Raw genomic sequence first — 115343 nt, forward strand, 5'->3', positions numbered from 1 at the left:
AACGGCGACATGCAGCAAACCGTATTCGGTATTCTGGGCATTAATGAGCAAGAACAGCGTGAGAAATTCGGCTTCCTGCTGGATGCGCTAAAATATGGTACACCGCCGCATGCGGGCCTGGCGTTTGGTCTGGACCGTCTGACTATGCTGTTGACCGGTACTGACAACATTCGTGACGTTATTGCTTTCCCGAAAACCACGGCTGCAGCGTGTCTGATGACTGAAGCGCCAAGCTTTGCCAACGCAGCTGCGCTGGCGGAACTGAGCATTCAGGTTGTTAAGAAGGCCGAGAATAACTGATATGACATATAAACAGCCTGTCTCGGTGTTAGTCGTGATTTATGCAAAGGACACCGGGAGAGTGCTGATGTTACAGCGACGCGACGATCCTGATTTCTGGCAGTCGGTCACCGGCAGCCTTGAAGAAGGTGAAACCGCGTCGCAAGCCGCTATGCGCGAAGTAAAGGAAGAGGTCGCCATTGATGTTGCATCTGAGCAACTGACCTTAATTGACTGTCAGCGCACGGTGGAGTTTGAGATTTTTAGCCATTTACGTCATCGCTATGCACCGGGAATTGAACGTAATACTGAATCCTGGTTTTGCCTGGCACTTCCCTCAGAACGAGAGATCGTGTTCACCGAACATCTGACCTATCGTTGGGTTAATGCGGTTGAAGCTGCCCAATTAACCAAGTCGTGGAGTAACCGGCAGGCGATTGAAGAGTTTGTAATTAACGTCGCCTGAAAAGGCGCGCTTTTTGGAGATATTATTTATGGCAGGTCATAGTAAATGGGCCAACACCAGACACCGTAAAGCAGCGCAGGATGCTAAACGCGGTAAAATTTTCACCAAAATAATACGTGAGCTGGTGACGGCGGCTAAACTGGGCGGCGGCGATCCGGATGCTAACCCGCGTCTGCGTGCAGCGGTTGATAAAGCGCTGGCTAACAACATGACCCGTGACACCCTGAACCGTGCAATCGCGCGCGGTGTGGGTGGTGATGAAGATTCCAACATGGAAACCATCATCTATGAAGGTTACGGTCCTGGCGGTACAGCCGTTATGATTGAATGTCTGTCTGACAACCGTAACCGTACCGTTGCGGAAGTGCGTCACGCGTTCACGAAAACGGGTGGTAACCTCGGTACCGACGGTTCCGTGGCTTACCTGTTCAGCAAAAAAGGCGTGATCTCCTTTGAACAGGGCGACGAAGACGCCATCATGGAAGCGGCGCTGGAAGCAGGTGCTGAAGACGTTGTGACCTTCGACGACGGCGCAATTGACGTTTACACCGCGTGGGAAGAGATGGGCAAAGTGCGTGACGCGCTGGAAGCGGCTGGTCTGAAAGCGGACGCAGCTGAAGTGTCTATGATCCCATCCACCAAAGCGGATATGGATGCAGAAACAGCGCCGAAGCTGATGCGTCTGATCGATATGCTGGAAGACTGCGACGACGTGCAGGAAGTTTACCACAACGGTGAAATCTCCGATGAGGTTGCTGCCACCTTAGAATGATGTGGTTAAGCCATAAAATAACAGGAGATGCGTGATGTCTATTATTCTCGGCATTGACCCGGGGTCTCGCATCACCGGTTATGGCGTTATTCGTCAGGTCGGCAGGCAACTGACCTACCTCGGCAGCGGCTGCATTCGCACCAAAGTCGACGATCTCCCGTCACGTCTGAAGTTGATTTACGCGGGCGTGACGGAAATCATCACCCAGTTTCAGCCGGACTATTTTGCCATTGAGCAGGTTTTTATGGCGAAGAACGCCGACTCGGCGCTAAAGCTGGGACAGGCTCGCGGCGTGGCAATCGTTGCGGCGACCAATCAGGATCTACCGGTCTTTGAATACGCGGCCCGCCAGGTAAAACAGACCGTGGTGGGGATCGGTAGCGCGGAAAAAAGCCAGGTCCAGCATATGGTACGCACGCTGCTAAAACTTCCGGCGAATCCGCAAGCGGATGCCGCGGATGCGCTGGCGATTGCCATTACCCACTGCCATGTCAGTCAGAACGCCATGCAAATGAGCGAGTCGAGGCTGAATTTGGCGCGAGGTCGGTTACGTTAGTGACAAATGAGGCTGGATATCTATCCAGCCTTTTTTTATGATAGCGCATTACCTTTTAGCCCTTAACGCAGGAGCGTCACGTGATAGGCAGACTCAGAGGCATCATTCTTGAAAAACAACCCCCGCTGGTCCTTCTGGAAACGGGCGGGGTAGGCTATGAAGTGCATATGCCGATGACCTGTTTCTACGAGTTGCCGGAAGCCGGGCAAGAAGCGATTATGTTCACCCATTTTGTGGTGCGAGAAGATGCTCAGCTATTGTATGGCTTTAACAACAAGCAAGAGCGCACGCTGTTTAAAGAGTTAATCAAAACCAATGGCGTGGGGCCGAAGCTGGCGCTGGCGATCCTCTCCGGTATGTCTGCTCAGCAGTTCGTTAATGCCGTTGAGCGCGAAGAGCTGGGCGCGCTGGTGAAATTACCGGGTATTGGTAAGAAAACCGCAGAACGCCTGATTGTAGAAATGAAAGACCGCTTTAAAGGTTTGCATGGTGATCTCTTTACACCTGCAGCGGATCTGGTCCTGACGTCTCCGGCAAGCCCGACAACGGACGACGCCGAGCAGGAAGCGGTTGCTGCGCTGGTGGCGTTGGGCTATAAACCACAGGAAGCCAGCCGCATGGTGAGCAAAATTGCCCGCCCTGATGCCAGCAGTGAAACCCTGATTCGTGAAGCGCTTCGCGCGGCATTGTGAGGTAACGGATGATTGAAGCAGATCGCCTGATTTCGGCTGTCAGCACTACCCCTGAAGATCTGGTGGATCGTGCGATTCGCCCAAAATTGCTGGAAGAGTATATTGGCCAGCCTCAGGTTCGTTCGCAAATGGAGATTTTTATCCAGGCGGCGAAGCTGCGCGGTGATGCTCTCGATCACCTGCTGATTTTCGGTCCTCCTGGTCTTGGTAAAACTACGCTTGCCAATATTGTCGCCAATGAAATGGGCGTTAATCTGCGTACCACGTCCGGTCCGGTACTGGAAAAAGCGGGTGACCTGGCGGCGATGCTTACCAACCTTGAACCTCACGATGTGCTGTTTATCGATGAAATTCATCGTCTGTCACCGGTGGTGGAAGAGGTGCTGTATCCGGCGATGGAAGATTATCAGCTGGATATCATGATTGGTGAAGGGCCGGCTGCCCGTTCGATTAAGATCGATCTGCCGCCGTTCACGCTAATCGGGGCGACGACGCGCGCCGGGTCGTTAACGTCTCCGCTGCGTGACCGTTTTGGTATTGTGCAGCGCCTGGAGTTCTATCAGGTGGCAGACCTGCAGCACATTGTTGGGCGCAGTGCGCGTTTTATGGGCCTGGAAATGAGCGATGAAGGCGCGCTGGAAGTGGCACGCCGCGCCCGCGGTACGCCGCGTATCGCCAACCGTTTATTACGCCGGGTACGCGATTTCGCTGAAGTGAAGCATGACGGCACGATTTCGGCTGATATTGCCGCCCAGGCGCTGGATATGCTCAATGTGGATGCGGAAGGATTCGATTATATGGACCGTAAGCTGCTGCTGGCGGTTATCGATAAATTCTTTGGCGGACCGGTAGGACTGGATAACCTGGCAGCGGCGATTGGGGAAGAGCGTGAAACCATTGAGGACGTGCTGGAGCCGTATCTGATTCAGCAAGGTTTTCTACAACGTACGCCGCGTGGACGTATGGCAACCGTGCGCGCCTGGAACCATTTTGGCATTACACCGCCACAGATGCCTTAATGCCTGATGTCGCGACGCTCATCAGGCCTGGGCGATTTTGTAGGCCCGGTAAGCGCAGCGCCACCGGGCAACGCATGCTTAGCTCGCTTGCTTTTTCATCATGCTGAAAATAAACAGCAGCGCGGCGCACAGCACCACGGAAGGACCTGCCGGGGTGTCATAGAAGGCCGAGAAGGTCAGCCCGCCTGTAACCGCTATCATTCCCACTCCAACGGCAACCCCAGCCATCTGCTCCGGCGTACGGGCAAAGCGACGGGCGGTCGCCGCAGGGATGATAAGCAGTGAGGTGATAATCAGCGCCCCGACAAACTTCATCGCCACGCCAATCGTTAACGCCGTAACCAGCATCAGCAGCAGCTTCACGCGTTGCAGCTTCACGCCATCGACAAATGCCAGATCCGGACTGATGGTCATCGACAGCAGGTTACGCCACTGCCAGAACAGAATCGCCAGAACAATAACCACGCCGATGGCGATGGAGATAAGATCTTCTGGCGTCACGGCGAGCAAATCACCAAACAGGTAAGCCATCAGATCCACACGGATGTTGGACATCAGGCTGACAACAACCAGCCCCAATGACAACGCGCTGTGCGCCATAATACCCAGCAAGGTATCGATCGCAAGGTGAGGGCGCTTCTCCAGCCATACCAGACCGCCAGCCAGCAACAGGGTGACGGCGATAACCGCATAGAAAGGGTTTACATCCAGCAGCAGGCCAAAGGCGACTCCCAGCAGCGAAGCGTGGGCCAGCGTATCACCGAAATAAGACATTCGACGCCAGACTACAAACGAGCCGAGTGGGCCAGCGGCACAGGCCAGCATGATCCCGGCTAACCAACCGGGTAATAACAATTCAATCATGAGTGACCATTTCCCCGGCGTAAGACGATACGACCCTGTAAATCGTGGCGGTGATTGTGATTATGACGGTAAATTCCGAGTTGTTCGGCGCCGCGTTGCCCGAACATTGAGATGAATTCCGGGTGCATAGAAACCACTTCCGGCGCACCGGAACAGCAAATATGATGGTTCAGGCACAGTACCTCATCGGTTTTGGCCATCACCAGATGCAGGTCATGGGAAACCATCAGTACGGCGCAATCCAGTTCACGTCGCAACTGGTCTATAAGGTCGTACAGTGCGACCTGCCCATTGACATCCACGCCCTGGGTTGGTTCATCGAGCACCAGTAGCTGAGGTTTATTCAATAAAGCACGGGCCAACAGGACGCGTTGCGTTTCCCCGCCAGAGAGCTTTTGCATCGGCGCATCCATCAGATGCCCGGCCTGAACGCGCTTCAGTGCCGGAAGGATATCCTCTTTTTTTGTGCCGGGACGTAAGCGCATAAACCGACTTACCGTCAGTGGCAGCGTAGTATCGAGGTACAGTTTTTGCGGTACATAGCCAATCCGCAATTGACCATTACGCTTGATTACTCCCTCATCAGCCGCTACCAGCCCTAATACAACGCGCACCAGCGTAGACTTCCCGGCACCATTTGGGCCGAGAAGCGTTAAAATTTTACCGGGTCGAAGTTCAAGCGATACGTCAGACAGGACGCGGCGTTGACCATAAGAGACCGAGACATTTTCCAGTGAAACCAAAGTCGTCATATCAATTTTAGTCTTGCAGAAGTTATAGAATGTTATAATATCACATTTCTTACATTCATTACGATGATTGGTCGCATTATGTTACATAAAAATACGCTTCTTTTCGCAGCATTATCCGCTGCTCTTTGGGGTAGTGCAACACAGGCAGCAAATGCCGCTGTGGTGGCCTCGCTCAAGCCGCTGGGGTTTATTGCTTCAGCCATTGCAGACGGGGTAACAGACACTGAGGTTCTCCTGCCTGACGGGGCTTCCGAACATGACTATTCACTGCGTCCATCAGACGTAAAACGCTTACAGGGCGCGGACTTAGTTGTTTGGATTGGACCTGAGATGGAAGCGTTTATGGAAAAGTCAGTCAAGAATATTCCTAACGCGAAACAGGTAACGATTGCGCAGCTCAATGACGTGAAACCGTTACTCATGAAAGGTGCTGATGACGACGATGACGATCATGGACACAATGATGCTGGCAGTGAAAAAAGTGACGAGCATCACCATCATGGCGATTACAACATGCATCTTTGGCTTTCCCCAGAGATAGCGCGGGCCTCAGCGGTTGCAATCCATGAAAAATTAGTGGAACTTATGCCGCAAAGTCGAGCCAAACTTGACGCCAACCTGAAGGATTTTGAGGCACAATTAGCCGCAACCGATAAGCAGGTAGGTAACGAGCTCGCACCGCTCAAGGGAAAAGGTTATTTCGTTTTTCATGACGCCTATGGCTACTACGAAAATCACTACGGACTAACACCGCTTGGTCACTTTACCGTGAACCCTGAGATTCAACCTGGTGCGCAGCGTTTACATGAAATAAGAACACAGTTGGTTGAGCAAAAAGCAACCTGCGTTTTTGCTGAGCCACAGTTCAGGCCAGCGGTCGTTGAAGCCGTCGCGAGAGGGACATCCGTTCGAATGGGAACGTTGGATCCGCTCGGAACGAATATCAAACTGGGTAAAACAAGCTATTCAGCGTTTTTGAACCAATTAGCCAACCAGTATGCGAGCTGCCTGAAAGGAGATTAATGAGGAAGTGAATACGTGCAACAGATAGCCCGCTCTGTCGCTCTGGCATTTAATAATCTGCCGCGACCCCATCGCGTTATGCTGGGGTCGCTTACCGTACTGACATTGGCCGTCGCCGTCTGGCGGCCTTATGTTTACCATCCCGATTCTGCACCCATCGTTAAAACTATCGAGCTGGAAAAAAGCGAGATTCGTTCACTGTTGCCTGAGGCCAGTGAACCTATCGATCAGGCCGCGCAGGAAGACGAAGCCATTCCGCAGGATGAACTGGATGACAAAACGTCTGGTGAAGCCGGCGTGCATGAGTATGTCGTCTCTACAGGCGATACGCTGAGCAGTATTCTTAATCAGTACGGCATCGATATGGGTGACATCAGTCAGCTCGCTGCTTCCGATAAAGAACTGCGCAATCTGAAAATTGGTCAGCAGTTATCCTGGACCTTAAGCGCGGAAGGTGACCTGCAGCGCCTGACCTGGGAAGTGTCCCGCCGTGAAACCCGCACTTACGATCGTACTGCGACAGGTTTCAAAATGAGCAGCGAAATGCAGCAGGGCGATTGGGTTAACAGCCGTATCAAAGGCACGGTGGGCGGAAGCTTCGTCGCCAGTGCCAAAGAGGCCGGACTGACCAGCTCTGAAATCAGCGCGGTGATTAAGGCCATGCAGTGGCAGATGGATTTCCGCAAACTGAAAAAAGGCGATGAGTTCTCAGTGCTGATGTCTCGCGAAATGCTGGACGGTAAGCGCGAGCAAAGCCAGCTGCTGGGCGTGCGTTTACGTTCTGAAGGCAAAGACTATTACGCCATCCGTGCTGAAGATGGTAAGTTCTATGACCGTAACGGTACCGGGCTGGCGAAAGGCTTCATGCGTTTCCCGACGGCGAAACAGTTCCGCATCTCCTCGAACTTTAACCCGCGTCGCCTGAATCCGGTGACTGGACGCGTAGCACCGCACAAAGGTGTCGACTTTGCGATGCCGCAGGGGACGCCGGTACTGTCGGTTGGCGATGGTGAAGTGGTTGTAGCGAAGCGTAGCGGCGCTGCCGGATACTATGTTGCGGTTCGTCATGGTCGCACCTACACCACCCGTTATATGCACCTGCGTAAGCTATTGGTGAAACCAGGTCAAAAAGTGAAACGTGGCGATCGTATCGCGCTGTCAGGTAACACCGGGCGTTCAACAGGTCCGCATCTGCACTACGAAGTGTGGATCAACCAGCAGGCCGTGAACCCTCTGACGGCGAAACTGCCGCGTACAGAAGGTCTGACCGGCTCGGATCGCACCGATTATCTGGCGCAGGTGAAAGAAGTTATGCCTCAGCTACGTTTTGATTAATTAGCACACTGATAAAGCCGGTACGCGATGCGTGCCGGCTTTTTTATTTTGTACGGCGCACGGTGCGCCGCTACACTATCAGCAGATTTACTTTTCGCGGCACCAGACACTGGAAGAGCATGGAAACGAAAAAAAAGAATATTGAGTATATCCCTGAGTTTGATAAATCATTTCGCCACCCGCGCTACTGGGGCGCCTGGCTGGGTGTAGCGGCGATAGCTGGGATTGCGTTAACGCCAGCGTCATTTCGCGATCCTATTCTGGCAAAGCTCGGACGGATGGTTGGACGCTTGGGAAAAAGCTCACGTCGCAGAGCGCTGATCAATTTATCCCTTTGTTTTCCTGAACGCAGCGAAGCTGAGCGCGAAGCCATTGTCGATGAGATGTTCGCGACCGCCCCTCAGGCGATGGTCATGATGGCGGAACTCGCCCTGCGCGGGCCGGAGAAAATTCAGAATCGGGTTGACTGGCAGGGCCTTGAAATCATCGAAGAGATGCGCCGCAACGATGAAAAAGTGATTTTTCTCGTTCCTCATGGCTGGGGCGTAGATATCCCGGCGATGCTGATGGCTTCCCAGGGACAGAAAATGGCAGCAATGTTTCACAATCAGGGAAACCCGGTATTTGATTACGTCTGGAACACGGTACGCCGTCGTTTCGGAGGTCGATTACATGCGCGTAATGATGGTATCAAACCGTTTATTCAGTCTGTACGTCAGGGATATTGGGGATACTACCTGCCGGATCAGGACCATGGGCCTGAGCACAGCGAGTTTGTCGATTTTTTTGCTACCTATAAAGCAACGTTACCGGCAATTGGTCGCTTGATGAAGGTCTGCCACGCGCGTGTAGTGCCGCTGTTTCCGGTGTATGACGGTAAAACTCACCGCCTGACGATTAAGGTCCGTCCTCCGATGGATGACATCCTGACAGCGGATGACCACACCATTGCCAGACGAATGAACGAAGAGGTGGAAATTTTTGTCACGCCTCATGTCGAACAATACACCTGGATACTGAAACTGCTTAAGACGCGTAAACCCGGCGAGATTGAGCCCTATAAGCGCAAAGATCTCTATCCGAAGAAATAAAAAAAGCCTCTCAAACGAGAGGCTTTTTTACATCAAACGCTGGGGTTACTCGACGGTCAGGATACGCGTGGTGTTAGTTGAGCCAATAGTGCTCATCACATCGCCCTGTGTCACAATCACCAGATCGCCGGAAACCAGATAGCCTTTATCACGCAGCAGGTTCACTGCTTCATTGGCGGCAACGACGCCATCTGTTTCGCTGTCAAAGTGAACCGGGGTGACACCGCGATACAGAGAGGTCAGATTCAGCGTACGTTCATGACGAGACATCGCGAAAATTGGCAGACCGGAACTGATACGAGAAGTCATCAGCGCAGTACGACCGGACTCCGTCATAGCGATGATAGCGGTGACCCCTTTCAGGTGGTTAGCAGCGTACATCGCTGACATCGCAATTGCTTCTTCAACGTTATCAAACTGCACGTCAAGGCGGTGTTTAGAGACGTTGATGCTTGGGATCTTCTCTGCACCCAGGCAAACGCGCGCCATTGCCGCGACGGTTTCCGCCGGGTACTGACCTGCTGCTGTTTCGGCAGAGAGCATTACGGCATCGGTGCCGTCGAGGACGGCGTTAGCCACGTCCATCACTTCCGCACGAGTCGGCATTGGGTTGGTGATCATCGACTCCATCATCTGTGTGGCGGTGATGACCGCACGGTTCAGCTGACGCGCACGGCGAATCAACGCTTTCTGAATACCTACCAGCTCAGGGTCACCGATTTCAACGCCCAGGTCGCCACGGGCTACCATCACTACGTCAGAAGCCAGGATGATGTCATCCATCGCATTCTGGTCGCAGACGGCTTCTGCACGTTCTACCTTGGCGACAATTTTCGCATCGCAACCGGCGTCGCGCGCCAGACGGCGGGCATAGTTTAGATCTTCGCCGCAGCGCGGGAAGGAGACAGCCAAATAGTCAACGCTGATTTGCGCTGCGGTAATAATGTCGGCTTTGTCTTTTTCGGTGAGGGCTTCAGCAGAGAGACCGCCGCCCAGTTTGTTGATGCCCTTGTTATTGGACAGCGGGCCACCGACAGTAACTTCGGTGAAGACTTTCATGCCCTGAACTTCCAGCACTTTAAGCTGTACGCGACCGTCGTCGAGCAGCAGGATATCGCCAGGCACGACGTCTGCAGGCAGTCCCTTATAATCAATGCCGACTTTTTCTTTGTCGCCTTCGCCTTTACCGAGGTTGGCGTCTAACAGGAACTTGTCGCCAACATTAAGAAAAACTTTACCTTCTTTAAAGGTAGATACGCGGATTTTAGGTCCCTGCAGGTCACCCAAAATAGCTACATGACGTCCCAGTTTTGCGGCAATTTCACGGACCTTATCCGCCCGCAGTTTGTGATCTTCTGGAGAGCCGTGGGAAAAGTTCATACGTACGACGTTCGCACCCGCGGCGATAATCTTCTCAAGGTTGTTATCGCGGTCAGTTGCCGGGCCTAACGTGGTAACGATTTTGGTTCTGCGAAGCCTTCTGGACATGTAATACTCCGTTGACTGAAACAACTAGGTGTTGCGTGAACATTAATCCGGCCGTTCTCAAATATTAACGGTAAAATGAACGACCCGGATGATAAAAGGGTAGAACATTGTTATTGCTTTTAGCGGTCATCACTCTTGATGAGTAATTCTTTATCAAAACGCGATTCCTTGAGCGCTTCCTTGACACGCTTCAAGTTATCTCTAAATTTTGCCCCTCGGCGCAAAGTAAATCCTGTAGCCAGCACATCTATCACGGTCAGTTGAGCAAGTCGAGAGACCATGGGCATATAAATGTCAGTATCTTCCGGTACATCGAGGGTAATAGCCAGCGTGGCTTCACGCGCCAGTGGCGTGCCGGGAGAGGTGAGGGCGATAACCATAGCGTCGTTTTCCCTTGCTAACTGCGCCAGTTCAACCAGACTTTTGGTTCTTCCAGTATGAGAAATAAGCACAATGACGTCGTCGTCGCTACAATTCATACAACTCATACGTTGCAGGACAATGTCGTCGGAATAGATTACCGGTACGTTAAAGCGGAAAAATTTGTTCATCGCGTCGTGCGCTACCGCGGCGGAAGAACCTAAACCAAAGAAGGCGATTTTCTTTGCCTGGGTTAACAAATCTACCGCCCGGTTTACCGCCGCGTTATCCAGCGACTGACGAACGTGGTCAAGGCTTGCCATCGCCGATTCGAAGATTTTCCCCGTATAAGATTCTACGCTGTCATCCTCATCCACATTGCGATTAACATAAGGGGTACCATTTGCCAGACTTTGTGCCAGATGCAGTTTAAAATCAGGGAAGCCACGCGTATCCATGCTACGACAGAAACGGTTCACCGTCGGTTCGCTGACGTTGGCTTCTACAGCAAGCGCAGCGATGCTTGAGTGAATTGCCTGCTCGGGAGAGGCAAGAATAATGTCGGCGACTTTACGCTCTGACTTGCTCAAATGTTCCAGTTTTAACTGGATTTTTTCCAGCATATTCATGATGTAGGTAGGCTCATGGGTCATGGGCAAAAACGATTTCAACGATAAGGGGAAATCGAGTGGTAACTCTGGTAGATAGTACCCCTGCTAGTGCAGCAACGGGGCAAAATGGACAAAATAGTTGTTGTTTTTTTTCATTACATGATCGGAGTCGGATTTTCATACTTCTTCATGGGTACGAAAAAGACGACTTTTTTATCCATTTTGATGGGTTATACGCCAATAAAGCGGCTGTTCGCGGTAACAGCACGGCTGGATAAGCGTTTACGGTTTCCGGATTCACGTAAAAGCAGTACAGTGCACTGTAATAAAATTACAACCAGTGTCTGGCAAAAGCACCAGGCACTTAATTGAGGAGAATGACATGGCGGTAACGCAAACAGCCCAGGCATGTGATCTGGTCATTTTCGGCGCGAAGGGCGACCTGGCGCGACGGAAATTGCTGCCTTCCCTGTATCAACTGGAAAAGGCCGGCCAGATTAACCCGGATACCCGCATCATTGGGGTTGGGCGTGCCGACTGGGACAAAGCAGCCTATACCAAGGTTGTGCGCGAAGCGCTCGAAACCTTCATGAAAGAAAAAATTGATGAAAGTTTGTGGGAAACCCTCAGCGGTCGTCTTGAGTTTTGTAACCTGGACGTCAACGACACCGCCGCGTTTAAGCGTCTGGGCAAAATGCTGGATCAAAAATCGCGTACCACCATCAACTATTTCGCAATGCCGCCGAGCACCTTTGGCGCGATCTGCAAAGGTCTGGGTGAAGCAAAGCTGAATGCTAAGCCTGCCCGCGTGGTGATGGAAAAACCGCTGGGTACATCACTGGCAACATCCCGTGAAATCAACGATCAGGTTGGCGAGTATTTCGAAGAGTGCCAGGTTTACCGCATCGACCACTATCTCGGCAAAGAGACGGTACTGAACCTGTTGGCACTGCGTTTTGCCAACTCCCTGTTTGTGAATAACTGGGATAACCGCACTATCGACCACGTAGAAATTACCGTGGCGGAAGAAGTGGGCATTGAAGGGCGCTGGGGCTACTTTGACCAGGCCGGTCAAATGCGCGACATGATCCAGAACCACCTGCTGCAGATCCTGTGCATGATCGCGATGTCTCCGCCGTCCGATCTGAGCGCCGACAGCATCCGTGATGAAAAAGTGAAAGTACTGAAATCACTGCGTCGCATCGATCGTTCGAACGTACGTGAAAAGACAGTTCGTGGTCAGTACACCGCCGGTTTTGCCCAGGGCAAAAAAGTTCCGGGATACCTGGAAGAAGAAGGCGCGAACAAGAGCAGCAACACGGAAACGTTTGTGGCGATCCGTGTGGATATCGATAACTGGCGCTGGGCGGGCGTACCGTTCTATCTGCGTACCGGTAAACGTTTACCGACCAAGTGCTCTGAAGTGGTGGTTTACTTCAAAACGCCTGAGCTGAACCTGTTCAGAGAATCCTGGCAGGACCTGCCGCAGAACAAGCTGACTATCCGTTTGCAGCCTGATGAAGGTGTCGATATCCAGGTACTGAACAAAGTGCCGGGGCTGGATCACAAGCATAACCTGCAAATTACCAAACTTGATCTGAGCTACTCCGAAACCTTCAACCAAACGCATCTGGCCGACGCTTATGAGCGCCTGCTGCTTGAAACGATGCGCGGCATTCAGGCGTTGTTTGTGCGCCGTGATGAAGTTGAAGAAGCCTGGAAGTGGGTCGACTCCATTACCGAAGCCTGGGCAATGGACAACGACGCACCGAAGCCGTATCAGGCCGGAACCTGGGGACCGGTTGCCTCTGTGGCCATGATTACCCGTGATGGCCGTTCCTGGAACGAATTCGAGTAAAATATCATCTAGCCCATAGGTGTTATTTTACCGGTAACATGATCTAACACAGATTGTAGAATAATTTTTGCACTTTTAAGCTCCGCGTGGATTCACCCGCGGGGCTTTTTTTATTACACTGCCTGAAACGATTTTGCCCCTGAGCTACGGCTAACAAGAGATTCAGCTGCTTTTAACCCAACTGAAACACATTGTTGATCCAACGCTCTGACAGATAAATTTTAGGAGCCTCTATGAATCCGAATTTGTTACGCGTAACAAAACGTATTGTCGAACGTTCTCGCGACACGCGTTCCGCCTACCTTGCCCGTATTGAACAAGCGAAATCGACTACCGTTCATCGTTCACAACTGGCGTGCGGTAACCTGGCGCATGGTTTTGCTGCCTGCCAGCCGGATGACAAGGCCTCGCTGAAAAGCATGCTGCGTAACAATATCGCGATCATTACCTCCTATAACGACATGCTTTCCGCGCATCAGCCGTACGAACATTATCCCGACATCATTCGTAAAGCGCTGCATGAAGCCAATGCGGTAGGGCAGGTCGCTGGCGGAGTTCCTGCGATGTGCGACGGTGTGACCCAGGGACAGGATGGGATGGAGCTTTCGTTGCTGAGTCGCGAAGTGATTGCGATGTCGGCTGCTGTCGGCCTCTCACACAATATGTTCGACGGCGCGTTATTCCTTGGCGTGTGCGACAAAATTGTCCCGGGTCTGGTGATGGCGGCACTGTCATTTGGTCATCTGCCTTCGATCTTTATTCCCTCCGGCCCGATGGCGAGTGGGTTGGCGAACAAAGAAAAAGTGCGCATCCGTCAGCTGTATGCTGAAGGCAAAGTCGATCGCATGGCGCTGCTTGAATCCGAAGCGGCGTCTTATCACGCACCGGGGACCTGTACGTTCTATGGCACGGCAAACACCAACCAGATGGTGGTGGAGTTTATGGGGATGCAACTGCCTGGGTCCTCATTCGTACACCCGGATGCCCCGCTGCGCGAGGCGTTGACCGCCGCGGCTGCTCGTCAGGTAACGCGTCTGACCGGCAACGGCAATGAATGGATGCCGATCGGTAAAATGATCGATGAAAAAGTAGTGGTGAACGGTATTGTCGCGCTGCTGGCGACCGGGGGGTCAACCAACCATACAATGCACCTGGTTGCGATGGCGCGCGCAGCCGGGATTCTGATTAACTGGGACGACTTCTCCGATCTGTCCGATATCGTGCCGTTGATGGCGCGTCTGTATCCGAATGGTCCGGCAGATATTAACCACTTCCAGGCAGCGGGAGGCGTGCCGGTGTTAATGCGCGAACTGCTGAACGCGGGTCTGCTGCATGAAGATGTGAACACCGTTGCCGGGTTTGGTTTATCGCGTTACACCATGGAACCCTGGCTCAACGATGGTGAGCTGGACTGGCGCGAAGGGGCAGCGAAGTCTCTGGACAGCAATGTGATTGCTACCATTGGTAAGCCATTCTCCCATCACGGCGGTACCAAAGTGCTGAGCGGTAACCTCGGGCGTGCTGTGATGAAAACGTCGGCGGTTCCGCTAGAAAATCAGGTAATTGAAGCGCCCGCGGTTGTTTTTGAAAGTCAGCATGATGTATTGCCGGCCTTCGATGCGGGACTGCTCGACCGTGATTGCGTAGTCGTTGTGCGCCATCAGGGACCAAAAGCAAACGGAATGCCAGAATTACATAAACTCATGCCGCCACTTGGTGTATTATTGGACCGTTGTTTCAAAATTGCGTTAGTTACCGATGGACGACTTTCAGGTGCTTCAGGTAAAGTGCCTTCAGCAATCCATGTAACCCCAGAAGCCTACGATGGCGGGCTGCTGGCAAAAGTACGCGATGGCGACATCATTCGTGTGAATGGACAGACAGGTGAATTGACGCTGCTGGTTGATGAAGAGGAACTTGCTTCTCGTCAGCCTCACATTCCTGACCTCAGCGCATCGCGCGTGGGCACAGGCCGTGAAATGTTCAGCGCGTTGCGTGAAAAGCTGTCCGGTGCGGAACAGGGCGCAACCTGTATCACTTTTTAAGACTTATTTTGTAATCAGGCGAGAGAAAACTCTGATGAAAAACTGGAAGACAAGTGCAGAAGCAATCCTGACCACTGGCCCGGTTGTACCGGTTATCGTGGTTAATAAACTGGAACACGCAGTGCCGATGGCAAAAGCGCTGGTTGCAGGCGGCGTGCGCGTTCTGGAAGTGACCTTACGTACCGCATGTGCGATGGATGCCATTCGCGCGATCGCAAAAGAAGTTCCGGACGCTATCGTTGGTGCAGGTACTGTACTGAATCCGCAACAGCTGGCTGAAGTAACCGAAGCCGGTGCGCAGTTTGCTATCAGCCCGGGCCTGACCGAGCCGCTGCTGAAAGCCGCAACGGAAGGCACTATTCCGCTGATCCCTGGTATCAGCACCGTGTCTGAACTGATGCTGGGTATGGACTACGGTTTGAAAGAGTTCAAATTCTTCCCTGCTGAAGCAAATGGCGGTACCAAAGCGCTGCAGGCAATTGCGGGTCCGTTCTCTCAGGTGCGTTTCTGCCCAACCGGCGGTATCTCTCCGGCGAACTACCGTGACTACCTGGCACTGAAAAGCGTGCTGTGCATCGGTGGTTCCTGGCTGGTTCCGGCGGATGCGCTGGAAGCGGGTGATTACGATCGTATTACCAAGCTGGCTCGTGAAGCAGTAGAAGGCGCGAAGCAGTAAGCCGTTAATGCGTAAACCGTAGGTCGGATACGGCATCAATGCTTTATCCGGCCTACGGGTCTGGTTTTTATCCTGCGACTTTCACCTGTGCGGCTGCGTCTTTCGCGCGTATCACCGCATCTTCAATGCTCTGTGCTGTGGCCAGCACAACGCCCAGACGACGGCTCCCGTCGATTTCCGGCTTGCCAAAGAAACGCACTTGCATACCCGCACCTACAGCGGCTTGCACGTTATCAAACGTGATATTCTGGCTGGTAAGTTGCGGCAGAATAACGGCGGAAGCAGAAGGTCCATACTGGCGGATTTCGCCAACGGGCAGACCGAGAAATGCACGTACGTGCAGGGCAAACTCAGACAGATCCTGCGAAATTAAGGTCACCATACCCGTGTCGTGAGGGCGAGGGGAGACTTCGCTGAAAATCACCTCATCACCGCAGACAAACAGCTCCACGCCAAACAGTCCGTGACCGCCCAGCGCCAGTACCACCTTGCGGGCAATCTCCTGCGCGCGCGCCAGCGCCAGGTCACTCATCTGCTGCGGCTGCCAGGACTCGCGATAATCGCCATCTTCCTGGCGATGACCTACCGGCGCGCAGAAATGCACACCATCAACGGCGCTGACGGTTAGCAGGGTGATTTCAAAATCAAAATTCACTACGCCTTCGACGATAACGCGTCCGGCGCCTGCCCGGCCTCCCTGTTGAGCATAGTTCCACGCCTCGGTGAGCTGATCGGCTGAACGGATAAAGCTCTGCCCCTTGCCGGAAGAACTCATTACCGGCTTCACAATGCAGGGATAGCCGATTTCGGCAACGGCCTCACGAAATCGTGTTTCGGTGTCTGCAAAACGGAAAGATGATGTGGGTAAAGACAATTCTTCGGCGGCGAGGCGACGGATTCCTTCCCGGTTCATGGTCAGTTGGGTCGCTCGTGCGCAAGGCACAACGTGTTGACCTTCCTGTTCCAGTTTGATCAGCATATCCGTGGCAATCGCCTCTATTTCCGGCACGATGTAATGTGGTTTTTCACGTTCGACAAGCTGGCGTAATGCCTCGCCATCCAGCATGTTAATTACGTAGGAGCGATGGGCAACGTGCATGGCTGGCGCGTCGGGGTAACGATCCACGGCAATGACTTCCACACCCAGGCGTTGGCATTCAATCGCCACTTCTTTACCCAGTTCACCTGAACCTAATAACATCACTCGCGTTGCTGCGGGACGCAGCGCTGTGCCTAATAACGTCATAAATTAATCCCCTGTTTTATCTGGGCGCAGTATATACGAAAACGTTTGCGTCTGTCTTTATTACCAGGTTGATTTCAGGGCTTAAAAAGAATATGCTGTACATAAATACAGGTAATTTAAGAGGCTGCAAAAATGGCGGTTGAAGTTAAATACGTAGTCATTCGGGAAGGTGAGGAAAAAATGTCGTTTACCAGCAAAAAGGAAGCCGATGCGTATGACAAAATGCTGGATACAGCAGATCTGCTCGACACATGGCTGGAGCAATCGCCGGTAGCGCTCGAAGACGAGCAGCGTGAAGCGCTTTCCCTGTGGCTGGCTGAGCAAAAAGATGTGCTGAGCGCCATTCTGAAAAACGGCAAGCTGCCTTCGCCACAGGCTGTCGAAAACGATGCACACACTGAGGATGATACTCAGGCTGCCTGAAACGACTTGCGCTCCTGACGTTTTGTACCATGCTTTTCCCTGAATCATTGTGCAATCCCTGACGTAATTTCACGTTGCCGCAGGCAACCTGAAGGATGAAGGGGAGATTAAGGAGAAAAGAATGTATAAAAAAAGAGCGTTATTGAGCCTGCTGTTATTGTCTGCCAGCGTATCGGTATTTGCGGCAAATATGGAAAGCAAGAATGTTCAGTTCCCCAAGTGCGAAGGACTGGATGCTGACGGTATTGCGGCAAGCGTGAAACGTGACTATCAGCAAAATCGCATCGCGCGCTGGGCTGACGATCAAAAACTCGTCGGGCAAGCCGACCCTGTCGCCTGGGTCAACACGCCCGATATTACGGGCAAAGACGGGAAATGGTCAGTTCCCCTGACGGTTCGCGGTAAAAGCGCGGATATTCACTATCAGGTAAAAGTCGACTGCAAAGCCGGAACGGCGGAATATCAGCCGCAGTAACTCAGGTATTTGCACATCTTTTGATGACCTGAACACTTCCTGACATCCCCTCGGGTACGCTTTGATGATTATTCGTCTGTACTTGAGGGGCAAAATGGCTAATTGGCTGAATCAACTACAATCTCTTCTTGGGCAAAAAGGATCCTCCACGTCATCTTCTGGCGAGCAAGGGCTGAGTAAACTTCTGGTTCCAGGCGCGTTAGGCGGTCTGGCAGGATTACTGGTTGCCAACAAATCTTCACGTAAATTACTGAGTAAATACGGCACCAGCGCGCTTCTGGTGGGCGGCGGTGCGGTTGCTGGTACCGTGTTATGGAACAAATACAAAGATAAAGTTCGCGCTGCGCATCAGGATGAGCCGCAGTTCGGTGTACATAGCTCACCGCTGGATGAGCGAACCGAGCGTCTGATCCTGGCGCTGGTTTTTGCGGCGAAAAGCGACGGTCATATTGATGCTAAAGAACGAGCGGCCATTGAGCAGCAGCTTCGTGAAGCGGGCGTGGAAGAGCAGGGCCGCGTTCTGATTGAACGAGCCATTGAACAACCGTTAGATCCCCAGCGCCTGGCGCAAGGGATCCGCAACGAAGAAGAAGCGCTAGAAATTTACTTCCTGAGCTGTGCGGCGATTGATATCGACCACTTTATGGAGCGTAGCTATCTCAATGCGCTAGGTGATGCGTTGAAGATCCCACAGGATGTTCGTGAAGGCATTGAACAGGATCTCAAAGAACAAAAACAGGCTTTACCGGGTTAATTACTTACCGCTAAGGCGCATGTTTCGCTTGCATCATTGCTGTCTTTTGCCACCCTTATAGGATGTTTAAGCAAAAGAACAATGACATGCTACCAAAAGCTTCTCGTATTCCCCACGCCATGACGCAGCATGGCGATACTCGTGTTGATAATTATTACTGGCTGCGAGATGACACCCGCTCGCAGCCAGAAGTGCTGGATTATCTGCAACAAGAAAATGCGTATGGCCGCCAGGTTATGGCCTCGCAGCAGGCTTTGCAGGATCGCGTCCTGAAAGAAATTATCGACCGTATCCCGCCTCAGGATGCTTCCGCCCCCTATGTGAAGAATGGTTATCGCTACCGGCATATTTATGAACCGGGGTGCGAATATGCTATTTATCAGCGTCAGTCTGCTTTCAATGAAGAGTGGGATGATTGGGATACTCTGTTGGATGGGAACCAGCGCGCGGCACACAGCGAGTTTTATACGCTGGGAGGACTGGCGATATCTCCGGATAACACCATCATGGCGCTGGCGGAAGATTATCTCTCTCGCCGGCAATATGGCGTGCGTTTTCGCAACCTGCAAAGCGGCAACTGGTATCCGGAAGTGCTGGAAAACGTCGAAGCGGATCTGGTCTGGGCGAATGATTCTCAGACTTTCTATTACGTGCGCAAGCACGAAACAACGTTATTGCCGTATCAGGTGTGGCGACATACGGTCGGCTCGCCATCGTCACTGGATGAGCTGGTGTATGAAGAAGCCGATGATATGTTTTATGTCAGCCTGCATAAAACCACCTCGCTACACTATGTGGTTATTCATATCGCCAGCGCGACCACCAGTGAGGTTTTACTGCTTGACGCAGAACTGGCGGATGCCGAACCGTTGGTCTTTTTAGCGCGACGCAAAGACCATGAATACAGTCTCGATCACTATCAACACAATTTTTATCTGCGCTCCAACCGTCAGGGGAAAAATTTCGGCCTGTATCGTACCCGCGTTCGTGATGAGCAAGCCTGGGAGACGCTGATCCCTGCGCGCGACAACGTGATGCTCGAGGGCTTTACGCTATTCACTGACTGGCTGGTGGTAGAAGAGCGTCAGCGGGGCTTAACCAGCCTACGACAGATTAATCGTAAAACGCGCGAAGTGGTCGGGATCGCCTTTGACGATCCGGCTTATGTGACCTGGCTTGCCTATAATCCAGAGCCGGAGACATCGCGTCTGCGCTATGGCTATTCCTCCATGACCACCCCGGACACGTTGTTTGAACTGGATATGGACACCGGGGAACGTCGTGTGCTTAAGCAGACGGAGGTCCCCGGATTTGATGCGGCAAATTACCGTAGCGAACACCTATGGATAACCGCGCGTGATGGCACCGAGATTCCGGTTTCGCTGGTTTATCATCAAAAGTATTTCCTGAAAGGAAAAAATCCGTTACTGGTTTATGGCTATGGCTCATATGGCGCCAGCATGGACGCCGATTTCAGCAGCAGCCGTTTGAGCTTACTGGATCGCGGCTTTGTTTATGCTATTGCCCATGTGCGTGGTGGTGGTGAATTAGGACAACAGTGGTACGAGGACGGTAAGTTTCTGCACAAGAAAAATACTTTTAATGATTACCTCGACGTCTGTGATGCGTTGCTAAAAATGGGCTATGGCGCGCCTGAGTTATGTTATGGCATGGGCGGAAGCGCCGGAGGCATGTTAATGGGCGTCGCCATTAATGAACGCCCGGAACGCTTCCATGGTGTTATTGCTCAGGTGCCGTTTGTCGATGTGGTAACCACAATGCTCGATGAATCAATTCCCCTGACGACCGGTGAGTTTGAAGAGTGGGGGAATCCGCAGGACGAAGAGTATTACACCTATATGAAAAGCTACAGCCCGTATGACAATGTAACCGCGCAGGCATACCCACATCTGCTGGTCACGACGGGATTACACGATTCCCAGGTGCAATACTGGGAACCAGCAAAATGGGTGGCAAAACTGCGTGAGCTGAAAACGGACGATCGTTTGCTGCTACTTTGCACGGATATGGATTCCGGACACGGCGGTAAATCCGGGCGTTTTAAATCTTACGAAGGCGTGGCCCTTGAGTACGCTTTTTTGATTGGACTGGCGCAGGGAACACTGCCTGCTCAGGCGTGATCCAAATAGTGTTTTAGCGTTAATCGCAGTTCCGGGCTCATATTGTCAAGGTTATTAAATAACCAGCGCAGATAGCCCGGATCGCGCTCAGCCACTTCTGATACCGGTTTTCCGCGGTACTTACCAAAAGTGAAAGTAGTGAGTAACGCGGGACGGCCGGTAATATCGACCATTTGATCGGCTGTCCAGCCTGACGTCTGCATGATGTCGATCAGCAGTGCCGCAGTGATGTAGCAATCGTACAGGGCGCGGTGATGGTGGAGACCCGCTGGCGTCTGGACGCTCAGCTTGCGCGATTTATACAGCGCCATGTTGCTGTATTTGATCCCCGGCCACAGCCGACGGGAGAGCTTCATGGTGCAAATCCATTCCCCGGGCATGTCGGGCAATACGCGGCGGTCAAAGCTGGCATTGTGCGCAACGTACCATTCGCTGCCGTAATACTGCGGGATGACGTCTTCAATCCATGGCTTATCGGCCACCATTGCTTCAGTAATGCGATGGATAGCCATCGCCTGTGGGCTGATGGGGCGGTCGGGGCGTACCAGGTGGCTCATGGGGTTGACTATTTTTCCGTCAACCACGTCGACAGAAGCAATTTCAACAATGCCTCCCTGTAGACCACAGGTTTCTGTATCTATTATGCGCAACATGCCATGCTCCTGACCCAAAACGACTAGCGTAATGGAATGATATCACCTTGCCAACCCCGTGGCGTGCGTTGGCCGGTTAACAGCAACGAACCGCTGTCTGCGCGAACAATCAATCGACCTCGTTCATCCCATAACGCACTGCTACCCCGCGCATTGGCCATTAATACCGCGATGGCAAATTTATGTGAGAAACTTTGTAGGCGAGATGTAGAGGAGAGCAATTCCGGTTCACTGACTGACTGGCAGCTGGTGAATAGCGAATAAGCCGGGTCGATATCAATGCCTTCCGGTTGGCTATCTACAACGCTGATGGCATTTCGCTGTCTGGCAATACAAGCCCCGTGGCTCTGATGGAAGGTTAATGGCGAAGTCATCCAGGGAGAGAAAAGCGCAATGCCTTTCACGAACCGGTTGTTATGTTCTACCGGTAGTCCCGCAATTATCGTCATGCGATAAGTCGCGGCGGCATGTGCGAGAGGTTCTAACAGCGCTTCATCGGGTGGGGCAGGAAGCGCGTCATTCTCATCAACACAACCCAGCAATGAGAGGGAAGGGAAGACCAGCAATTCACATTGGCATTGAGCTGCCGCATGAATGAATTGCAGGTGATGCGCGACATGTTCGGTAACTGAGGTGTGAAGAGGTTCGTATTGTGCTGCTGCGATTTTCCAGTATGACATAATGATTTCCTTTTCATAGTGTCTACAACCATCCTTAATGTGTGGATTAAGAATATGCTTATACTGTAGCAGGCGTCATGTAAGGAATCGTAACGTAATATAAGTTTTATTTAACTTTAGGCTCGTATGGTAAACGTGAAAGCGAAACGGATGCCAGGCGGTGCGCAATGAGTCTTTCGCGGAACCAGTCGCGTAAATGCTCTGGCTGTTCGCGTTCAACAACTTCTGCAACAACGGGCATATTGTATCGCTCCTTAAATGCCACTCCAGCCGCAGCCAGATCGACATTGACCTTGTCCATTTCCGCTTGCTCAAGTTTGGCCAGATTGATGTTCATGGGCTTCTCCTTTTCTCTGTCTTTCGGCGCGCAAAGTTACTAAGAGTGTGCGTTAATGGCAAGACAGAAATGATGATTCTCGACTCGACCATTGTAGAAGGTTATTCTCTACAGGTTAGACATAACAAAAAGGAATAGTTGAAATGGCTTCATCTGCATCTATGCTTCGCAACGCGCTCATCGTACTCGCCAGCGTTCTGGCAACACCTGCGGCATTGGCGCATGCCCACCTCACAAAACAAAGTCCGGCGGCTAACGCTGAAGTGGCGGCATCTCCTCAGGCGTTGACGCTGAATTTTTCTGAAGGCGTAGAGCCGGGATTCAGCGGTGCAACGCTGACCGGTCCTAACAAAGAACAGATCAAAACGGGCAAGGCATCGCGCAGTGAGCAGGACAAAACGCAGCTGATTGTTCCGCTTGATCAAACGCTTGAAGCAGGAAAATATACGGTCGACTGGCACGTTGTCTCCGTGGATGGTCACAAGACGAAGGGGCAATATACCTTTAGCGTGAAATAACCAATGCTGGCATTTACCTGGGTTGCGCTACGGTTTATCCATTTTACCGCTTTGATGCTGGTGTTTGGCTGTGCGCTTTACGGCGCATGGCTGGCCCCCGTTTCGGTTCGTCGTTTAATGATGCGTCGTTTTTTACGTCTGCAACGGCATGCTGCGACGTGGAGCTTTATCAGCGCGACGCTGATGCTGGCGATTCAGGGTGGGTTAATGGGCTCAGGCTGGCGGGATGTTGTCTCTACTGATGTTTGGCTCGCCGTGTTGCAAACGCAATTTGGGGGCGTCTGGTTATGGCAGATTATCCTCGCGTTGGTCACGCTGGTGGTGACCATCATGGTGCCGCGTAGCATGCCGCGACTGCTGTTAATGCTGACAATTGCGCAGTTTATTTTGCTGGCTGGCGTCGGACATGCGACGCTGCACAGCGGTATCCCTGGCGCAATCCAGCAGGTTAACCACGCCTTACATTTGGTATGCGCTGCCGCCTGGTTCGGCGGTTTGCTGCCCGTACTTTACTGTATGCGAATGGCGCAAGGTCGCTGGCGGGAACAGGCCATCAGTACCATGATGCGCTTCTCACGCTATGGGCATCTTTTCGTTATCGGTGTTTTACTAACCGGTATTATGAATGCGCTGTTTATTGTCGGTTTTTCTGTTCCCTGGCACATGGCTTACGGGCGACTGCTTTTGTTAAAAGGTGCCCTGGTCATGTTAATGGTGGCGATTGCGCTGGTGAATCGGTATGTTCTGGTACCACGCATGCGGCAGGATAACCGCGGCATGACTCTCTATTTTATTTGGATGACCAAGCTGGAATGGGGCATAGGAGCCGTTGTGCTGGCGATTGTCAGCTTGTTTGCAACCCTTGAACCTTTCTGATTGATGGACTGGCGAAACGCATGAAAAAAATCATTATCTCTTTATTACTCCTGGCAAGCTCCGGAGCCGCGCTGGCTGCGCCGCAGGTCATTACCGTCAGCCGTTTTGAGGTTGGCAAAGATAAGTGGGCGTTTAATCGGGAAGAGGTGATGCTGACCTGCCGTCCAGGTAACGCGCTGTATGTCATCAATCCCAGTACGCTGGTGCAATACCCGTTGAATGATGTCGCCAGACAGCAGGTGGAGAGCGGAAAAGTCACGGCAAAGCCGATCGAGATTATCCAGATCGATGATCCTGCGAAACCGGGCGAAAAAATGAGCCTGGCACCGTTTGTAGAGCGTGCAGAAAAGCTCTGCTAATTGCCAGATGTAGCGCTCTGATTTCCAATAAAAAACCGCAAGGATCTCGCAGGAGAACTTGCGGTTTTCGCGTTTGGATGCGTAACAGACGTCCTTTTTTTCCGGCCACTTTAGTCGCGGACTGGAAAACCTGGCGCTGTCATCTATTCTTAAATGGCAGGGTAACTTAGCCTGCATTAATGCCAACTTTTAGCGCACGGCTCTCTCCCAAGAGCCATTTCCCTGGACCGAATACAGGAATCGTATTCGGTCTCTTTTTATGTGGCGAATGCGATGCCATCCAGGGCAAAACACGGCGTATCGCATGCTGCATTCTCCATAAACCATACCATACTCCTGCCCACGATCGTCCAGGCTTTTTTGCCATCATTGCTAAAATTATAACCAGGTACCCTTGTATTCTGGAGGCGACATGGGACGACCTGGCAATATCTATCAACGAATCGACGGTACGCAGTGGCGCCACGTCTGGGTGGTTGGGGATATCCACGGATGCTTCTCGATGCTGATGGCTAAACTTCGCCAGTACCGTTTTGATCCCTGGCAGGATTTGCTGGTTTCAGTGGGGGATGTTATCGACCGTGGACCAGACAGTTTGCGTTGTCTGAAACTACTGCGTAAACGCTGGATAGTCGCGGTCAGGGGGAACCATGAACAGATGGCGCTGGACGCGCTGGCGACGGGGGATCAATTCATGTGGTTTATGAACGGTGGCTCGTGGTTCGAGCAGGCGGAGCAACCGGCAGCGAAATTTGCTCTTGAAGCGTGTTGGCAGTTACCCTGGATTCTGGAGCTGCATTGTCAGAACGGTATACACGTTATTGCTCATGCCGATTACCCGGATGATGATTATCAGTGGCTAAAAGAGATCGATTTACAGCGCGTGCTGTGGGACCGCTCGAGACTGATGAACAGTGGTTGTGCGATTCACGGCGCGGATCACTTCTGGTTTGGCCACACGCCGTTGCGCCATCGGCTGGATCGCGAGAATCTACACTATATTGATACCGGTGCTGTATTCGGCGGCGAGTTAACGCTGGTACAACTGCAATAATCAAAAATCGCTGTATTCCTGGGCCGGATGCCAGAAACTGTCGATGTAGTCGTCCGCAGGTAAACATCCGCCGTTACGAATACGTTGATCGTCCATCGATATCAGGCACTGCTGCTCAGTTTTGTAGACATCAACCACGATATCTTCACAACCGCCATCCAGATAGCACACAAAAAGAACCAGCGTGAACATTCCATCCTCAAATGGTAAAGCCATACCTGTAGTGTAGAAGATGTTGATAGATGAGGGAAATTAACCAAGAAATAACCCGTCTGGCGACGGGTTCTTTTTGAATCAGGCAAGGCGCATGATCCAGGCATCTGACTTACGATCGTAGTGTTCGCGAAATAGTACTGAATGTTCTCCGTTCAACAGGGCCGGGACGCTGGTTTCGGCATCCCAGGCATCCAGTTGCATACATAAATCCGGATCGGATTTACACGGAATGGTTAACGTTCGGTCCCCCGGCGATTCGCCATGTAACTCGGCGTCGTCGATTTCAAAAGCGCCAATGCGCACACTGGTTTTCATCATCGTGCTCTCCGTTAATTTGCTGGTTGTGGTACGACCAGTTAGGCCGTCCATTTTTCAGCGTAGTCAACGTTAGCAAAAGCGCCAGTAAAAACGTGCGTTATCCCGTAAAGAGTTTGCCATCCCGGACAAGATCGCGCGGGTAGCTATTCTTCAGTCGCGATCCAATGCGTTTTGCCAGACCGATCGGCTGATGCTGGAACGTAACCAGTACGTCATCAGTCGTCGGTGCGGTTTGCGGGTAAACATCTCTACCGCGATACCACTCTTCCGCTTCGGCAAGGGTCAGTTCGAATGCATGGCTGTGGTTCGGGTCGGCGAGGGCGATAACGGCCTCATGCTGCCAGCGATACCCTTTATTGTGGGTTTCGGCCAGTTTGATCCCAAGTCGAGAAAAGCGAACCTTGCCAATCAGAGGTTCAATTTCAGTTGGGAACAGCCAGATCTCTTTATCGCGCTGCCACAGGCGCAAATTATCTTCCCACTGCAGTCCACAAGCGCTCGCGGCTTGCGTGACAAGCGCAGACTCGCGCCCTTTAAGCGGGCTAAACGGGAAGTTACCGACTTTGTACTTCGGCGCAGGTAGTGCAGGGATTGCAGCTATTTTGCGCAAACGCGCAACGAAGAAACCTTCGCAATCGTAAATCTGCGGGAATACATGCAGGAATCCTTCCGGCGTCAGGGCGCGTTCGGCCTGCGGAAATAAATCGCCCAGAGGTAAAAACTCGACGGCATCAGGGTAGGTCTCAATCAACCACTGCATGATATTTTCATTTTCGTCACGATTAAGCGTACAGGTCGAGTAAACCAATGTGCCACCGGGACGCAGGGCGTGGAAGGCGCTGTCGAGTAATTCGCGCTGGGTCGCGGCAATTTCCAGATTACTTTCTACAGACCAGTTTTTTAGCGCATCGGGGTCTTTACGCACCACACCTTCACCGGAACACGGTGCGTCGAGCAATATGGCATCAAATGACTCCGGCAACGCAGCGCCAAATACGCGTCCGTCAAAATGGGTCAGGGCGACGTTGGCTATCCCGCAACGGCTGATATTGGCATGCAGGACTTTGACGCGACTGGCAGAAAACTCATTCGCCAGAATGGCGCCTCGATTATTCATTTTTGCGGCAATTTGCGTGGTTTTGGAGCCGGGGGCTGCCGCAACATCCATTACGCGTTCCGGGGTATTGCCTTCGGCGAACAGTGCTGCGACTGGCAGCATTGAACTGGCTTCCTGAATATAAAACAGGCCGCTTAAATGTTCTGCGGTGCTGCCGAGCGGCACTGACTCTTCATCATCACGCTCGATCCAAAAGCCTTCAGCACACCAGGGAACCGGAGTGAGAGACCAGTTGTAAGGTGCTGTCAGCGCGAGGAAATCGGCAACGGAGATTTTCAGCGTATTGACGCGAATGCTGCGGCGCAACGGGCGCTGACAGGCAGCGAGAAATTCATCGAATGAGAGCGTGGAAGGCATTGCTTCACGCATTTGAGTCAGAAAGGCGTCGGGAAAATAAGCCACTTGGTACCACCGGCAAAAAAACAGGTGCGCAGTGTAGCATAACTGCTCCGGCGTACGTACTCGCGCCGGAGCAGTGGATACATTAACGTGGCAGGGCGGTTCCCCATTCACGCCACTCTTTCGGTTCGCTTTCCAGCAACAGGAAGTGTTTACCTGCCTGTGCTTTCGGAGCCAGCGGTGTACCCGGTGGAGTCGCGAAGGCGATGCCGCCGCGGATGAACTGATTGAAGGTACCGGTCTTCACGACACCGCCGGTCAGGCCGAAGTCGAGATTGTAGCCGGATGCCAGCCAGAACACGGAGTTGTTGCGTACCAGATGCTGATAGCGTTGGCTAATGCGCATGGCAACCATCACACGATCGGAAAGCGAGCCCAGCGTCAGCCCGGTGACAGTCCCAACTTCGATACCTCTGAACAAAACCGGGGTTCCGATATTCAGCGAACCTGCTTCTGGTGCTTCAACCACAATACTCAGACCATCGAGGTAACGAGAGTCGGTAATGGTGGCTTCCTGCAGTTCAAAATCACGGCGCGGATTACCGCGTCCTGGTTCAACGTTGATATACGGCTGCAGGATTGTATCCAGATGCTCCACGCCCGCTGCCGAAATTTGCGGGGTGATCACGGAGAAACGGGTACCGCTTCGCGCGAAGGTCTGCACGTATTCCGGGTACAGAACCGCTTTTGCCTGAACTTCGTTACGGGCGGTGATCAGCTCAAGCGTCTGGATCTGTCCGATATCGATTCCCAGGTAGCGAATCGGCATGCCTGCAGCGAGTTTACCGGCATCGAACGCATGCAGCGTTATCTGGCCGCCGACCGCACGCGCGGCGGTTTCCGAAGCATACAGAATACGCTTGTCGCCTTTACGTTGGCTGGCGCTGGCACCGCTTAAATTATCGAAGCTAATCGCCCCTTTCAGCGCGCGTGAAAGGGGAGATGCCTGTACGGTTAATCCGCTGCCGTTAAGCTGAACTTTTGCTCCGCCTTCGGCCCAGAACACGCTGTTGCTGGTCAACAGGTTGCGATATTCCGGTTTGATATGCAGATCGATATCAAACGCATCGGCGCGAGGACGAACGCTAATCACTTCACCGACCTCGAATTTGCGGTAAAGCACCACCGAACCGGCCTGCACATCAGGTAGCGTTTCGGCGCTCAGGCTGACCGTAGTGGTTGGCAGATCGCTCAGACTGTTTTCAATCGCTTTCTCCAGGTTAGCGTAAAGCGGGTAGCTTTTTTTCATTTCCCCCTTAGTACCGGGCAAAATACGAATGCCGCCGCTGAGCCACTCACTGGCGCTGGCGCCAAGGAACTCCACGCCATCAAGTCCAACTTTGACATCCACGCGGCTGTTCACCACGAACTTACTGTCACCTTGCACCAGGTCACGATGCTGTGGTTCAACAGCAACGGTAAATGAGACGCCTTTGCTGGAAAGCGTACGCTCAATCACCTGACCGACCTGTACGCCGTGAAGAATTAGCGGCTGGCCAGCATCAATACCGTAACTCTCCGGCGCGGTCAGCGTAAACGTCATGACGCCTGGGTCGTGTAACAACGACTTCTCAGCGGGAATAACGACAAACTGGTTACGCGGCTCGCCTTCGCCAGGTACCAGCTCGAAAGTTTTACCTGTTAGCAGCGAACTGAGATTCACATCGCTTAACGATAATTTAGGGCTGTGTAACTCAATGCGTGTGTTGTCACGCAGCAGCGTTACGACGCTGGGATCGACCGTCATTTCGCCGGTGACTTTACCGCCTGGGTTTAAATCCAGTTTTGTGAGCTGACCGACTTCTAATCCTTGATACATCAGCGATGTTGAGCCTGCTTTGAGTCCATCTCCGTTGGGTAAATCAAGCTTGACGATTACTCCGCGCTGGCTGTGCGCGAGATCCTGATATAGACCAAACGTGTCGTCTGCCGCAGCAGGTTTTGAGTCTTCGGGTGAATCAAAAGCAATGGCACCGTTGACCAGCGCCGCCAGACTCTCCAGTTTTACCTTCGCACCGCTAAGGCTGACATCCGCATTTACACCGGAGACGTTCCAGAAGCGGCTGCCTTTTTTCACCAGATTGGTGAAGCGACGTTCAATCAATACATCGATGGTTACGCCCTGATGGTTCGGGTTGATGGTGTAGTCATAGACCCTGCCCACCGGAATCTTACGGAAATAAACCAGCGAACCGCTATTAAGCGATCCGAGATCAGGGGCGCGCAGATGCAGCATTAAATCGCCATTATCCAGACGATACTTGGGCTGGGTGTCGAGGGCGACGAAATGATCCTCGGCCTCGCCAGTACCGGGCATCATGCCGATATAGTTGCCGCCAACCAGCGCATCCAGACCAGAAACCCCAGCCAGCGACGCCTTCGGCGTGACCAGCCAGAACTGGGTATCTTTGCGCAGAGCATCTTTCATGCTCGATTTGATGCTGACACGGACTTCAATTTTGCGTAGATCTTTGCTGAGGTTGATATCCTGCACCGTGCCCACTTCAACGCCCTGATAACGAACGGGAGTACGGCCTGGCACAATGCCGTCAGCAGACATAAAGTCGATGGTCACGGTATTGCCGCGATCTTCATAGCTTCCCCAGATAAGCCATCCTGCGATCATCAGCGCGATGAACGGCAGCAGCCAGAACGGGGAGATACGGCGTTTTGTTTTAATCTGCGCTTCAGTCTGCGAAGCGGGCGTTTCCTGACTCATGTGCATCCCAAAGTAAGCGGCTGTCCAGCCATTCCACAGCAAGAATAGTCAATATTACCGCTGCGCCGAAATAAAACGCAGCCGGTCCCATAGTAAAAGCAAGTATCTGATCGCGATTTATCAGCGACATGGTTAACGCGATAACAAAGAGATCGAGCATCGACCAGCGGCCAATCCAGGTCACCATACGCAGTAGTTTTATACGGGTGCGCAACCCTTGTTCACAATTAAAGTGGATGCTGAATAGCAACGTAAACATCACAATCACTTTGGTGAATGGCACTAATATACTGGCGATAAACACGATCGCCGCTACGCCGACATTACTGTTTGCCAAAGACATTATGCCTGACAGGATTGTGTCTTCCTGCCGGCCGCCGTTGACATAAATTATCGAGATGGGCAGCAGGTTAGCGGGCAAAAGCAGGACAATCGAGGCCAGCAGTGCCGCCCAACACTTTTGGATACTTTGATTTCTGCGCCAGCGCAACGGGATATGGCAGCGAGGGCAGCGACCGCGAGCATCCGGATAACCTGTAAAATGGCAGCCGAGGCAGACGCGGAGCTTTTCATCGGGCCGACGAGCCGGTCTTTGCGGGTAGAAACGGTCCCAAAGCTGCTCAACGTTAAGATGCGACAGCGTCAAAATACTCAGGATCACCAGCGCAATAAAAGCAAACAGCCCCACGCCAGGCTGCAAAAAAGCATAGTCCTGAACCTTGATTGAGGCGACGCCGATACCCACCAGGTAAATATCGAGCATCACCCACTCTTTGAGCCTTTCCAGCATCAACAGCACCGGGCGCAGGTTCATCCCGAGAATATTACCAAACCACAGATAAGCGATTGAGGTCACGAGAATTAGTGGCGCACCAGCGACGCAAAAAAGCACGAAGGAGGCGGTGAGGGGATCACCTTGTCGGGTCATTTGCCAGATGCCTTGCATCACATTGGCATCAATGCGCACACCTAATAAATAGATGTGCAGGAGTGGCTCTCCCCAGGCAAAGGGCATCAGCAGCAACATGGTGAAAGCCATTGCCGCCAGTCGCGTTAACGACCAGTCGCGTCCGTCACGAATTTTTGCCTGGCAGCGTGGGCAAAAGGCACTTTGGTGCGAACGCATTTTAGGCAAGCTAAATATCAGGTCACATTCAGGGCAGCGATGATAATGTGCACGAGGTAGTGCCTCACCGATGGACCTGATGGCTATTTTTTTAGTTGGCGTGATGCGTGGTGTCGTTAAGGCCATGTATCGCGAATCAAATTGTTGAAGTAATGTTATCTTAACTCATGACGGGAATGATCTTGAGCATTAACGCATTTAATGTTTATTTTAGTAGGCTGCAGTTTTAAGTAAGACAACTAAGTGATTATATAATGAACAAAATAGAGCTATACACGGATCTGAACCGTGATTTTCAGGCATTGATGGCAGGTGAAACCAGTTTTCTGGCAACGCTGGCAAATACCAGCGCATTGTTGTACGAGCGTCTTGCAGAAGTGAATTGGGCCGGTTTTTACCTGCTTGAGGACGATACGCTGGTGCTTGGTCCCTTCCAGGGCAAAATTGCCTGCGTGCGGATCCCGGTAGGGCGCGGTGTGTGCGGTACCGCAGTGGCGCAGAACCAGGTTCAGCGTATTGAGGACGTACATGCTTTTGATGGGCACATCGCCTGTGATGCCGCCAGCAACGCTGAAATCGTCCTGCCGATCGCTGTCGATAATCAGATAATCGGCGTGCTGGATATTGATAGCACGGCATTTGGCCGCTTTACTGAAGAAGATGAACAAGGTCTGCGTACGCTTGTGGCACAGCTTGAAACCGTGCTTGCAACGACGGATTACAAAAAATTCTTTGCGCGCGTCGCAGGATAATCAACGGATAACGTAGCAATTACTGATGACGTCATTATAATGTCGCCTGTTCATGCCTGCGCTTGTTGGCTACGTCCGTTGTAATCAGGAAATTTCATGGAAAATCAACCTAAGTTGAATAGCAGTAAAGAAGTCATCGCGTTTCTGGCCGAACGCTTCCCGCAGTGTTTTAGTGCGGAAGGCGAAGCGCGCCCACTGAAAATTGGCATTTTTCAGGATCTGGTAGAGCGTGTTGAGGGTGAAATGAACCTCAGCAAGACTCAGCTCCGTTCTGCCTTACGTCTCTATACTTCAAGCTGGCGCTATCTGTATGGCGTTAAATTGGGCGCAACGCGTGTTGATCTCGACGGCAACCCTTGTGGTGAGCTGGATGAACAACATGTTGAACATGCTCGCAAACAGCTGGAAGAAGCTAAAGCCCGTGTTCAGGCGCAACGCGCAGAGCAACAGGCGAAAAAACGCGAAGCGGCTGCTGCCGCCGGTGAAAAAGAAGACGCCCCACGTCGCGAGCGTAAGCCGCGTCCTGCACCGCGTCGTAAAGAAGGTGCTGAGCGTAAACCTCGCGCTGAAAAACCAGCAGCAAAAGCACCGCGTGCTCCTCGTGAAGAACAGCATACCCCGGTATCTGATATTTCAGTACTGACGGTAGGGCAGTCTCTGAAGGTGAAAGCAGGAAATAATGCGATGGATGCCACCGTATTAGAAATCACCAAAGATGGCGTCCGTGTACAGCTGAATTCGGGTATGTCTTTGATTGTACGCGCAGAACACCTGGTGTTCTGAAACGGAGGCCAGGCCTGGCATGAACACTTTTTTTAGGCTTACTGCGTTAGCTGGTCTGCTTGCATTAGCAGGCCAGGCACTTGCTGTGGAAGACATCACGCGTGCCGATCAAATCCCCGTGTTAAAGGAAGAAACCCAGCATGCGACGGTAAGCGAACGTGTGACGTCGCGTTTTACGCGATCACACTATCGCCAGTTCGATCTGGATCAGGCGTTTTCGGCAAAAATTTTTGACCGCTATTTGAATTTGCTCGACTACAGCCACAACGTGCTGCTGGCGAGCGATATCGAACAGTATGCAAAAAAGAAAACGGTCCTCGGCGATGAACTGCGTACCGGCAAGCTGGATGTCTTTTACGATCTCTATAATCTGGCGCAAAAACGCCGATTTGAACGTTATCAGTACGCATTAAGCGTACTGGCACGTCCAATGGATTTCACCGGTAACGACACCTTTAACCTCGACCGAAGCAAAGCGCCGTGGCCGAAGAGCGAAGCAGAGCTTAATGCGCTGTGGGACGGCAAGGTTAAATTTGACGAACTCAGCCTGAAGCTGACCGGTAAAACCGATGCGGAAATCCGCGAAACGCTGACGCGCCGCTACAAATTTGCGATTCGCCGTCTGGCGCAGACCAACAGCGAAGATGTGTTCTCACTGGCGATGACAGCGTTCGCCCGTGAAATCGACCCGCATACTAACTATCTCTCTCCGCGCAATACCGAGCAGTTCAATACTGAAATGAGCTTGTCTTTGGAAGGTATTGGCGCGGTTCTGCAGATGGATGATGACTACACCGTCATTAACTCCATGGTGGCAGGTGGTCCGGCAGCCAAGAGCAAAGCGATCAGCGTTGGCGATCGTATTGTCGGCGTCGGGCAGACGGGCAAGGGCATGGTCGATGTGATTGGCTGGCGTCTGGATGATGTCGTAGCACTGATCAAAGGACCTAAAGGCAGCAAGGTGCGCCTTGAAATTCTGCCTGCCGGTAAAGGTACCAAGACGCGCACCGTGACGCTAACGCGTGAACGTATCCGTCTCGAAGACCGTGCCGTTAAAATGTCCGTGAAAACCGTTGGCAAAGAAAAAGTCGGCGTACTGGATATTCCTGGCTTCTATGTTGGCCTGACGGATGATGTCAAAGTCCAGCTGCAGAAACTGGAAAAACAGAACGTCAGCAGCATCATCATCGATCTGCGTACCAACGGCGGTGGAGCACTGACTGAAGCGGTTTCGCTTTCCGGTCTGTTCATTCCATCCGGCCCGGTGGTTCAGGTTCGTGACAATAACGGTAAAGTGCGTGAAGACAGCGATACCGACGGCGTTGTGTACTACAAAGGCCCGCTGGTGGTATTGGTCGATCGCTTCAGCGCCTCAGCATCAGAGATTTTTGCTGCGGCAATGCAGGATTATGGTCGAGCGCTGATCGTTGGTGAACCAACCTTCGGCAAAGGCACCGTCCAGCAGTATCGCTCTCTGAACCGTATTTACGATCAGATGCTGCGTCCGGAATGGCCAGCGCTGGGTTCTGTTCAGTACACGATCCAGAAATTCTACCGCGTAAACGGTGGCAGCACGCAGCGTAAGGGTGTTACGCCAGATATCATCATGCCGACAGGTAATGAAGAAACTGAAACCGGCGAGAAGTTTGAAGATAACGCGCTGCCGTGGGACAGCATTGATGCGGCGACCTACACCAAGTCAGATAATCTGACGCCGTTCGGACCTGAATTGCTGAAAGAGCACAATGTACGTATTGCGAACGATCCTGAGTTCCAGTACATCATGAAGGACATTGCGCGTTTCAATGCGATGAAGGATAAGCGCAACATCGCTTCTCTGAATTACGCTCAGCGTGAAAAAGAGAATAACGAAGATGACGCAATGCGTCTGGCGCGTATTAACGATCGGTTCAAGCGTGAAGGCAAACCGCTGCTGAAGAAACTGGACGATCTACCGAAGGATTACCAGGAACCGGATCCATACCTGGACGAAACGGTAAAAATCGCGCTCGACCTGGCGCATCTTGAAAAAGAAAAGCCAGCGGAACAGCCCGCAACCAGTCAATAACCTCGAACAGGCACAAGAAATTGTGCCTGTTTTTTTAACAAGTGCATGAAGACGTCAGTCTGATACGATAAAATGTAAAGTTGTGTCTTTCTGGTGACTTAGCACCTATGGATGCTTGAAAATAGTCATAAGACCCATACGATATGGGTAATCGCATAGTGCGTTTTGTTAAATTGAGGTTAAAAGAAAATTATGATGCGAATCGCGCTCTTCCTGCTGACGAACCTGGCTGTGATGGTCGTTTTCGGGCTGGTATTGAGCCTGACAGGGATTCAGTCAAGCAGCGTTCAAGGCTTGTTGATCATGGCACTGCTGTTTGGTTTTGGTGGTTCCTTCATTTCGCTGCTGATGTCCAAATGGATGGCGTTAAAGTCCGTTGGCGGGGAAGTGATCGAACAGCCTCGCAATGAAAGAGAACGCTGGCTGATGAATACAGTCGCGAATCAGGCCCGCCAGGCCGGGATCGCTATGCCGCAGGTTGCAATCTACCATGCGCCAGATATTAACGCGTTTGCTACCGGTGCGCGCCGGGATGCCTCGCTGGTGGCTGTAAGTACTGGCCTGTTGCAAAACATGAGTCCGGATGAAGCCGAAGCGGTTATCGCGCATGAGATCAGCCACATTGCTAATGGCGATATGGTTACCATGACGTTAATTCAGGGTGTGGTGAACACTTTCGTTATCTTTATCTCACGTATTCTGGCGCAGATTGCCGCTGGGTTTATGGGAGGCAACCGCGATGAGGGAGAGGGTAGCAACGGTAACCCGTTAATCTACTTTGCGGTAGCAACGGTACTGGAGTTGGTATTTGGTATTCTGGCGAGCATTATTACGATGTGGTTCTCACGTCATCGTGAATTCCATGCGGATGCAGGCTCAGCGAAACTGGTGGGTCGTGAAAAAATGATCGCCGCGCTACAGCGCCTGAAAACCAGCTATGAGCCGCAGGAAGCGACCAGCATGATGGCGTTCTGCATCAACGGTAAATCCAAATCGTTGAGTGAGCTGTTTATGACTCACCCGCCGTTGGACAAACGTATTGAAGCGCTGCGCAGCGGTGAATACCTGAAATAATTGGCAGCAGACTTAAAATAAAAAGCGCGTCGACAGACGCGCTTTTTTTATGCCTGAACTCGCGGTTGTGTGATTCGTAAGCCACTCACGATTGCGGCTAGCGAAGCCAGAATACCCGCTGTTATCAGCGAAACGTGTGTTCCGCTGTCGCCAAACTGATTTAGCATCAGCGCAACCAGTGCGGCCCCGGTACTCTGGCCCAGTAAACGCGCCGTTCCAAGCATACCGCTCGCGCCTCCGCTACGATCACGCGGCGCGGAGGTGATGATGGTGTGATTATTCGGTGACTGGAACAAGCCAAAACCCGCACCGCACAAAATCATTGGCCAGATGATATTAAAATCAGAAGGTGATGCGGGCAGCAACACCAGCGAAAACAGCCCACACGCCATTACTGCCATGCCCAGCGCACCCAGCAGACCCGCATGAACACGTTCAATCAAATATCCTGCCAGTGGGGCCATCACCATGGTTGCCAGTGGCCACGGCGTCAGCAGCAGGCCCGTTTCAACCTCGCTGCGCCCGAGAACCGTTTGCATGAAAAAGGGGAGAGAAACCATCGCCAGCATCTGTGCGCTGAATGAACAGATTGAAGTACAAATAGAGAGTGAAAACAGCGGAATGCGCAGCAGATCAACCGGTAGTAACGGTACTGGCAATGCGAGTTGGCGGCGGATAAAGAAAAACCCTACCACGAGAAGCCCCACAAGTTCAGCACCAATCAGTTTTAGCGACTGTCCCTGCGCAAATCCGCTGAGTGCCGTGATTAACAAACCGAATGTTAAGGCGTTCATCACTGCGCTGGGCAGATCGAAGCGCGGTTTATTGCTACGTGATGAATTGGGTGGCAAAAAACGCATAGCCAGTAGCAGGGCGATGATCCCCAGTGGAACGTTAATCAGGAATAGCCATTTCCACGAGGCAATAGAAAGAATAGCCGCCGCAATAGTCGGACCCGCTGCCGAGGATACAGCCACGATAAAGGAGTTAATACCCATTCCGCGGCCAAGCTGGCGCTGAGGATAAATGAGTCGGATCAATGCCGTATTAACGCTCATCAGCGCCGCGCCGCCAAACCCCTGAGCCACGCGCGCTAACGTCAGCATATGCAGCGAGTCTGACAAGGCACAAAATAGCGACGCCAACAGAAACACGACCAGACCACACTTATAAATGCGTCGGTAGCCAAACATATCACCTAAAAAAGAGAGCGATAACAGCGAAACAACGATCGCAATTTGGTAGGCGTTCACAATCCAGATTGAGCTGGCGGGTGAGGCCTGAAGATCGGTGGCGATAGTGGGGAGGGCAACGTTCGCTATTGCGCCGTCGAGTACTGCCATAGAGATGCCAATAACAATGGTTAAAATTGCGCCGTATCGCTGAGGCAATGGCAGACCATCGGTCTGAGTTTTTTCCATAGGAAGTCAATATTGTCGGAATTTATGATGAGAATAATAATTTTAGCATTGATATTCAGGCGTTAGGTCGCAGATTTGTAACTAAGTAAGCAAAGAGCGATTGCGAGGGCTGATACGTGAAATTATAATAAAAACCGGTTCTGATTTTTATAAAACACTCGAAAGGGGTGATAAATGGCAATCGCAGATCTGGATAAACAACCCGATTCTGTATCTTCCGTGCTGAAGGTTTTTGGCATCCTGCAGGCGCTGGGTGAAGAGCGCGAAATTGGTATTACCGAGTTGTCGCAACGCGTCATGATGTCGAAAAGCACCGTTTATCGCTTTTTGCAGACCATGAAAACGCTGGGCTATGTGGCACAAGAAGGGGAGTCTGAGAAATACTCACTGACCCTGAAACTATTCGAGCTGGGTGCTCGCGCGTTACAAAACGTCGATCTTATCCGTAGCGCTGATATTCAAATGCGCGAACTTTCGCGCCTGACCAAAGAGACAGTACACCTTGGCGCACTGGATGAAGACAGCATCGTCTACATTCATAAAATCGACTCCATGTACAATCTGCGCATGTATTCTCGCGTAGGTCGCCGTAATCCACTGTACAGCACGGCTATCGGTAAAGTTCTGCTGGCATGGCGTGACCGCGATGAAGTGAAGCAAATTCTGGATGGTATTGAGTACAAGCGCAGTACCGACCGTACTATTACCAATACTGATGAATTGCTGGTACTGCTGGATAAAGTCCGTGAGCAGGGCTACGGTGAAGACAACGAAGAACAGGAAGAAGGTCTGCGCTGCATCGGTGTGCCGGTGTTTGACCGTTTCGGTGTGGTGATTGCAGGCTTGAGTATTTCATTCCCGACGCTGCGTTTCTCAGAGGAACGTTTGCACGAGTATGTGGCGATGCTGCATACGGCTGCGCGTAAAATTTCAGAACAAATGGGTTATAACGACTATCCGTTCTAATCTGGCGTAATAGCGTCAACTTAAAAACCCCAGGTATTTTTGTATCTGGGGTTTTTTATGAACAGTCATAACGTTAGTTGATGCAAATAACGTAGCGTATGTATTGTTGCTATATTAACCGTTATCAATAATGACCGTACTTTTTCTTAACAAGGGACAATCCGACAGGCCAATGATACCGCTGTTTGTGTGGACGTATTGTGCGGTGCTGGTTCCGCGGGCGGTCAGATATTGGCATTGCAAGCCCAGACCCGCTGCATTCTCCTTACTTCCAATCAAAATTCCGTAGCCGCTCAGTAATAAACCGATCCAAACCAGAGCTAACAACACAATAGCGCGGATTATCAGACGCATTACAACCTCTTATCTTTTCTCGTTATTATTAGATTAGCCTGTACATGGGATGAAACAAGTGAATCATTCCTAAAAAGATTGAATGCCGATACAGTTAACGCTGGGTTTAGGTAACGCATGATAATTTATAGGCATAAGATGTAGATTCGAAGAGTGGAGCTGGAGTGAAAAAAATTCGCTGGGTAGTGCTGATAGTTGTCGTGCTGGTATGCATACTGATGTGGGCGCAAGTGTTCAACATCATGTGCGATCAGGATGTACAATTTTTCAGCGGTATTTGTGCCATCAATAAATTTATTCCCTGGTAAGCGCATTTTTGCCACAGTTGATTACCTTCTTGTGCGGCAGTGGTAAACTACGCTGTCTACATTGAGGTGGTGAAATGAACGAAGTTTTGAATTCTGGCGCGTTGAGTTTGGCGTCTTTGGCTGTATCGGTGGTGATTCTGGTTGTCGGGCTTGTACTGTGGTTTTTCGTCAATCGGGCAAGTTCGCGTAGTAATGAGCAGATTGAGCTGCTTGAAGCATTGTTAGATCAGCAAAAAAGACAGAACGCATTGCTCCGTCGCCTTTGCGAAGCTAACGAACCTGAAAAAGCAGCAGAGCCTGCTGCGGTCACAGCGAAGGATGAAGATGATGACATCATCCGCCTGGTAGCTGAGCGGTAAAAACGGTATGACAGGGTGAGGATCTGTTGCTTTTGTTCTCAGATGTTTCATCCTGTCACCAACGTGCCAGATTATTTTCTTCTGTATATGTCGTGTAATTAGCACTCTGATACGCGTGTAAACTCAGTATTTTCAGATGCTCCAACCAATTAATATCTTATCCCCAGTCTGATATAAATATAATTTCCCATACGATAAAAATATGATTATGTCATTTTTGTGATAGCGATCATTTTATTAACAGCGAAACGTTTCTCTTACTTTTTTTGTGCATTGTCATCATTCTTTCATTATTTTGGTGCAAAAGCAGAAGGCGGATCTCATTTTTACGCTTGTGACATTTTATGCATTACTAAGCATAAAAAATGATATCCGGCACACCCTGTAACAGCTAATCTGGAACAACCGAAGCTATTGAGCTATGGTAGAAATGTCCCGGCTATGGTGCAAGCCAGGCGGGGGATGGGGCGAGCGGCGGGAATATAACACTACTCGGTGTGGCGCATAACTGTGCAGTTGCTGTTTGATGAACGACGGGATTTGTGCGACCGATCGAGACACGTTTAAAAATGGCTTGCCATTATTAACGTTGTATGTGATAACACGTTTTGGGTTAAACGAGGTACAGTTCTGTTTATGTGTGGCATTTTCAGTAAAGAAGTCCTGAGTAAACACGTTGACGTTGAATACCGCTTCTCTGCCGAACCTTATATTAGTGCCTCAAGCAGTAATGTCTCAGTTTTATCTATGTTATGCCTGCGGGCGAAGAAAATACTCTAAGGAATTTTGCAAATGGCAAAGATTAAAGGTCAAGTTAAGTGGTTCAACGAGTCTAAAGGTTTTGGTTTCATTACTCCGGCTGATGGCAGCAAAGACGTGTTCGTACACTTCTCCGCTATCCAGGGTAACGGCTTCAAAACTCTGGCTGAAGGCCAGAACGTTGAGTTCGAAATTCAGGACGGCCAGAAAGGTCCGGCTGCTGTTAACGTAACAGCTATCTGATCGACACCACTGATTTGAAGCGCATATGCGCAACCATCTCAGATATAAAGCCTCGCCTATGCGGGGCTTTTTAATTCAAAATACGTCTAAATATTTCTAAATGCCCTTCCATTAGCGCTTTGTTGCAAAGGCGTGATGTTCGTAGCATAGTTTTCCCCGCTTTCTTACGACATTTCTCGTTAAATCAGACACCTGAAAAACTATCTTGCTGGAGACCAGGTGAAAAAGAAAAACGACGGCGACGCGCGCAATTTTACTCCCGTACGTTTTGCCCTGCTTTGTGTGGCAATATTATTGAGTCTGGGGTTGCTGCTGGGTCGGGTTGCGTGGCTGCAAATTGTCACGCCGACGAGTCTGGTGAAACAGGAAGACATGCGTTCGTTACGTGAGGTAACTATTGCCTCGCCGCGCGGGATGATTACCGACAGAGAAGGGCGACCGCTGGCGGTAAGTGTTCCGGTTAACGCCGTATGGGCCGATCCTAAGACCATCATCAGCAAGGGAGGCGTGGGTTACAACGAACGCTGGCAGGCTCTGGCAAGGACTCTGCATTTGTCACTGAGTACGCTGGCGGAACGCGTTAACAGTAATCCTGGCGGACGTTTTATTTATCTGGCACGACAAATTTCCCCTCAGCAGGCTGAGTGGGTCGATGATCTTAATCTCCCGGGCATCAACCTGCGCGAGGAATCCCGCCGGTTCTATCCCGCAGGCCACGTAGCGGCGAATCTCATTGGTTTTACCAACATTGATGGACAAGGCATTGAAGGGCTGGAAAAGAGCTTTAATAACCAGCTGATGGGTAAACCTGGCTCCCGTCTGGTACGTAAAGACAAATTTGGCCATGTCATCGAAAATATCACCGAAGTTACGCCTGTACCTGCACACGAATTACAGCTCAGCATCGACGAGCGTCTGCAGACGGTCACCGAAGATGCGTTGGACAATGCCGTTACGTGGAATAAAGCAGAATCAGGAGCCGCAGTGCTGGTCAACATTGCTACCGGTGAAATACTGTCCATGGCGTGCTTTCCTGACTTCAACCCCAATAATCGTGATGGCGCGGTACTGGATGATTTTCGTAACCGTGCAATTAGCGATACGTTTGAACCCGGTTCAACCGTTAAACCGCTGGTGATTATGACTGCACTCCAGCAGGGGATAGTACAACCCGACAGCGTGATTGATACCCATCCTTTTTACCTTGATGGGCATCGTATTCGCGACGTCGGATTTTACCCGGAACTGTCGCTGACCGGGATTTTACAGAAATCGAGCGATACCGGCGTGTCGCACCTTTCATTGGCTATGCCTGTCCAAAAATTGCTGGATACCTATAAAAGCTTTGGTTTTGGCGATCCAACCGGACTGGGATTAACCGGTGAAAGCAGCGGTTTGATGCCTCAGCGCCGCTACTGGAGCGATTTGGATCGCGCGACCTTTGCATTTGGTTATGGGTTAATGGTAACGCCGCTGCAGTTGGCGCACGTATATGCAACCATTGGTAGTTTTGGTATCTATCGGCCCCTTTCGATTACCCGTATTGACCCGCCGGTAATCGGTACCAGAGTGATGCCGGAGGCGCTGGTTCACCAGGTTGAACATATGATGGAAAGCGTTGCGTTACCCGGTGGTGGGGGAACTAAAGCCGCGGTCAGGGATTATCGCGTGGCGGTTAAAACAGGAACGGCAAAGAAAATTGGTGATGACGGTAAGTATGTCGATAAATACGTGGCCTACACGGCAGGCGTTGCGCCAGCGAGCGACCCGAAATTTGCACTGGTGGTCGTCATCAATAATCCGCAAAACGGTGCTTATTATGGTGGGGCTGTCTCTGCGCCTGTCTTCAGCCAGATAATGGGTGATGTCCTGCGTCTGGAGAACGTTAAACCGGATGGTATGCCTGCTGACTCCGATCATCTGCTGGTGATGCACGGCAGCAACGTATCCTCGCCGTCGTTGTAAGTTATTTTCCCAGGGCGCAATTCGCGTTACACTTGCGCCCTTAAGTCACCTGCCGGAGTTGTCATGTCGTTTTCCTGTCCTCTTTGCCACCAGCCTCTTACTCAAGCGAATAACAGTTTTGTCTGCCCCGGGCGGCACCAGTTTGACGTGGCGAAAGAAGGGTATGTCAACTTACTGCCGGTTCAGCATAAACGATCGCGCGATCCGGGTGACAGCGCTGAGATGATGCAGGCGCGACGGGCATTTCTTGATGCCGGGCACTATCAACCGTTGCGTGATGCGATTGTGAATGTGCTGAAAGAGAAGTCGACTTCAGAAGATGCAGCGATCCTGGATATTGGCTGTGGGGAAGGGTATTACACCCATGCGTTTGCCGACGCCCTGACGGGTTGTACAACCTTTGGTCTTGACGTCTCCAAAGTGGCAATTAAAGCTGCAGCCAGACGCTATCCGCAGGTGACCTTTTGCGTTGCCTCCAGTCATCGTCTGCCGTTCGCAGATGAGTCAATGGATGCCATCATCAGGATCTACGCGCCCTGTAAAGCGCAAGAGCTGGCACGCGTGGTTAAACCGGGGGGATGGGTTATCACCGCCACGCCGGGACCGCGTCATTTAATGGAACTGAAAGGGCTTATTTATGATGAGGTGCGTTTGCATGCGCCGCACACAGAGCAACTGGACGGTTTTGTTCTGCAACAGAGTATTGCGCTGGGGTATCAGATGCAGCTTCAGGGCAGCGAGGCCGTTGCGTTACTGCAAATGACGCCGTTCGCCTGGCGGGCAAAGCCGGAGGTGTGGGAAACGTTAGCGGAGAAAAAGACGTTTGACTGCCAGACCGACTTTAGTATTCATGTCTGGCAGCGTCTGAATTAACCGTGGAAGTGTGCCCAGAGGATCTGGGCACCGATACCAATCAGCACCACCCCACCCAAAATTTCTGCTCGTTTGCCCAGCATCGGGCCAATGAAACGACCAATCATCATGCCGAGCGTGGACATAATCAATGTGGCGCAGCCGATGGCCAGCGCAGTGGCAATAATATTGACCTGCAGGAAAGCCAGACCCACCCCGACGGCCATTGCGTCGAGACTGGTGGCAATGGCGGTGGTAACCAGCAGCCAGAAACCATGACGGCGCTGCGGTTCTTCATCCTCATCACCGTTATCGCGAAAACCTTCGATTATCATTCGCCCGCCTAAAAAGATCAGCAGAATGAAGGCGATCCAGTGGTTCCACTCCAGCACGAATTTGCTGGCCAACATACCCATGCCCCAGCCAATCAGCGGCGTAAGCGTTTCAACTGCGCCGAATATCAGACCTGTGCGCAATGCTTCAGAAAATTTGGGTTTATGCAGGGTGGCGCCTTTGCCAATTGATGCAGCGAAAGCATCCATCGACATGCCAAAAGCGAGAAGAACGGTAGCGGTGAGATTCATAACAGCGTCCTGACCGGGGTATCCATAAAACACATCACTGCCCCCAGTAACCATGCATACAGGCCGGAATCACTGTAAATACAGCGCCATTCAGATATGCATTGCAGTTGATGTGCCTATGGTCTCGCCTGACTGAACCTGTAAATTCAGTCCGTACGCGCCACGTTTTTCAACGAGTATGTTGACACGTACATTTCCGGAGTCTGGAAATCGGCTACTCCCCAACGACGGGCGCAACCTTAACATATTTTGAGAATATAAAACAAGAAACGCAGAAATAATATTTGACTTCTAATTGAAAACGATTTTCATTTAGATTTATTTATAAATAAAACGTTAAAATAAATAACATTGTGGACAGTTAAATATAGCCTTGGCTATGTTTGTTTTTATACTGATATATAAAAAACATAGTTCAGGCTATATTTGTAACCTATTGATTTGAAATTAAAAGTTTATATATCTTCTCAAGATCGTCTATATTTCGTACGCGGATCAACAATCTTCGATGTTCTAATTGCATCACTAATACACCGTCTTCAGATAAATTCATCTCTTTAATGCGGTTATATTCAATCCAGACGTTGGCGAAGAAAAAACCTTTCTGCTTGAAGATGATTTTTGGCGTACGGATCCAGAACAGATACAACCCCATCAATACCAGTGCACATAATAACCATGTGGTAAATTGCGCGCCGTGGCTGGTGATGTTGTTGTAGATAAGAATAGCTACCAAGCCAAGGAAGATAACGCTGTCGACTCTGCTGCGGGGAAGCAGGGCGACAGTAAGCAGAGTAGGGCCATTACGGCGGGGCATGATGAACTGATCGTAAATGGCATACGCCAGCAGCGAAAAGATAAATAGAACCAGCACCAGGTCCGTGATAGTCATGAATCCTCAACCCTCTAAATAGAAAAACCGGGGGCAAGCCCCCGGTGATGCACAACAGTCTTACAGGCCGAGCAGTCCGACAGCGTAGCCCGCGATACCGATGACGAAGAAGCCAACGATGATCCACAGCGGGTTCACTTTCTTACGCAGCAGCCACATACAGGCGAATGTCAGCAGCAGAGGAACCAGACCCGGCATCAGCTGGTCAAGGATAGTCTGCACGGTGGTAACACGAGTCTGACCATCCTGACCGGTGATAGTGGAAACTACCAGCGGGATGTTTACGTGCGTCCACTTGTTAACCAATGCCCCCATGACAAACAGGCCGAGGATTGACGCCCCCTCGGTCAGTTTCTGCAGGAAGCCGCCGCCCATATCTTTAACGATATCGACACCTTTACGGTAGCCATATGCCACACCGTAATAACGGGTTGCCAGACGAACCAGGTTAAACAGGATGAAGAACAGCAGTGGCCCCAGCAGGCTGCCGCTCATCGCGATACCTGCGCCGAGTGCGGCGAAGACCGGACGTACGGTACCCCAGAAGATCGGGTCACCGACGCCTGCCAGCGGACCCATCAGACCAACTTTGATACCGTTGATGGCACCATCGTCAATCTCTGCGCCGTTTGCACGCTGTTCTTCCATTGCCAGCGTAACGCCCAGTACTGGAGCCGCTACGTACGGATGGGTGTTAAAGAATTCCAGGTGACGCTTAATCGCTTGCTTACGTGCATCGTTGTTTTCCGGGTACAAGCGGCGGATAGCCGGTACCATGGAGAAACAGAAACCCAGCGCCTGCATACGTTCGAAGTTCCATGAACCCTGAAACAGGTTAGAACGAATGAACACGCCACGAATGTCACTCGGAGTGAGTTTTTTCTCGGTGGTAGTTTTAGTCATATCAACCATTTCGCTCACCTGCTAGTCCAGTTCGTTATCGAGATCGTTATTGCCAGCCGCCGCAGCAGGTGCACCGGCAACGCGGTTATATTTCGGGCTCAGCTGAATGTAGAGGATGGCCATAACTGCGCCAATCACACCCAGAGCAACCAGGTTGAAGTTAGTAAATGCCGCGGTGACGAAGCCGAGGTAGAAGAATGGCATCAGATAGCCTGCGCGCATCATGTTGATGACCATCGCATAACCAACCACTACGATCATACCGCCTGCGATGTTCAGACCACCGGTTACGACTTCCGGAATGGCGTTAAGCATGCTCTGAACTTCACTGGTACCAACAGAAATCGCAACGATTACCGCCGGGATAGCGATACGCATAGCCTGCAGGAACAGAGAGGATACGTGCAGCCAGGAGAGCGCAGTCAGGTTACCGTTTTCGGCTGCCTTATCCGCTGCGTGCTGGAATGCTACGGTGATTGTACGAACGATAATGGTCAGTACCTGGCCTGCTGCTGCCAGTGGGATAGCCAGCGCGATACCGGCACCAATGCTTTGGTGACCCGCGATAACCAGAACGGTAGAGATAATTGAGGCCAGTGCGGCATCTGGTGCAACCGCAGCACCGATGTTCATCCAGCCCAGGGCGATCATTTCCAGGGTACCACCGATGATGATACCGGTTTTCATATCCCCGAGAACGGCACCAATCAGCGTACAGGCCACCAACGGACGGTGGAACTGAAATTCATCGAGTACCGACTCCATACCCGCGATACATGCGACGATGAACACCAGCACAATCTGAAGAGTGGTAATCTCCATTGTACTTCTCCTATTGCTATACAGACTTAAGTGTGAAAACTAAGTAAATGCCAGAGAATTATTTCACCTTGGCAATCAAATCCATCATTTTCAGTTTCTGATCGGTAGAAACCTTACGGGCCTCAAGCTCAATACCGCGTTCGTTGAGTTTCTTGAAGGCTTCGATGTCTTTGTCATCGACAGAAATTGCGTTGTTTACCTGCGTTTTACCCTGACGGAAAGCCATACCGCCAATGTTCACTGAGGTAATTTTCACACCACCTTCAACGATACGTTCTACGTCGGTTGGGTTGGTGAACAACAGCATCACACGCTCACCTGCATATTTCGGGTTGTTGTAGACGCGGATCATTTTCGCGACATCAACCACATGCGCCGTCACACCCGGAGGTGCTACCTGAGTCAGCAGCGTTTTACGCACGGTATCGGCGGCAACTTCATCACTGACGACGATAATGCGTGTTACGTTGGTTTCTTTGGTCCAGCGAGTTGCCACCTGACCATGGATTAAGCGGTCATCAATACGCGCCAGGCCGATCTGCATATAATCGTTCGGACCCATTGGTTTCGCGGGGGTTGCTGCTTTAGGTGCCGCGACAGGGGCAGGAGCGGCTTTTTCCACCGGTTTTGCTTTCAGCGCTTTCACGCCTTCGCTACCGGTTTCAACGGCCAGTGCCACTAATTCATCAAAGCTTGGGTTGTCATCACGCGCCATGAAGGTCTCAACCAGCATGGGAATGTTCACACCGGCGATTACTTCGTAATGCTCTTTATCGACGACAATGCGGCTCGCAGCGTTAAACGGGCTGCCTCCCCATGTGTCAACGAGAAACAGCACGCCTTTACTGGTATCGAGTTTTGCCAACTGAGCGTTGTACTTTTCGATCAGCGTTTCAGCATTTTCGCCTGGAACGAAATCGATCCAGCCGACGTTTTCCTGCTCGCCTAACAGCATCTCTGCCGTCTTAAGTAACTGCTCTGCAGCCCAACCATGTGTGCCTATTACAATAGCAATGGTCACTTGCTACCTCCTTTATTATCGTTAACACATCAACGTGAAGATGTATTTGAATCGTCGTCCGCAATCGAATCGATTCAGATAAGGGTTACAAAGAAAAACCTATGATTTTCGTGAATTATTTTAGATATCGAAAAAAATATTTTATGTGATGAAGATCCGTAATTTAACTTCCGATAAAAAGAAATTTCGAAGGGTAAAATATCTCCGAAACAACTTATTGCAAAGGAAGGTAAATCTTTGCTAAAAACAGCTTCTCTCTGTTATGTTTAGCATCTGTTTAATTACTCAGGAGTATAGGGCAGTAGCCCACCATATGGATCGTCACCGACGTCATTTCACCTTCAGGCCGTATCAAGCCTGTCAGATTGGCACTTTTTGCCACAAATTTTCTCTGCATATCGCTTTAACGCCTGAGATCCTCAGCGCGCAGTTTGGTCATTCCTTAAGCAGGAGCTTGTCATGGAATTATTAATGGACCCGCAGATTTGGGTGGGTTTGCTCACGCTTGTCGTTCTCGAAATTGTTCTGGGTATTGATAACCTGGTCTTCATTGCGATCCTGGCTGATAAGCTGCCGCCGAAACAGCGTGATAAAGCGCGTTTAATCGGTTTGTCACTGGCACTGATTATGCGTCTGGGCTTGTTGTCCGTGATTTCGTGGATGGTGACGCTGACAAAGCCGCTGTTCACGGTAATGGACTATGCGTTCTCGGGGCGCGATCTGATTATGCTGCTGGGGGGTATCTTCCTCTTGTTCAAGGCTACGACAGAGCTGCATGAGCGGCTGGAAAACCGTGAACATGATACCGGGCAGACGAAAGGGTATGCGAGCTTTTGGGTTGTCGTAACGCAGATTGTCATCCTCGATGCGGTGTTCTCGCTGGATGCCGTGATTACGGCGGTCGGCATGGTCAACCATCTGCCAGTGATGATGGCGGCAGTAGTGATTGCCATGGCCGTGATGCTGCTGGCCTCTAAGCCGCTGACACGATTTGTGAACCAACACCCGACGGTGGTGGTGCTGTGTCTGAGCTTCCTGTTGATGATTGGTCTGAGCCTGGTTGCCGAAGGGTTTGGCTTCCATATTCCGAAAGGTTATCTGTATGCGGCGATTGGTTTCTCGATCATCATCGAGTTGTTTAACCAGATTGCCCGTCGTAACTTTATTCGCCACCAGTCGACGCTGCCGCTGCGTGCACGTACTGCCGATGCAATCCTGCGTCTGATGGGCGGTAAACGTCAGGCCAGCGTGCAGATGGAATCCGATAACCCGGTGCCGGTTCCTGTCCCGGAAGGCGCGTTTGTGGAAGAAGAACGCTATATGATCAACGGCGTCCTCTCCCTGGCGTCGCGTTCGTTACGCGGCATTATGACGCCTCGTGGTGAAATCAGCTGGGTTGATGCCGACCTGAGCGTGGCAGAAATTCGCGAGCAGTTGCTCTCTTCACCTCACAGCCTGTTCCCGGTGTGTCGTGGCGAACTGGATGAAATCATCGGTATCGTGCGTGCTAAAGAGCTGCTGGTGGCGCTGGAAGACGGTGTGGATGTGGCGGCGATTGCCTCTGCTTCTCCGGCTATCGTTGTTCCGGAAACGCTGGACCCGATCAATCTGTTAGGCGTTCTGCGTCGTGCCCGCGGTAGCTTCGTTATCGTCACTAACGAGTTTGGCGTAGTACAGGGTCTGGTCACGCCGCTGGACGTATTAGAAGCCATTGCTGGTGAATTCCCGGATGCCGATGAAACACCAGAAATTATAGCTGATGCAGGTGGTTGGTTGGTCAAAGGCGGTACCGATCTGCATGCGTTGCAACAGGCGCTGGACGTGGATACGTTAGTGAATGAAGACGAAGACATCGCCACGGTGGCAGGTTTAGTCATTGCGGCTAACGGCCATATTCCACGTGTCGGTGATGTTATCGAGGTTGCACCGCTGAGTATTACGATTGTCGAAGCGAATGACTATCGTGTGGATTTAGTTCGCATTGTTAAAGAACAACCCGCTCACGACGAAGACGAGTAACCGGGTTTAGCGAAACGGCATGACGGGCATACTGTGTCGCCCGTTATGTCGGGTGGGCGGCGGCGTGCTGCCCGCCAGCCATTTTGGGAAATCACGCAGCGGCATTGGCTTTGCGTACAAAAAACCTTGCAACAAATGTACGCCGTGTCGGCGCAAATGCTGAGCCTGCGCCTGGGTTTCAACGCCTTCCGCCACCAGTTCTATATTCAATTTTTTCCCCAAAGCGATAATGATGTCTGTGACGGTTGAGTTCACGGCGTCTGTTCCTATGGCCGAAGTAAATGATTTATCGATCTTCAGCACATCCGGGCGTAGTTTTTCCAGCCAGGAGAGCGAGCTGTTACCGGTACCGAAATCATCAATCGCCAGTTTTACGCCAAGCCGATTTAATTCGCGTACGACCCGATAATCCACATCCAGTAACGCATCTCGTTCGGTAAGTTCGATGACTAACTGCTGAATGGGATGCTGGCTAAACCAATACTGGTTGAGATCTTTTAGCAGCGTGCCGTTACGAAAATGGCTGGCGGCGACATTAATCCCAATATGAAACTGGCTGCTCATCGGGAAAACGTGTCTTTGCTGAATGGTTTCTGCGATGACATGACGGGTTAGCGGCACAATCAGGTTGTGCTCCTCAGCGATGGGAATAAACACTTCCGGAGAGATCCAACCCTGGCGTGGGTTATTCCAGCGTAGAAGAATCTCCACGCCCATGCATTGCTGGGTTTGCGCATTAAGCAGCGGCTGGCAAAATAGCTCGAATTCCCGAGCAGCAAGGGCCAGATTAATCTCCCAGGAAAAACTCATTCTGCTGGCGGTCGCCAGCCATGCCAGGTAACCCACTAATAAACTTAGGATCACCGCCAGCGGCAGCTGTGTTGGCAGATGTTTAATCGCCAGTTCACTGGGACCGGGGCCGGTGACGCTAATGGTAAACGGGAAATGTTGAGATGACAGCTGGTAGCGTTTTTCATCATTTAGCTTAGGCAGAGTATCGACCACACCTTGATCATACAGTAGATGCCGATTACCAACGGTTAAGCTGGCATCGGTGATCTGCGGCGGCTGGGGTTCAAGCAACATAGACGACAATAAATCGATATTGACGATTTCCAGCACGCCATCTTCACCATCGGCAGAGGATGGATACCATTGCGTCAGAATCGGGCTGCCTTTTATCAGCGAATGGTCAGTAGACAGCAGCAGTTGCGGTTCCCTGCTGGGTAATTCGGGCTGTAGTTGACGAATGGGGACATTGCGATACCCAAAAATGCTGGAGCAATAGAGGATCCCGCTTTGAATCAGATTAATAGAACGCACCGTTTGCAGTCTTGCGGCATGTTTGCTTAACGGTAAACGTGCCACTGAGCAGGGGAGGCCAATTAACGGCAGCAATACATCACGTCCGGTCTGCAAGGGTAAAAGTACGTCATCCAGTTCTTCTACAGCATGGTTGGCAAAGGTGACGATATTTCGGTGATTTAAATTACGCTCCGAAATAAATCGAACAGTTAATGTGAGGATGAGCGTCAGTAGTGCACATACTGTGCAAACGATTAAGCGATTCCGGCGATAATTTTTAATGATCCGTTGTGCTGTTTGCATGCGGGCCGCCCGATAAGCCGTTGGTCACAGAAGCCAACAGCAACAGAGCAAGTGTAGTGGGGAAAATTACAGTAGACGAGGGAGAGGGGGCAAATTCGCCCATCCGTCGCAGATGGGCGAAAACTAAGTATTAGTCACATTGAACTTTGATTGCCAGGCCACCGCGTGACGTTTCGCGGTATTTGGCGTTCATGTCTTTACCTGTTTCGTACATGGTCTCAATGACTTTATCCAGCGAGACGCGCGGCGCGCTGGTACGGCGCATTGCCATACGCGCAGCGTTGATCGCCTTCACTGAAGCAATGGCGTTACGCTCAATGCACGGAACCTGTACCTGACCGGCAACCGGATCGCAGGTTAAGCCGAGGTTATGTTCCATGCCGATTTCGGCAGCAACACACACCTGCTCAGGGCTCGCGCCCAACAGTTCAGCCAGACCAGCGGCAGCCATGGAGCAGGCTACGCCAACTTCACCCTGACAACCTACTTCTGCACCAGAGATTGAGGCGTTCATTTTGTACAACGCGCCAATTGCACCGGCCGCCAGGAAATAGCGGGTATAGATATCTGGGCTGACGGACTCGATGAAATGATCGTAATAGGCCAGTACCGCAGGCACGATACCGCAGGCACCGTTGGTTGGCGCTGTCACTACGCGACCGCCCGCGGCGTTTTCTTCGTTAACGGCCAGCGCGAACATGTTCACCCAGTCGATCACGTTCATCGGATCGTTGGACAGCTTATCGCTGGAAACCAGCATACGACGCAGAGCTGAAGCACGACGAGGAACGCGCAGCGGACCCGGCAACACACCTTCGGTGTTCATGCCACGATCGATACAGGCCTGCATGGTTTGCCAGACGTGGCCAAAGTACTCTTCAATCTCTTTTTTGCTGTGCAGAGCAAGTTCGTTCTGCATCGCCATGCCAGAGAGAGACAGGCCGGTGCTGTTGCAGTACTCCAGCATTTCAGTCGCGGATTTGAACGGATAAGGCACGCTGACCTCGCCCGCGGCATCCTGACCAAAATGTTCTTCATCAACGATGAATCCACCGCCGATTGAGTAGTAGGTTTTGCTATAAATGACGGTTTCGCCATTGTACGCATGGATCTGCATTCCGTTTTCATGCAGCGGCAGGTTGCCGTTGTGAAAACGCATCCCGTCATTCTGCGGGAAATCCACTTCGTGCTGACCTTGCGCAAGCAGCAGGCGTCCACGCGTTTCTACGTCGCGGATAAATCCGGGGATGCTATCAATATCCACGGTAGCAGGCTCATTGCCCGCCAGACCCATAATAATGGCGATATCGGTGTGGTGACCTTTACCCGTGAGCGACAGTGAACCATACACGTCGACGGCGACACGAGTAACGCTGTCCAGTAATCCTTTTTCGACCAGGTCATCGACGAACTGTTTACCCGCCTTCATAGGCCCTACGGTATGGGAAGATGAGGGACCAATCCCCACCTTAAACATGTCGAATAGACTAATCACGATAATACTCCTACAGGGCGACTGGGCTTTCCAGTAACGATGTTATAACTGCGCATAGTGTAAGAGGGAACGCGGCGATCGGCTTAACTATTCACATGAATTAAACTAATAGATAACCGCGGTTTTACTAATGTTGTGACCTGAGTTTCAAGTTGTCTATGGCGCGCGTAAAGATAAGTATAGTCAGGGCTTGACGCCAATTTGAAGCGCCAGCTCACGAATTATTCCGGCAGTCATTCCCCAGACGAAATATTGCTCATACCAGGAAAGCCATACGCGATGTGAATCGCCACGACGGTAAATATCCAACGGGTGGTAACGACCTAAATGCAGGGCCTGGGCCAGCGGCATTTCGAACACTGCTGAAACTTCATCTTCACTGGCGCGATACGGCAGATTAGGCGGGATAATGCCTACCACTGGGGTGACCTGGAAACCGGTCACGCTGTCGACCGGCGGCAGAACGCCGATCACTTCTACGCATGAAGGTGGGATCGCCACCTCCTCCTGTGCCTCGCGAAGGGCGGCGGCAATTAACGAGGCATCACTGCTATCCACCGCCCCACCGGGGAAGGCGACCTGTCCGGCGTGCCTGCGCAGGTGAACGGAACGTTGGGTTAACAACAATCCCGGCTGTGGACGACGCACGACGGGGATCAGTACGGCGGCCTGGCGCTGGTTTAACGCGGCATGATTGACCTGCGGGCGCAGGAGTTGAAAGCGCGATAAAAAATCATCAAGCGTCAGGCTGCTGTATTCCACGTCTCAGTTCTCCAGTTGGTGCAAAATACGATTCACTTTATCAAATGTTTCCTGATACTCAGCGTCTTCCTGACTGTCCGCCACTATGCCGCCGCCAGCGGAACAATAAATTTGTCCGTTTATGGCTGTCAGCGTGCGAATGGTGATGCTGGTATCCATATTGCCGCAGAAACTCAGATAACCGATGCTGCCGCACCAGGCATTACGTCTTTGTGGCTCCAGTTCGTCAATAATTTCCATCGCCCGCACTTTCGGCGCACCGGTAATAGAGCCGCCGGGGAAGGCGGCGCGTAGCAGATCGGTGGCGTGTAATGACTCTGGCAGACGTGCGGTAATGGTGCTGACCAAATGATGAACGGCAGGGAACGGTTCGACGACAAACAGCTCCGGAACCTGTACCGAACCCGGTACGGCAACGCGGCCAATATCATTACGCATCAAATCGACGATCATCAGGTTCTCCGCACGATCCTTCGGCGAATTCGCCAGCCGCCGGGCCTGCTCACGATCGGCATCGGCATCTTCAAGCCTGGGCAACGTACCTTTAATAGGACGGGTCTGGATATGCTGGTTCTCCAGCAGAATAAAACGTTCTGGCGAAAGGCTGAGGATAACGCCTTCCTCAAGACGAATAAACGCGCTGAACGGGGCGCGGTTAGCGTGATTGAGTTTGACAAATGCCTGCCACTCATCCCCCTCGTAACGCGCTTGAAAACGCTGCGCGAGGTTGACCTGGTAACAATCGCCGCTGTGCAGATAGCCCTGTACCTGGCGGAATTTTTCGCCATACCGGGCGCGGCTCATATTGGACTGCCACGCCGAGGTCAATGTAAACGGCTCACACGTTGGCGGTTGTTGCGCGTCGAGCCATTTCAGGCGAGCCTCGACATCGGTATGGCTGAGCAGCGATACGGTCTGCAACTGGTGGTCAACAATCAGCGCCCAGTCATAAATGCCAACGGCCATATCCGGTAGCGTAATATCGCGCTCAGCAATAGTCGGCAGAGATTCAAAGCGTCGGCCAAGGTCGTAGCCAAACAGACCTAACGCGCCGCCCTGAAACGGCAGATCCGGTTGATACTCGGGGTGAATCTTGTGTGCAGCTAGCGCGGAATGTAATACCGTCATTGGATCATCAAGCGAGCGCGTGATTGCGTGCCCGTCCTGCACTACGGTCTCTTCAGCACGTATAACCAACGTGGTGACGGGATCCGCCACCAGAATATCAAAGCGGTTATGCGGATGGTCGGCTTGACCTGAATGCAGCAGCATCGCCCAGGGCAGATGGCTTAATGTCGAAAAATAGCGTTCAGCGGCGTCCTGACGCCAGGGTAATGTGATTACTGCGGGAGATAACGTCTTCATCAGTCCTGACTCGTTGCTACTCTACTGGCTAACTGCCCGGTAGCATGAAATAATTAGCGCAGACAATTTAGCAGGAGTTAACAATGTTTGCAGGTTTACCTTCACTCAGTCATGAGCAGCAGCAAAAAGCGGTAGAGCGTATTCAGGAGCTGATGTCGCAGGGGATGAGCAGCGGACAAGCCATTGCTCTGGTTGCTGAAGAGTTACGCGCCAGTCATACCGGCGAGCGGATCGTGGCGCGTTTTGAAGATGAAGACGAATAACGCCGCTTAAACTGCAGCGATTATCTTAATCTCAACTTTGTATTTCGGGTTCATCAATCCGGCCTGAACGGTACAACGTACCGGCGCGTGGCCAGCAACGACCCACGCGTCCCAGGCTTTGTTCATGGCGGCAAAATCGTTTTTGTCTGCCAAAAATAGGGTGGCATCAAGAATACGTGACTTGTTGCTGCCTTGTTTTTCCAGCACCGCATCAATTTGCGCCAGCGTATTTGCCGTCTGCTCAAAGGCGTCTGCATCCAGATTTTCCGGCACGCCGGTGTAATACAGCGTGTTGTTGTGGATTACCACGTCGGACCAACGCGCTTCGGCATCAATGCGCACAATCGTCATAAATCATTCCTCATTTACGTTTTTTCATAATAGCTTTGGGTTGCGCCAAGACTGCCATAATGTTGTGCCCACGTCACCTCTTCAACTGGCGAAAGACCCGCTGGCCTGACATAATCCCTGTTCAAATGAACAGGGGGCAGTGTGACGGACGATTTTGCAGCAGACGGTCAGTTGGCTAAAGCGATACCGGGTTTTAAACCGCGAGAACCACAGCGGCAGATGGCCATCGCCGTCAGTCATGCCATCGAAAAATCACAACCGCTGGTGGTAGAAGCCGGAACCGGAACGGGTAAAACCTACGCTTATCTTGCCCCAGCGCTGCGTGCCGGAAAGAAGGTCATTGTCTCCACGGGCTCGAAGGCGTTACAGGATCAGCTATACAGCCGCGACCTCCCGACCGTCGCTAAAGCACTGAAGTTCACCGGTAAACTGGCGCTGCTGAAAGGGCGTTCAAACTATCTGTGCCTTGAGCGTCTTGAACAGCAGGCGCTGGCGGGTGGCGACTTGCCGGTACAAACGTTAAGCGACGTCATTCTGCTGCGCTCCTGGTCAAATCAAACCCTTGATGGGGACATCAGCACCTGCGTCAGCGTGGCGGAAGACTCTCAGGCCTGGCCGCTGGTGACCAGCACTAATGACAACTGTCTGGGCAGCGACTGCCCGCTGTATAAAGAGTGTTTTGTCGTTAAAGCGCGTAAAAAAGCGATGGATGCGGATGTCGTCGTGGTTAACCATCATCTGTTTCTCGCCGATATGGTGGTAAAAGAGAGCGGGTTTGGCGAACTGATCCCGGAAGCTGATGTGATGATCTTCGATGAAGCGCATCAGTTACCGGATATCGCCAGCCAGTACTTTGGTCAATCGCTCTCCAGTCGCCAGCTGTTAGACCTGGCGAAAGACATCACCATTGCCTATCGCACCGAGCTGAAAGACACTCAGCAGCTGCAAAAGTGCGCCGATCGCCTTGCACAAAGCGCTCAGGACTTCCGCTTGCAGCTTGGTGAGCCGGGCTATCGCGGAAACCTGCGGGAACTGCTGGTCGACCAGCGCGTACAGCGCGCGTTTTTGCTGCTCGATGACACGCTGGAGCTGTGTTATGACGTGGCGAAGCTGTCTCTTGGGCGTTCGGCATTGCTGGATGCCGCGTTTGAGCGCGCCACGCTTTATCGTGCGCGTCTGAAGCGCCTGAAAGAGATCAACCAGCCAGGCTTCAGCTACTGGTATGAATGCACCTCCCGCCATTTCACCCTCGCGCTGACGCCGCTTACGGTGGCGGATAAATTCAAAGAAGTGATGGAACAAAAGCCGGGCTGCTGGATTTTTACTTCCGCGACGCTGTCGGTAAACGATGACCTTCATCATTTCACTGCACGACTGGGTATTGAAGATGCCGAGTCGATGCTGCTGCCAAGCCCATTTGATTACACGCGCCAGGCGCTGCTGTGCGTGCCGCGTAATCTCCCGCAAACCAATCAGCCGGGGGCTGCACGCCAGTTAGCATCCATGCTGCGACCTATTATCGAGGCGAACAACGGCCGCTGTTTTATGCTGTGCACTTCGCACGCGATGATGCGCGATCTGGCGGAACAATTCCGCGCTACCATGACGCTTCCCGTACTGCTGCAGGGCGAAACCAGCAAAGGACAACTGCTACAGCAGTTTGTCAGCGCAGGTAATGCGCTATTGGTTGCCACCAGCAGCTTCTGGGAGGGCGTGGACGTGCGCGGCGATACGCTGTCGCTGGTGATAATCGATAAACTGCCATTTACCTCGCCGGACGACCCGCTGTTAAAAGCCCGAATGGAGGATTGTCGACTGCGCGGCGGCGATCCGTTTGAAGACGTCCAGTTGCCGGATGCGGTAATCACCCTGAAGCAGGGTGTAGGGCGTCTGATACGTGATGCTGACGATCGCGGCGTGCTGGTGATTTGCGACAATCGTCTGGTTATGCGGCCATACGGCGCCACCTTCCTGGCGAGTCTTCCTCCTGCGCCGCGGACGCGTGACATCGCTCGCGCGGTTCGCTTTCTTGCCATACCAACGACTGAGTAATTTGTTACGGAGTGTGGTAAGATGCGCGCCAAATTTATTGATCTGATCACAAACACCCATGCGAATTCTGGCTATCGATACCGCCACAGAGGCGTGCTCTGTTGCCCTGTGGAATGACGGTACTATCAAGGCTCTCTTTGAGCTTTGCCCACGAGAACACACCCAACGAATTTTACCGATGGTTCAGGAAATCCTGGCCGCTGGCGATCTCACGTTAACCGATATCGACGCCCTGGCGTTTGGTCGCGGTCCCGGCAGTTTCACCGGCGTGCGTATCGGTATTGGCATTGCTCAGGGGCTGGCGTTAGGCGCAAACTTACCGATGATCGGCGTCTCCACCCTGGCGACCATGGCACAGGGCGCCTGGCGTAAGTCGGGCGCGACTCGCGTACTGGCGGCGATTGACGCGCGAATGGGCGAAGTCTACTGGGCCGAATACCAGCGTGATGACAACGGTAACTGGCACGGTGAAAAAACCGAAGCGGTGTTAACCCCCGAGCAGGTACATGAGCGTTTATTGCAGCTGTCTGGCGACTGGGTGACGGTCGGGACGGGCTGGCCGGCATGGCCTGAGCTTGGTAAAGACAGCGGGCTGACGCTCAGCGATGGTGACGTGCTGCTTCCAGCGGCTGAAGACATGCTGCCCGTCGCCACGCAAATGCTGGCTGCGGGTGAGACCGTAGCGGTCGAACACGCTGAACCGGTTTATTTACGTAACACCGTGGCGTGGAAGAAACTTCCCGGTAAAGAATGAATCTTAGTAGTAGAACCCCGGCTAAGACGTACAGTCGTCAGTGCACAGCATTGTGAACAGGCCGGGGCAGAAGCTAAGAAAAGGGAGTCACAATATGGCGGTGCAAAAGCAGTTATTGAAAGGTGTGTTGGCGGGGGCCTTAGCGTTAATGCTTAGCGGCTGCGTCACCATCCCGGATGCGATTAAAGGTTCGAGCCCGATGCCGCAGCAGGATCTGGTGCGGGTGATGAATGCGCCGCAGCTGTATGTCGGACAGGAAGCGCGTTTCGGCGGCAAAGTGGTGGATATTCAGAACCAGCAGGGAAAATCCCGTCTGGAAATTGCCACCGTTCCGCTCGATAGCGGTGCGCGCCCCGTGCTGGGTGAAGCCTCTCGTGGGCGGATATATGCTGATGTAAATGGCTTCCTTGACCCGGTGGACTTTCGCGGGCAACTGGTCACCGTCGTCGGCCCGATAAGCGGTACAGTGGACGGAAAAATCGGTAATACGCCGTATAAATTCATGCTGATGCAGGTAACTGGTTATAAACGCTGGCATATTACTCAGCAGATTGTCATGCCGCCTCAGCCTATCGACCCCTGGTTCTACGGTGCGCGTGGCTGGCCTTACGGTGGCTACGGCGGATGGGGCTGGTACAATCCCGGCCCGGCACAGGTTCAGACCATAGTAACAGAGTAACTCTTTGTTTTAATGGTAAAAGAAACAGCGGCTCGTCCGCTGTTTCTGCATTAACGTGGATATAAGAAAAATAAATAGTGACGTGCTTCGCAACCTTGTCGTTGTGTAATAAACAAACTGGTACGCTGAGTTAATATTATGTTAACAGTTTGTTTATTGCCTGGGGTTGTGATGACGACGAATACGCATTTTAGAGGTGATGTATTGAAAAAGGTTTGGCTTAACCGTTATCCCGCTGGTGTTCCTGCGGAGATCAATCCTGACCGTTATCAATCCCTGGTGGAACTCTTTGAACACTCAGTAAGACGGTATGCCGATCAGCCCGCGTTTGTAAACATGGGGGAGGTGATGACCTTCCGCAAGCTTGAAGAGCGTAGCCGTGCGTTTGCCGCATATTTGCAACAGGGGCTCGGGCTGAAAAAGGGCGATCGCGTCGCGCTGATGATGCCGAATCTGCTGCAATATCCGGTCGCACTGTTTGGGATTTTACGTGCCGGCATGATCGTCGTGAATGTGAACCCGTTGTATACGCCTCGCGAGCTGGAACATCAGCTCAACGATAGCGGCGCGTCGGCGATTGTCATCGTGTCCAACTTTGCCCACACGCTGGAAAAAGTGGTCGACAAAACGTCGGTGCAACACGTGATCCTGACGCGTATGGGCGATCAGCTGTCGACCGCCAAAGGAACGCTGGTTAACTTTGTCGTGAAGTACATCAAGCGCCTGGTGCCGAAGTATCACCTGCCGGATGCCATCTCGTTTCGCAGTGCGCTGCAAAACGGCTATCGCATGCAGTATGTGAAACCCGAAGTGGTGTCGGAAGATCTGGCGTTCCTGCAATATACCGGCGGGACAACCGGCGTGGCGAAAGGCGCGATGCTCACGCACCGCAACATGCTGGCTAACCTGGAGCAGGTTAACGCCACCTACGGCCCGTTGCTGCATCCGGGCAAAGAACTGGTGGTAACGGCTCTACCGCTGTATCACATTTTTGCGCTGACGATGAACTGCCTGCTGTTTATTGAGCTGGGTGGTCAAAACCTGCTGATTACTAACCCGCGTGATATCCCAGGACTGGTCAAAGAACTGGCGAAGTATCCGTTTACCGCGATGACCGGCGTCAATACGCTGTTTAACGCGCTGCTGAATAACAAAGAGTTTCAGCAACTGGACTTCTCGTCACTGCACCTTTCAGCAGGTGGCGGAATGCCGGTTCAACAGGCAGTGGCTGAGCGCTGGGTGAAGCTGACAGGGCAGTATCTTCTGGAAGGTTATGGCCTGACGGAGTGCGCGCCGCTGGTGAGTGTTAACCCTCACGATATTGACTACCACAGCGGAAGTATCGGTTTACCGGTTCCCTCCACTGAGGTCAAGCTGGTGGACGACGACGACAACGAAGTGCCGCCGGGAGAACCGGGTGAGCTGTGTGTGAAAGGTCCACAGGTGATGCTGGGCTACTGGCAGCGACCGGACGCCACTGACGAAATCATCAAAGACGGCTGGCTGCACACCGGCGATATTGCGGTGATGGATGATGAAGGCTTCCTGCGTATTGTCGATCGTAAGAAGGACATGATCCTGGTATCCGGCTTTAACGTCTATCCGAACGAAATTGAAGACGTGGTTATGCAACACCCTGGCGTGCAGGAAGTGGCTGCGGTTGGGGTTCCGTCCGGCAGCAGCGGTGAAGCGGTGAAAATTTTCGTAGTGAAGAAAGATGCCTCGTTAACCGATGAAGCGCTGGTCACTTTCTGTCGTCGTCACCTGACGGGCTATAAAGTACCAAAGCTGGTGGAGTTTCGCGATGAGTTGCCGAAATCTAACGTTGGTAAAATTTTGCGACGAGAATTACGTGACGAAGCGCGTGCCAAAGTGGACAATAAAGGCTGAGCGTTAAGTCAGCCAGTAGAAAACGCCGGGAAATCCGGCGTTTTTTTTGGCGCAAACCTAAGAGAGCACGATTTGAATTATCAAATGATCACCACGGACGACGCGTTGGCCACGCTGTGCGAAGCCGTCCGTGAATTTCCGGCGATAGCCCTGGATACAGAATTTGTTCGCACGCGTACCTATTATCCGCAGTTGGGGCTGATCCAGCTGTTTGATGGCAAACACGTTGCTCTGATTGATCCGCAGGGGATCACCGACTGGTCGCCGCTGCGCGATATTCTGCGTGATACTGCCATCACCAAATTCCTGCATGCAGGTAGCGAAGATCTGGAAGTGTTTCTCAACGCTTTTGGCGAACTGCCGCAGCCGTTGATTGATACACAAATTCTGGCTGCTTTTTGCGGTCGTCCGCTGTCGTGGGGGTTTGCCGCGATGGTGGAAGAGTTTACGGGGGTGGCGCTGGACAAAAGCGAATCCCGCACCGACTGGCTGGCCAGACCACTGACCGAGCGTCAGTGTGAGTACGCGGCGGCTGATGTCTGGTATCTATTACCGATCACCACAAAACTGATGGTTGAAACTGAAACCAGCGGCTGGCTGCCAGCCGCACTGGACGAATGTCGCTTAATGCAGCAGCGTCGCCAGGAGGTTCTGGCGCCTGAAGACGCATGGCGCGACATCACCAACGCCTGGCAACTGCGTACCCGTCAGTTGGCCTGCCTGCAACTGCTTGCCGACTGGCGACTGCGTAAAGCGCGTGAGCGCGATCTGGCAGTGAACTTTGTGGTGCGTGAAGAACACCTGTGGTCGGTCGCTCGTTATATGCCAGGGAGTCTGGGTGAACTGGACAGCCTCGGCCTTTCCGGTAGTGAAATTCGCTTCCACGGCAAAACGCTGATTTCTCTGGTAGAAAAAGCGCAGGCTTTACCGGAAGAATCACTGCCACAGCCGCTGCTGAATTTGATGGATATGCCCGGATACCGCAAAGCGTTTAAAGCTATTAAGGCGCTGGTTGCCGAGGTGAGTACTGAGCATAATCTTAGCGTCGAACTGCTGGCTTCACGCCGTCAAATCAACCAGTTACTCAACTGGCACTGGAAATTAAAGCCGCAGCAGACCCTGCCGGAGTTGGTTTCCGGTTGGCGTGGCGAACTGATGTCCGATCGTCTCAACGCGCTGCTGCAGGAATATCCGCAGTAAGTCACCAGGCTCGCCGGGTTGCGCCATTGCTAACCCGGCCTGCGCAACGCTACAAATCAAGCACCAGGCGCTTACCTTTGGCGCGTGAGCAGCAAATAAGCATGCTTTGCTGGCTGGCTTTTTCGTCGTCGCTGAAATACTGATCGCGGTGATCCGCTTCCCCTTCAAGAATCGTCGTTTCACAGGTGCCGCAAACACCTTCCCGGCACAGGCACTCAACGCGCGCGGCTTTGTTATTTTCGATAACCTGCAAAATGGTCATCTCTTCCGGGACCACAAACTCGCGTCCTGAACGCGCCAGAATCAGGGTAAAGGCATCACCGCTTTTATCTTCCAGCGCAAATTGTTCGAAATGTAGCGTATTGCTGTCCAGTCTATGGAGGGAAGCCGCTTCTCTGACGGCATCGTTGAGCACTGCTGGCCCGCAGGTGTAAATATGTGTGCCGGGTTCGACATCGGCCAGCAGGCGAGATAAATCAAGGCGGGTCCCTGCGCTTGACAGATGCAGATGAATACGATCGACGCTGGGGTGCTGCAGGAGTTCGTCATAAAACGCGCAGTTGTCCTGACTGGGAGAGCAATAATGCAGTTGCCATTGCGCCTTAGAATGTTCCAGCTCCGGGATATGCGATAAAAACGGTGTGATGCCGATACCTCCGGCAATCAACAGATGTTGTTGTGCCTGAGGAGCGAGGGCGAACAGATTGTTTGGTGTGGAGATCGTGAGCGTGTCGCCGGGTTTCACGTTTTGATGCAGATATCGTGAGCCGCCTTTGGATGCTTCCTCCAGTCGTACGGCGATTTGCCAGGTGCTCGTATCAAAGGGTGAACTCATCAGCGAGTATGCATTGCTGTACAGATTCTCGCCATCGCGCATCTGCACGATAATATGGCTGCCACCCTGAAACGCGGGCAACGGCTCGCCTGATGTCGCCGTTAAGGTAAAGCGTTTTACCTGCGCGGTAATCGTCTCAATCCGGCTGACCCGGACTTCTTGCATTTGATAATCAGACATTGCGGCACTCCCTAAAAAATCTGTCCGGCGCGGCTTGACGATGCGCCGGAACCTGTCGTTACAGCCTCTGGTTATTCCTGAAACACCTGCGCGACCAGATTATGGAAATGGGCAATGCCATGTTCGGAGATACCGCTGCCGCTGGTGTCGGCCATAATGCGGCCCTGACCGCGATACCCGCGCGATTTCAACCCTTTTTGGACGCTTTCAACCAGACGTAAATCTTCAGGGCGGAAGACGTTGCGATACCATTCGATCAGTTGTTTCTGCTCTTCGGTCAGCTCTTCGTTGGTGAAGTAGATGTCATAGTTTTGCAGCGTAGTTTCTGCATCCACTGGAAATTCGTAGATAACGGTCATCATGCCTTTGATTGGCGTAACGTTGAGCATGGTGCACGGCCACAGCCAGAAACCGTGGAAGGCGGCATCAACACCCTCTTCGAACTTAAATGACTGCTCAGACGGTTTGGCGAAACCGTATTGTAGCGTCCAGTTGCCGTGCATAGTATGCCAGTAACGATCAACCTGAACCGAGTCGGAAAAACCAGGGTGAGCCGGGCCGCAGTGGTAGCACTCCAGATAGTTATCGACAATATTCTTCCAGTTGGCTGGAGTTCGGGTCGTAAAGCGCGCCGCCAGCTTCAGGTCATGCACATCAGGGCAGGCTTCGATAACTTTGTCTGCAAGACCTGGGAGTTGTTCTTCTACGCTGCCTGCGTTCGGATCCATGTTGATAAACACGAATCCGGCATATTCTTCCAGCCGTACCGGGGTGAGATGTGCTTTCTCACTGTCGAAGTTGGCAACGTTTTCGCAGTTACGTGCATGCGCCAGGTTACCGTCAAGCTTGAATGCCCAGGCGTGGTAAGGGCAGGTAATCACATTTTTCGCTTTCCCTTCGCCGCTCAACAGTTGATGACCACGATGCGGGCAAACGTTGTAGAACGCGCGCAGCACGTTATCGCGACCACGTACCAGCACGATGTTCTCGCCAATCACTTCCCGGGTTACATAGTCATTGGGTTTCGCCAGTTCGCTACTGTGGGCGACGCAAATCCAGCTCTTAGCGAACACTTTCTCCTGCTCGTGCTCGAAGGCCTGATGGTCGGTATAGAACCGGGCAGGGATAGTCCAGGCGTCCTGCGGGTTGGCACAGAAATTTTGCGGCAGAATAAACTCAGGGCTCAGATTGCTCATTGGAATACCTTTAATTTGTGAGTAAGAGGATTTTTTACTGGCGCTTAATTGTCGCCTTTGAGTAATGTCCCGGCCGGTGGTGCGACGGGGACGTCCACTGGCGTTTCGGGGAGATGACCTTCAATTTGATGTGCAGGAACGTGGGCATAGTCCTGCCGTACCCAGCGAAGAAAACCGCCAACCTTCACCAACAGAATGGCGAGGAAGGGAAGTGCGGTCAGAACCACCGTGGTCTTCATGGTTTCCAGGGACGCGCCGGTGAACAAAATTGATAATGGGATCAGGGTGATGACCACGCACCAGAACAGACGTAAGCTACGCTGCGGATCTTCCCCTTCCTGCAGGTTACGCGTGCTGGTGGCCGCCATGGTGTAGGCGACGGCATCCATATGCGAGGCGAGAAAAATAATCATGATCGCCAGATACGCCACCAGGAACAGTTTCCCGGCAGGCAACGACATCAACACTTGCTGTACGGCTGTTTCGCCGCCTAACGTGGCCATAACCTGCGGTACGTCGATCACACCGTTCACAAATTGGTGAATGGAGTAGCTTTCCATCACGCCAAAGAAGAACCAGCAGCCAACGGTACTACCCAGGATTAACGCCCAGATAACCTCTTTGATTTTGCGACCACGGGATACGCGAGTGACAAACATTGCCACGCCAGGGGTGTAGGAGATCCACCACAGCCAATAGAACACCGTCCAGTTGCGGGTGAACTCACCGTTGCCGAGCGGGTCGGTGAACAGACTCATCTGCAAAAAGTTTTGTGTCGTCAGACCGATGGCGTTAATGATGTTGTTGGTGATGAACTCGGTCGGGCCGACAATCAGCACCAGCAGCGGCAGTAAAAACGCCCCCCAGCCGACCATTTTGCTCAGACGTTGCAAGCCGTTGTTGATGCCAATCCAGGAGCTCAGACAGAAAATGCCGCCAGAGAACAGGATAACAAACGCCTGTACGGTGAAATTATCCGGTAAACCTGTGAGAGCCGATAAACCACGGGTAAAGGTGGCGGCGGTGACAACCAGAGAGATGGTTAACGCGCCAACTGTGGCGATCAGGAACATCAAATCAACCAGCCGGCCCCAGACGCCCTGCGGATGCACGCCGGTGATAGCGGCGATTATTCCGGACAGGCTCAGCCCTTTGTTTTTCCGCACATGAAAGTGGTAGGCCATGGTTAATGAAGCCAGCGTATAGGTCGCCCAGGCGCTGATTCCCCAATGGAAAAAAGAGTAGGGTAAGCTGTATTCCAGCGCTTTTTGCGAGTGCGGAGCGATATTCAGACCTGGGGTCTGGTAATAATAGGCCCACTCAGCAACGCCCCAATAGAGCGTGGAGGAACCTAGTCCGGCACAAATAAACATAAACAGCCAGGACAGCGTGCTGTATTCCGCTTTTCCTTCTCCCAGACGAATGTTGCCGTATTTGCTGGTGGCCAGCCAGACGACCAGACCCATCGCCATCAGAACGAGGATCTGCACGGCGGAACCCAGCATCCGGGTAACGCCGTTAAAAAGGGTATTTGCGACTTGTGCAGACTGCTGAGGGAAGAGACTAAGTGTGGCGGCGATGAAAAGAATAGCCACCAGACTGATGGCTATCAGCGGCATGTCTTTTTTCTTAACGTTGCTCAACATGGGATCTCCTGGGCACAGTTGCCCGCGTATGGCATTAGCCTGTCGTTGTTATCATGCTGTAGGGAATCAGTGATCTTGTATTTAACAATTTTATTATTTGTTATTTACATGAATTAAACAATTGCTCGATGCGTGAAGCAATAAAACACAGAACGGAAATAATAAAAGGTGAATTGGCGCAGGTTATTGGTGCCATAAAAAGCATAAAAAAGCCGCGTCAGTGACGCGGCTCATATTCCGTGGTTTGACCTCTAACGCAATGCCCGAGAGATGGCCTCGCCAACCTGTTGGGTGGTGGCATTGCCTTTCATATCCGGTGTTTTCGGGCCGCTGGCAATAACCTGCTCAATTGCCGCCAGAATACCGTCGTGGGCGGCTTTATAGTTAGCATCACCGTTGCCAAGGAAGTCGAGCATCATGGCGCCAGCCCAGATAGTCGCTATAGGGTTGGCGAGGTTCTTGCCGTAGATATCGGGGGCCGAACCGTGTACTGGCTCGAACAGAGACGGGAAGGTGCGTTCCGGGTTTAAGTTGGCTGAAGGCGCAATGCCAATCGTTCCGGTACAGGCTGGACCGAGATCGGAGAGGATGTCGCCAAACAGGTTGGAGGCAACCACCACGTCAAAACGCTCCGGCTGCATCACAAAGCGGGCGCAGAGTATATCAATATGCTGTTTATCCCAACGGATCTCGGGATAGTGAGCCGCCATTGCTTCTACACGCTCGTCCCAGTACGGCATGCTGATGGCCAGGCCGTTGGATTTGGTCGCCGAGGTCAGGGTTTTGCGCGGGCGGTTTTGCGCCAGCTCGAAAGCGTAACGCAAAATTCGATCCACACCGCGACGGGTGAAGACCGACTCCTGGATAACCACTTCGTGTTCTGTACCTTCGCTTACGCGTCCGCCGAGTGAAGAGTATTCTCCCTCGGTGTTCTCGCGCACCACATAGAAATCAATGTCGCCAGGCTGCTTACCTGCCAGTGGGCAAGGTACGCCCGGAAACAGGCGTACCGGGCGCAGGTTGACATACTGGTCGAATTCGCGGCGAAACTTAAGCAGCGAGCCCCATAATGAGATGTGGTCCGGTACGGTTTCCGGCCAGCCAACGGCACCAAAATAGATAGCATCGAAGGATTGTAACTGCTCGTGCCAGTCATCCGGCATCATCTTTCCGTGATGGGCGTAGTACTCGCAGCTGGCCCATTCCATTTGCTCAAAGCTGAGTGACAACCCCCAACGCTCGGCGGCTGCCTGCAACACCTGAATGCCTTCAGGCAGGACTTCTTTACCAATGCCATCTCCGGGGATAGCGGCAATACGACAGGTTTTCTTCATAGCAGCTCTCACTTGTACGCCATCAAAATTGACTTTCCCCGTATCCTATAATTGACTGATTAATAGTTAATCCCCCTAACTGGTGAAACATAAAACACAGATCATGAATAATCTGCCTCTGCTAAATGATTTACGCGTCTTTATGCTGGTTGCCCGTCGTGCGGGATTTGCCGCCGTTGCCGAAGAGCTGGGCGTATCTCCGGCTTTTATCAGTAAGCGCGTTGCCCTGTTGGAGCAAACGCTGAACGTGGTGCTGTTGCACCGAACAACGCGGCGCGTAACCATCACGGAAGAGGGGGAGCGGATCTACGAATGGGCACAGCGGATCCTGCAGGATGTCGATCAGATGATGGACGAGCTGTCCGATGCCAGGCAGATCCCGCAGGGGATGCTACGAATTATCAGTAGCTTTGGTTTTGGCCGCCGGGTGGTCGCTCCGGCGCTGTCTGCGCTGGCAAAAGAGTACCCGCAGTTAGAACTGAGGTTCGATGTTGAAGACCGTCTGGTCGATATGGTCAATGAGGGCGTCGATCTCGATATTCGTATCGGGGATGATATCGCGCCGAACCTGATTGCCCGCAAGCTGGCGACTAACTATCGTATTCTGTGCGCCTCGCCGGAATTTGTGGCGCGGCATGGAGTGCCGAAACAACTGAACGATCTTTCTACTTTCCCCTGCCTGGTTATTAAAGAACGTGACCATCCGTTTGGTATCTGGCAAATGCGTAATAAAGAGGGCGCACACTCAATAAAGGTTACGGGGCCGCTGTCGTCTAACCATGGCGAAGTGGTACATCAATGGTGTCTGGATGGGCAGGGAATTGCTTTGCGTTCGTGGTGGGACGTTTGCGACAACATTGCCAGCGGACATCTGGTGCATATATTGCCTGAGTATTATCAACCCGCCAATATATGGGCGGTTTATGTCTCCCGGCTGGCGACGTCGGCAAAAATCCGTATTACGGTTGAGTATTTACGCCGCTATTTTGCCGAAAACTACCCAAAGTTTACTTTGGAATAAATGCTCGATAGGTTAGTCAGAGACAGAAAATAAAAAAGGCAGAATAATCTGCCTTTTTCGTAACCATGATTTAGCGACAAAAGAGCTTATTTAGACTCTTCTGCTTCAGGTAATGTCACGTTAAGTTCGAGGATCGAAATATCGCCGTCTTTTTGTTCAAGTTGTACCGTGACCATTTCGGGATCAATTTGTACATACTTACAGATAACGTCGAGAATATCCTTACGCAGCTGCGGTAAATAATGTGGCTCGGCGTCACTACGACGACGTTCCGCAACAATAATCTGCAGTCGCTCTTTAGCGATGTTCGCTGTGCTCTTTTTCCGCGAGAGAAAAAAATCCAGTAATGCCATAACTTATCCTCCGAACAGGCGTTTGAGGAAACCTTTCTTCTCTTCTTCAATGAAGCGGAAAGGACGTTCTTCTCCCAACAGACGGTCTACGGTATCAGCATAGGCTTTACCGGCATCAGCATTGATGTCGAGAATAACCGGCTCACCCTGGTTAGACGCGCGCAGGACTGACTGATCTTCAGGAATCACGCCAACCAGCTTGATTCGCAGAATTTCCAGTACGTCTTCCATGCTCAGCATGTCACCTTTATTAACGCGGCCAGGGTTGTAGCGCGTCAGCAACAAATGCTCTTTAATCGGATCTTCACCGTTTTCCGCGCGACGAGATTTCGACGCCAGAATACCCAGTATACGGTCAGAGTCACGTACAGAGGAGACTTCCGGGTTGGTGGTAATAATCGCTTCATCGGCAAAATACAGGGCCATCAGCGCACCGGTTTCAATACCCGCCGGAGAGTCGCAGACGATGAAGTCGAATTCCATCGTTTTCAGATCGTCCAGAACTTTCGCGACGCCTTCACGCGTCAGCGCGTCTTTATCGCGAGTTTGTGAGGCCGGAAGAATAAAGAGATTTTCGGTACGCTTATCTTTGATTAGCGCCTGATTTAACGACGCATCGCCCTGAATAACGTTGACGAAGTCGTAAACGACGCGGCGTTCACAACCCATAATCAGATCAAGATTACGCAGGCCGATATCAAAATCAATAACGACAGTTTTCTTTCCCTTCTGGGCCAAACCTGTAGCGATGGCCGCGCTGGAGGTGGTTTTGCCAACGCCCCCTTTACCCGAAGTAACAACAATAATGCGTGCCATAGAAATTCCTTGTTAAAAAGGGATCAATTCAACGGTTGAACTGTCAAAGCGTTCTCTGCTAATTGCAGACGTGCCGCTTTGCCATAAAATTCTGCTGGGATTTTATCACTCAGCCAATAAACACCTGCGATAGACACCAGTTCTGCCGTCAGATGGGTACAAAAAATTTGCGCTTCCCGGTCACCGCTTGCGCCTGCCAACGCACGGCCTCTCATCATTCCATAAACATGAATATTGCCATCAGCGATAAGCTCTGCGCCTGCACTGACGTGGCTTGTAACAATCAGATCACATTGTGGTGCATAAATGCGCTGACCGGAACGAACCGGCACATTTATTAATCGTGTTTTTGTGATGGGAGTAACGTTTTGTGGCGGAGCGACGGGAGCCGGGGCCTCAACGGGCGCAGGACGAATAGCTTTTTCTTTACCTTCAGTCAGTAAAGGAAGACCCATTTCGTCGATTTCAGCCTTGAGTCTGGCGTCTTTGCATCCGCTAACGCCGATAATGCGCAATCCGGTAGACGCGACAACCTTCTGCAGCGCTGACCAGTTTACCGGGCTTTCAAGACCACTCACGTTAACCACTACGGGAGCATGTTTTAAAAAAGCAGGTGCCTGCGCGATTTTGTCTTCCAACGCCTGACGAATAACCTCGGGTTCTGCTTCATGTAAATGAACCACTGATAAGGTGAAGCTACTGCCTTTAAGCTCGATTGGCGTGTTTGACATCCTGGCCTTACTCAATTTGCTATTTATCATCCCCAGCGCGGGGTGATATTCCGAAGACTATAAGGCATGTTATAGTCAGTATTATATTGAGGCAAGCCACCATTCCGTGAATTCAGAGTAAAAGATATGTTTTGTGTGATCTACCGAAGCAGTAAACGTGACCAGACCTATTTATATGTCGAAAAAAAAGACGATTTCTCGCGAGTTCCTGAAGAACTGATGAAAGGATTTGGTCAGCCGACGCTGGCAATGATGTTGCCGCTTGATGGCCGTAAAAAGCTGGTTAATGCCGATCTGGAAAAAGTAAAACAGGCACTCACCGAGCAGGGCTATTATTTACAAATACCACCGCCGCCAGAAGATTTACTTAAACAGCATCTGGCTGCGACGAAACAAAATACACCAGACGATAAACGTTAAACTGCATCCGGCAGCAGCACGCCCCATCGATGCAGTACCTGAAATTGATAACTACGTTAGGGGAAAGTAATGTATCAACATCATAACTGGCATGGTGCTCTGCTGGATTATCCGGTGAGTAAGGTGGTTTGCGTAGGGAGTAACTATGCTAATCATATTAAAGAGATGGGCGGAAGTACCCCGGAAGAACCGGTGCTGTTTATTAAACCGGAAACCGCGCTGTGCGATTTACGCCAGCCGCTGGTGATCCCATCTGATATGGGTTCGGTTCACCATGAAGTTGAGCTGGCTGTTTTGATTGGCGCGACCCTACGTCAGGCGACGGAAGAACATGTGCGCAAAGCCATCGCGGGCTATGGCGTCGCGTTGGATCTGACCCTGCGTGATATTCAGGGCAAAATGAAGAAGGCGGGGCAGCCGTGGGAAAAAGCGAAGGGCTTTGATAACTCTTGCCCGCTGTCAGGGTTTATTCCGGTGGCGGAATTTAATGGTGATCCTCAGGATACGATGCTCGGGTTAACGGTTAACGGTGAGCAGCGCCAGCACGGCACCACGGCGGATATGATCCATCACATCGTTCCTTTGATTGCCTACATGAGTCGTTTCTTTACCCTCAAAGCGGGCGATGTTGTGTTGACGGGGACGCCAGCAGGAGTTGGGCCGTTAAACAGCGGTGATGAGCTGGCTATCAGTTTTCATGGTCAAACGCTGACGACACGCGTGCTGTAATCTCTTCTTGCCGCCTTTTCGGGCGGCAAAACTTGCATCAGCGTGCCAGACTGGTTATAAGGTGCAGCTTTATTGCAATAGCGGATACCCTGATGAGCGACATACCTTTCTGGCAAAGTAAAACCCTGGATGAAATGACCGATGCCGAGTGGGAGTCATTATGTGACGGGTGTGGTCAATGCTGCCTGCATAAGCTGATGGATGAAGATACCGACGAAATCTATTTTACTAACGTCGCGTGTAAGCAGCTCAATATCAAAACCTGTCAGTGCCGTAATTACGAACGCCGATTCGAGTACGAGCCTGACTGTATCAAACTGACGCGCGATAATCTGCCCACCTTTGAATGGCTGCCGATGACCTGTGCGTATCGTCTGCTAGCGGAAGGTAAAGGGCTGCCGGAGTGGCATCCACTGCTGACGGGATCAAAAGCGGCGATGCACGGTGAACGTATTTCAGTACGTCATATTGCGGTGAAAGAATCGGAAGTGCGTGACTGGCAGGATCATATTCTGAACAAACCTTCATGGGCGGACTAAACCGCCCATCGATTAGCAGGCGTTTAGGCTTAAGACTTTTTCGCCTGATACATCTCATCGCCTTGGTTGTCATCTTCAACCCAGAAATTGATGTTGAATTGGGCGTCGTCGCTTAATTCAACGCGATGCCAGTACTGCGGCGGACTGGTCGCAAACTGACCGGCATTAATCACCACTTTTACTTCAGGCTCTTTTGCGTCTTCATTGGCAAAGCCGTAATACGTTACCGTACCTTCCATCACGCAAAGCTGGCCAAAAACGCCTGCAGCAGTGTTATGGTGAGAAAGAAGTGCTGCCGGGACGTTGTCTTTCGTGAAGAAGGGAGTAGAGCGTTTAACTTTCCAGTTTGCCGGGATGCGTAAATGGGACATAAGACATCTCCTTGGTGTGGCATCTATAAGATGCATTTAATATACATCTTATAGATGCCAGCAGGCAATGAATTTAAGGCAAAAAAAACGCTCCCGAAGGAGCGTCTCTGTTAGCGACCGAAGAGGTCACGTTTTTTCGGTTTGAACGGCTGTGCTATCACTACCAGCACGGCGACCACCAGGTAGGCGGCGAAGATCCCCAACAGCCACTGCGGCATTTCCAGGGTTAAAAAAGACCACTGGCGCTCAGCACAGTCACCGGACGCTAAAAACACCTGCGGCAGCCATTTGTCCAGCGGCAGCCAGCTTGGGAAGCGTGCGGCAAAATCACAGGTCATAAACGGGGATGGGTGCAGCTGAATCATGGTGTGCTCATACGCTAACTGAAGTCCGCGCCAGGCACTGTAAATCCAGATTATCATCGCCACATAGCGCAGCGGTGTTTTTGGTGCGATAGCACCCACCAGCCCTGCACCCATCACGCCAAATAATGCGCTACGTTCGTAAATACACAACACGCAAGGTTTTAGCAGCATGACGTGCTGGAACCACAGCGCGACGAGCTCCAGCGCAAAGGCGGTTAACGCCAACAATAACCATGCTCCACGACCTCGGGAGCACTGGTTTAAAAATCGCAACATAATCATTTCCCTGCAACATGCGTAGAGACCGCAGTTTAAACCAATTCACTTTATGCGCCACTAGCGGGAATTGAAAATTTGCGTAATCGGATATTTATCATGCAAAAAGTCAAACCGGGCAGTGATTTGCCCGGTTAATTGTTATGAAAGTGTAGCTAACCAGCCCGTTTGGGTCATCCACTCGGTCACCGGAACTAGCGTGAACTCGACGCAAAGCAGGCCGACGAGCGTCAGGACGAGAGTATAAGGCAGGGCCATCCACACCATGCGACCATAAGAGAGGCGAATCAACGGCGCCAGTGCAGAGGTCAGCAGGAACAGGAATGCAGCCTGGCCGTTTGGCGTGGCCACCGAAGGCAGGTTGGTCCCGGTATTGATCGCCACCGCCAACAGCTCAAATTGGTTAAGGCTGATGGTCCCATGTTCCATCGCGGCTTTGGCTTCATTGATATAAATCGTACCAACAAAAACGTTATCAGAGATCGAAGACAGCAGGCCGTTGAAGAGATAAAACAGCGTCAGTTGTGCATGTTCAGACGACTGCAACACAAACTGAATAATCGGTGAAAAGAGTTGTTGATCGATAATCACCGCGACAATAGAGAAGAACACGGTCAGCAGCGCGGTGAAGGGTAGCGACTCGGTAAAGGCCTTACCTATCGCATGTTCGTCGGTTACGCCGGTCAACGAGGTTGCCAGAATGATGACCGACAAACCGATCAATCCGACTTCTGCCAGATGCAGGGCCAAAGCAACGACCAGCCAGACGCCAATAATCGCCTGGACAATCAGTTTGATTTTGTCCTGGCGGGTACGTTGTTGGCGGCTCTGATCGTCAAACTGTTGCAGGACATCACGGACGGTCTCCGGCAGCGTTTCGCCATAGCCAAACCAGCGCAATTTCTCGACCAGTACACAGGTTAACAGGCCGCAAATCAGTACCGGGACGGTAACTGGCGACATGCGCAGGAAGAAGTCGCCAAAATGCCAGCCAGCCGCTTTGGCGATAATAAGGTTTTGTGGTTCGCCCACCATGGTCATCACGCCGCCTAACGCCGTACCGACCCCCGCGTGCATCATCAGGCTACGCAGAAAACCGCGGAACTGCTCAAGAACGACTTTATTGTGCTGATCGATATGGCTGTCATCAAGCATGTTGTTGTCTTCCGCGCGAGAAGAAGCAACGCGATGGTAGATACCATAAAACCCGACCGCAACGCTGATTACCACGGCAACGACGGTCAACGCATCGAGGAACGCAGAGAGGAAAGCGGCTGCAACACAAAAAGACAGTGACAGCAGCGTCTTGGAGCGAATAGTGAGCAGCAGACGAGTGAAAATAAACAGTAATAGCTGCTTCATAAAGTAGATGCCTGCCACCATAAACATCAGCAGCAATAACACCTCAAGGTTTGCGGCAACCTCTTCACGCACATGCGTGGCGCTGGTCATACCAATAATGACAGCTTCAATAGCCAACAGCCCGCCTGGCAGCAGTGGGTAACATTTTAACGCCATCGCCAGCGTGAAAATGAACTCGGCCACCAGCAACCAGCCGGCGATAAAAGGGTTGATGAAAAAAATAATCGGGTTAACGACTAAGAAGACAAGCAGTGCAAGTTTGTACCAGTCTGGTGATTGACCTAAAAAATTGCGCCACATAGCGCGGCCCCATGATAGCTCCATGGTGATTTCCCTACCTTTAAAAATGAAATCATGTTTTTATGTTTGACCGCAAAGCTTAGCGGGAGGAGGGGGCACAGGCAAGCTATTCACGAGACTGGTAAGGTTGGCTGTGCTGTAGCGTTATTAGGAAAATGAAGCCTTGATCCACTTTTTCTTCATTGCGTCAGCTATCAGCTAAGATACCCATCTGGTATGATGTGTGTAACTATGTTTTGCTGTGTAATGGAATTTTTACTATGGTCATTAAGGCGCAAAGCCCGGCTGGGTTCGCGGAAGAGTACATCATTGAAAGTATCTGGAATAACCGCTTCCCACCTGGCACTATTTTGCCCGCTGAACGTGAACTCTCCGAACTTATTGGGGTGACACGTACCACGCTACGCGAAGTATTGCAGCGGTTGGCGCGAGATGGCTGGTTGACCATTCAACACGGCAAACCGACGAAGGTGAATAACTTCTGGGAAACCTCCGGGCTGAATATTCTTGAAACGCTGGCGCGTCTCGATCACGAGAGTGTCCCGCAGTTGATTGATAATCTGCTGTCCGTGCGTACCAATATTTCGACGATCTTTGTTCGCACTGCGTTTCGCCAGCATCCTGATAAAGCACAGGAGGTTCTGGCGACGGCAAATCAGGTGGCCGACCACGCTGACGCATTTGCCGATCTGGACTATAACATTTTCCGCGGCCTGGCATTTGCCTCCGGCAATCCGATTTACGGTTTGATCCTCAACGGTATGAAAGGATTATATACCCGCATTGGTCGTCATTATTTTGCCAACCCGGAAGCGCGCGCGCTGGCGCTGAGCTTCTACCGTAAACTGTCAGAACTCTGCGAGCAGGGCGCTCATGAGCAGGTGTATGAAACGGTGCGTCGCTATGGTCACGACAGTGGCGAAATCTGGCATCGCATGCAAAAGAGCCTTCCGGGCGATTTGGCGATTCAGGGCCGTTAATTGCTCAAAGCCAGATGGCGACGCCAAAGCGTCTTATCCGGCCTACAATGTGTGCACTTCGTAGGCCGGTTTAGGTGTTTACACCGCCTCCGGTAATAAGATTTACAGACCGTTCATCCTTGGCGGGCAACGCTCCAACAGCTCCACGCTGCCATCTTCATTCTGTTGCTCCAGCATCACGTCAAAACCCCAAAGCCGGTGTACGTGCTTGAGCACTTCTTTGCGTCCTTTATCCAGCGGTGCGCGATTATGCGGAATATAGCGTAAGGTGAGCGAACGGTCGCCACGCAGATCGACATTCCAGATTTGAATATTCGGCTCCAGGTTGCTGAGGTTGTATTGCGACGACAACCTGTTGCGGATCTCACGATATCCTTCCTCGTTATGAATCGCAGAAATCTCCAGGTAGTTGTGACGATCGTCATCCAGCACGGTGAACAGACGGAAATCACGCATCACCTTTGGTGACAGGAACTGGCTGATAAAGCTCTCATCTTTGAAATCGCGCATCGCGAAATGCAGGGTTTCCAGCCAGTCGGAACCCGCTATGTCCGGGAACCAGTATTTGTCCTCCTCGGTCGGCGACTGACAAATACGTTTGATATCCTGGAACATGGCAAACCCCAGGGCATAAGGGTTTATCCCGCTATACCACGGGCTGTTGTAGGGCGGCTGAAATACCACATTGGTATGGCTATGCAGAAACTCCAGCATAAACCGTTCGGTGACTTTACCTTCATCATAAAGGTGGTTCAGGATGGTGTAATGCCAGAAAGTGGCCCAGCCCTCGTTCATCACCTGCGTCTGTTTCTGCGGATAAAAATACTGACTGACCTTGCGTACAATGCGCAGGACTTCACGTTGCCAGGACTCCAGCAGCGGGGCGTTCTTCTCCATGAAGTACAGCAGGTTCTCCTGTGGCTCAGAGGGATAACGCCGGGCTTCCGCCACGGTTTTCTCTTCCTCTTTCTTCGGCAGCGTGCGCCACAACATATTCACCTGGCTTTGCAGATACTCTTCACGGCTTTTCTGACGGGCTTTCTCTTCCTGTAGGGAAATTTTTTGCGGGCGTTTGTAACGGTCAACGCCGTAGTTCATCAGCGCATGGCAGGAGTCGAGTAGCTTTTCGACTTCATCCACGCCGTAACGCTCTTCACACTGGGTAATATAGTTTCGCGCGAAGATCAGGTAATCGACAATGGAACTGGCATCCGTCCAGCTTCGGAACAGGTAGTTGTTTTTAAAAAAGGAGTTGTGTCCGTAGCAGGCATGCGCCATCACCAGCGCCTGCATAGTGATGGTGTTCTCCTCCATCAGATACGCGATACACGGATTGGAGTTGATAACGATCTCATAGGCCAGCCCCTGCTGACCATGCTTATACAAGCGCTCGGTTTCAATAAACTTTTTACCAAACGACCAGTGAGGATAGTTGATCGGCATCCCGACGCTGGAATAAGCGTCCATCATCTGTTCGGAGGTGATCACCTCGATTTGGTGCGGGTAGGTATCCAGTCTGTAGAGTTTCGCCACGCGGTCTATCTCTGCCAGATAGACATCCAGCAGATCAAACGTCCAGTCGGGTCCATCGCTTAACCGTGTGCTGTCCTTGTTCATGGAATCAATCGTAGCCATTCGCGCACCCTCATTGTTGGCGGCACTCTCTGTCTGGAGTACCTCATGTCAAGCATAGATCATGGTGTTAAAAAACGTGCTGCGGCAGAAATTTTTTCTTTGCGATTTCACGTTAGCGAGGCGTCGAAAAATGGCATGGCCGCAAAATTTTATGCTGGATAAAAATAACGCACAGCAGGAGATGCCAAAGCGGAGAGTCCCCAGTCATCACCGCTATATGTGAGGTAAGTCACCATAAAAAAGCCATATGTTGAATAATATTTTCAACTGAGTTATCAAGATGTAATTAGATGATTGTTCTTTTACTGTTAACGGAGTGGCTATGCGAGTTGTCATACTGGGAAGTGGTGTCGTTGGCGTGACCAGCGCCTGGTACTTAAGTCAGGCTGGACACGATGTCACCGTCATTGATCGTGAGCCCGGTCCCGCACTGGAAACCAGTGCGGCGAACGCGGGGCAAATCTCTCCAGGTTATGCAGCACCATGGGCGGCACCAGGCGTACCGCTAAAAGCAATTAAGTGGATGTTTCAGCGCCACGCTCCGCTGGCCGTCCGTCTTGACGGAACCCAGTTCCAGTTGAAATGGATGTGGCAGATGCTGCGCAACTGCGACACCAGCCACTACATGGAAAACAAAGGACGCATGGTGCGACTGGCGGAATACAGCCGTGATTGCCTGAAAGCGCTGCGCGCCTCTACCGGTATCGAGTACGAGGGGCGCCAGGGCGGAACCCTGCAACTTTTCCGTACCGCTCAACAGTATGAAAACGCTACCCGCGACATCGCCGTGCTAGAAGATGCGGGCGTGCCATATCAACTGCTGGAAGCAAACCGTCTGGCGGAAGTCGAACCCGCACTGGCAGAAGTGGCGCACAAGCTGACCGGCGGTCTGCGTTTACCGAATGATGAAACCGGCGACTGCCAGCTGTTTACCCAGCGTCTGGCGCAGATGGCGGAGCAGGCGGGCGTTAAGTTTCGCTTTAATACCCCGGTCGATAAGCTGCTGAGCGATGGTGAGCAGATTTATGGCGTCCAGTGCGGCGAAGAGATAGTTAAAGCCGATGCCTATGTGATGGCGTTTGGTTCGTACTCCACGGCAATGCTGAAAGGGATCGTTGATATCCCGGTCTATCCGCTCAAAGGCTATTCGTTGACCATTCCGGTGGCGCAAGACGACGGTGCGCCGGTTTCTACTATCCTTGATGAAACCTATAAAATCGCTATTACCCGCTTTGACAATCGTATTCGCGTTGGCGGCATGGCGGAGATTGTCGGCTTTAATACAGAATTGCTACAACCTCGTCGTGAAACGCTGGAAATGGTCGTACGCGATCTCTTCCCGCGCGGCGGTCATGTGGAGCAGGCAACCTTCTGGACCGGACTGCGTCCGATGACGCCGGACGGAACGCCTGTGGTGGGGCGCACCCGCTTTAAGAATCTGCTGCTCAATACCGGCCACGGCACGCTGGGTTGGACCATGGCCTGCGGCTCCGGTCAGCTACTGAGCGATATCCTTTCTGGCCGCACGCCAGCCATACCTTATGACGATCTGAGCGTGGCGCGTTACAGTCCGGGGTTTACCCCCTCTCGTCCACGGCATTTACATGGCGCACATAACTGATAAGGACGTGAGATGACCCGCCCGATACTGGCCAGCATTGACCTGCAGGCGTTGAAACAAAATCTGACCATTACCCGCCAGGCCGCGCCGGACGCCCGCGTCTGGTCGGTGGTGAAAGCCAATGCGTATGGACACGGTATTGAACGCGTCTGGAATGCGCTGGGCACAACCGATGGTTTTGCCATGCTCAATCTTGAAGAGGCGATAACCCTACGCGAGCGCGGATGGAAAGGCCCGATACTCATGCTGGAGGGTTTTTTCCACGCCGAAGACCTGACGGTATATGACAATTATCGACTCACCACCTGTGTACACAGTAACTGGCAGCTAAAAGCATTGCAGAATGCACGCCTGAAGGCGCCGCTCGATGTTTACCTGAAGGTGAACAGTGGTATGAACCGCCTTGGTTTTTTACCGGAAAGAGTTCCCACGGTCTGGCAACAGCTGCGGGCGATGCCCAATGTCGGTGAAATGACGCTGATGTCCCATTTTGCCGATGCAGAGCACCCGGAAGGTATACAGGAGGCTATGACACGTATTGCGCAGGCAACTGAAGGGCTGGAGTGCAGACGATCGCTGTCGAATTCGGCAGCCACGCTGTGGCACCCTGAAGCGCATTATGACTGGGTTCGTCCGGGCATTATTTTGTATGGTGCGTCGCCTTCAGGACAATGGCGGGACATCGCTAACACCGGCCTGAAGCCAGTGATGACGCTGAGCAGTGAGATCATCGGCATACAGACGCTGAAAGCTGGCGATCGGGTGGGCTACGGTGGACGCTACACTGCCAGCGGCGAGCAGCGCATTGGCATTGTAGCGACCGGCTATGCAGACGGTTATCCACGCCATGCGCCAAGTGGTACTCCGGTGCTGGTGGACGGTGTACGTACCGGGACGGTGGGGACAGTCTCAATGGATATGTTGGCGGTAGATCTGACACCATGCCCGCAGGCAGGGATCGGGACGCCGGTAGAGCTGTGGGGCAAAGAGATTAAAATTGACGATGTGGCCACCGCCGCAGGTACGGTAGGCTACGAGTTAATGTGTTCTCTGGCGCTGCGCGTGCCAGTTGTGACGGTGTAACTTTATATAGCATTGCCTGATGCTGCTGCGTTTATCAGGCCTCCAGAGTCAGTGCATTTTGTAGGCCGGGTAAGGCGCAGCCGCCACCCGGCAAAACATCCGCTTTACTCATCCTCATCTTCAGCAACGCGAACACCGACCTTCAGCACCGCATTATCTTCCTTCTCGGCTACGGTCCAGATCATGCCAGCGAATTCCACCTGGTCACCGACGACCGGCGCGGCACCAAGCAGATGCTGGACAATTTCACCCAACGTTTGCTGCTTATCACGATACTCGGTGCCATCTTCCAGGCCATAAATCAGCGCCACATCGGCATATTTTGCGCTGGCTTCAAGAATAAAATCACCGAAGAAGCGCTGGTCTAACGACACAGGTGGCGACTGGCTGAACAGCTTGCCAAGAGCCGGGAGATCGCGCTCGCGGCCAATAACACACAATACATCGCCTTCGCGCAGACGTGTGCTGCCGGAGGGGTGAAACAGCACGTTGTCACGAAACAGGGCGGCTATTCGCGTTTCTTCCGGCATATGCAGGTCGCGCAATGCGGCTCCTACGCACCACTTATCGGCGCTGAGCTGATAAACAAACTGCTCCCACGGGTTATCCGGATGAATATCCAGGCCAATGCGCGACACGGGCCAGCCAACAGGAGGGACCACCACTTTGGCTTTTTTAGCGGCCCATGAAAGAGAGGTTCCCTGGAACAGCAACGAGATCAGTACCACGAAGAAGGCGACGTTAAAGAACAGGCGTGCATTCTCCAGACCCGCCATCATTGGGAAGACGGCGAGGATGATGGGTACCGCACCGCGCAGACCCACCCAACTGATGAAAATGCGTTCGCGCAGATTGAAGCCGCGAAACGGCAGCAGTCCGGCGAAAACCGAAAGTGGGCGGGCAATGAAAATCATCCACGCAGACAAAATCAGCGCAGGAACCACGATAGGTAGCAGGTCGGACGGCGTAACCAGCAGTCCGAGCACCAGGAACATGGCGATTTGCGCCAGCCAGGCCAGACCGTCGAAGTTTTGCAGAATGCCAAACCGGTTGCGAATAGGGCGATTACCCAGCAAGAAACCACACAGATAAACTGCCAGAATACCGCTGCCTTCCAGCGCAGTGGTCAGGGCAAAAATCAGGATCCCACCGCTTAACGCCAATAGCGGATACAGTCCGGCAGGCAGAGAAATGCGGTTAATCATCTGCTGGAGCATATATCCACCGCCCAGACCGATAACGATGCCTAAGCCAAACTGCTGGATAATGTGCACCGCGAACATCCAGCTTAAACCGGTTTCGTGGTTTTGGATCATGGCGATGAGCGTGATGGTCAAAAACACGGCCATCGGGTCATTACTGCCGGATTCAATTTCCAGCGTAGAGCCAACGCGTTCGTTAAGCCCCTTACCGCCAAGCAGGGAAAAGACCGCCGCGGCGTCGGTTGAACCAACAATCGCGCCAATCAGGAGTCCTTCAATAAGATCCAGATGAAACAGCCACGCGGCCATCATGCCGGTGAGTCCGGAAGTAATCAGCACACCGACCGTCGCCAACGATAGCGCCGGGCCTAACGCAACGCGAAAAGAGCTGGCCTGGGTGCGCATCCCGCCGTCGAGCAGGATAACTGCCAGTGCCAGGTTACTCACCATGTAGGCGAATGGATAGTTATCGAAAGGTATGCCGCCTATACCATCTACGCCCGCTAACATACCGATAGCGAGAAATATCACCAGGATAGGGATACCGAGGCGTGATGAGAATGAACTGAGTAAGATACTGCAGGTGACGAGAACGGAACCCAAAATAAAAAGGCTAATAATTGCTGCGGCATCCAACGTTCGGTTACTCCTGAATTACGCTGTTTCGTATTAATAAACCCTACCATAATAACGACAGAAACAGCGTTTTGCTTAGCCCCATTAGCCGCTTTTTTTACGATTTTAGTACCGGATGCCCACTTAAGGTGAGCTGAGTGCCGTTTTTATCATTTTTCAGCACCGCATTGGCTCCCAAAGGCAGGGTGACAGTGCGTTGTTCATGGCCAAAATCGAGGCCGCAGATCAACGGTACTGACAATCTGGCGCGCAGAAAATCACAAACTGAATCAAGATTGTAACCGGCATCGTAATCATTGGGTGCGCTACCGCTAAAACTGCCGAGAATAATGGCGTTTTGCTGGGCCAGTATTCCGGCGTGGTACAGCTGCAGCAGCATGCGCTCGACACGGAATGGATGCTCGTTAATGTCTTCCAGCACCAAAATGCCGTTTTTGATGGCCGGCATCCACGGTGTACCCATCAGCGAAATGATCATCGCCAGATTTCCGCCCCACAGTGTACCTTCAGTTGCGCACTGCGGACCGTCACCCTGCCATTCGAGGGTAAATTGGGCATTACGCAAAGCCTGCCAGAAATGGTGCTCGGTGAATGCGTTCATTTCTTCGGCGCCGAAGTTCGCCGCCAGCATCGGGCCGCTGAAGCTAATCACATTCCCCTGTGTCAGCAGACCACACTGGATCGCCGTAAAATCGCTGTGTCCGCACAGCAGTAGCGGATCTTGTTGCTGGCGGGCTGCCAGCCCCTGCCAGTCAATATCTTCCAGTAAACGGCTCGCGCCATAGCCGCCGCGTACCGCCATCACAACGGTATCGGGGGTTTTCAGATTAACGAGCGAGTTCACATCAGCAAGCCTTTCTGCCTCTGTCCCCGCAAAACGCTGGCAGCGGCGCGCAATGACCGCTGAATTGTCGACCTGATGACCGGCCTCAATAAGACGCGCAAGCCCACGTAAGGCAGCCTGCTGATTGATACAGTAGCCCGATGGGGCAATTAAGTGAAACCGGGACATGGCATTTCCTTGCTACAACTAAAACCAAATGTATATCATGCCGCGTAGGTATGTCGTTGTCACCTCAGCGACAGGTTCCGGCTATAAGGATAGATGACGTGAAATTGAGATGGTTTGCTTTTTTGGTTGTATTACTTGCGGGCTGTAGTTCAAAACAGGATTACAAAAACCCGCCGTGGAATGCTGAAGTTCCGGTTAAACGCGCAATGCAATGGATGCCGATCAGTGAAAAAGCCGGTGCGGCCTGGGGTGTCAGTCCACAATTGATTACCGCTATTATCGCCATTGAATCAGGCGGAAATCCGAATGCGGTCAGTAAGTCCAATGCGATTGGTCTGATGCAGTTGAAAGCCTCAACTTCAGGACGCGATGTTTATCGCCGCATGGGCTGGAGTGGAGAGCCGTCGACCAGTGAGTTGAAAAACCCCGAGCGCAATATCTCGATGGGGGCCGCATACCTGAGTATTCTCGAAACCGGGCCGCTGGCCGGGATTGAAGATCCGCAGGTGATGCAGTACGCGCTGGTAGTCTCGTACGCCAACGGTGCGGGCGCACTGTTACGCACGTTCTCATCCGACAGGAAAAAAGCGATCAATAAAATCAACGACCTCAGCCCGGATGAATTTATTGAACATGTTGCGGACAATCATCCGGCGCCGCAGGCCCCGCGCTATATCTGGAAGCTTCAACAAGCGCTGGATGTGATGTAATTCAGGTGATGCTAATCGCGCACCTTGTTCGACTTTTCCCGGGCCTCGCGTTCAAGGGAAAAAATAATCCGCTGTAAGTTCCGCTCCACCGCCGGGCCGACGTTGAGAAAACGAAAGCTCAGGCGGGGAGTGGTAATGGTTTCGTTTTTCCCATCGATAACCTTGCGTTCGCTAATGGAAATAAGTTGGGCGTCAACGTGATACACCCCCCATTGCTCCATATTTAGTTCAACCTGCGAGAAGCGCATACCTTCTGCCAACCCCTCTGGTTTTGCCACTTCTAACAGCCCGCCCATGCCGCCGAGAGACAGATCGAATAAGCGAAAATGCAGAATGCTGTTGTCCGGCATTTTTGCCGTGCAGCGATAGGGAGGATGCAGCGGAGCGCCGATGCGGAAATATTCCCGACGCTGCACAAACCACAGAGAAGGCGGCAAGGATGAAATAAAGGCCGGCAGTTGCTGATACTCACCTTTTTTCAGCTGTGGCAGGGTGAATTCTACTTTGGCTCCCTGCGTTTCGGCGATAATTGAGATCTGGCTGGCCCGCTGTACGGCCTGGTTTTCATATTCCTGGCTGCCAAAATCCATGATCAGTTCATCGGGACTGACGGTCAGAATTTTGCTGATGAACTGGCCGCCTGACCAGGAGATACGCAGTGGAACCTGCTGCGACTTCAAGTCCCGAAGTACACCTAACACCGCTAACGGATTTTGCTTCAGGAACTGCTCATTGTAGTTACTCACACCTAATGACTCCTGGATGCCTGGTTTGTCGTTGGGTTATCGGCATTAATCTACGGAACTTAATACAAATGGATGAAATTTTTTACCAAACCCAATGAATTAAGTCTGAGTGATAAAAGCATGTCGCGATGGCTTGCCTATACTTTAAGTGCTGGCGCAGGAATGTCTTGCGCGTGCGTTCACTGGAAAGAGGGCCTGAAAATGGGAATTATTGCCTGGATTATTTTTGGTCTGATTGCGGGGGTTATCGCCAAACTGATTATGCCGGGGCGTGATGGCGGTGGGTTTATCCTGACCTGTATTCTCGGTATTGTCGGTGCTGTGGTCGGTGGATGGTTGGCAACGATGTTTGGTATTGGCGGCGATGTCAGCGGATTTAATCTCCATAGCTTCCTGGTGGCCGTGGTCGGCGCGATTGTTGTGCTGGGTGTCTTCCGGCTTGTACGACGAGATTAATCGAACGGCCCCTGTGGGGGCCGTTTCTCTATGTCGCTAAGTCAGAACTGATACTCAATTCCCGCCCAGTAATTACGGCCTTCTTCGATAAATCCTTCGCTGTACACGTATTGTGTATCGAACAGGTTATTGACTGAAGCGTTGACGCTGAACCCGTGACCGATGGCGTAGTCGGCGCGTAAATGGGTAATGGCGAAACCTGCGGCTTTCTGCGAGCCGTCGCTATTGCTATAGCTCGATGAGCGGGCCTCTTCAGACAGCGTAATGCTCAGCGGATCCCACGGTTTCAGCGTCATCCATGCGGTGAGGGTTTGCGTCGGCAAATCGGTTATTTTGCCGATGTCGCTGCGTTTGACGTCCGCATGAATCAGGCCATAGCTCAGCCCAACATCCAGCATATCAAAGACTTTACCTTTAACGCCTGCATCCAGACCGGTGTAATCCACCCGGCCGCTGTTCTGATTCTGGATGGTATCGGCATCAATATTGTGTGAAAGAATCGCATCGCTGATGCGGTTGTAATAGACGCTGGCTTCGAATCCCCAGTCTTTACCAAGTGAACCATTCCAGGTCAGATCCACGCTGCGGGCGCGTTCCGGTTTAAGCTGCGGATTGACCAGCGCCACCTGGTTATAGGCCGGTTTCGAGGTGGTGTAGCGCTCTTTCAGTGTTGGGAAACGTGTTCTGTCAGAGTAGGACAGCGCTAATGTGTCTGAATTTTCAAAGTGATATTTGGTCATCATCTGCCAGTTGAAGGCCGACTGATTGTTGTCATCATAGTGGGTGACGCTACCATTTTTTTCGTGCTTCATGCCTTCCAGACTGTCGCGCCAGTCATAGCTTATTCCCGCCACGACATCGACGTTATCCGCTGCTGCCCACTGGTATTCGCTGGCAACGGACCAGGTGCGGTCTTCGTAACGGTCGTAAGACGCATTAGGTGCGCCTTTCTCGCGGTGAACATCATCCTTCCAGTTCACCGCGAAAGAGAGCTGGTCGTTTTCACGCATATCCGCAGCGAGCTGCAGACCAGCCCCATCGCTATAGTCTGAATAATGACTGTAGCTGCCTTTTTTGTTTTTCAGATCGGCAAGCGAGTTGTACATCATCAGCGTATTTTCAAAGGTATCGCGATACAGACGGCTTTTCAGGGTGAAACGATCGCCCAGATGGGTGGTGCCCTGATAGTAATAGCTCTCTTTATCGTACTGTGGCCATTGCCAGTAGCGTGATTTCTGACTGCTGGTTCCAGCGTACGGCGGGTTATCTTTTTCACCGTCCTGATTAATATAGGTCAGCACATATTCGTCATTACCACGTGGGGTAAAGCCCAGCTTCACGATGCCGCGTTTGTCATCGGCGGAGGAGTTAATCATCTTGCCGTTGCTGCCCGCAATAGGATTGTCCACGCCGTGCGGTAAGCCAAGGAAATCCTGCTTCAACTGACTGCCGCTGAGCTGGATGTAGCCGAGATCGTTGCTGGCGCCAAATGAAGCGTGCATATCGTGGGCATTGTCTTTGCTACGACTCCAGCCCTGGCGATAGCCAATGCTGCCTTCAATCGGTTTGGTGGGCTTTTGGGTGGTGATATTGATGGCGCCGCCCATCTGGTTCGGCCCTTGTAACAGCGACGAGTAGCCTTTGGAGACTTCAACCGAAGCGATATCGGAGGTCAGAAAACGGCCTAAATCGAGGTTGCCATCATAGGGGATGTATACCGGCACGCCGTCAAAATAGACGGGAACCTGACGGCTGTCAAAACCGCGGACTTTCACCTGCTGTTCATTGCGATTGCCTGACTTTTGCAGCACGACGCCGGGGACAACGCTCAGTGCCTGCGCCACGTTTTGCTTATCCAGTTGCTGCATCGTTTCCTGGCCGAGAACCGTAGTGGTTGCGGCGGAGGCCGGACTTGACCAGACGGTCATGGTTTCGCTTTCCTGCCCAGCAAAAGCGCTGTGCGCGAAAGCAAACGACAGGGCTGTGTAAAGACAACTTTTGTTGAAATTCATTATTTTTAGTCCATTTATTAATGTTATATGCCACGTGCGTCCGGGCTCAGGCTAACTTTGATATCCGCGGGCGGAGCGTAGTAAGGCGCGGAAGTGATGAAAAGTCTGATGCCACAGTCGAGATAACTCGCCAGCGAGGCGAGGGTAATGCCGCCAGTCAGCGCCAGCGTGCAATGGGGGGCCAGAGAAGGGGCCTGGCGGACAATTTCTGTTGCTTGCTCAGGGGTAAATTTGTCGAGTTGCAGGACATCGGGCGCGGCGCGTAGCGCGGCTAATGCCTCATCTGGCGTATCTGCTTCAACCACGATCTTTTTTTCTGGCGCATGGCTGCGTAAGCGCGCAATCGCACCTGACCAGTCGTTTGGGTTGGTAAGAAAATGGCGGTGATTAGCAAACAGCAGTACCGTTTCGGCGCATCCTCCGCGATGGATAATGCCTCCCGCGGCGAGTATTGCCTGAGTCGCCAACAAACGCGTGCCGGGAATGGCTTTGCGGGTGCAGGCAATCTGCCCATCAGGATAGCGTTGGCGCAGTTGGCTCAACATGCTCTCAAGATAGCCTGAAACCCCGCAGCTCCACTCCAGGACATTTTGTACCGCTTTCCAACCCTGGTGTAGCGCCGCCGCATTCCCATGTGCGCGAATCAATCGCTGTCCTGCACTTACCTGTTCACCATCGGCCACCATGTCGCTGACGGTCAGCCCTAATGAGGTGAGCATTTGTCTGGCAACGGCGGTGCCGCTAACGCATCCGCCCTGGCGATGGTAAAACGCCATAACGCCCGGCTGTGCGCCGATCCCCAACGCGCGGGTAGTCAGATCGCCGCCCTGAATATCTTCCAGCAGCAGCGCGTCGGTTTGCGCCTGCGAAAAGTAGATCATCGCAGCGCCTCCCGCGGCACGCTGTCCCACCAGATAAGCGCCCAGTCACGGCTGGCGGGGGCAATCGTGCGTGGATCCTGCTGTTGATACCAGGTTTCCAGACGTTCGACCTCGTCGGCGCTCAGTTCACCCATACTCCAGCGCACGTTTTCCAGAAAACGCGTCCAGGTGCTGTTGTCCTGCTGGCAGTTGGGTCCGCGGATAAAATCAACATGCGCGTGGATCCCCATCTGATACAGGACATTAAGCGCATAGATATAGTTGGGAAGCTCAATCACTTCGCGGCCCAGTGCACGCTGAATGGTGGGGGAAACGAAAGATGAACTGACGAGATGAGTGGTGTAAACCCGCAGTCGGGCCTGATTATTCAGTTTGGTCATCGCCTGGCGCATATCGGCAACCAGCGTAGAGCGCGAAGCGACGGCGATATCGCACTGGGGTAAATCATCCCAGTGTTCCTCCCAGGCCCGCTGCACCCACTGCACGTGACGGGCGTTCATTTGCGCAGCGCGGCGGGCAGCTACGCTAAGCATGCCCTGGCTGTAATCTACGCCGTAAATTATTGGCATCTTTTTAGCCAACGCCAGCGAAACCGTACCGGGACCGCAGCCCATATCAAACAGCGACTCCGCCCCTTTCAGGTCGATTTTTCCCAACAGCTGTAGCAGATAGCTGTCGGTTAATGAGGCGCAATTCTCTGCCATTTTTTCCGCACGCTTATCCCAGTGCTCCGGTTTTTTCTCGGTTCTGTTCGCCAGCTGTAACTGTTTACGGTAAAGATCGGCAAAATCAATGTCGTCAATGAGCATTCTTATTCCTTAGTTGTGTGAGCCAAAGAGGTGATGGGCGATTTGTGACGGTGTAACGCGATACAGCGCTGCCAGACGATCGGTGGCGAGCTGCTGTTCAGGAAGCCCCTGCGACACTGCACCGTTCGGTTCAACGCGTACCACGCTGTCGGCGATTGCCCGGGCGTGCAACGGATGATGGGTCGACATCAGCAGGGCCATACCCGAGTTTTTCAGCGTCACTAGCGTGTCGAGCAGACGGATCTGATGCCCAAAATCCAGGCTGGAAGCGGGTTCATCCAGCAACAAAAGACGCGGACGCTGCGCCAGCGCGCGGGCAATTAACACCAGTTGCCGCTCTCCGCCGCTCAGCGTGTTCCAGCGTCGGGGCGCCAGGTGAGAGATTCCCAGCATCGTCATCTGCTGGTGCGCATTTTCACGCTCTTTAGCGCCGGGAACCGCAAATGCCGCCAATTGCGGGGCCAGCCCCATCATCACCATGTCCAGCGCAGTGAAGGCAAACGCGCCGTCATGTGCCTGAGGAACCCAGGCAATAGCGGCGGCGCGTTGCCGATCGCTGAGATGATTTATGGCGACGCCATCAAGCAGAATGTCACCGTGAAGCGGCGAAAGAACGCCGAGAATGGTGCGCATCAGGGTGGTTTTTCCACTGCCGTTGGCCCCAATCAGACAACAGACGGAGCCGGGCGAAACCTGAAATGAGACATCGCGTAACACGGGCTGGTGACTGTGGTATCCCAACGACGCATGGCGGACGGTCAGAAGCGTCATGGGCGATTTCCCCGTAGCAAAAGCAGCAAAAAGAACGGTGCGCCAATAAATGCCGTCAGGATCCCCAGCGGGATTTCTGTGCTGCTCAGCGTGCGGGCAAAAGTATCGGTGAGCAGTAGCAAAATGGCGCCGATCCCCATGGAAACTGGCAGCAACTGCTGGTGGTTATTGCCACTGAGGAGTCTGCCGATGTGCGGTACAACCAGCCCAATCCAGCCGATAATGCCCGCGATGGCAACGGTACAGGCGGTGATTAACGTAGCGCAGACGATCAGTCCCAGCCGCAATCGCGAGACGTTGATCCCAAGCGATCGTGCTTCATCATCCGACAGGGTGAGCAGGTTCATGCGCCAGCGCAGCAGCAATAGCGGGACGAGTCCTGCGAAGATCAGCGGTGCCGAGAACCACAGGTCGTGCAGCGTGATCGTCGATAAACCGCCAAGCAGCCAGAAGGTGATAGACGGGAGTTGGGTATACGGGTCGGCCAGCGTTTTGATGAGCGAAATTCCCGCACCGCATACCGTACCCAGCGCAATCCCGACCAGCACCAGTGTTAACACCGGGTCGTGACGCTTGACTCGCCGGGTAATCAACCAGACACCGGCGACCACGAATAAACCGCCCATGAACGCATACAGCTGAATGAACAGGATCGGTAAACCTAACAGGATTGCTAAACAGGCACCTAAACCCGCACCCGCCGCCACGCCGAGAATATCCGGCGAGACCAGCGGGTTGCGGAACATGCCCTGATAGGTGGTTCCTGCGCCCGCCAGCGCCGCGCCGAGCAGCAATGCAGCCAGTATGCGTGGCAGGCGGATTTGCCAGAAGACGATTTTGTCCTGCATTGGAACGCCATCTGCACCGGCCACGAGATTCAAAACCTGTTGTGCATCCAGGCGATACGCGCCTGATACCGCGGCGACGCTCGCGCAAAGCACCACCGCAGCAATCATCAGAAAACCGAGGGTTGATGTTTTCATCAGACTGCCACCAACCTTTGATACTGTGCGTCGCTTAGTGTGGTGTGCCAGAACAATTCACTGTAGCGCTGCATATCGGTTTTAAAGCTCGCTTCAACCTGTGGATCAAGCCAGGCGTGCAGGCGGCGTAACCCCAGTAAACGGTTGATGCCAGGAGGTGCATCCAGCCAGCCAAACGGCAGACCGCTGAGAAACAGAATGCGCCGGTCAGCAACCGCTTTGACTCCTTGCCAGACCGGATCTTCTCGTAGGAACTGCGCTGTCACCGCATCCTGCACCAGGATAATATCCGGCTGCCAGCTGAGCAGGTTTTCCATTGAGACCTGTGTGAGCCCCTGTCGTCCGGGGATGTGCGCCACATTGTGCAACCCCAGTAGTTCTGCTGCTTCGGTATGCAGAGAACCTTGTAAACCAGTCTCCAGTCCTCTGGCACCGCGCGCGGCATAAAAACGCAGATTCGCCGCGGGTGAATGCGAGAAAGCTATTGCATCATCGATAAATCGACGGGCCAGCGCGGCCTGCATTGCGGTTCGCGAGACGACGCCCAATACTTCACCGACTGCGCGAAACTGTTCTGGGGTATGGCGCAATTCGCCGTTAATCAGCAGCCAGGGAATCTGTGTTTGTGCGCTCACTTGTCTGGCCTGAGAAAGCCAGGTTTCATCGGCATTACCGCAGTCAATAACCAGGTCAGGTTTAAGCGCCAGGAGTGCTTCAAGCGAGAGCGTGCTGGCGCGCCCCGCCAGCCTGCCGAGTTTCGGCAAAGTCCGAATGTTATCGTTAAACGGGATGGCGGTCTGGCGAGAGAAATCAAAGGAGGAAAGCCCCACCAGTTTTTCCGGTGCGACGGCCAGCAGCAGCATGTCAGCAGGCGCGCCCGCGCTGACCACGCGTTGGGTCGTTTCTGGCTTCGGAGAGTCTCCAATGGCCACAGTCAGCGAGGTTTGAGCAAACGCGGGAAGATGGCGTAGCAGCAGTGCAGATGCCACGAGTTGGGCAAACATCCGTCTTGTCAGTGGCATTATTGTTATCCTGAAGGTTACAAAATCGCTATATATTTACATATACAGCGAATAAAAACATGTTCAGAATCAATTTCTCACGGATGAAAACCCCGGATACCCCATAAGGGCTAGAGGCCATAGAGACAGCTGGAAGGGGGAAATATAAGAAAGAAAAATCCGCGACGAAGCGCGGATTCAGGAAGTGAAACGGCTCAGGCTATGATGTTATGGCGTCGGTTGAGTCTGTTTTTTAGACTCGACTGGCGCAGTACTTGCCGGGGTAGGTCGCGACGCGGGTACGTTGTCACAGGGCTTTTCTTTGGCGCAAATCAAGTCGAGCATTTTCAGCGTTACGCCGTTGGTCCAGCCGAAACCATCCTGCAACGGATACTCACCACCGCCACCGCCGGTTCCAGTGGTGCTCACGTCATACTTCTCAACCAGCTTTTTCTCGCGATCGTAGGTGTGTTGAACATTGGTGAGGAATCGCCAGGTCACGTCCATGGCAACAGTATCCTGACCGTAATTCTGTAACCCGGATGCTGCGACCCACTGGAGCGGGGCCCAGCCATTGGGGGCATCCCACTGCTGGCCGCTATTCACCGACGTGGTAGCAAGGCCGCCCGGTTGCAGCAGATGTGCCTGGGTGGCCGTGGCGACTTTACTGGCGCGATCTTTTGCCGCTGCATTGACATATAGCGGGAACAGGGCGGCAGCCGTGAGCTGGTTGCGTACTTTGTGGCTTTTCAGATCGTAGTCGGCATACCAGCCTTCTTTGTCGTTCCACAGGTACTTCTCGATCCCTTTTTGTCGGGCATTAGCGAAGCCATCGTACTGCGCCGCTTTGGCATCATCACCAGCAGCCTTGCTGGCGAGGGCGATCATTTTTTCCATTTTGTACATCAGCGCATTGAGATCGACCGGAACGATGCTGGTGGTGCGCAGAGTGCCCAGCTGATTAGGATTGTCCATCCAGCGGGAACTAAAATCCCAGCCGGACGCGGCAGCTGAACGCAGGTCGCGGTAGATTTCTGTGGCCGGGCGGTTTGGGTTGCTTTTAGCGGTGGCAATATCCTCTACCCAGGACTCTGGCCGAGGCGAATCGCGCTCATCCCAGTAGCGGTTCAAAATGGTGCCGTCATCCAGTTTAACTACGCGCTTATTTTGCTGACCGGGCTGGAGTGTTTCGACGCCCTCCATCCAGTAGCTGTATTCTTTGAGCATCTGCGGGAGGTATTTTTTCAGCGCGTCATTTCCGTCGTGCTGCGCCAGCAGTTCAACCATAAAGGCAAAGAACGGCGGTTGCGAACGACTCAGGTAGTAGGTGCGGTTGCCGTTAGGAATGTGTCCCCAGGAATCAATCTCGTAAGCGAAGTTTGCCACCATGTCCGAGACCTTATCCCAGTGATTGCTCTCGGCAAGCCCCAGCATGGTGAAATAGCTGTCCCAATAATATATTTCGCGAAAACGCCCGCCAGGTACCACATACGGTTCCGGGAGCGGCAGCAGCGAATCCCATTTTTCAGCGTCGGTTGTCGAACGGGTGAGTACCGGCCACAGGCCATCGATATGTTCGCGTAATGATTGCCCGGCCGGGGGCACGTATTTCTCGCCGTCTTTCGGCAAGGTGAAATTCACTTGCACAAAATGGCGTAAGTCGAATCCGGACTGGTTTTTCTGCATCCGGTAATCGGCAAGGATCATTAATGGATCGCTGTTTGGCACCGCGTCCGCAAAGGTTTTCTGGTCAGGAAACAGTTTGGCTGTTTGTACATCGTTAAACAGGGGGCCAAGCAGAATATCAGGCGGCGCAGGCGTAGCGGCTGGTGCGTCCTCGGCGTTGACGGTAAAAGAGGAAAGGGCAAAAAAGGTGCTTGCGAGCGTCAGTTTTATTGCAACAGAGAGCAGGCCAGGATGGCGAGTTGCTGGCGTTATCATCGGTTAATCTCCTTAGCGGCGTGCCGAAGTAGCGGCATTTACCATGAGAAAACCTTAGTTCAGGAATGACCGTTGCGCGTGATCGGCTCCCCATTTTGCGAATAAACAGACATTTCCCGGCGTGAATAGAGAAGAAGCACACCCTTTGTTGGAAAGGGTGTGCTTCGGAATCAGTTTGCGCGGGTTATCCGCTGTGTGACACAGTCAATGGTCAGAGTATCGCCCATCTTGATGCTATCGAGAGCCGCGCCTTGCTGACACATCCAGCACAGACCCATTTCACGAGCGATAATCGCCGGATGCGAGGCTTCGCTGCCGTCCCGCAGGCAGATACCTTTGATGGTCTTCGGATCGAGTTGCAGTACCGTAGACGGATAAATGACATCAGCGACCAGGATAGTGGGGCGCAAGAACGCGGGAATTTGTGCGCTCTCTCCCGTCAAATGCTGCAGTGAACGAGACAGCAAATCTTCAATATCAATGTATCGCGCCTGCAGATAAGGATCATCGAGCTGTAAATACTGCTGGCTGAGATCGCTCAGCACCTGATGCCAGGCCCAGGCGGCGCTGCACTGCTTTTCGCGCATTACATCGCAGGTCATTTCAAACAGTTCAGGATCGTCCAACAGCGTATGGTGACCGGAGAAGATGGCGGCGATATCTGCGGAATATCGTTCTTCAGCAAGTGCAGTGAGTTCGCTCAGGTCGTTCAGCGTACTTTGGATGGCGGTCTGTAATCGCTGCTGCTCAGCCTGGAGTGATGCGGCTGGCTGCGGGTTTACCTCGGGCGAGAACGGCGTGTAACAGAATGCCGTCCCCGTGACTTTTGAGGGAGCCTGAGTTGCCTTGTTATCAGCATTAGCGGACTCGAGCGATTCACCAAAATTCTCCGCTGCCAGCTGTTTAAATGCGGCCAGCGCATCCTCTGCCTGTTCGCCTTTGGCAATCAGGCGCAGCGTGTCATTACAGCGTACCTGCAGCAGAGCTATCTGATTCAGGCTATCAGGAACCACACACTTGCCGTTTTTCTCCAGCCACATGTCGGCGTTAAAACCAGACAACGCGGAAACCAGCCGCGAAGCCGGGCGAACGTGGATGCCGTTAGGGTTTTTCACCACAATGGCAACAGAACGGGCATCTGCATCGGGAGACAGTGCAGCAGATGCGGGTTTCGCTGCGGATGGCGAAGGTAAACCCAGTTGCTCACATTTGGCGTCGAGGGCGTTCATGGCATCACGGATGACCCGATCGATATCAGCACCCGCGGCGGCGCTAACCGTCGCGGCCAGTGTGCCTTCAACCAGTGGTGCTGCGCACAAACGCACTTTGGCGGCAATGCCAGGGTCGAGCAGTTCCAGCGCGGTTTCCGCACTCAGTAATGCACTACCGATATCCATCATCACCAGCACGTGGTCCGTATCGGCCACGGACTCGATGGCTTCCATCACCTTGATCGGATCGGTGCCAATCGGATTCTCAGGATCATCAATGCCTGCGGCAATGGCGATTTTGCAATCACCGCCCATTAACATCTGCCGGGCCAGCGCACCGACGCCTTCGCCCAGTTGGGCGCTGTGAGAAACAATAACCAGGTTTACCATCGCTTTATCCTTACTCTCTGGACGCCTGAGCTAGCATTTGTATCATAAACATGACAGACGTTGCGCCGGGATCCTGATGCCCAATACTGCGCTCACCAAGATAGCTGGCACGGCCTTTGCGAGCCTGCATGGTGATGGTGCTTTGCGCTGCGGCTTCCGCTTGCTGGCTTGCCGCTTCCAGCGCTGTCTGTACGCTTAACTTTTGCTCGCAGGACTGACGTAAAGATTCGACCACCGGTAGCCAGACGTCGCACATGGTTTTGTCGCCAGGTTCAGCCTTACCTCGGCTAATCACACCTTCTGCGCCATCACGCATCATTTGATACAGCTCTTCAAGCGTCAGGCTTTGATGAGCCTGAGTCACCTGAGCGGCGCGAATAAAAAAGGTGCCAAACAGCGGCCCACTGGCCCCGCCGACGCTTGAGAGCAGCACCATACCGGTGTTTTTCAAAATAAAGCCGATGTCTTTGTCTGCGATGGACGGCAGCTTTTCAACGACTTTGCTGAAACCACGATGCATGTTCAGACCGTGGTCGGCATCGCCGATCTCCCGGTCAAGCCCGGTGAGAAAATCACTTTCTGTGGTGAAGATCTCGCCGCAACGATAGAGCCAGTTAACAATTTGCGTTCTGTTGAGGGACATCATGAATCTCCTTATTTACCCCAGTTGAGGGCAGGGGTGTGAACCGGTGCATCCCATAAGCTCAGCGTTTCGTCATCTACCTGTAACAAGGTGATCGAGAAACCGGTCATATCCAGAGAGGTACAGTAAGAACCGATCAGGTTGCGCTCAATGACGATGCCTGCATCCTGACAACGGCTTTCCAGGCGGTTATACACGCCGAAGAGTTCAGACAACGGCGTCGCGCCGAGATTATTGACCAGCGCAATAACGCGATCGCCACTATGTAACGCACGCTTGCTTTCTTTACCTTCCTGCCACGCGCCCTGGACGTTGTCCCAGTGGCGGAGTGTACGGCTGTAGTTACCGTTTTCCAGCAGGGTATCGAACATTTCATCAACGGTCTGATCTAGAGAGGTGAAGGGGCGACGGTCAATGCCGGGTTCCCCGTGGATACCTACGCCAAACTCCATTTCGTTATCCTGCAGCGTGAACGACGGTTGTCCAGCGGCTGGAACGGTACAGGCGCCAATGGCTATGCCAATGGAGTGGCCCTGGTTATTCAGCTTACGGCCCAACGCCGCACAGGCTTCCAGCGAATCACCGCGTTCGGCGGCCGCGCCGACCAGTTTTTCGATCAATACGGTATTCGCCACGCCACGTCGACCGGCGGTATACAAACTGTCTTTCACCGCCACGTCGTCATCCACCACCATGGTGGTGACTTTGACACCGCTTTCATGCAGCAGCTCGGTGGCGGTTTCGAAATTAAGAATGTCGCCGGTGTAATTTTTGATTATCAGCAGCACGCCTTCGCCACCGTCAATTTGCATGGCGCATTCGAACATTTTATCCGGCGTGGGTGAGGTAAAAATCTCACCTGGACAGGCGCCAGAGAGCATGCCCTGACCAATGTAGCCGCAGTGCATAGGTTCGTGTCCGCTGCCGCCACCGGAAAGCAGTGCCACTTTGCCCATCACCGGCGCATCTGCGCGGGTGACATATACCGGATCCTGATGCAGTGCCAGGGAAGGATACGCTTTCGCCAGTCCGGCGAGTTGTTCATTCAGTACGTCTTCAACACGGTTGATCAATTTTTTCATTATTTATGCTCCGCAGACAGTCCTGGATGGCTGCCAAATTCGGGCAGGCATCTGATGTAGGGTATCGGTTGGTTCAACGTCACGGCGACCGCTCGCTGCCGATAAGGTAATTTTGCACACGGGTAGTCAAAAGAAAATTGATGTGATTGGTGTTTCAATACGGAACATTAGCATCTTTTAATGTTCCGTATTGAAACGTGGTGGTGCATAAAACAGCGGAAGTGAGAGATGCGGCAAAGTTTATGCTGACGGCATCATGAGTAAAACGTTATTCCTTACTCTTCTTTGCCATTAAAATCGAAAAACCAGAACAAGATAAAACCAATAAAACCAAAAATTAGCAGAATAGCCAGGGTATAGACTTCATATCGCGCGGCATCTGCAGCAATCGTCTGTAACTTGTCCATTGCCGGGGCTGGCTGCTCTTTGAATAGCATGAGTTGCCATTCATAAAGGTTTGTTGTTTTTATCTCTTTAATCGGTTCCCAAATATGGTTAGCCGCCGCGCCGAGTGCTAAAGCAGAAAACAGTGCGCCGTAAATACGTTGGCGTTTTTCCTGACGCTGACTAATAGCCTGGCGCATGAGCTGATCCAATTGCTCTATCTGCGTCATGAGCTCCTGACGTTGCTCAGACAATCCCCACTGCCGAGAGAGATCTTCACTCAGCTGGTTATGTAGGGCATCGTTGCCGACTAAAGCACCTTTATTCATGGCTTTTAGCGCCTGGGCTTTGGTTTCCAGCATCATTTCGGACCAGTCAGATAGACGACGAATTTTTCCCTTTCGGTTGTGTTTTTGCTGCGACTCGAGCAGATCCTTGAGCCACTGTTCAATCTGTTGGGCAGAGTTCGCCAGAAAATTTTCATACTCATGGCTTACATCCGCTACAGAAATGGCCGCTTTAATCAGTATCGCCAGATGTTTATCCTCTTCTTCGCGACAGAAGATTGTGACGCCATGACGGTGAGCGATAACCAGAATATTGCTGTACCATTGGCAGTGGTACTCGCTGGTGGGGGGGAGATCCGCAGGACTCCTAACGACGCGCGTGCTATCGCTCTGTGCTGCCAGCCAGGCATGAAAGGTGGGGGTATCGATCATTCGCATCAGCGGGACGATCGTAATATCACCACCCTCCGGGATGCGATGCTGATAGACACGAATGCATTTACCTTTTGTGCGGCAATCAAGTTCGGGTAAAGCTATTGGCACAATGGCGTTATCAAGATAACGGGTAAAATAATTTTCCCAGATTGCGGGCAAAACGTCTTTTTGCCAGGTCAGTTTCGAGCCGGGCTCTCCGGGCGCAAGCTGCTTCGGTGCCGCAATTAGCGTCATTCTGCCTTGATCGTCGTACCAGGGTTGGTTCGGTGCGCCTGGGATCAATTTATCGCTTCCGGCCAGGCGATAGCTTTCGAGAAAACGCGGAGTATCGTGCGGGCGTAGCCCTTGCCAGGCCACATCTTCACGTTGTTCCAGAGCGGACCACAGGGCATCAAGGCGTGTCCCCTGAATCGGGTTGAGCGAAATAACGATATCATTTCCCGTACCCACTTCTCGCGGTCGATAAATGGCCAGCAACCCAAATCCATTGTGCGTCCAACTGCGTTCTTTATCGCACCGCGCGAGAATTTTCAACATACCAGAGGGGAGCGTTTCGGTAATAAACAGTGCATCAACCACCGTTTGCCGCCGGCCTGTGCCGAGATCCAGCAGGAGTTGGCAGGTAACCGAACGCTTGATAACGTGTTGGTAAATCTGTTGCTCATACGCCAGACTTGCGACCGCACTTGCATAACATTGCGTGTGCATGGGCATAATGCCTGCGGTGGGGTCTGGGTTGGCTATCATCATATCGCTCAACAGGCGAAGGCAGGCCAGCATGTTGTGGCGAACAACGGCAGTATCATCCATGGATTGCTCGCACAGGCAGCTATGCGCGAGTGCGGATAACAAGCAAGCGGCAGAACGAGTTGTATCATCACCGTCCAGATAAATACCGCTTTCCCATGCGGTGACGTATTCCAGCCACGGATGTGTTGATAGCGACAGCGAACCAGCGGCATCGAGATGGTTCAAAAACAGCAACAGCGTAAAACAGGTATCCAGAGAGAAATCTTCGATAACGATTCGTTGTATTCCCTGGACACTTGAGAGTTTACTGCGCCATATAGACCATTGACGATCGTCGGCATTTGCCACCAGTTCACTCACCGAATTGTAGTGACCTGCACGGTATCCTTTGTTATTGAGCGCGACACCCTTTTGGCTTTCCGTATCATTGCCGTCGCCCAATCCGATCAGTAGGCTGCCTGCCGGTGCATCACGCTGCGACGGATTGAACTCGAAAGTAAACAGCGGCCATGCATTATTGAATGCGAACATATAATTCTCTTTCGATGAATGTGTTGTTGGATCGCTCATTATTTGACTACGTTATAAATGACCCGTTGTGAGCGACTCCAGTTATCGCCAATCGCAATATTGGGTTCATGGTTTTCTTGTTTTACGCAGTAGTTCTTAACCAGGCTTTTTAACTCTGCCTCGTTGAGTGTGCCGAACATCAGACGCGTATTCAGTTCTTTCAATAACACATCATGGAGTGAATAAGTGGTCGGTCTTTGCAGTGAAAATTGCGCCGCGTCAGCCAGTAACTCACGCGCATTATCGGCCATCAGACGGCGCTCACAGCGACCTGCAGGTTCATTTTTGGCCATTTCTTCATCGTAAGCTTTCTTCTGGGCTTTCTCAAAATTAAGCGCTCTGTCCAGTTCCGCTTTAATACCCTGAACATCCTTGGCAGAAGAACAGAATGTTTTTAAATAACGAATCTGTATGGGGGTCAGCGTGCCATTGTGGTCCGCTTGCTGACGTAATTTACCGGCCATTCTGAGGCAGCCGTTTTTTTCATCCATCAACGACGCTGATTGTAATAGGGCATTCAACGTTTCCTGGCGATCTTCCTGTAATGCGGCTTCGGCATAATACAGTTTCCAGCGCATGCCTCCGGCAAGAAACAGATTGACAACCTGGGTATCACCGCGATCGATAGCGGCGCGAAGATTTTTTTCATCCCAGGCAATGCCGATATTCGCCAGTTCTTTACGCGGATCGTTACTGGTTTCTTTTTTCGCCCCAGCAACCGTTTTACCCACTTCCCCGAGATCGCTACGGATGGACTCCGTATTCACCAGCGTCTTGGTTGAGGTTCCGAAAGTCAGTACTGAGCCAACAATAATGACGACGATACCGCCCAGCACCCAGGCTACTCGATTGCGAATGATGCGCGTATCAATTTTGATTTTTCCAATATCCTGAGCCTGAGCCACCAGATCATCCTTTATTTCCTGAACGTCACCGCCGAGATTTTCAATTTTTTGGGCTGTCTGTTCGAAATAGTGAGCAACCTCAGCATTGCTGTCATCAAAAAAGCGATCAGGGTTAACTTTTACCCGGCCTTCGTCGAAGGCCTCCTGTACCGGCTCAGTAATTTCTTGGTAATAGTAATTCATCAATGTTGTTTGGACGGAGGTTACCCGCTTATGATGCGCCAGACGGTTGCGAATTACGCGAATATCGTCAAGAAAGGTATTCAGTGTTCTACGTTTATCGTTAACAAAGCTGAGCAAAGGGGTATATTGATAAAGTGGAGAGTAGTGGATGGGATATTCGTCTTTATCAATAAATAGTGAGGCGAGTTCACTGAAAAGGGTACCGCTCAATACGTCATCACGATCGGCAACGTTGAGCCATTTTTTTACACGTTCCTGACCAAATAGTTTGTTTAGGTGCTCAAGTAGGGCTTGTTGGTTATTGTACGCTTCATTAATTAAACTACGAATGGTCAGCTCTAATGCTCGTACCTGCTGCAAACTACGTAACTGCTTTTCTTCGCCTTCGTTATGCAGCGTCGTTGAATAAGTTAATTGAGGCTGTTTTTCTCGCAAATATTCGAGCTGCCACAAAAAACGCAACGCGGCAATGGTCAGATTTCTGTCGGCAGGCTGGCCATCTGTATTTCTGCCGAGCCATTTGTTCAAGGTGCGTAATGCCGCAAGAAAGCTCGCCATTTCCTGCTCATTATAGTTAAACCGGGCCGCTACACTGCTCCAGTTGCCCAATCTCTCTCGGGCTTTATCAAGTGAATAATAAAACGTATCAGGCGAAAGTTGCGTGGGGGCTGGCATACCCAGCAGGGATAAAATTTGTGGAAACGCGCTGTCGAAAAGAGACAGGCAACGAGTAAAATCGTTGTGCTCAGAAGCAGATGAATGATCGACCATTATATTCTCACGTGGTTATTCGCTGAGTTTTCCCGGCCCGATCTAATCGCACTGTGTCAGGCAACTTTCCCTGCAGCCAGAATGCCATAATTCGACAATTATTCGGGATTTTTAATCGGTTCGTCAATATATATGGGGGGCGTAATATTGGTAGTAGACATTGCAACCAATAATGCGTTGCTATGGGTTCTTAACGCAAATTATGGTTGCAGCGATGGAATTTAATGTTTATTGGCTAACAAAATGCGCAGATATTGGGTAAGTAAAACGCAGAAAGCGGGGCAGATGAATCAGGCTACTACACGCCAATAATGCCACAAATAATGCAGCATTATTGGCGTAACTCACGACTGGCGTTTATCGTCGGTCAAAAACGTTGGTATATCTGCCGTCGTATTAGCCCGGATAAATTCCGCGATCTTTACGTGCCAGCAGAATGCGTTCGCAGGCAACAATGTAGGCTGCGGTACGCAGGGAGCAGGATTTCTCAGCTGCTTTTTCCCATACGTGCACCATCGCATCAGTCATGATTTTGTCCATGCGATTGTTGATCTCTTCTTCACTCCAGAAGAAGCTTGCCATGTCCTGGACCCATTCGAAGTAGCTGACGGTTACGCCGCCTGCATTACATACGACGTCAGGTACCACGATGATACCGCGGCTTGCCAGCATATCATCGGCATCCGGGTAAGTCGGGCCGTTAGCGCCCTCAAGTACCAGTTTGCAGGTCAGCATTTCTGCACGCTGACGGGTAATCTGTCCTTCCAGCGCGGCAGGGATAAGGATATCCATCTCCACGCTCCAGAAGGCTTCGCTGGTGATGGTTTCAGCGCCTGGGAAACCGGCAATCTGTTTGTGCTCTAACTGCCAGGCAGACAGCGCGGTCATGTCGATACCCGTGGAGTTAAACAGCGTTGCGGTGTGATCCTGAATAGCGACGACACGCGCACCCGCTGCGGCGAACAGGCGGGCGGCTTCGCTGCCGACGTTACCGAAACCTTGTACCGCCACGCGAGCGCCTTCAACTTCAATGTTCGCACGACGCGCGACTTCCAGACCGCTGACGAAAACGCCGCGACCGGTGGCTTTATCACGGCCTAACGAGCCGCCGAGGTGAATAGGTTTACCGGTGACCACACTGGTCACGGTGGTGCCGTGGTTCATGGAGTAGGTATCCATCATCCAGGCCATGACTTTTCCGTTCGTACCTACATCCGGCGCAGGAATGTCTTTCTGCGGCCCAATGATAATGCCGATTTCGCTGGTATAACGGCGGGTTAAACGCTCCAGTTCACCTTCAGAAAGTGAGAACGGATCGACGCGCACACCGCCTTTGGCTCCGCCGTACGGCAGGTTCAACGCTGCGCATTTGATGGTCATCCATGCAGACAGGGCCATCACTTCATTAAGATCAACATCAGGATGATAACGCACACCGCCTTTGCCCGGACCGCGGGAGAGGTTATGTTGCACGCGATACCCTTCAAAATGACGGATAGTGCCGTCATCCATCTGCACCGGGATATCGACAATCAGCGCGCGTTTTGGGTGGCGCAGGGTGTCCACCCAATGGGAAAGTTCGCCCAGGTAAGGGGCCACACGCTCGATTTGTTGCAGGTAGGTATTCCAGGCAGATGTGCTGCTATCTGAAGCGTAAGATAACTTATCCATGATAAACCTTAGTTATAAAAGTAATATGTTCTTAATTTGGCCGTGGTATACAGTGAATCTCACCATATAAACCTAAATTTAACATTTTTTTCATGGAACAGCCTGCCTGGCTAACACGGATTATCGGTATGAGTAGTGTGGGTTTTGGCTTGGTGGTGAATAGTTATTCTTTATTTTGGCTTTCATCGCGGTTTTTTTTGCGATTTATGTAGTTTAATATGCATAACTTGTAAAAATCGCAATTTGTCAGATTTATGACGCACCTCTAAAAGTAAATAATATGATAATAAAATGTGTTTGCTTTATTGCTGTTAAGCTGGGCGTCAGTAGGTCACGGCGATGGTGACAGTATCGGCATAGTTGTCTGGCGTGTAGTTTGCGCTGGGAACGGTGGCGTAAACCGGGTAGGTAGTCGTTGTCCCCGTGCCGCTGCCCGCAACGGTATTGAGCGATGTATTGCCCCACACCATACCGGAAGGACCTGGCGTCGAACTAAGCTGGTAGGGGACTTTATCCGTATTTGACCCCGAGCCTGCCATCACGCCGCTGCCTGCCGTATTGCCGTTGGAGGGTTGAAGTCCGATGGTGTAAGGCGTGTTATTGGAACAGGCTACGCCTACGTTATTTGACGCCGTGAGATTACGACCCGTTCCGCTGGTGGGAGCAAAGCTGATGTTAGTCGCGGAGGTGATATTACACTGTTTGCTGACAGCAGCTGTGACGGTGAAAGGAAACCTGGCGGCAACGGTATCACCACAGGTGGTTGGCGGGAAAAGCAATCCGGGATTGAGGGTGACAAGGGCTGTTGCCGTCGTATAGCTATCCTGATAATTTCCGGGGACGGCTGCCGTTTGTGGCGTGACGATCTGCGCCGATACCGTGAGTGAACCCGTCACTGGCGTCAGATTCAGCAGGTTAAGCTGTACCATGGGAAAAGTGGTTCCTGACTGATACTGGCTGCCCCAGACTTTGGTGCGCCCGCTATCCTGGTAAAGCTGGTATGCCAGCGTTCTGGCGGGGTTTCCGCTTAACGACATATTTCGGGTTGTCACCTGGCCACTGACGGCCGAGGCGCCAATATTAAAACAGAGATTGATCCCTGCCAGCACGTCACCAAGCTCTTTGGTGCAAGTGTAACTGAACGTCATTGATGACGTTGCGCCTGTCGCAGACAGTGGATTGACCGAACCTAAATTTATGGGTTGCACATTGCTCACCGAACAGGTTACCGCATGGCTAATTGCCGGACAAAAAAGTACGGCAGCGATGAGTAGCAGATGTCTTAACCTCATGAGCGCACTCCTGTTAGTGTGGGCGACAAACCAGTGGGCCTATTTGCACAATCCCCTTTGCTGACGCGGGATAATCAAATTGCACGCGACAACTACCGGTGTCCGTATCAACGCGCAGCGTGTTGTGCTGCTCAAGAGTGTCGAACCATGTCATTCCATCAAAGCCAACGACAGACGATTGTCCTTTTTCGTTGATGGCGTAAGCCATGCTGCCTTCAGGAATTGGCTTACCCTGATTGTCGACGAGGATAATCTGCGCAGCGCGGACGGGGGTGATGCCAAAGCTAACCAAAGTACCGGAACGATCGGCTGGCGTGGCATTCGTCTCAACGCGTGCGATCCGCATATTGGCAGGGAGATCCATCGGGTCAATACTGATCAGGTTTTTTTGATAACTGTTGAGCGGTGTGACCAGCAGTAGTCCCTGGTCATCGCTGCGACCGATCAGGTTATTTTGCAATTTGACCGGAACATCAGGCACGCCGTCAGTTGAGACGACGGCAAAACCATTATTGATTTCTCTTGCTGCAAACAGGCCGCCTCCCATGGTCACCAGCGATCCGGTTGCGCCTGCATAACCGTAATGGTTATCCGGTAAACGGCTGAAGCCCGCGTACGCTTTACCATAACGTCCCAGATATCCCACTTCGCCCTGGCCACTTTGCCGGGAAGCCTGCTGACTGGCAGCCAGATTCCAGCCCCAGCCGCCGTCGGCAGGGGGCGTCAGGCTGGCGTTGAGCTGGTAACCGGTTTCGTCGTTGGTACGTTGTAGGGTGCTGCTGGCGCTCAGATTGTTGTCGGTCGTGATGGTTACCATCAGATAGAGGCTACGATCGCGGTTGTCGTCAATGTTCTGGTTGAATCCGGCATTCAGTGAGATGTTGTCGGTGAGAGATTTAAACCAGCTGGCATTGGCGTAGCGCACCGCATTTTCGTGTGGATATCGAAGCTGCAAATAGCTCAGGCTGACATTTCCAGCTGCTTCCAGCGAATAACCAATAACCGTGTTGCTGTTGAACGTGGGGGGCGGCTCACCGTAATGGGTGGCGACATCGCGATAATCGCCGGAAGTTGCCGTGGTACTGGTACTGAAATTAAACCGTTCGCCGGACCAACGGTAACCAAAACTGTACAAAAACCCGTTCTTTCCTGAGTCGGTACTTGCGGCAAGTGAGGTCGAAAACGTGCCGCTGCGGGTTCCTGGGATCCAGTCGTTACTGAAGCCCGCGTTAATCAGTCCATCGCTGGTTTCCGCGTGAGTCCCGGCGGTGAACGTATTGCTAAACCCGCGACGCCACGTAGCGCTCAATACCGGTACGCTGGCATAATCAAAAGAGGAGTAACCATAATTTTCGCGTACCGTGCCTAATTCTGCCGACCAGGCGGTTAATCCTTCCCGCAGGAGTTGCTGATCGTTGTAGAACGAGAAATTTTGTACGCTCGTTCTGCCCAACGCATCTGTCATCATCACCTGACCCGTTCCCGCGCCGCTGATGTTAGGCATTGTGTTGATCTGAAAGCTACCTGCGGGGACTTCTCCGTTGTAGTACCTGACGCCGTCGACGTACAGCTCAACGTTTGACGGTAACGTCGCGGATCCCAGATATGCTGGAAGCGGGGTGGTTGGCATATAGGGCTGTAACCCAAAATCGGTGCCTATCTGAATGCCGCCGATTCGCGTCGGTCGGGACCAGATGAGTGAACTAGTCAGGGTATCGCCCACGGTTAACGCCAACATCGAATCAGGAAATGACGTACGCCAGCTGGTGTCGAGGCGCTCAACGCTGTTATCGGCATATTCCTCGGTAGAGTACTGCGTCAACTGAGTGGTGCTGAGCACGCCGGTCGCATTGAAGGCGCGAATTTCGCTGAAGGTATTGATTGCGCTTTCATCCCCCTGTTGCGTATAGATATCATAATTGAGCAGCGCCCCGCGTGATGTTGTTGCCGTTGGCGCGGTTTCGGTGGGCGAGTTAAGCTGCGTGGTCGCAAGATCGAGTGAACTGAGCGGCGCAGTAAGCGAGAGCGTTTGCAACTGAACGTTGTAGTCAATGGTTAGCTGGGGGATATCGTTCAGGCAGACGAAGTTAGTGGCGTCTGGAGCAAAGCGAAAGCCCATTTTACGCAGAGTATCTGCTCCTGCATAAAGCTTTCCATTATCGTAGCCAAAATGAACCAGCCCAACGGGATTCCCATTTAAGGTGACGTCGAGATACAAATCGACTCCCGTAATCTGCGAGGCGCTATTAATAACACCATTTTCGTTCTGGTTATTATTCAGCGTTTGTGCGCAAACCATTCCCGATATTAATACTCCATTGAGAAAGCAATATTTCACCAGAAGCCAGGATCTGTTACAGATCTTGTACTGTTTTTTGGCCATTGATTGTGACTTCAACTTTCCCGCCGTAATGATTATTCCTGGCTGACGGGGAGACTATCCAGCGCATTGTTGATCCGGGTAAAACGTAGCCTAATAGTCCGGGTGTAATGACTTTTTTAGTACCGTCAGGGCTTATAAATGTTGCAGCAGATAACTGTGCATGCCCATTTCCCTGATTACTGACTTCAATAAATTTTTTGCCATCCAGCTGCTGTAATTTCCATTGCAGTTTTGCCTGCGTTTGTGCCGCTGATGTTGGTTGAATGAAAACGGGAACAGAATAATGCAGCACAAACTGAAGCTTGTTTTTTTCTACTTTTGCAGGCGGTAACTCATCTATCGACAAACGATAAGCATCTTCGGCATGTGCCGAGGGAGGGCTTGTACGAATAACGCGTATCAGCTGTCGTTCTCCAGGGGCCAATGCCAACATCGGCGGGCTAATCACCAGCCCCTGAGAGGGGGAGAGTTTGTCGTCATAAGCGCTTTGACTCCAGCGAAAAACCCGAACCTGGGCATTGAGCACATTTTCACCCGCGTTACTCAGCCAGATACCATCGGCATTTTGCGTCGCTTGCAACGTTAACGTGACCGGGGCTATTTGCAGTCCGCTGGCGGTGGCAAGATTGATGCTCGCAACCATCCCTAGCAGGCATGCGCAGGCACACTGCTTTACAGGCAGTTTTACTCTCATATGGCTTCCTGAAGTTAGTAGTTAACGTTAACCGTTACCGTGTCGGCATAGTTGTCAGGCGTGAAGTTGGCGTTCGGTGCGGTGGCATAAACGGTAAAAGTCTGCGCCAGCCCAGTTCCGGTTGCCGCAACGCCGTTTCCTGGTTCGGTAGTGGTGGCAGTATTCCCCCAAACCGGGCCTGTTGCTGATGTTTGATTGAGTTGATAGGGCACTTTGTCGGTATTCGTCGCCGAATTAGCCACTGAGGACATCGCCCCGGCGCCGAGGGCATTACCGCCGTTAGCCGTTGAAGGCGCGAGGCCAATAAAATAGGGCGTCGTCTTTGAACAGTTGACAGAAATCGTGTTGTTTCCACTCGTGTTAGTTGCCGTAGTATTGACGGGCCCAAGCGTAATATTTGAAGCTGAACCGGCAGTCACGGTACAGGCCTTTTGAATCGTCATCAGCACCTGAAATGTTCCGTTAACGGTTGCTGCATTTGCCACAGAAATAATGGAAAAGGCGCAGCAACAAAGAATTAAGCGTTTGTCTAAGACTAGAGCCATATCCTTTACCTTTTTCAAATAACCACATTTATTACTTTAGAAAAACAATAATGTGGCACAAGAAGACATAATTTAACCCTAGAATAAGTATTAGACGTACGCCAGTTGATCTAATGAATTTTACTTAGGAAAAAGGTGATGTCGTCTGCAAAAAAATAATACCAATGGGTTAGTATATTGTTTTATTTTTATGCTATGGCCGGGGTTAAGTCAGGAGGATAGAGGGCAACATATTCCTTGGGTGGTACTAAAAATAACCAGCCAAAAAATGAGAGTTGTATGATTTATCTTACACGTATTACGTGTAGGTTACGGGCTGTGGAAAATGACCTTATAACCTTGTTCATTCCAGTGTTGGAGCAGTTCATTTTGTCTGCGGGTTGGCGTAATACCGGTCCAGACAAAAAGGGTTTGCCCAGGGAAAAGTTCAGGTCTTGGCGATTCAATGGGTTCAGCCAGAACGGCAATATGCCAACCAGATTGCGATAAGCGCCAGGCTTCGAGCCACAGACGGGTTCTGTCTTCAACATCCCAGGCCATCAGGAGGGCATCCTTTCCTGACTTGCGCCGCGTTTCAGACAGCAGTGTGGCAACATATTCAATCAATGCGCCATCAAGCATGCTGTTCATTATGCGGGATGTATTATGGTCAAGTATCAGCCGTTGACGTACGGGAAGATAAACGTGATCGATCAGCGCATCTACGGGGTGAACGCGACCGAGTGCGGTAATTTTGGCTCGCAGCTTCGGCGGATGCGCCATGCGAAGAATGCTCATCATCTCTTCTTGTAATTGATTCCAGTCGTCGTCAGCATGACGGGTACTGGTTTCCAGCAATGCCTTAACTTTCCCAACAGGTATGCCATTGCTAATCCAACGTTTTATTTCTTCAATACGCTGAATATCTTCTTCATCAAAGAGTCGGTGGCCACCTTCACTGCGTTGAGGTTTGAGTAAACCGTAACGTCGTTGCCATGCCCGAAGGGTGACAGGATTTATCCCGCAACGTTCTGCGACATCCCCAATGCTGTAATAAGCCATAGTTCCCCCGGACACTCCTGATTCTCCGTCACCGATATGCGGTTCCTGTTACTTTGTACAACATGCATCAAATTGTACAAAACATACAGAGGATTCTAGCAAAATTAAGATTTACTTTACTATCACGCAGGGAGTAAATGCTGAATTTTTATGTTCAGCATGAGGGCGGTTGTTTTGATTGTTTATTTATAACAATGCGTTAGTTATTTTGACGCTGAGAAATCATTTTTCTCTGGCCATGCAACAGACGGAATACCATTCAGGCAGGCTTGTGCAAAAAGGTTACCCTGGAAGATTTCAATACCTGCGGACTCAAGCCACATCCACTCTTCAGGTTTTTCAACGCCGACTGCGGAAATCATGATTTCCAGTGAAGTGCAACATTTGATAATTGCCTGAATGATGGCCTGTCTTGGTCCACTTTTATGCACATCCGTGATCAGCTCGCGGCTTATCTTAATTCGGTCGGGTTGAAAACGAGACAGAAGCTGAAGCCCGGCAAAACCTGCCCCAAAATGATCTATCGCCACACAGATCCCCGCAGCCTTGAGTGACTTTACGGCCTGCGCGAACGTATCAAAGCGCGATATAACTTCGCTTTCGGTAAACTCTACAATGATTTGTTCAGGCACCAGTCCGTGCGCCGCGATTTCGTTTATCAGAAAGCTGACTGCATCGGGTTTGTTTACCAGGGTCATGGGGAGCAGATTGACTGACAGCATTTTGTCGTTAAGTCCCAGCGCGCTTGCCATTGCAAAAGCAGTCTTTTTGCTCTGCAGATCGGCGGTATACAGTTCTTCAGGATTTAAGTTGCCAAAATAAGTTGCGGGCGTTTCACCGTCTCTACCACGAATAAGTGCTTCCAGAGCAATGACGCGCTGCGACATAGGATCGATAATGGGTTGAAAAGCAAAGCTGAAATCGATATTGGACGGGAGTGTGCTTTCATCCAGGAGAGTACAAGAGTTGTCGGCAATAAAACTCCAGTAATCAGGCGCAGGTATTTCAAAATAACTCGATTTTTCCGTCGCAAGGACAAATGTGCGGAAAAACTGTAATGCCCGGTCATCATAGGTGAGCTGAAATTTTGATGTTCCCTTGTTAAGTACCGCTTGCAGGACGTCATTGCGTTCATGTTTTTGTAAATCAAATAACTCCATTCCCACCTTTCCGAATCTTCTCGCAGGCGCGTAATCACACATCAGCTCAACGATATTGTGGTGCCGTGGATCGTTACATATACAACGATAAATCTCTTTTACCTGCACCTCAGGTCCTTCAAGCAGTTGGAAAAAGTGGCGGCCATTAAAGAGTAAAATCCCCGTAACATCGGATCGCCGGTTTTTTAGATTTGCGACTGTCACCATATCCTCAAGCGCTTTGAGGGGGGCGTCATCACGTAGATGGCTACGGTAAATAATGGTCGTGAGCATGGACAGTCCGGGATCAAGGGAAGGGAAGAGATATGGACAGTATCAAACAAACCAGCTTATGTCCTGATTTTAATACATTATTCTAACTTTATTTTTACAAACAAAGGCCCTTAAAAAGATCGAATTCATTCGTTAAACGAAGTGGATTGTACAACTGAATTTGATTTTATGTAGTTTGATATTTGGCTAAATTACTGATTATATTGATTTAGCACTTTTTGACAAAAATTGATGGTTCGCGTTGTACACATTTTTGGTACAACTTTGCTACTGTTATAAAACTTAATATTCACCAGCATTTTGTTACAGGAGCATGACATGCAGCAGCATACCGTTCGCACTGATACTGCAAGCGCGATTTCTCGTTACTTTGCGAAGGCGCATCTGCCAACTCAACAGGAAACATTGGGAGAAATCGTCACTGAGATACTCAAGGATGGACGAAATCTGAACCGCAAATCACTTTGCACCAAGCTTCTGTGTCGTCTTGAAAAAGCATCCGGGGAGAAAGAACAGAAACATTACAATGCGTTAATTGGCCTGCTTTTTGAGTAAAATAAACCCCTTACTTATAGGGGTAAGTAGTGAAGGAGTTATGAAGAAAACTGATAGTGAACGCCTGAAACATGAAATTACAGGTTTGGCTGTGCTAGAAATTTTGCGAATGCATACAGACGTTTCGTTAGCTGCAGTGATTAAGCAATTGCGACTTATGCAGGCCAGTGAAATAGATGGCACACGCAAGCAATTAATTGACAGCGTTATCAATGATTTTACAAACATTAATCCGGGGAAGATAAGTAGAAAACCGGATAAAACCAGAGATGAGAGTGCTTTCAGTGCCAGCAAAAACCCTAAATTACATTAAAGATAATCTTCCAGACTATACAAGCGAGGTTACCATGCTTCATGAAATTAATGTCCACAGTGTAATGACGGATAAAGCTTTATCAAGTTACTTCCATAATGCAGGTGAGCTATTAGCAGATGAGTCTGTGGTATTGGGACAGGCGGTAACAAATGTAATTCTGGCAGGTGATAATGTTAATAATAAAAACATCATTTTAAGCCTGATTAGTTCTCTGGAATCAACAGTTGATGTTGTCCAGGCAGATGTTATCAGAAAAACCCTGGAAATAGTGCTGCGCTACACAGCTGACGACGTCTAAAAAGTCTTCATATTAATATAATATGTACAGTACCTTTGTTATATGCTGAAAGCACTCATGCTGAGCATTTTTTTGATTAAGACTATACATAGCACCCTCTCTAGAACAATTGTGATTTTTCATTGAGGCCATAATGATGAACATCGTTCAGGAACACACTGGAAACGCAGAGTTATGGATTGATGATATTTTTATCAGGCAAGGGCTAAAGAATATTCTTGCAGATATTGTTTTCGAAGATGATAAGACGCATCTGGTTTTTTTCACCGCCAATCACTTTGAGGCGGTAAAAAGGCAAAATTACGATCTGAAAACGCATCGTCTGGTACTGCTGATTGATGGTCATCTGTACAGATATCTCAATGATTTATCACTTTACAGACTGCCAATAGATGTTAGCGTTGCCACATTCAAACAATTTATTATTGATATTACTCGTTCTGGCGGTATACACGACAATCAGTCAGAACTAAATATTTCGCTGACTGCGCGAGATAAATATATTCTAACGCAGTTAGGAGAAGGTCGAACTATTTTTGAGATATCCGCCTTGTTAAATCTACATTTGAAAACGATTTACCAGGCCAGGCAGAATCTGATCAAGAAGCTTGGTTGTTCTGGGCTGATTGATTTTCAGGGAATACTGCGAGCGAAAATATTCCGCAACTGGCTGGAACATGCCTGAATAAATCGACAGTTCGTACTTACTTTTGGGGGAAACGACAGGGCCAATGGCCCTGTCCGATATATTTTAAACTTCGCTACTCTGTCACCAGTTCATTTCCCATCTTCTGCTGATGATGTTTTTTGCTCAACGAGAAGTAGCCAAATATTAGCGTTATTACCACAATGCTGGCCATAATCAGGAAGATTTCCTGATAGCCCACTTTATCAAACAACTTACCGACAGGCAGTGACAGCACGATAATGCCAATGGAACTGGCGATATTGAAGCCAATAAGATATATCGTTGATGACAGGCGTTTATCAAAATTTGCTACGCTGAATTTAAACACTGAAATAACAAACAGTGGGACTTCCAGCGCATGAAGCATTTTAATCAAGGAGATAATATAGATATCGGTGAACAGTGCTGAACCCAGGATTCGACAGGTCATGATTGTGCCACCCAGCAGCAATGCGGATTTAGGCCCGATGCGGTTAATCAGGAATGGAACCAGCGCCATACCGACGGCTTCCATAAAGACCTGTACCGAGTTGAGGTAGCCGTATACGCGTGGTGCCAGTTCGGGATCGTCAAATAAGCTGGCGTAAAACACCGGGAACATCTGCTGATCGTAGATGCTATAGAACGACCAGGTACCGACGACAAAGATGACGAAAAACCAGAACTGCGTATCTTTGAAGATAGTGAGAAAATCATTTCGGGTCAGCGCGTCAGGTTCAGGAGAACGCGTTTTTACAGAAGATGGGGCGGGTGAGTTGGTTTTGAACAACACGTTAATCAACAGGAATAACACCCCCATTACCGATACGCACCAGAAGTTAATGTGTGGGTTGATGCTGAAGAAGATACCGCCAACAAATGTCCCTGCGGCGTAGCCAAGCGATCCCCACAAGCGGGCGGTGCCGAATTCAAAGTTGAATTTGCGGCTCACTTTTTCGACGAAGCTTTCTACCAGACCACAACCCGCGAGGTAGCCAAGGCCAAAGAAAATGGCTCCCAGCGCCATACCAAGTTTGAAGTTGGAGGTCAGCAGCGGTTCGTAAACATAAATCAGGAACGGGCCGCTGAGCGTGATGACTATCCCCATCAGCCAGATAAGGTGTTTACGGGTTCCGAGCTTATCCTGCAGAAAACCGTAGACCAGCATAAACAGCATGCTAAAGAACTGGTTTACGGCATACAGCATTCCCAGCTCCGTTCCGGACAGGCCAAGTTTATTTTTTAGCCATATCGCATAAAAAGACCACCACAACGACCAGGCGGCAAAGAAAAAAAGCAGATACCCGGACGAGTACCGATATTTGTCATTACTGAACGGCATATTTATCTTCATGATTTTTCCAATCCAGATCAGGTCATTGTAAGGTCTTTCTGATACGACGTAACGAGTGCGCTTTATTACGGGGTAATCGTCCTCCGTAGCGACGGTTGTGACTGAATAAAGCTGCTCAGGTGTTGGTTGTCGGGAAACGCGCTTAGCGCGCCACGCCGGGTGGTCGCCAGAGCACCACAAGCGCTGGCCTGCTCGATAAGTGGAAGTAGCGTTGACGTCGATTTGGGCCAGCCTTCCTCGGCGAGTGCCGCCAGCAACCCGGCCATAAAGGCATCACCGGCGCCAGTGGTATCAATACTTTCGACGTTATAGCCGCTTAAAGTTAGCCTGCTGTTTTGCCAGAAAGCGATAGCGCCGTCGGCACCGCGGGTGACGATTTTCAGGCGTGCAGGAAAATCAACCAGACGTTCGCAGGCGCTACTGAGACAGTTGGTCTGCGTTAGCCACAGCAGTTCTTCTTCCGACATCTTCAGAATGTCGCTCTGCCGGGCAAACTCGTTGACAAGGTCAAACATCTGCATCTCGTTGCTCCACATCTGCGGACGCAGATTGATGTCAAAGCTCAGAGTGCCGCCGGTCTGTCGCAATGCGGCCATAGCCTGGGCGAGGGTGGCGCGGCAGTCAGGGGCAACCAGCGCCAGCGAGCAGAAGTGCAGAATATCGGCGCCAAAGTCGGGCAGGCTCGCCGGGCTGAGAAATTGATCGGCAGACGGATTGACCAAAAACTCAAACTGCCGCTCGCCGTTGGGAGCCAGTGAAACCAGTACGGTACTGGTGTGCTGATGTGCATCAAACTCCAGACTTCCTGTATCCACCAGCGCTGTTTCCAGCGTCTGATGCAGAAAGCGACCAAAAGTGTCATTGCCCACACGGCCAATAAAACCGCTGGCGCGGCCAAGGCGAGCCACGCCGATTGCCACATTGAAGGGAGCGCCTCCCGCGCAGGCTTCAAACTGCATATTGTCGCGCGGCAATAAATCCACCACAGCGTCTCCGAGCGTCCAGATAGTCATTATTTTTCCCCAAAGCAGTAGGACGGGTGTTTATTTGGCGCTGAGCGGCCAGGCATGCCCTTGATTAAAAATGGCGCGTCCGTTCAGGCTGAATAAGGTCAGTTGGCGATCGTCCGGTTCAGGATAAATACGACTGCTAAGGGTATATTCACCGTGATTGACAAATACCTCTACCGAGGAGCTGTCGATAAATAAGCGCAGATCCAGCCGGTCACCAACTGGCAGCGGCACGCTGCGATAACCAGAGAGACTATGCTGCGGGTAGCGGCGATCCAGCACCAGACGCTGTGCCTGAGCATCGACGTAGACCCGTAGTCCATCACCCAGCGCGACACCATATTCTTCAGCACTGCTGCGGGCGATATCGATGCTCAGTTCGACTTCAATAGCGTGCGCCTGCTCCTCTACCATCAGGGTGCGATTGTGCAGTTCGCTGACCGGCCAGACATGAAGCTCACCGCGTAATAATTCCAGCTCTTTCACCGGGTTCATACGCAGCCGCTGATCGGTATCGAGCGTCACCTCGCGGGGGAGGGTAAGCATGCCCGCCCAGCCGTCGGCTTGTTCTGGCATTGGCGATTCCCACATCGACAGCCAGCCAATCACGATGCGGCGCCCATCCGGGGTGGTAAATGACTGGGGGGCGTAAAAATCATGCCCGTGATCCATCTCCTGGAAGGCGTGGGTGACGTGAAAATGGAGATTATCCTGCCATTCGCCGACCATATAGCCGCTCTGGAACAGGTTACGGCAATCGTATCCGTCTGCGGCGATGCCCTGAGGCGAGAACATGAAGACGAGCTTATCGTTGAGTGGGAAGAGGTCTGGGCACTCCCACATGTAGCCCATGCCGTCATCGGCCCTGCCGAGCGTGCTGGCAAACTGCCAGTGCTGTAGATCTTGCGAGCGATAGAGCTGCACTTCGCCCACGTCATCGACCCGGGCGCCCACCACCATGTACCAGTTGTCTCCCTCTTGCCAGACTTTCGGATCGCGAAAATGGTGTACACCTCGCGGGGTATCCAGAATCATACCCTGGCGTTCAAAGTGAATCCCGTCGGTGCTGGTGGCCAGGCACTGTACCTGATACAGGTTTTCCTCTTTCGCCTCGCCGTCAAACTTATGTCCGGTGTAGATCAGAGCCAGCTTATTGCCTTCAACCACCGCTGAACCGGAAAAACAGCCGTCTTTATCTTCCGGCCCTTCTGGTGCCAGTGCGATGGGTAAGTGCTCCCAGTTCACCATATCGCGGCTGCGCGCATGGCCCCAGTGCATTGGTCCCCAGACCGGCTGCCACGGATAGTGCTGATAGAACGCATGGTAGTAACCATCGAACCAGGACAGACCGTTGGGATCATTCATCCAACCCGCCGGTGGCGCCAGGTGATAGCGTGGATACCAGCGCGGGTTTATAAGGTCTTTCTGCTGGCTTAAGGCTTCGTTGGCTTTGGAAAGTAGTGACGTCATTTGCTTGTCCCTGTAAGTGAATTGTCCAAAAGATAACGTTAACATTCTCGGTTTTCTCGCAGATTTGATGGTAATATCGATGTTAATCACAAAAGTTAACGTTAACATTTTGCAGGTGTTATCGAGATCGCATTTTTAGACCCCGGCAAAGTGAACACCGGCGAAGGAGAGGGTATGGCATCTTTAAA

Annotated in this window: 114 protein-coding genes (2 of these 114 only partly in view); 53 read left to right on the forward strand and 61 right to left on the reverse strand. The window is 51.8% G+C overall.

Annotation, left to right across the window (positions count from 1 at the left end; genetic code table 11):
• From aspS to ruvB, 6 genes are all read left to right on the forward strand, one after another.
• A protein-coding gene (aspS, locus tag BZK40_RS12450) for an aspartate--tRNA ligase (RefSeq protein WP_048224199.1) crosses the window boundary here: on the forward strand, nucleotides 1-300 show its end. 1473 nt of this gene lie to the left of the window's left edge; 300 of the gene's 1773 nt are visible here — the last part of the coding sequence; its start codon lies beyond the left edge, outside the window; the stop codon is at nucleotides 298-300.
• Nucleotide 301: 1 nt separating this feature from the next.
• Complete coding sequence (gene nudB / locus BZK40_RS12455; RefSeq protein WP_003034863.1) at nucleotides 302-745, forward strand: dihydroneopterin triphosphate diphosphatase; 444 nt, start codon at nucleotides 302-304, stop codon at nucleotides 743-745.
• A gap of 28 nt (nucleotides 746-773) precedes the next feature.
• Nucleotides 774-1517, forward strand: a complete 744-nt coding sequence (locus tag BZK40_RS12460) for a YebC/PmpR family DNA-binding transcriptional regulator (RefSeq protein ID WP_003833836.1) — start codon at nucleotides 774-776, stop codon at nucleotides 1515-1517.
• 34 nt (nucleotides 1518-1551) lie between these two features.
• Nucleotides 1552-2073, forward strand: a complete 522-nt coding sequence (gene ruvC / locus BZK40_RS12465) for a crossover junction endodeoxyribonuclease RuvC (protein ID WP_003034867.1) — start codon at nucleotides 1552-1554, stop codon at nucleotides 2071-2073.
• A gap of 80 nt (nucleotides 2074-2153) precedes the next feature.
• On the forward strand, nucleotides 2154-2765 hold the full coding sequence (ruvA, locus tag BZK40_RS12470; RefSeq protein ID WP_079934735.1) for a Holliday junction branch migration protein RuvA: 612 nt from the start codon (nucleotides 2154-2156) through the stop codon (nucleotides 2763-2765).
• Between the two features lie 8 nt (nucleotides 2766-2773).
• Nucleotides 2774-3784 (forward strand): Holliday junction branch migration DNA helicase RuvB, encoded by a 1011-nt coding sequence (ruvB, locus tag BZK40_RS12475; protein WP_003034872.1) that lies wholly within the window; start codon nucleotides 2774-2776, stop codon nucleotides 3782-3784.
• Nucleotides 3785-3862: 78 nt separating this feature from the next.
• On the opposite strand, the gene znuB is transcribed toward ruvB, so the two are convergent.
• Together znuB and znuC are read right to left on the reverse strand one after the other, a co-directional pair.
• Nucleotides 3863-4648 carry a zinc ABC transporter permease subunit ZnuB gene (gene znuB / locus BZK40_RS12480; RefSeq protein WP_003034874.1) on the reverse strand — a complete coding sequence of 262 codons (786 nt, stop codon included), beginning with the start codon at nucleotides 4646-4648 and terminating at the stop codon, nucleotides 3863-3865.
• Nucleotides 4645-5400 carry a zinc ABC transporter ATP-binding protein ZnuC gene (gene znuC / locus BZK40_RS12485; protein ID WP_003833829.1) on the reverse strand — a complete coding sequence of 252 codons (756 nt, stop codon included), beginning with the start codon at nucleotides 5398-5400 and terminating at the stop codon, nucleotides 4645-4647. Before znuC ends, znuB begins: the two co-directional genes overlap by 4 nt.
• A gap of 78 nt (nucleotides 5401-5478) precedes the next feature.
• On the opposite strand from znuC, the gene znuA reads away from it, so the two are divergent.
• From znuA to lpxM, 3 genes are all read left to right on the forward strand, one after another.
• Complete coding sequence (gene znuA / locus BZK40_RS12490; protein WP_079934783.1) at nucleotides 5479-6423, forward strand: zinc ABC transporter substrate-binding protein ZnuA; 945 nt, start codon at nucleotides 5479-5481, stop codon at nucleotides 6421-6423.
• 15 nt (nucleotides 6424-6438) lie between these two features.
• Nucleotides 6439-7758 carry a murein DD-endopeptidase MepM gene (gene mepM, locus BZK40_RS12495; protein ID WP_003833825.1) on the forward strand — a complete coding sequence of 440 codons (1320 nt, stop codon included), beginning with the start codon at nucleotides 6439-6441 and terminating at the stop codon, nucleotides 7756-7758.
• A 119-nt stretch (nucleotides 7759-7877) separates the two neighbouring features.
• Complete coding sequence (gene lpxM / locus BZK40_RS12500; protein WP_071446178.1) at nucleotides 7878-8849, forward strand: lauroyl-Kdo(2)-lipid IV(A) myristoyltransferase; 972 nt, start codon at nucleotides 7878-7880, stop codon at nucleotides 8847-8849.
• Between the two features lie 45 nt (nucleotides 8850-8894).
• Here lpxM and pyk read toward each other — a convergent pair whose 3' ends face one another.
• Nucleotides 8895-10337: a pyruvate kinase gene (gene pyk / locus BZK40_RS12505; RefSeq protein ID WP_003034890.1), complete on the reverse strand. Its 1443-nt coding sequence runs from the start codon at nucleotides 10335-10337 to the stop codon at nucleotides 8895-8897.
• 119 nt (nucleotides 10338-10456) lie between these two features.
• A complete protein-coding gene (locus tag BZK40_RS12510) occupies nucleotides 10457-11326 on the reverse strand; it encodes a MurR/RpiR family transcriptional regulator (RefSeq protein WP_008785051.1) in 870 nt (289 codons plus the stop codon).
• A gap of 364 nt (nucleotides 11327-11690) precedes the next feature.
• On the opposite strand from BZK40_RS12510, the gene zwf reads away from it, so the two are divergent.
• The 3 genes from zwf to kdgA all read left to right on the forward strand — a co-directional run bounded on the left by zwf (nucleotide 11691) and on the right by kdgA (nucleotide 15887).
• The gene (zwf, locus tag BZK40_RS12520) at nucleotides 11691-13166 is read left to right on the forward strand and encodes a glucose-6-phosphate dehydrogenase (RefSeq protein WP_003833817.1); all 1476 of its coding nucleotides are present in this window, start codon (nucleotides 11691-11693) and stop codon (nucleotides 13164-13166) included.
• A 233-nt stretch (nucleotides 13167-13399) separates the two neighbouring features.
• Nucleotides 13400-15211, forward strand: coding sequence for a phosphogluconate dehydratase (gene edd / locus BZK40_RS12525; RefSeq protein ID WP_079934736.1), 1812 nt, complete (start codon nucleotides 13400-13402; stop codon nucleotides 15209-15211).
• A gap of 34 nt (nucleotides 15212-15245) precedes the next feature.
• Complete coding sequence (gene kdgA, locus BZK40_RS12530; RefSeq protein ID WP_003034901.1) at nucleotides 15246-15887, forward strand: bifunctional 4-hydroxy-2-oxoglutarate aldolase/2-dehydro-3-deoxy-phosphogluconate aldolase; 642 nt, start codon at nucleotides 15246-15248, stop codon at nucleotides 15885-15887.
• Nucleotides 15888-15954: 67 nt separating this feature from the next.
• Here the strand turns inward: kdgA and purT are convergent, their stop codons facing one another.
• Nucleotides 15955-17133 (reverse strand): formate-dependent phosphoribosylglycinamide formyltransferase, encoded by a 1179-nt coding sequence (gene purT, locus BZK40_RS12535; protein WP_079934737.1) that lies wholly within the window; start codon nucleotides 17131-17133, stop codon nucleotides 15955-15957.
• Between the two features lie 132 nt (nucleotides 17134-17265).
• Between purT and yebG the strand changes: the two genes are divergently transcribed.
• From yebG to ptrB, 4 genes are all read left to right on the forward strand, one after another.
• Nucleotides 17266-17556: a DNA damage-inducible protein YebG gene (gene yebG / locus BZK40_RS12540; RefSeq protein WP_032943780.1), complete on the forward strand. Its 291-nt coding sequence runs from the start codon at nucleotides 17266-17268 to the stop codon at nucleotides 17554-17556.
• A 121-nt stretch (nucleotides 17557-17677) separates the two neighbouring features.
• Nucleotides 17678-18031: a protein YebF gene (yebF, locus tag BZK40_RS12545; RefSeq protein ID WP_020996626.1), complete on the forward strand. Its 354-nt coding sequence runs from the start codon at nucleotides 17678-17680 to the stop codon at nucleotides 18029-18031.
• Between the two features lie 94 nt (nucleotides 18032-18125).
• Entirely contained in the window at nucleotides 18126-18785 is a 660-nt protein-coding gene (locus BZK40_RS12550; RefSeq protein WP_048216179.1) for a tellurite resistance TerB family protein, read from the forward strand.
• An 86-nt stretch (nucleotides 18786-18871) separates the two neighbouring features.
• The gene (ptrB, locus tag BZK40_RS12555; protein ID WP_172111165.1) at nucleotides 18872-20926 is read left to right on the forward strand and encodes an oligopeptidase B; all 2055 of its coding nucleotides are present in this window, start codon (nucleotides 18872-18874) and stop codon (nucleotides 20924-20926) included.
• On the opposite strand, the gene exoX is transcribed toward ptrB, so the two are convergent.
• The 3 genes from exoX to BZK40_RS12570 all read right to left on the reverse strand — a co-directional run bounded on the left by exoX (nucleotide 20917) and on the right by BZK40_RS12570 (nucleotide 22596).
• On the reverse strand, nucleotides 20917-21579 hold the full coding sequence (gene exoX, locus BZK40_RS12560) for an exodeoxyribonuclease X (RefSeq protein WP_003833802.1): 663 nt from the start codon (nucleotides 21577-21579) through the stop codon (nucleotides 20917-20919). The genes ptrB and exoX overlap by 10 nt on opposite strands.
• A 23-nt stretch (nucleotides 21580-21602) precedes the next feature.
• Nucleotides 21603-22259: a carbon-nitrogen hydrolase family protein gene (locus BZK40_RS12565; RefSeq protein ID WP_008785043.1), complete on the reverse strand. Its 657-nt coding sequence runs from the start codon at nucleotides 22257-22259 to the stop codon at nucleotides 21603-21605.
• A 106-nt stretch (nucleotides 22260-22365) separates the two neighbouring features.
• Nucleotides 22366-22596: a DNA polymerase III subunit theta gene (locus tag BZK40_RS12570; RefSeq protein ID WP_003034925.1), complete on the reverse strand. Its 231-nt coding sequence runs from the start codon at nucleotides 22594-22596 to the stop codon at nucleotides 22366-22368.
• 143 nt (nucleotides 22597-22739) lie between these two features.
• Here BZK40_RS12570 and yobA point away from each other — a divergent pair, with 143 nt between their 5' ends.
• From yobA to pphA, 4 genes are all read left to right on the forward strand, one after another.
• The gene (gene yobA / locus BZK40_RS12575; protein WP_003833799.1) at nucleotides 22740-23114 is read left to right on the forward strand and encodes a CopC domain-containing protein YobA; all 375 of its coding nucleotides are present in this window, start codon (nucleotides 22740-22742) and stop codon (nucleotides 23112-23114) included.
• Between the two features lie 3 nt (nucleotides 23115-23117).
• Nucleotides 23118-23990, forward strand: a complete 873-nt coding sequence (gene copD / locus BZK40_RS12580) for a copper homeostasis membrane protein CopD (protein ID WP_008785042.1) — start codon at nucleotides 23118-23120, stop codon at nucleotides 23988-23990.
• A 20-nt stretch (nucleotides 23991-24010) separates the two neighbouring features.
• Complete coding sequence (locus BZK40_RS12585; protein WP_032943770.1) at nucleotides 24011-24349, forward strand: YebY family protein; 339 nt, start codon at nucleotides 24011-24013, stop codon at nucleotides 24347-24349.
• A gap of 412 nt (nucleotides 24350-24761) precedes the next feature.
• Nucleotides 24762-25403, forward strand: a complete 642-nt coding sequence (pphA, locus tag BZK40_RS12590; protein ID WP_048235214.1) for a protein-serine/threonine phosphatase — start codon at nucleotides 24762-24764, stop codon at nucleotides 25401-25403.
• Here pphA and BZK40_RS12595 read toward each other — a convergent pair whose 3' ends face one another.
• The 5 genes from BZK40_RS12595 to yebS form a co-directional block, all read right to left on the reverse strand.
• Nucleotides 25404-25595, reverse strand: a complete 192-nt coding sequence (locus tag BZK40_RS12595) for a YdfD/YebW family protein (protein WP_003034941.1) — start codon at nucleotides 25593-25595, stop codon at nucleotides 25404-25406. It lies immediately after the preceding gene.
• A gap of 102 nt (nucleotides 25596-25697) precedes the next feature.
• The gene (locus BZK40_RS12600; RefSeq protein ID WP_165612495.1) at nucleotides 25698-25934 is read right to left on the reverse strand and encodes a YebV family protein; all 237 of its coding nucleotides are present in this window, start codon (nucleotides 25932-25934) and stop codon (nucleotides 25698-25700) included.
• A 100-nt stretch (nucleotides 25935-26034) separates the two neighbouring features.
• Nucleotides 26035-27456 carry a 16S rRNA (cytosine(1407)-C(5))-methyltransferase RsmF gene (gene rsmF, locus BZK40_RS12605; protein ID WP_075551255.1) on the reverse strand — a complete coding sequence of 474 codons (1422 nt, stop codon included), beginning with the start codon at nucleotides 27454-27456 and terminating at the stop codon, nucleotides 26035-26037.
• Nucleotides 27457-27538: 82 nt separating this feature from the next.
• On the reverse strand, nucleotides 27539-30172 hold the full coding sequence (locus BZK40_RS12610; protein WP_048216184.1) for a PqiB family protein: 2634 nt from the start codon (nucleotides 30170-30172) through the stop codon (nucleotides 27539-27541).
• A complete protein-coding gene (gene yebS, locus BZK40_RS12615; protein WP_048216185.1) occupies nucleotides 30141-31424 on the reverse strand; it encodes a membrane integrity lipid transport subunit YebS in 1284 nt (427 codons plus the stop codon). Before yebS ends, BZK40_RS12610 begins: the two co-directional genes overlap by 32 nt.
• A 128-nt stretch (nucleotides 31425-31552) precedes the next feature.
• Between yebS and BZK40_RS12620 the strand changes: the two genes are divergently transcribed.
• From BZK40_RS12620 to htpX, 4 genes are all read left to right on the forward strand, one after another.
• A complete protein-coding gene (locus tag BZK40_RS12620) occupies nucleotides 31553-32050 on the forward strand; it encodes a GAF domain-containing protein (protein WP_003833782.1) in 498 nt (165 codons plus the stop codon).
• 96 nt (nucleotides 32051-32146) lie between these two features.
• Nucleotides 32147-32833: an RNA chaperone ProQ gene (proQ, locus tag BZK40_RS12625; protein ID WP_003833781.1), complete on the forward strand. Its 687-nt coding sequence runs from the start codon at nucleotides 32147-32149 to the stop codon at nucleotides 32831-32833.
• Between the two features lie 19 nt (nucleotides 32834-32852).
• On the forward strand, nucleotides 32853-34901 hold the full coding sequence (gene prc / locus BZK40_RS12630; RefSeq protein ID WP_079934738.1) for a carboxy terminal-processing peptidase: 2049 nt from the start codon (nucleotides 32853-32855) through the stop codon (nucleotides 34899-34901).
• Between the two features lie 192 nt (nucleotides 34902-35093).
• Complete coding sequence (gene htpX / locus BZK40_RS12635; RefSeq protein ID WP_003034964.1) at nucleotides 35094-35975, forward strand: protease HtpX; 882 nt, start codon at nucleotides 35094-35096, stop codon at nucleotides 35973-35975.
• Between the two features lie 47 nt (nucleotides 35976-36022).
• Here the strand turns inward: htpX and BZK40_RS12640 are convergent, their stop codons facing one another.
• On the reverse strand, nucleotides 36023-37396 hold the full coding sequence (locus BZK40_RS12640; RefSeq protein ID WP_048216186.1) for an MFS transporter: 1374 nt from the start codon (nucleotides 37394-37396) through the stop codon (nucleotides 36023-36025).
• 174 nt (nucleotides 37397-37570) lie between these two features.
• Here BZK40_RS12640 and kdgR point away from each other — a divergent pair, with 174 nt between their 5' ends.
• Nucleotides 37571-38362 (forward strand): DNA-binding transcriptional regulator KdgR, encoded by a 792-nt coding sequence (kdgR, locus tag BZK40_RS12645; RefSeq protein WP_003833778.1) that lies wholly within the window; start codon nucleotides 37571-37573, stop codon nucleotides 38360-38362.
• Between the two features lie 114 nt (nucleotides 38363-38476).
• Here kdgR and BZK40_RS12650 read toward each other — a convergent pair whose 3' ends face one another.
• Nucleotides 38477-38716, reverse strand: a complete 240-nt coding sequence (locus BZK40_RS12650) for a YobH family protein (RefSeq protein WP_003034975.1) — start codon at nucleotides 38714-38716, stop codon at nucleotides 38477-38479.
• 164 nt (nucleotides 38717-38880) lie between these two features.
• Here BZK40_RS12650 and mgrB point away from each other — a divergent pair, with 164 nt between their 5' ends.
• From mgrB to rlmA, 6 genes are all read left to right on the forward strand, one after another.
• A complete protein-coding gene (mgrB, locus tag BZK40_RS12655; protein ID WP_003034977.1) occupies nucleotides 38881-39024 on the forward strand; it encodes a PhoP/PhoQ regulatory lipoprotein MgrB in 144 nt (47 codons plus the stop codon).
• A 74-nt stretch (nucleotides 39025-39098) separates the two neighbouring features.
• On the forward strand, nucleotides 39099-39383 hold the full coding sequence (locus tag BZK40_RS12660; protein WP_079934739.1) for a YebO family protein: 285 nt from the start codon (nucleotides 39099-39101) through the stop codon (nucleotides 39381-39383).
• A gap of 636 nt (nucleotides 39384-40019) precedes the next feature.
• Nucleotides 40020-40163, forward strand: coding sequence for a DUF2627 domain-containing protein (locus BZK40_RS12665; protein WP_003034983.1), 144 nt, complete (start codon nucleotides 40020-40022; stop codon nucleotides 40161-40163).
• Nucleotides 40164-40175: 12 nt separating this feature from the next.
• Nucleotides 40176-40385, forward strand: a complete 210-nt coding sequence (cspE, locus tag BZK40_RS12670; RefSeq protein WP_001062678.1) for a transcription antiterminator/RNA stability regulator CspE — start codon at nucleotides 40176-40178, stop codon at nucleotides 40383-40385.
• A 219-nt stretch (nucleotides 40386-40604) separates the two neighbouring features.
• Entirely contained in the window at nucleotides 40605-42350 is a 1746-nt protein-coding gene (gene ftsI, locus BZK40_RS12675) for a peptidoglycan glycosyltransferase FtsI (protein WP_079934740.1), read from the forward strand.
• 63 nt (nucleotides 42351-42413) lie between these two features.
• Complete coding sequence (gene rlmA, locus BZK40_RS12680) at nucleotides 42414-43223, forward strand: 23S rRNA (guanine(745)-N(1))-methyltransferase (RefSeq protein WP_008785031.1); 810 nt, start codon at nucleotides 42414-42416, stop codon at nucleotides 43221-43223.
• On the opposite strand, the gene mntP is transcribed toward rlmA, so the two are convergent.
• From mntP to manX, 5 genes are all read right to left on the reverse strand, one after another.
• Entirely contained in the window at nucleotides 43220-43786 is a 567-nt protein-coding gene (mntP, locus tag BZK40_RS12685) for a manganese efflux pump MntP (protein WP_020996621.1), read from the reverse strand. The genes rlmA and mntP overlap by 4 nt on opposite strands.
• Before the next feature lie 433 nt (nucleotides 43787-44219).
• Nucleotides 44220-44678, reverse strand: coding sequence for a DUF986 family protein (locus BZK40_RS12695; RefSeq protein WP_048216190.1), 459 nt, complete (start codon nucleotides 44676-44678; stop codon nucleotides 44220-44222).
• Between the two features lie 60 nt (nucleotides 44679-44738).
• Entirely contained in the window at nucleotides 44739-45590 is an 852-nt protein-coding gene (locus BZK40_RS12700) for a PTS mannose transporter subunit IID (RefSeq protein ID WP_003833769.1), read from the reverse strand.
• A 12-nt stretch (nucleotides 45591-45602) separates the two neighbouring features.
• A complete protein-coding gene (locus tag BZK40_RS12705; protein ID WP_003021004.1) occupies nucleotides 45603-46403 on the reverse strand; it encodes a PTS mannose/fructose/sorbose transporter subunit IIC in 801 nt (266 codons plus the stop codon).
• A gap of 58 nt (nucleotides 46404-46461) precedes the next feature.
• Nucleotides 46462-47424, reverse strand: coding sequence for a PTS mannose transporter subunit IIAB (manX, locus tag BZK40_RS12710; protein WP_003833768.1), 963 nt, complete (start codon nucleotides 47422-47424; stop codon nucleotides 46462-46464).
• 313 nt (nucleotides 47425-47737) lie between these two features.
• On the opposite strand from manX, the gene BZK40_RS25030 reads away from it, so the two are divergent.
• Entirely contained in the window at nucleotides 47738-47896 is a 159-nt protein-coding gene (locus BZK40_RS25030; RefSeq protein ID WP_370766360.1) for a protein YoaL, read from the forward strand.
• Complete coding sequence (yoaE, locus tag BZK40_RS12720) at nucleotides 47884-49443, forward strand: CNNM family cation transport protein YoaE (protein ID WP_008785026.1); 1560 nt, start codon at nucleotides 47884-47886, stop codon at nucleotides 49441-49443. The genes BZK40_RS25030 and yoaE overlap by 13 nt, the downstream gene beginning before the upstream one ends.
• Before the next feature lie 6 nt (nucleotides 49444-49449).
• Here the strand turns inward: yoaE and BZK40_RS12725 are convergent, their stop codons facing one another.
• The 4 genes from BZK40_RS12725 to pabB form a co-directional block, all read right to left on the reverse strand.
• A complete protein-coding gene (locus BZK40_RS12725) occupies nucleotides 49450-51051 on the reverse strand; it encodes a cyclic di-3',5'-guanosine monophosphate phosphodiesterase PdeD (RefSeq protein WP_008785025.1) in 1602 nt (533 codons plus the stop codon).
• Between the two features lie 130 nt (nucleotides 51052-51181).
• A complete protein-coding gene (sdaA, locus tag BZK40_RS12730) occupies nucleotides 51182-52546 on the reverse strand; it encodes an L-serine ammonia-lyase (RefSeq protein ID WP_003833765.1) in 1365 nt (454 codons plus the stop codon).
• 183 nt (nucleotides 52547-52729) lie between these two features.
• The gene (locus BZK40_RS12735) at nucleotides 52730-53308 is read right to left on the reverse strand and encodes a CoA pyrophosphatase (protein WP_079934741.1); all 579 of its coding nucleotides are present in this window, start codon (nucleotides 53306-53308) and stop codon (nucleotides 52730-52732) included.
• 3 nt (nucleotides 53309-53311) lie between these two features.
• Nucleotides 53312-54673 (reverse strand): aminodeoxychorismate synthase component 1, encoded by a 1362-nt coding sequence (pabB, locus tag BZK40_RS12740; RefSeq protein WP_079934742.1) that lies wholly within the window; start codon nucleotides 54671-54673, stop codon nucleotides 53312-53314.
• A gap of 83 nt (nucleotides 54674-54756) precedes the next feature.
• Between pabB and BZK40_RS12745 the strand changes: the two genes are divergently transcribed.
• Entirely contained in the window at nucleotides 54757-54936 is a 180-nt protein-coding gene (locus BZK40_RS12745; protein ID WP_003020986.1) for a YoaH family protein, read from the forward strand.
• A 6-nt stretch (nucleotides 54937-54942) separates the two neighbouring features.
• On the opposite strand, the gene BZK40_RS12750 is transcribed toward BZK40_RS12745, so the two are convergent.
• A complete protein-coding gene (locus tag BZK40_RS12750) occupies nucleotides 54943-55287 on the reverse strand; it encodes a RidA family protein (RefSeq protein ID WP_003020984.1) in 345 nt (114 codons plus the stop codon).
• A 141-nt stretch (nucleotides 55288-55428) separates the two neighbouring features.
• On the opposite strand from BZK40_RS12750, the gene yoaA reads away from it, so the two are divergent.
• The 5 genes from yoaA to rnd all read left to right on the forward strand — a co-directional run bounded on the left by yoaA (nucleotide 55429) and on the right by rnd (nucleotide 61862).
• Nucleotides 55429-57339, forward strand: a complete 1911-nt coding sequence (gene yoaA, locus BZK40_RS12755; protein WP_032943757.1) for a DNA repair helicase YoaA — start codon at nucleotides 55429-55431, stop codon at nucleotides 57337-57339.
• Nucleotides 57340-57397: 58 nt separating this feature from the next.
• Nucleotides 57398-58093: a tRNA (adenosine(37)-N6)-threonylcarbamoyltransferase complex dimerization subunit type 1 TsaB gene (tsaB, locus tag BZK40_RS12760; RefSeq protein WP_079934743.1), complete on the forward strand. Its 696-nt coding sequence runs from the start codon at nucleotides 57398-57400 to the stop codon at nucleotides 58091-58093.
• A 94-nt stretch (nucleotides 58094-58187) separates the two neighbouring features.
• Nucleotides 58188-58772 (forward strand): Slp family lipoprotein, encoded by a 585-nt coding sequence (locus BZK40_RS12765; protein WP_003020975.1) that lies wholly within the window; start codon nucleotides 58188-58190, stop codon nucleotides 58770-58772.
• Between the two features lie 204 nt (nucleotides 58773-58976).
• A complete protein-coding gene (gene fadD, locus BZK40_RS12775) occupies nucleotides 58977-60662 on the forward strand; it encodes a long-chain-fatty-acid--CoA ligase FadD (RefSeq protein ID WP_122973804.1) in 1686 nt (561 codons plus the stop codon).
• Between the two features lie 84 nt (nucleotides 60663-60746).
• The gene (gene rnd, locus BZK40_RS12780; RefSeq protein WP_079934744.1) at nucleotides 60747-61862 is read left to right on the forward strand and encodes a ribonuclease D; all 1116 of its coding nucleotides are present in this window, start codon (nucleotides 60747-60749) and stop codon (nucleotides 61860-61862) included.
• A 49-nt stretch (nucleotides 61863-61911) separates the two neighbouring features.
• Here the strand turns inward: rnd and BZK40_RS12785 are convergent, their stop codons facing one another.
• The 4 genes from BZK40_RS12785 to BZK40_RS12800 all read right to left on the reverse strand — a co-directional run bounded on the left by BZK40_RS12785 (nucleotide 61912) and on the right by BZK40_RS12800 (nucleotide 67053).
• Entirely contained in the window at nucleotides 61912-62877 is a 966-nt protein-coding gene (locus BZK40_RS12785) for a PDR/VanB family oxidoreductase (protein WP_079934745.1), read from the reverse strand.
• Nucleotides 62878-62948: 71 nt separating this feature from the next.
• On the reverse strand, nucleotides 62949-64073 hold the full coding sequence (gene yeaW / locus BZK40_RS12790) for a carnitine monooxygenase, oxygenase subunit YeaW (protein ID WP_003833746.1): 1125 nt from the start codon (nucleotides 64071-64073) through the stop codon (nucleotides 62949-62951).
• A gap of 44 nt (nucleotides 64074-64117) precedes the next feature.
• Nucleotides 64118-65719 (reverse strand): BCCT family transporter, encoded by a 1602-nt coding sequence (locus tag BZK40_RS12795; protein WP_008785019.1) that lies wholly within the window; start codon nucleotides 65717-65719, stop codon nucleotides 64118-64120.
• A 251-nt stretch (nucleotides 65720-65970) separates the two neighbouring features.
• Nucleotides 65971-67053 carry a tartrate dehydrogenase gene (locus tag BZK40_RS12800; RefSeq protein WP_079934746.1) on the reverse strand — a complete coding sequence of 361 codons (1083 nt, stop codon included), beginning with the start codon at nucleotides 67051-67053 and terminating at the stop codon, nucleotides 65971-65973.
• A gap of 103 nt (nucleotides 67054-67156) precedes the next feature.
• Between BZK40_RS12800 and BZK40_RS12805 the strand changes: the two genes are divergently transcribed.
• The gene (locus BZK40_RS12805; RefSeq protein WP_020996618.1) at nucleotides 67157-68074 is read left to right on the forward strand and encodes a LysR family transcriptional regulator; all 918 of its coding nucleotides are present in this window, start codon (nucleotides 67157-67159) and stop codon (nucleotides 68072-68074) included.
• 86 nt (nucleotides 68075-68160) lie between these two features.
• Here BZK40_RS12805 and minE read toward each other — a convergent pair whose 3' ends face one another.
• Genes minE through minC form a run of 3 tightly spaced genes read right to left on the reverse strand, consistent with a single transcriptional unit; the run spans nucleotide 68161 to nucleotide 69974 of the window.
• The gene (gene minE, locus BZK40_RS12810; RefSeq protein WP_003833739.1) at nucleotides 68161-68427 is read right to left on the reverse strand and encodes a cell division topological specificity factor MinE; all 267 of its coding nucleotides are present in this window, start codon (nucleotides 68425-68427) and stop codon (nucleotides 68161-68163) included.
• Nucleotides 68428-68430: 3 nt separating this feature from the next.
• Nucleotides 68431-69243, reverse strand: coding sequence for a septum site-determining protein MinD (gene minD, locus BZK40_RS12815; RefSeq protein WP_003020956.1), 813 nt, complete (start codon nucleotides 69241-69243; stop codon nucleotides 68431-68433).
• Nucleotides 69244-69266: 23 nt separating this feature from the next.
• Entirely contained in the window at nucleotides 69267-69974 is a 708-nt protein-coding gene (gene minC, locus BZK40_RS12820; protein WP_003833736.1) for a septum site-determining protein MinC, read from the reverse strand.
• 126 nt (nucleotides 69975-70100) lie between these two features.
• Between minC and BZK40_RS12825 the strand changes: the two genes are divergently transcribed.
• The 3 genes from BZK40_RS12825 (at nucleotide 70101) to ycgN (ending at nucleotide 71662) form a co-directional block, all read left to right on the forward strand.
• Entirely contained in the window at nucleotides 70101-70394 is a 294-nt protein-coding gene (locus BZK40_RS12825; RefSeq protein WP_003833735.1) for a YcgL domain-containing protein, read from the forward strand.
• A gap of 69 nt (nucleotides 70395-70463) precedes the next feature.
• Nucleotides 70464-71123 carry a fumarylacetoacetate hydrolase family protein gene (locus BZK40_RS12830; RefSeq protein ID WP_048235224.1) on the forward strand — a complete coding sequence of 220 codons (660 nt, stop codon included), beginning with the start codon at nucleotides 70464-70466 and terminating at the stop codon, nucleotides 71121-71123.
• A gap of 92 nt (nucleotides 71124-71215) precedes the next feature.
• On the forward strand, nucleotides 71216-71662 hold the full coding sequence (ycgN, locus tag BZK40_RS12835; protein WP_003020944.1) for a cysteine cluster protein YcgN: 447 nt from the start codon (nucleotides 71216-71218) through the stop codon (nucleotides 71660-71662).
• Between the two features lie 29 nt (nucleotides 71663-71691).
• On the opposite strand, the gene BZK40_RS12840 is transcribed toward ycgN, so the two are convergent.
• The 3 genes from BZK40_RS12840 to nhaB all read right to left on the reverse strand — a co-directional run bounded on the left by BZK40_RS12840 (nucleotide 71692) and on the right by nhaB (nucleotide 74360).
• The gene (locus BZK40_RS12840; RefSeq protein WP_079934747.1) at nucleotides 71692-72033 is read right to left on the reverse strand and encodes a TehB family protein; all 342 of its coding nucleotides are present in this window, start codon (nucleotides 72031-72033) and stop codon (nucleotides 71692-71694) included.
• A 110-nt stretch (nucleotides 72034-72143) separates the two neighbouring features.
• Entirely contained in the window at nucleotides 72144-72674 is a 531-nt protein-coding gene (dsbB, locus tag BZK40_RS12845; RefSeq protein ID WP_003844060.1) for a disulfide bond formation protein DsbB, read from the reverse strand.
• A gap of 141 nt (nucleotides 72675-72815) precedes the next feature.
• Entirely contained in the window at nucleotides 72816-74360 is a 1545-nt protein-coding gene (gene nhaB / locus BZK40_RS12850; RefSeq protein WP_008785014.1) for a Na(+)/H(+) antiporter NhaB, read from the reverse strand.
• Nucleotides 74361-74596: 236 nt separating this feature from the next.
• On the opposite strand from nhaB, the gene fadR reads away from it, so the two are divergent.
• The gene (fadR, locus tag BZK40_RS12855) at nucleotides 74597-75316 is read left to right on the forward strand and encodes a fatty acid metabolism transcriptional regulator FadR (RefSeq protein ID WP_003833559.1); all 720 of its coding nucleotides are present in this window, start codon (nucleotides 74597-74599) and stop codon (nucleotides 75314-75316) included.
• 102 nt (nucleotides 75317-75418) lie between these two features.
• On the opposite strand, the gene BZK40_RS12860 is transcribed toward fadR, so the two are convergent.
• Entirely contained in the window at nucleotides 75419-76951 is a 1533-nt protein-coding gene (locus tag BZK40_RS12860; protein WP_003833557.1) for a SpoVR family protein, read from the reverse strand.
• Nucleotides 76952-77273: 322 nt separating this feature from the next.
• Here BZK40_RS12860 and BZK40_RS12865 point away from each other — a divergent pair, with 322 nt between their 5' ends.
• Both BZK40_RS12865 and dadX read left to right on the forward strand, forming a co-directional pair.
• Nucleotides 77274-78572, forward strand: coding sequence for a D-amino acid dehydrogenase (locus tag BZK40_RS12865; RefSeq protein WP_003833553.1), 1299 nt, complete (start codon nucleotides 77274-77276; stop codon nucleotides 78570-78572).
• Nucleotides 78573-78584: 12 nt separating this feature from the next.
• Nucleotides 78585-79655: a catabolic alanine racemase DadX gene (dadX, locus tag BZK40_RS12870; protein ID WP_048235226.1), complete on the forward strand. Its 1071-nt coding sequence runs from the start codon at nucleotides 78585-78587 to the stop codon at nucleotides 79653-79655.
• Between the two features lie 104 nt (nucleotides 79656-79759).
• Here the strand turns inward: dadX and BZK40_RS12875 are convergent, their stop codons facing one another.
• Together BZK40_RS12875 and ldcA are read right to left on the reverse strand one after the other, a co-directional pair.
• Entirely contained in the window at nucleotides 79760-81493 is a 1734-nt protein-coding gene (locus BZK40_RS12875) for a potassium/proton antiporter (RefSeq protein WP_008785011.1), read from the reverse strand.
• Between the two features lie 97 nt (nucleotides 81494-81590).
• Nucleotides 81591-82505: a muramoyltetrapeptide carboxypeptidase gene (gene ldcA / locus BZK40_RS12880; RefSeq protein WP_048235227.1), complete on the reverse strand. Its 915-nt coding sequence runs from the start codon at nucleotides 82503-82505 to the stop codon at nucleotides 81591-81593.
• Nucleotides 82506-82603: 98 nt separating this feature from the next.
• On the opposite strand from ldcA, the gene emtA reads away from it, so the two are divergent.
• The gene (gene emtA, locus BZK40_RS12885) at nucleotides 82604-83215 is read left to right on the forward strand and encodes a membrane-bound lytic murein transglycosylase EmtA (RefSeq protein ID WP_016153365.1); all 612 of its coding nucleotides are present in this window, start codon (nucleotides 82604-82606) and stop codon (nucleotides 83213-83215) included.
• 11 nt (nucleotides 83216-83226) lie between these two features.
• Here the strand turns inward: emtA and ycgR are convergent, their stop codons facing one another.
• A complete protein-coding gene (gene ycgR / locus BZK40_RS12890) occupies nucleotides 83227-83961 on the reverse strand; it encodes a flagellar brake protein YcgR (RefSeq protein ID WP_048235228.1) in 735 nt (244 codons plus the stop codon).
• Nucleotides 83962-84162: 201 nt separating this feature from the next.
• Here ycgR and BZK40_RS12895 point away from each other — a divergent pair, with 201 nt between their 5' ends.
• Nucleotides 84163-84417, forward strand: a complete 255-nt coding sequence (locus BZK40_RS12895) for a GlsB/YeaQ/YmgE family stress response membrane protein (protein ID WP_048212573.1) — start codon at nucleotides 84163-84165, stop codon at nucleotides 84415-84417.
• Between the two features lie 41 nt (nucleotides 84418-84458).
• Here the strand turns inward: BZK40_RS12895 and BZK40_RS12900 are convergent, their stop codons facing one another.
• From BZK40_RS12900 to BZK40_RS12990, 19 genes are all read right to left on the reverse strand, one after another.
• Entirely contained in the window at nucleotides 84459-86429 is a 1971-nt protein-coding gene (locus tag BZK40_RS12900) for a TonB-dependent receptor plug domain-containing protein (RefSeq protein WP_079934748.1), read from the reverse strand.
• A gap of 23 nt (nucleotides 86430-86452) precedes the next feature.
• The gene (modD, locus tag BZK40_RS12905; protein ID WP_079934749.1) at nucleotides 86453-87310 is read right to left on the reverse strand and encodes a ModD protein; all 858 of its coding nucleotides are present in this window, start codon (nucleotides 87308-87310) and stop codon (nucleotides 86453-86455) included.
• Complete coding sequence (locus tag BZK40_RS12910) at nucleotides 87307-88119, reverse strand: class I SAM-dependent methyltransferase (RefSeq protein ID WP_032943738.1); 813 nt, start codon at nucleotides 88117-88119, stop codon at nucleotides 87307-87309. Before BZK40_RS12910 ends, modD begins: the two co-directional genes overlap by 4 nt.
• A gap of 9 nt (nucleotides 88120-88128) precedes the next feature.
• Complete coding sequence (locus tag BZK40_RS12915; RefSeq protein WP_079934750.1) at nucleotides 88129-88890, reverse strand: ABC transporter ATP-binding protein; 762 nt, start codon at nucleotides 88888-88890, stop codon at nucleotides 88129-88131.
• Nucleotides 88887-89846: a FecCD family ABC transporter permease gene (locus BZK40_RS12920; RefSeq protein WP_410734475.1), complete on the reverse strand. Its 960-nt coding sequence runs from the start codon at nucleotides 89844-89846 to the stop codon at nucleotides 88887-88889. The genes BZK40_RS12915 and BZK40_RS12920 overlap by 4 nt, the downstream gene beginning before the upstream one ends.
• A gap of 26 nt (nucleotides 89847-89872) precedes the next feature.
• Nucleotides 89873-90895 carry an ABC transporter substrate-binding protein gene (locus BZK40_RS12925; protein ID WP_079934752.1) on the reverse strand — a complete coding sequence of 341 codons (1023 nt, stop codon included), beginning with the start codon at nucleotides 90893-90895 and terminating at the stop codon, nucleotides 89873-89875.
• A 207-nt stretch (nucleotides 90896-91102) separates the two neighbouring features.
• Nucleotides 91103-92815: an alpha,alpha-trehalase gene (locus BZK40_RS12930; RefSeq protein ID WP_071446215.1), complete on the reverse strand. Its 1713-nt coding sequence runs from the start codon at nucleotides 92813-92815 to the stop codon at nucleotides 91103-91105.
• Nucleotides 92816-92985: 170 nt separating this feature from the next.
• Entirely contained in the window at nucleotides 92986-94416 is a 1431-nt protein-coding gene (dhaM, locus tag BZK40_RS12935) for a dihydroxyacetone kinase phosphoryl donor subunit DhaM (protein ID WP_079934753.1), read from the reverse strand.
• Nucleotides 94417-94426: 10 nt separating this feature from the next.
• Nucleotides 94427-95059 carry a dihydroxyacetone kinase subunit DhaL gene (gene dhaL, locus BZK40_RS12940; RefSeq protein WP_079934754.1) on the reverse strand — a complete coding sequence of 211 codons (633 nt, stop codon included), beginning with the start codon at nucleotides 95057-95059 and terminating at the stop codon, nucleotides 94427-94429.
• Between the two features lie 11 nt (nucleotides 95060-95070).
• Nucleotides 95071-96141 carry a dihydroxyacetone kinase subunit DhaK gene (dhaK, locus tag BZK40_RS12945; RefSeq protein WP_079934755.1) on the reverse strand — a complete coding sequence of 357 codons (1071 nt, stop codon included), beginning with the start codon at nucleotides 96139-96141 and terminating at the stop codon, nucleotides 95071-95073.
• 275 nt (nucleotides 96142-96416) lie between these two features.
• Nucleotides 96417-98528 (reverse strand): hypothetical protein, encoded by a 2112-nt coding sequence (locus BZK40_RS12950; RefSeq protein WP_079934756.1) that lies wholly within the window; start codon nucleotides 98526-98528, stop codon nucleotides 96417-96419.
• 38 nt (nucleotides 98529-98566) lie between these two features.
• On the reverse strand, nucleotides 98567-100426 hold the full coding sequence (locus tag BZK40_RS12955) for an STY4199 family HEPN domain-containing protein (RefSeq protein ID WP_079934757.1): 1860 nt from the start codon (nucleotides 100424-100426) through the stop codon (nucleotides 98567-98569).
• A gap of 396 nt (nucleotides 100427-100822) precedes the next feature.
• Complete coding sequence (locus tag BZK40_RS12960) at nucleotides 100823-102097, reverse strand: Glu/Leu/Phe/Val family dehydrogenase (protein ID WP_079934758.1); 1275 nt, start codon at nucleotides 102095-102097, stop codon at nucleotides 100823-100825.
• Nucleotides 102098-102420: 323 nt separating this feature from the next.
• On the reverse strand, nucleotides 102421-103389 hold the full coding sequence (locus tag BZK40_RS12965) for a Csu type fimbrial protein (RefSeq protein WP_057066769.1): 969 nt from the start codon (nucleotides 103387-103389) through the stop codon (nucleotides 102421-102423).
• A gap of 13 nt (nucleotides 103390-103402) precedes the next feature.
• A complete protein-coding gene (locus tag BZK40_RS12970; RefSeq protein ID WP_079934759.1) occupies nucleotides 103403-105688 on the reverse strand; it encodes a fimbria/pilus outer membrane usher protein in 2286 nt (761 codons plus the stop codon).
• 55 nt (nucleotides 105689-105743) lie between these two features.
• Nucleotides 105744-106466 (reverse strand): fimbrial biogenesis chaperone, encoded by a 723-nt coding sequence (locus BZK40_RS12975; RefSeq protein WP_048235238.1) that lies wholly within the window; start codon nucleotides 106464-106466, stop codon nucleotides 105744-105746.
• Nucleotides 106467-106480: 14 nt separating this feature from the next.
• The gene (locus tag BZK40_RS12980) at nucleotides 106481-107011 is read right to left on the reverse strand and encodes a Csu type fimbrial protein (RefSeq protein ID WP_048235239.1); all 531 of its coding nucleotides are present in this window, start codon (nucleotides 107009-107011) and stop codon (nucleotides 106481-106483) included.
• 309 nt (nucleotides 107012-107320) lie between these two features.
• Nucleotides 107321-108052 carry a MerR family transcriptional regulator gene (locus BZK40_RS12985; protein ID WP_079934760.1) on the reverse strand — a complete coding sequence of 244 codons (732 nt, stop codon included), beginning with the start codon at nucleotides 108050-108052 and terminating at the stop codon, nucleotides 107321-107323.
• A 203-nt stretch (nucleotides 108053-108255) separates the two neighbouring features.
• Nucleotides 108256-109485 (reverse strand): diguanylate phosphodiesterase, encoded by a 1230-nt coding sequence (locus BZK40_RS12990; protein WP_079934761.1) that lies wholly within the window; start codon nucleotides 109483-109485, stop codon nucleotides 108256-108258.
• A 318-nt stretch (nucleotides 109486-109803) separates the two neighbouring features.
• Between BZK40_RS12990 and ycgZ the strand changes: the two genes are divergently transcribed.
• The 4 genes from ycgZ (at nucleotide 109804) to BZK40_RS13010 (ending at nucleotide 111339) form a co-directional block, all read left to right on the forward strand.
• Nucleotides 109804-110040 carry a regulatory protein YcgZ gene (ycgZ, locus tag BZK40_RS12995; RefSeq protein ID WP_003833500.1) on the forward strand — a complete coding sequence of 79 codons (237 nt, stop codon included), beginning with the start codon at nucleotides 109804-109806 and terminating at the stop codon, nucleotides 110038-110040.
• A gap of 40 nt (nucleotides 110041-110080) precedes the next feature.
• Nucleotides 110081-110353, forward strand: coding sequence for a hypothetical protein (locus tag BZK40_RS13000; protein ID WP_008784991.1), 273 nt, complete (start codon nucleotides 110081-110083; stop codon nucleotides 110351-110353).
• A 34-nt stretch (nucleotides 110354-110387) separates the two neighbouring features.
• Nucleotides 110388-110654: a biofilm development regulator YmgB/AriR family protein gene (locus BZK40_RS13005; protein WP_008784990.1), complete on the forward strand. Its 267-nt coding sequence runs from the start codon at nucleotides 110388-110390 to the stop codon at nucleotides 110652-110654.
• A 133-nt stretch (nucleotides 110655-110787) separates the two neighbouring features.
• Nucleotides 110788-111339, forward strand: coding sequence for a LuxR C-terminal-related transcriptional regulator (locus BZK40_RS13010; protein ID WP_071446225.1), 552 nt, complete (start codon nucleotides 110788-110790; stop codon nucleotides 111337-111339).
• A 76-nt stretch (nucleotides 111340-111415) separates the two neighbouring features.
• On the opposite strand, the gene BZK40_RS13015 is transcribed toward BZK40_RS13010, so the two are convergent.
• The 3 genes from BZK40_RS13015 to BZK40_RS13025 form a co-directional block, all read right to left on the reverse strand.
• The gene (locus tag BZK40_RS13015; protein ID WP_003833490.1) at nucleotides 111416-112675 is read right to left on the reverse strand and encodes an MFS transporter; all 1260 of its coding nucleotides are present in this window, start codon (nucleotides 112673-112675) and stop codon (nucleotides 111416-111418) included.
• A 65-nt stretch (nucleotides 112676-112740) separates the two neighbouring features.
• On the reverse strand, nucleotides 112741-113688 hold the full coding sequence (locus BZK40_RS13020) for a PfkB family carbohydrate kinase (RefSeq protein ID WP_079934762.1): 948 nt from the start codon (nucleotides 113686-113688) through the stop codon (nucleotides 112741-112743).
• A 30-nt stretch (nucleotides 113689-113718) separates the two neighbouring features.
• Complete coding sequence (locus tag BZK40_RS13025) at nucleotides 113719-115155, reverse strand: glycoside hydrolase family 32 protein (RefSeq protein WP_079934763.1); 1437 nt, start codon at nucleotides 115153-115155, stop codon at nucleotides 113719-113721.
• Between the two features lie 174 nt (nucleotides 115156-115329).
• On the opposite strand from BZK40_RS13025, the gene BZK40_RS13030 reads away from it, so the two are divergent.
• Nucleotides 115330-115343, forward strand: the beginning of a protein-coding gene (locus BZK40_RS13030) for a LacI family DNA-binding transcriptional regulator (protein WP_079934764.1). Its footprint extends 982 nt past the window's final position; the window shows 14 of its 996 coding nt (coding positions 1-14); its start codon is at nucleotides 115330-115332; its stop codon lies beyond the right edge, outside the window.

This window comes from Citrobacter portucalensis (assembly GCF_002042885.1).
GTDB classification, from domain to species: Bacteria; Pseudomonadota; Gammaproteobacteria; order Enterobacterales; family Enterobacteriaceae; genus Citrobacter; species Citrobacter portucalensis.

Coding starts and splice junctions, on each gene's coding strand:
- BZK40_RS13010 (WP_071446225.1), top strand. CDS start 110,788: ATGATGAACATCGTTCAGGAACACACTGGAAACGCAGAGTTATGGATT.
- BZK40_RS12510 (WP_008785051.1), bottom strand. CDS start 11,326: ATGAATATGCTGGAAAAAATCCAGTTAAAACTGGAACATTTGAGCAAG.
- BZK40_RS12600 (WP_165612495.1), bottom strand. CDS start 25,934: ATGAAAACCAGTGTGCGCATTGGCGCTTTTGAAATCGACGACGCCGAG.
- BZK40_RS12930 (WP_071446215.1), bottom strand. CDS start 92,815: ATGATAACGCCAGCAACTCGCCATCCTGGCCTGCTCTCTGTTGCAATA.
- yeaW (WP_003833746.1), bottom strand. CDS start 64,073: ATGAGCAATCTGAGCCCTGAGTTTATTCTGCCGCAAAATTTCTGTGCC.
- BZK40_RS12910 (WP_032943738.1), bottom strand. CDS start 88,119: ATGCTCATTGACGACATTGATTTTGCCGATCTTTACCGTAAACAGTTA.
- prc (WP_079934738.1), top strand. CDS start 32,853: ATGAACACTTTTTTTAGGCTTACTGCGTTAGCTGGTCTGCTTGCATTA.
- yebF (WP_020996626.1), top strand. CDS start 17,678: ATGTATAAAAAAAGAGCGTTATTGAGCCTGCTGTTATTGTCTGCCAGC.
- BZK40_RS13000 (WP_008784991.1), top strand. CDS start 110,081: ATGAAGAAAACTGATAGTGAACGCCTGAAACATGAAATTACAGGTTTG.
- znuA (WP_079934783.1), top strand. CDS start 5,479: ATGTTACATAAAAATACGCTTCTTTTCGCAGCATTATCCGCTGCTCTT.
- BZK40_RS12960 (WP_079934758.1), bottom strand. CDS start 102,097: ATGGATAAGTTATCTTACGCTTCAGATAGCAGCACATCTGCCTGGAAT.
- BZK40_RS12785 (WP_079934745.1), bottom strand. CDS start 62,877: ATGTCTGATTATCAAATGCAAGAAGTCCGGGTCAGCCGGATTGAGACG.
- BZK40_RS12695 (WP_048216190.1), bottom strand. CDS start 44,678: ATGACTATCACGGACCTGGTGCTGGTTCTATTTATCTTTTCGCTGCTG.
- BZK40_RS12795 (WP_008785019.1), bottom strand. CDS start 65,719: ATGTTGAGCAACGTTAAGAAAAAAGACATGCCGCTGATAGCCATCAGT.
- BZK40_RS12585 (WP_032943770.1), top strand. CDS start 24,011: ATGAAAAAAATCATTATCTCTTTATTACTCCTGGCAAGCTCCGGAGCC.
- BZK40_RS12725 (WP_008785025.1), bottom strand. CDS start 51,051: ATGCAAACAGCACAACGGATCATTAAAAATTATCGCCGGAATCGCTTA.
- minE (WP_003833739.1), bottom strand. CDS start 68,427: ATGGCATTACTGGATTTTTTTCTCTCGCGGAAAAAGAGCACAGCGAAC.
- minD (WP_003020956.1), bottom strand. CDS start 69,243: ATGGCACGCATTATTGTTGTTACTTCGGGTAAAGGGGGCGTTGGCAAA.
- ycgZ (WP_003833500.1), top strand. CDS start 109,804: ATGCAGCAGCATACCGTTCGCACTGATACTGCAAGCGCGATTTCTCGT.
- znuC (WP_003833829.1), bottom strand. CDS start 5,400: ATGACGACTTTGGTTTCACTGGAAAATGTCTCGGTCTCTTATGGTCAA.
- BZK40_RS12825 (WP_003833735.1), top strand. CDS start 70,101: ATGTTTTGTGTGATCTACCGAAGCAGTAAACGTGACCAGACCTATTTA.
- htpX (WP_003034964.1), top strand. CDS start 35,094: ATGATGCGAATCGCGCTCTTCCTGCTGACGAACCTGGCTGTGATGGTC.
- pphA (WP_048235214.1), top strand. CDS start 24,762: ATGGGACGACCTGGCAATATCTATCAACGAATCGACGGTACGCAGTGG.
- BZK40_RS12570 (WP_003034925.1), bottom strand. CDS start 22,596: ATGAACATCAATCTGGCCAAACTTGAGCAAGCGGAAATGGACAAGGTC.
- BZK40_RS12925 (WP_079934752.1), bottom strand. CDS start 90,895: ATGCCACTGACAAGACGGATGTTTGCCCAACTCGTGGCATCTGCACTG.
- kdgA (WP_003034901.1), top strand. CDS start 15,246: ATGAAAAACTGGAAGACAAGTGCAGAAGCAATCCTGACCACTGGCCCG.
- ruvC (WP_003034867.1), top strand. CDS start 1,552: ATGTCTATTATTCTCGGCATTGACCCGGGGTCTCGCATCACCGGTTAT.
- BZK40_RS12800 (WP_079934746.1), bottom strand. CDS start 67,053: ATGAAGAAAACCTGTCGTATTGCCGCTATCCCCGGAGATGGCATTGGT.
- BZK40_RS12745 (WP_003020986.1), top strand. CDS start 54,757: ATGTTTGCAGGTTTACCTTCACTCAGTCATGAGCAGCAGCAAAAAGCG.
- kdgR (WP_003833778.1), top strand. CDS start 37,571: ATGGCAATCGCAGATCTGGATAAACAACCCGATTCTGTATCTTCCGTG.
- BZK40_RS12650 (WP_003034975.1), bottom strand. CDS start 38,716: ATGCGTCTGATAATCCGCGCTATTGTGTTGTTAGCTCTGGTTTGGATC.
- BZK40_RS12595 (WP_003034941.1), bottom strand. CDS start 25,595: ATGTTCACGCTGGTTCTTTTTGTGTGCTATCTGGATGGCGGTTGTGAA.
- minC (WP_003833736.1), bottom strand. CDS start 69,974: ATGTCAAACACGCCAATCGAGCTTAAAGGCAGTAGCTTCACCTTATCA.
- BZK40_RS12865 (WP_003833553.1), top strand. CDS start 77,274: ATGCGAGTTGTCATACTGGGAAGTGGTGTCGTTGGCGTGACCAGCGCC.
- BZK40_RS12895 (WP_048212573.1), top strand. CDS start 84,163: ATGGGAATTATTGCCTGGATTATTTTTGGTCTGATTGCGGGGGTTATC.
- purT (WP_079934737.1), bottom strand. CDS start 17,133: ATGACGTTATTAGGCACAGCGCTGCGTCCCGCAGCAACGCGAGTGATG.
- ycgN (WP_003020944.1), top strand. CDS start 71,216: ATGAGCGACATACCTTTCTGGCAAAGTAAAACCCTGGATGAAATGACC.
- BZK40_RS12915 (WP_079934750.1), bottom strand. CDS start 88,890: ATGACGCTTCTGACCGTCCGCCATGCGTCGTTGGGATACCACAGTCAC.
- yobA (WP_003833799.1), top strand. CDS start 22,740: ATGGCTTCATCTGCATCTATGCTTCGCAACGCGCTCATCGTACTCGCC.
- BZK40_RS12955 (WP_079934757.1), bottom strand. CDS start 100,426: ATGGTCGATCATTCATCTGCTTCTGAGCACAACGATTTTACTCGTTGC.
- edd (WP_079934736.1), top strand. CDS start 13,400: ATGAATCCGAATTTGTTACGCGTAACAAAACGTATTGTCGAACGTTCT.
- yebS (WP_048216185.1), bottom strand. CDS start 31,424: ATGGCCTTAACGACACCACGCATCACGCCAACTAAAAAAATAGCCATC.
- BZK40_RS25030 (WP_370766360.1), top strand. CDS start 47,738: ATGGATCGTCACCGACGTCATTTCACCTTCAGGCCGTATCAAGCCTGT.
- dadX (WP_048235226.1), top strand. CDS start 78,585: ATGACCCGCCCGATACTGGCCAGCATTGACCTGCAGGCGTTGAAACAA.
- BZK40_RS13015 (WP_003833490.1), bottom strand. CDS start 112,675: ATGAAGATAAATATGCCGTTCAGTAATGACAAATATCGGTACTCGTCC.
- BZK40_RS12700 (WP_003833769.1), bottom strand. CDS start 45,590: ATGGTTGATATGACTAAAACTACCACCGAGAAAAAACTCACTCCGAGT.
- nudB (WP_003034863.1), top strand. CDS start 302: ATGACATATAAACAGCCTGTCTCGGTGTTAGTCGTGATTTATGCAAAG.
- dhaK (WP_079934755.1), bottom strand. CDS start 96,141: ATGAAAAAATTGATCAACCGTGTTGAAGACGTACTGAATGAACAACTC.
- BZK40_RS12550 (WP_048216179.1), top strand. CDS start 18,126: ATGGCTAATTGGCTGAATCAACTACAATCTCTTCTTGGGCAAAAAGGA.
- tsaB (WP_079934743.1), top strand. CDS start 57,398: ATGCGAATTCTGGCTATCGATACCGCCACAGAGGCGTGCTCTGTTGCC.
- BZK40_RS12805 (WP_020996618.1), top strand. CDS start 67,157: ATGAATAATCTGCCTCTGCTAAATGATTTACGCGTCTTTATGCTGGTT.
- BZK40_RS12990 (WP_079934761.1), bottom strand. CDS start 109,485: ATGCTCACGACCATTATTTACCGTAGCCATCTACGTGATGACGCCCCC.
- BZK40_RS12985 (WP_079934760.1), bottom strand. CDS start 108,052: ATGGCTTATTACAGCATTGGGGATGTCGCAGAACGTTGCGGGATAAAT.
- BZK40_RS12970 (WP_079934759.1), bottom strand. CDS start 105,688: ATGGTTTGCGCACAAACGCTGAATAATAACCAGAACGAAAATGGTGTT.
- dhaM (WP_079934753.1), bottom strand. CDS start 94,416: ATGGTAAACCTGGTTATTGTTTCTCACAGCGCCCAACTGGGCGAAGGC.
- BZK40_RS12620 (WP_003833782.1), top strand. CDS start 31,553: ATGAACAAAATAGAGCTATACACGGATCTGAACCGTGATTTTCAGGCA.
- BZK40_RS12830 (WP_048235224.1), top strand. CDS start 70,464: ATGTATCAACATCATAACTGGCATGGTGCTCTGCTGGATTATCCGGTG.
- yebG (WP_032943780.1), top strand. CDS start 17,266: ATGGCGGTTGAAGTTAAATACGTAGTCATTCGGGAAGGTGAGGAAAAA.
- nhaB (WP_008785014.1), bottom strand. CDS start 74,360: ATGGAGCTATCATGGGGCCGCGCTATGTGGCGCAATTTTTTAGGTCAA.
- BZK40_RS12975 (WP_048235238.1), bottom strand. CDS start 106,466: ATGAGAGTAAAACTGCCTGTAAAGCAGTGTGCCTGCGCATGCCTGCTA.
- fadR (WP_003833559.1), top strand. CDS start 74,597: ATGGTCATTAAGGCGCAAAGCCCGGCTGGGTTCGCGGAAGAGTACATC.
- modD (WP_079934749.1), bottom strand. CDS start 87,310: ATGATCTACTTTTCGCAGGCGCAAACCGACGCGCTGCTGCTGGAAGAT.
- BZK40_RS13005 (WP_008784990.1), top strand. CDS start 110,388: ATGCTTCATGAAATTAATGTCCACAGTGTAATGACGGATAAAGCTTTA.
- BZK40_RS12460 (WP_003833836.1), top strand. CDS start 774: ATGGCAGGTCATAGTAAATGGGCCAACACCAGACACCGTAAAGCAGCG.
- BZK40_RS12765 (WP_003020975.1), top strand. CDS start 58,188: ATGGCGGTGCAAAAGCAGTTATTGAAAGGTGTGTTGGCGGGGGCCTTA.
- cspE (WP_001062678.1), top strand. CDS start 40,176: ATGGCAAAGATTAAAGGTCAAGTTAAGTGGTTCAACGAGTCTAAAGGT.
- yoaE (WP_008785026.1), top strand. CDS start 47,884: ATGGAATTATTAATGGACCCGCAGATTTGGGTGGGTTTGCTCACGCTT.
- BZK40_RS13020 (WP_079934762.1), bottom strand. CDS start 113,688: ATGACTATCTGGACGCTCGGAGACGCTGTGGTGGATTTATTGCCGCGC.
- pabB (WP_079934742.1), bottom strand. CDS start 54,673: ATGAAGACGTTATCTCCCGCAGTAATCACATTACCCTGGCGTCAGGAC.
- copD (WP_008785042.1), top strand. CDS start 23,118: ATGCTGGCATTTACCTGGGTTGCGCTACGGTTTATCCATTTTACCGCT.
- BZK40_RS12920 (WP_410734475.1), bottom strand. CDS start 89,846: ATGATTGCTGCGGTGGTGCTTTGCGCGAGCGTCGCCGCGGTATCAGGC.
- dsbB (WP_003844060.1), bottom strand. CDS start 72,674: ATGTTGCGATTTTTAAACCAGTGCTCCCGAGGTCGTGGAGCATGGTTA.
- rlmA (WP_008785031.1), top strand. CDS start 42,414: ATGTCGTTTTCCTGTCCTCTTTGCCACCAGCCTCTTACTCAAGCGAAT.
- BZK40_RS12965 (WP_057066769.1), bottom strand. CDS start 103,389: ATGAGGTTAAGACATCTGCTACTCATCGCTGCCGTACTTTTTTGTCCG.
- BZK40_RS13025 (WP_079934763.1), bottom strand. CDS start 115,155: ATGACGTCACTACTTTCCAAAGCCAACGAAGCCTTAAGCCAGCAGAAA.
- rnd (WP_079934744.1), top strand. CDS start 60,747: ATGATCACCACGGACGACGCGTTGGCCACGCTGTGCGAAGCCGTCCGT.
- proQ (WP_003833781.1), top strand. CDS start 32,147: ATGGAAAATCAACCTAAGTTGAATAGCAGTAAAGAAGTCATCGCGTTT.
- BZK40_RS12750 (WP_003020984.1), bottom strand. CDS start 55,287: ATGACGATTGTGCGCATTGATGCCGAAGCGCGTTGGTCCGACGTGGTA.
- BZK40_RS12840 (WP_079934747.1), bottom strand. CDS start 72,033: ATGTCCCATTTACGCATCCCGGCAAACTGGAAAGTTAAACGCTCTACT.
- BZK40_RS12900 (WP_079934748.1), bottom strand. CDS start 86,429: ATGAATTTCAACAAAAGTTGTCTTTACACAGCCCTGTCGTTTGCTTTC.
- mntP (WP_020996621.1), bottom strand. CDS start 43,786: ATGAATCTCACCGCTACCGTTCTTCTCGCTTTTGGCATGTCGATGGAT.
- znuB (WP_003034874.1), bottom strand. CDS start 4,648: ATGATTGAATTGTTATTACCCGGTTGGTTAGCCGGGATCATGCTGGCC.
- BZK40_RS12565 (WP_008785043.1), bottom strand. CDS start 22,259: ATGTCATACTGGAAAATCGCAGCAGCACAATACGAACCTCTTCACACC.
- BZK40_RS12950 (WP_079934756.1), bottom strand. CDS start 98,528: ATGTTCGCATTCAATAATGCATGGCCGCTGTTTACTTTCGAGTTCAAT.
- pyk (WP_003034890.1), bottom strand. CDS start 10,337: ATGTCCAGAAGGCTTCGCAGAACCAAAATCGTTACCACGTTAGGCCCG.
- ldcA (WP_048235227.1), bottom strand. CDS start 82,505: ATGTCCCGGTTTCACTTAATTGCCCCATCGGGCTACTGTATCAATCAG.
- lpxM (WP_071446178.1), top strand. CDS start 7,878: ATGGAAACGAAAAAAAAGAATATTGAGTATATCCCTGAGTTTGATAAA.
- zwf (WP_003833817.1), top strand. CDS start 11,691: ATGGCGGTAACGCAAACAGCCCAGGCATGTGATCTGGTCATTTTCGGC.
- BZK40_RS12610 (WP_048216184.1), bottom strand. CDS start 30,172: ATGAGTCAGGAAACGCCCGCTTCGCAGACTGAAGCGCAGATTAAAACA.
- ruvB (WP_003034872.1), top strand. CDS start 2,774: ATGATTGAAGCAGATCGCCTGATTTCGGCTGTCAGCACTACCCCTGAA.
- BZK40_RS12705 (WP_003021004.1), bottom strand. CDS start 46,403: ATGGAGATTACCACTCTTCAGATTGTGCTGGTGTTCATCGTCGCATGT.
- exoX (WP_003833802.1), bottom strand. CDS start 21,579: ATGTTGCGCATAATAGATACAGAAACCTGTGGTCTACAGGGAGGCATT.
- ptrB (WP_172111165.1), top strand. CDS start 18,872: ATGCTACCAAAAGCTTCTCGTATTCCCCACGCCATGACGCAGCATGGC.
- BZK40_RS12860 (WP_003833557.1), bottom strand. CDS start 76,951: ATGGCTACGATTGATTCCATGAACAAGGACAGCACACGGTTAAGCGAT.
- BZK40_RS12660 (WP_079934739.1), top strand. CDS start 39,099: ATGAACGAAGTTTTGAATTCTGGCGCGTTGAGTTTGGCGTCTTTGGCT.
- dhaL (WP_079934754.1), bottom strand. CDS start 95,059: ATGTCCCTCAACAGAACGCAAATTGTTAACTGGCTCTATCGTTGCGGC.
- BZK40_RS12665 (WP_003034983.1), top strand. CDS start 40,020: ATGTGTGGCATTTTCAGTAAAGAAGTCCTGAGTAAACACGTTGACGTT.
- BZK40_RS12980 (WP_048235239.1), bottom strand. CDS start 107,011: ATGGCTCTAGTCTTAGACAAACGCTTAATTCTTTGTTGCTGCGCCTTT.
- BZK40_RS12640 (WP_048216186.1), bottom strand. CDS start 37,396: ATGGAAAAAACTCAGACCGATGGTCTGCCATTGCCTCAGCGATACGGC.